The 102,968-nt window shown below is 67.4% G+C and carries 87 protein-coding genes, 2 tRNA genes and 4 pseudogenes (1 of these 93 cut by a window edge); 34 read left to right on the top strand and 59 right to left on the bottom strand.

The window, feature by feature from the left end:
- Positions 1-123, bottom strand: a pseudogene (locus tag WS61_RS18240) (hydrolase); the annotation flags it as partial.
- A 273-nt stretch (positions 124-396) separates the two neighbouring features.
- Between WS61_RS18240 and WS61_RS18235 the strand changes: the two are divergent.
- The 4 genes from WS61_RS18235 to WS61_RS18220 are packed head-to-tail and all read left to right on the top strand — an operon-like array spanning position 397 to position 3,621.
- On the top strand, positions 397-657 hold the full coding sequence (locus WS61_RS18235) for a XapX domain-containing protein (RefSeq protein WP_059502100.1): 261 nt from the start codon (positions 397-399) through the stop codon (positions 655-657).
- 25 nt (positions 658-682) lie between these two features.
- Complete coding sequence (locus WS61_RS18230; protein WP_059502099.1) at positions 683-2,263, top strand: sodium:proton antiporter; 1,581 nt, start codon at positions 683-685, stop codon at positions 2,261-2,263.
- A 49-nt stretch (positions 2,264-2,312) separates the two neighbouring features.
- Positions 2,313-2,705, top strand: coding sequence for an OsmC family protein (locus tag WS61_RS18225; RefSeq protein WP_059502097.1), 393 nt, complete (start codon positions 2,313-2,315; stop codon positions 2,703-2,705).
- 31 nt (positions 2,706-2,736) lie between these two features.
- The gene (locus WS61_RS18220; protein ID WP_059502094.1) at positions 2,737-3,621 is read left to right on the top strand and encodes a pirin family protein; all 885 of its coding nucleotides are present in this window, start codon (positions 2,737-2,739) and stop codon (positions 3,619-3,621) included.
- A gap of 67 nt (positions 3,622-3,688) precedes the next feature.
- Here the strand turns inward: WS61_RS18220 and WS61_RS18215 are convergent, their stop codons facing one another.
- Genes WS61_RS18215 through bcsB form a run of 9 tightly spaced genes read right to left on the bottom strand, consistent with a single transcriptional unit; the run spans position 3,689 to position 18,401 of the window.
- A complete protein-coding gene (locus WS61_RS18215) occupies positions 3,689-3,886 on the bottom strand; it encodes a hypothetical protein (RefSeq protein ID WP_059502092.1) in 198 nt (65 codons plus the stop codon).
- A complete protein-coding gene (gene bcsG / locus WS61_RS18210; protein ID WP_059502090.1) occupies positions 3,868-5,424 on the bottom strand; it encodes a cellulose biosynthesis protein BcsG in 1,557 nt (518 codons plus the stop codon). Before bcsG ends, WS61_RS18215 begins: the two co-directional genes overlap by 19 nt.
- A gap of 27 nt (positions 5,425-5,451) precedes the next feature.
- Complete coding sequence (gene bcsA / locus WS61_RS18205) at positions 5,452-7,989, bottom strand: UDP-forming cellulose synthase catalytic subunit (protein ID WP_059502131.1); 2,538 nt, start codon at positions 7,987-7,989, stop codon at positions 5,452-5,454.
- Positions 7,986-8,765, bottom strand: coding sequence for a cellulose biosynthesis protein BcsQ (gene bcsQ / locus WS61_RS18200; RefSeq protein ID WP_059502087.1), 780 nt, complete (start codon positions 8,763-8,765; stop codon positions 7,986-7,988). The genes bcsA and bcsQ overlap by 4 nt, the downstream gene beginning before the upstream one ends.
- On the bottom strand, positions 8,762-8,998 hold the full coding sequence (locus WS61_RS18195; protein ID WP_059502086.1) for a hypothetical protein: 237 nt from the start codon (positions 8,996-8,998) through the stop codon (positions 8,762-8,764). The genes bcsQ and WS61_RS18195 overlap by 4 nt, the downstream gene beginning before the upstream one ends.
- Positions 8,995-10,953 carry a cellulose biosynthesis protein BcsE gene (gene bcsE, locus WS61_RS18190; protein WP_059502084.1) on the bottom strand — a complete coding sequence of 653 codons (1,959 nt, stop codon included), beginning with the start codon at positions 10,951-10,953 and terminating at the stop codon, positions 8,995-8,997. The genes WS61_RS18195 and bcsE overlap by 4 nt, the downstream gene beginning before the upstream one ends.
- A gap of 9 nt (positions 10,954-10,962) precedes the next feature.
- Positions 10,963-14,847 carry a cellulose synthase subunit BcsC-related outer membrane protein gene (locus WS61_RS18185; protein ID WP_059502082.1) on the bottom strand — a complete coding sequence of 1,295 codons (3,885 nt, stop codon included), beginning with the start codon at positions 14,845-14,847 and terminating at the stop codon, positions 10,963-10,965.
- The gene (gene bcsZ / locus WS61_RS18180; RefSeq protein WP_059502080.1) at positions 14,832-16,061 is read right to left on the bottom strand and encodes a cellulose synthase complex periplasmic endoglucanase BcsZ; all 1,230 of its coding nucleotides are present in this window, start codon (positions 16,059-16,061) and stop codon (positions 14,832-14,834) included. The genes WS61_RS18185 and bcsZ overlap by 16 nt, the downstream gene beginning before the upstream one ends.
- A gap of 3 nt (positions 16,062-16,064) precedes the next feature.
- Positions 16,065-18,401, bottom strand: a complete 2,337-nt coding sequence (gene bcsB / locus WS61_RS18175; protein ID WP_059502078.1) for a cellulose biosynthesis cyclic di-GMP-binding regulatory protein BcsB — start codon at positions 18,399-18,401, stop codon at positions 16,065-16,067.
- A gap of 303 nt (positions 18,402-18,704) precedes the next feature.
- On the opposite strand from bcsB, the gene WS61_RS35950 reads away from it, so the two are divergent.
- Positions 18,705-19,151, top strand: coding sequence for a diguanylate cyclase domain-containing protein (locus WS61_RS35950; protein ID WP_306459558.1), 447 nt, complete (start codon positions 18,705-18,707; stop codon positions 19,149-19,151).
- Positions 19,152-19,167: 16 nt separating this feature from the next.
- Here the strand turns inward: WS61_RS35950 and WS61_RS18165 are convergent, their stop codons facing one another.
- From WS61_RS18165 to WS61_RS18150, 4 genes are read right to left on the bottom strand one after another with little or no spacing between them, the layout of a single operon-like run.
- Positions 19,168-19,620: a hypothetical protein gene (locus WS61_RS18165; protein WP_059502074.1), complete on the bottom strand. Its 453-nt coding sequence runs from the start codon at positions 19,618-19,620 to the stop codon at positions 19,168-19,170.
- Positions 19,620-21,029, bottom strand: coding sequence for a phosphatase PAP2/dual specificity phosphatase family protein (locus tag WS61_RS18160; protein ID WP_059502072.1), 1,410 nt, complete (start codon positions 21,027-21,029; stop codon positions 19,620-19,622). Before WS61_RS18160 ends, WS61_RS18165 begins: the two co-directional genes overlap by 1 nt.
- Positions 21,026-22,795 (bottom strand): bifunctional alpha/beta hydrolase/class I SAM-dependent methyltransferase, encoded by a 1,770-nt coding sequence (locus WS61_RS18155; RefSeq protein ID WP_059502070.1) that lies wholly within the window; start codon positions 22,793-22,795, stop codon positions 21,026-21,028. Before WS61_RS18155 ends, WS61_RS18160 begins: the two co-directional genes overlap by 4 nt.
- Positions 22,796-22,854: 59 nt before the next feature.
- The gene (locus WS61_RS18150) at positions 22,855-23,460 is read right to left on the bottom strand and encodes a CDP-alcohol phosphatidyltransferase family protein (RefSeq protein WP_059502068.1); all 606 of its coding nucleotides are present in this window, start codon (positions 23,458-23,460) and stop codon (positions 22,855-22,857) included.
- A gap of 466 nt (positions 23,461-23,926) precedes the next feature.
- Here WS61_RS18150 and WS61_RS18145 point away from each other — a divergent pair, with 466 nt between their 5' ends.
- Positions 23,927-24,559: a lysophospholipid acyltransferase family protein gene (locus WS61_RS18145; RefSeq protein ID WP_059502129.1), complete on the top strand. Its 633-nt coding sequence runs from the start codon at positions 23,927-23,929 to the stop codon at positions 24,557-24,559.
- A 37-nt stretch (positions 24,560-24,596) separates the two neighbouring features.
- Positions 24,597-25,526: a phosphatidate cytidylyltransferase gene (locus WS61_RS18140; RefSeq protein WP_059502067.1), complete on the top strand. Its 930-nt coding sequence runs from the start codon at positions 24,597-24,599 to the stop codon at positions 25,524-25,526.
- Positions 25,527-25,568: 42 nt separating this feature from the next.
- On the opposite strand, the pseudogene WS61_RS35695 reads toward WS61_RS18140, so the two are convergent.
- From WS61_RS35695 to WS61_RS18125, 4 genes and pseudogenes are all read right to left on the bottom strand, one after another.
- Positions 25,569-25,682 (bottom strand): annotated as a pseudogene (locus WS61_RS35695) (topoisomerase IV); the annotation flags it as partial.
- A gap of 31 nt (positions 25,683-25,713) precedes the next feature.
- Positions 25,714-26,025 (bottom strand): hypothetical protein, encoded by a 312-nt coding sequence (locus WS61_RS18135; RefSeq protein WP_059502065.1) that lies wholly within the window; start codon positions 26,023-26,025, stop codon positions 25,714-25,716.
- Positions 26,025-27,383 (bottom strand): acyclic terpene utilization AtuA family protein, encoded by a 1,359-nt coding sequence (locus tag WS61_RS18130; RefSeq protein WP_059502063.1) that lies wholly within the window; start codon positions 27,381-27,383, stop codon positions 26,025-26,027. Before WS61_RS18130 ends, WS61_RS18135 begins: the two co-directional genes overlap by 1 nt.
- 40 nt (positions 27,384-27,423) lie before the next feature.
- On the bottom strand, positions 27,424-28,722 hold the full coding sequence (locus WS61_RS18125) for a CitMHS family transporter (RefSeq protein ID WP_059502061.1): 1,299 nt from the start codon (positions 28,720-28,722) through the stop codon (positions 27,424-27,426).
- A 97-nt stretch (positions 28,723-28,819) separates the two neighbouring features.
- Here WS61_RS18125 and WS61_RS18120 point away from each other — a divergent pair, with 97 nt between their 5' ends.
- Positions 28,820-29,716 carry a LysR family transcriptional regulator gene (locus tag WS61_RS18120; protein WP_059502059.1) on the top strand — a complete coding sequence of 299 codons (897 nt, stop codon included), beginning with the start codon at positions 28,820-28,822 and terminating at the stop codon, positions 29,714-29,716.
- Positions 29,717-29,749: 33 nt separating this feature from the next.
- On the opposite strand, the gene WS61_RS18115 is transcribed toward WS61_RS18120, so the two are convergent.
- A complete protein-coding gene (locus tag WS61_RS18115) occupies positions 29,750-30,334 on the bottom strand; it encodes a flavin reductase family protein (RefSeq protein WP_059502057.1) in 585 nt (194 codons plus the stop codon).
- 130 nt (positions 30,335-30,464) lie between these two features.
- Complete coding sequence (locus WS61_RS18110) at positions 30,465-30,890, bottom strand: VOC family protein (protein ID WP_059502055.1); 426 nt, start codon at positions 30,888-30,890, stop codon at positions 30,465-30,467.
- A 112-nt stretch (positions 30,891-31,002) separates the two neighbouring features.
- On the opposite strand from WS61_RS18110, the gene WS61_RS18105 reads away from it, so the two are divergent.
- Positions 31,003-31,890 (top strand): LysR family transcriptional regulator, encoded by an 888-nt coding sequence (locus tag WS61_RS18105; RefSeq protein ID WP_059502053.1) that lies wholly within the window; start codon positions 31,003-31,005, stop codon positions 31,888-31,890.
- Between the two features lie 15 nt (positions 31,891-31,905).
- Here the strand turns inward: WS61_RS18105 and WS61_RS18100 are convergent, their stop codons facing one another.
- Positions 31,906-32,661 (bottom strand): hypothetical protein, encoded by a 756-nt coding sequence (locus WS61_RS18100; RefSeq protein ID WP_059502051.1) that lies wholly within the window; start codon positions 32,659-32,661, stop codon positions 31,906-31,908.
- 621 nt (positions 32,662-33,282) lie between these two features.
- On the opposite strand from WS61_RS18100, the gene WS61_RS18095 reads away from it, so the two are divergent.
- Complete coding sequence (locus WS61_RS18095) at positions 33,283-34,443, top strand: porin (protein WP_059502127.1); 1,161 nt, start codon at positions 33,283-33,285, stop codon at positions 34,441-34,443.
- Here WS61_RS18095 and WS61_RS34930 read toward each other — a convergent pair.
- The gene (locus WS61_RS34930; RefSeq protein ID WP_157692752.1) at positions 34,415-34,747 is read right to left on the bottom strand and encodes a hypothetical protein; all 333 of its coding nucleotides are present in this window, start codon (positions 34,745-34,747) and stop codon (positions 34,415-34,417) included. The genes WS61_RS18095 and WS61_RS34930 overlap by 29 nt on opposite strands.
- A 99-nt stretch (positions 34,748-34,846) precedes the next feature.
- Here WS61_RS34930 and WS61_RS18090 point away from each other — a divergent pair, with 99 nt between their 5' ends.
- The gene (locus WS61_RS18090) at positions 34,847-36,061 is read left to right on the top strand and encodes a transglycosylase SLT domain-containing protein (protein WP_059502049.1); all 1,215 of its coding nucleotides are present in this window, start codon (positions 34,847-34,849) and stop codon (positions 36,059-36,061) included.
- Positions 36,062-36,092: 31 nt separating this feature from the next.
- Here the strand turns inward: WS61_RS18090 and WS61_RS18085 are convergent, their stop codons facing one another.
- From WS61_RS18085 to WS61_RS18075, 3 genes are all read right to left on the bottom strand, one after another.
- Positions 36,093-36,644: a hypothetical protein gene (locus WS61_RS18085; RefSeq protein WP_257127287.1), complete on the bottom strand. Its 552-nt coding sequence runs from the start codon at positions 36,642-36,644 to the stop codon at positions 36,093-36,095.
- Between the two features lie 14 nt (positions 36,645-36,658).
- Positions 36,659-36,994, bottom strand: a complete 336-nt coding sequence (locus WS61_RS18080) for a hypothetical protein (RefSeq protein WP_059502048.1) — start codon at positions 36,992-36,994, stop codon at positions 36,659-36,661.
- A gap of 279 nt (positions 36,995-37,273) precedes the next feature.
- A complete protein-coding gene (locus tag WS61_RS18075) occupies positions 37,274-38,020 on the bottom strand; it encodes a MipA/OmpV family protein (RefSeq protein WP_059502046.1) in 747 nt (248 codons plus the stop codon).
- Positions 38,021-38,265: 245 nt separating this feature from the next.
- On the opposite strand from WS61_RS18075, the gene WS61_RS18070 reads away from it, so the two are divergent.
- Both WS61_RS18070 and WS61_RS18065 read left to right on the top strand, forming a co-directional pair.
- Positions 38,266-38,991, top strand: a complete 726-nt coding sequence (locus WS61_RS18070; RefSeq protein WP_059502044.1) for a response regulator — start codon at positions 38,266-38,268, stop codon at positions 38,989-38,991.
- Positions 38,992-40,377 carry an ATP-binding protein gene (locus WS61_RS18065; RefSeq protein WP_059502041.1) on the top strand — a complete coding sequence of 462 codons (1,386 nt, stop codon included), beginning with the start codon at positions 38,992-38,994 and terminating at the stop codon, positions 40,375-40,377.
- Between the two features lie 47 nt (positions 40,378-40,424).
- On the opposite strand, the pseudogene WS61_RS18060 reads toward WS61_RS18065, so the two are convergent.
- The 7 genes and pseudogenes from WS61_RS18060 to wecB form a co-directional block, all read right to left on the bottom strand.
- Positions 40,425-40,571: pseudogene (locus tag WS61_RS18060) on the bottom strand (iron chelate uptake ABC transporter family permease subunit); the annotation flags it as partial.
- Between the two features lie 133 nt (positions 40,572-40,704).
- A complete protein-coding gene (locus WS61_RS18055; RefSeq protein WP_059502037.1) occupies positions 40,705-41,145 on the bottom strand; it encodes a nuclear transport factor 2 family protein in 441 nt (146 codons plus the stop codon).
- A gap of 132 nt (positions 41,146-41,277) precedes the next feature.
- On the bottom strand, positions 41,278-42,258 hold the full coding sequence (locus tag WS61_RS18050) for an NADPH:quinone oxidoreductase family protein (RefSeq protein ID WP_059502035.1): 981 nt from the start codon (positions 42,256-42,258) through the stop codon (positions 41,278-41,280).
- A 142-nt stretch (positions 42,259-42,400) separates the two neighbouring features.
- Complete coding sequence (locus WS61_RS18045; RefSeq protein ID WP_059502034.1) at positions 42,401-44,230, bottom strand: acyl-CoA dehydrogenase; 1,830 nt, start codon at positions 44,228-44,230, stop codon at positions 42,401-42,403.
- 203 nt (positions 44,231-44,433) lie between these two features.
- Positions 44,434-46,758: a xanthine dehydrogenase family protein molybdopterin-binding subunit gene (locus tag WS61_RS18040; RefSeq protein WP_059502032.1), complete on the bottom strand. Its 2,325-nt coding sequence runs from the start codon at positions 46,756-46,758 to the stop codon at positions 44,434-44,436.
- Complete coding sequence (locus WS61_RS18035) at positions 46,755-47,213, bottom strand: (2Fe-2S)-binding protein (protein ID WP_059502030.1); 459 nt, start codon at positions 47,211-47,213, stop codon at positions 46,755-46,757. The genes WS61_RS18040 and WS61_RS18035 overlap by 4 nt, the downstream gene beginning before the upstream one ends.
- A gap of 452 nt (positions 47,214-47,665) precedes the next feature.
- The gene (gene wecB / locus WS61_RS18030) at positions 47,666-48,883 is read right to left on the bottom strand and encodes a non-hydrolyzing UDP-N-acetylglucosamine 2-epimerase (protein ID WP_059502028.1); all 1,218 of its coding nucleotides are present in this window, start codon (positions 48,881-48,883) and stop codon (positions 47,666-47,668) included.
- Positions 48,884-50,067: 1,184 nt separating this feature from the next.
- On the opposite strand from wecB, the gene WS61_RS18025 reads away from it, so the two are divergent.
- From WS61_RS18025 to glmS, 7 genes are all read left to right on the top strand, one after another.
- The gene (locus WS61_RS18025) at positions 50,068-51,630 is read left to right on the top strand and encodes a glycosyltransferase family 2 protein (RefSeq protein WP_059502026.1); all 1,563 of its coding nucleotides are present in this window, start codon (positions 50,068-50,070) and stop codon (positions 51,628-51,630) included.
- 3 nt (positions 51,631-51,633) lie between these two features.
- Positions 51,634-52,629, top strand: a complete 996-nt coding sequence (locus WS61_RS18020) for a polymer-forming cytoskeletal protein (protein ID WP_059502024.1) — start codon at positions 51,634-51,636, stop codon at positions 52,627-52,629.
- 10 nt (positions 52,630-52,639) lie between these two features.
- Positions 52,640-53,653, top strand: coding sequence for a YaiO family outer membrane beta-barrel protein (locus WS61_RS18015; RefSeq protein WP_059502022.1), 1,014 nt, complete (start codon positions 52,640-52,642; stop codon positions 53,651-53,653).
- Positions 53,654-53,666: 13 nt separating this feature from the next.
- Positions 53,667-54,437, top strand: a complete 771-nt coding sequence (locus WS61_RS18010; RefSeq protein WP_059502020.1) for a hypothetical protein — start codon at positions 53,667-53,669, stop codon at positions 54,435-54,437.
- A 333-nt stretch (positions 54,438-54,770) separates the two neighbouring features.
- On the top strand, positions 54,771-56,909 hold the full coding sequence (locus WS61_RS18005; protein WP_059502018.1) for a hypothetical protein: 2,139 nt from the start codon (positions 54,771-54,773) through the stop codon (positions 56,907-56,909).
- Between the two features lie 92 nt (positions 56,910-57,001).
- Positions 57,002-58,090, top strand: a complete 1,089-nt coding sequence (locus WS61_RS18000; protein WP_059502015.1) for a hypothetical protein — start codon at positions 57,002-57,004, stop codon at positions 58,088-58,090.
- Between the two features lie 49 nt (positions 58,091-58,139).
- A complete protein-coding gene (gene glmS / locus WS61_RS17995; RefSeq protein WP_059502013.1) occupies positions 58,140-59,957 on the top strand; it encodes a glutamine--fructose-6-phosphate transaminase (isomerizing) in 1,818 nt (605 codons plus the stop codon).
- Positions 59,958-60,154: 197 nt separating this feature from the next.
- Here the strand turns inward: glmS and WS61_RS33685 are convergent, their stop codons facing one another.
- Together WS61_RS33685 and WS61_RS34925 are read right to left on the bottom strand one after the other, a co-directional pair.
- The gene (locus WS61_RS33685) at positions 60,155-60,715 is read right to left on the bottom strand and encodes an imm11 family protein (protein WP_095211772.1); all 561 of its coding nucleotides are present in this window, start codon (positions 60,713-60,715) and stop codon (positions 60,155-60,157) included.
- A gap of 44 nt (positions 60,716-60,759) precedes the next feature.
- The gene (locus WS61_RS34925; RefSeq protein ID WP_157692751.1) at positions 60,760-61,386 is read right to left on the bottom strand and encodes a hypothetical protein; all 627 of its coding nucleotides are present in this window, start codon (positions 61,384-61,386) and stop codon (positions 60,760-60,762) included.
- A gap of 253 nt (positions 61,387-61,639) precedes the next feature.
- Between WS61_RS34925 and WS61_RS17985 the strand changes: the two genes are divergently transcribed.
- Positions 61,640-62,796, top strand: a protein-coding gene (locus WS61_RS17985) for an IS3 family transposase (protein ID WP_218921210.1) whose coding sequence is annotated in 2 segments (ribosomal slippage) — positions 61,640-61,904 and positions 61,904-62,796 — 1,158 coding nt in all. Because the reading frame shifts where the segments join, the coding sequence is not laid out codon by codon here.
- 541 nt (positions 62,797-63,337) lie between these two features.
- Here the strand turns inward: WS61_RS17985 and WS61_RS17980 are convergent.
- Positions 63,338-63,414 (bottom strand) — tRNA-Arg (locus WS61_RS17980).
- Positions 63,415-63,605: 191 nt separating this feature from the next.
- On the bottom strand, positions 63,606-64,436 hold the full coding sequence (locus tag WS61_RS17975) for an undecaprenyl-diphosphate phosphatase (protein ID WP_034206973.1): 831 nt from the start codon (positions 64,434-64,436) through the stop codon (positions 63,606-63,608).
- Positions 64,437-64,913: 477 nt separating this feature from the next.
- On the opposite strand from WS61_RS17975, the gene WS61_RS17970 reads away from it, so the two are divergent.
- From WS61_RS17970 to WS61_RS17950, 5 genes are all read left to right on the top strand, one after another.
- Positions 64,914-65,825, top strand: a complete 912-nt coding sequence (locus WS61_RS17970) for an aldose epimerase (protein ID WP_059502007.1) — start codon at positions 64,914-64,916, stop codon at positions 65,823-65,825.
- Between the two features lie 131 nt (positions 65,826-65,956).
- Positions 65,957-66,658 carry a peptidoglycan DD-metalloendopeptidase family protein gene (locus tag WS61_RS17965; RefSeq protein WP_059502006.1) on the top strand — a complete coding sequence of 234 codons (702 nt, stop codon included), beginning with the start codon at positions 65,957-65,959 and terminating at the stop codon, positions 66,656-66,658.
- A 367-nt stretch (positions 66,659-67,025) separates the two neighbouring features.
- Positions 67,026-68,645, top strand: coding sequence for an acyl-CoA synthetase (locus WS61_RS17960; RefSeq protein WP_059502003.1), 1,620 nt, complete (start codon positions 67,026-67,028; stop codon positions 68,643-68,645).
- A gap of 70 nt (positions 68,646-68,715) precedes the next feature.
- On the top strand, positions 68,716-69,039 hold the full coding sequence (locus tag WS61_RS17955; RefSeq protein WP_059502001.1) for a DUF2288 domain-containing protein: 324 nt from the start codon (positions 68,716-68,718) through the stop codon (positions 69,037-69,039).
- A gap of 10 nt (positions 69,040-69,049) precedes the next feature.
- Entirely contained in the window at positions 69,050-70,429 is a 1,380-nt protein-coding gene (locus WS61_RS17950) for an MATE family efflux transporter (protein ID WP_059501999.1), read from the top strand.
- A gap of 19 nt (positions 70,430-70,448) precedes the next feature.
- Here the strand turns inward: WS61_RS17950 and WS61_RS35235 are convergent, their stop codons facing one another.
- Positions 70,449-70,625 carry a hypothetical protein gene (locus WS61_RS35235; RefSeq protein WP_095211771.1) on the bottom strand — a complete coding sequence of 59 codons (177 nt, stop codon included), beginning with the start codon at positions 70,623-70,625 and terminating at the stop codon, positions 70,449-70,451.
- A 136-nt stretch (positions 70,626-70,761) separates the two neighbouring features.
- Here WS61_RS35235 and WS61_RS35230 point away from each other — a divergent pair, with 136 nt between their 5' ends.
- On the top strand, positions 70,762-70,932 hold the full coding sequence (locus WS61_RS35230; RefSeq protein ID WP_175888554.1) for a hypothetical protein: 171 nt from the start codon (positions 70,762-70,764) through the stop codon (positions 70,930-70,932).
- 208 nt (positions 70,933-71,140) lie between these two features.
- Here WS61_RS35230 and WS61_RS17945 read toward each other — a convergent pair whose 3' ends face one another.
- Together WS61_RS17945 and sixA are read right to left on the bottom strand one after the other, a co-directional pair.
- A complete protein-coding gene (locus WS61_RS17945) occupies positions 71,141-71,947 on the bottom strand; it encodes a GNAT family N-acetyltransferase (RefSeq protein WP_034206968.1) in 807 nt (268 codons plus the stop codon).
- Between the two features lie 170 nt (positions 71,948-72,117).
- Positions 72,118-72,579 (bottom strand): phosphohistidine phosphatase SixA, encoded by a 462-nt coding sequence (gene sixA, locus WS61_RS17940; protein WP_059501998.1) that lies wholly within the window; start codon positions 72,577-72,579, stop codon positions 72,118-72,120.
- Positions 72,580-72,719: 140 nt separating this feature from the next.
- Between sixA and WS61_RS17935 the strand changes: the two genes are divergently transcribed.
- Positions 72,720-72,796: transfer RNA gene (locus WS61_RS17935), tRNA-Pro, on the top strand.
- A gap of 219 nt (positions 72,797-73,015) precedes the next feature.
- A complete protein-coding gene (locus WS61_RS17930; RefSeq protein WP_059502123.1) occupies positions 73,016-73,450 on the top strand; it encodes a hypothetical protein in 435 nt (144 codons plus the stop codon).
- Between the two features lie 100 nt (positions 73,451-73,550).
- On the opposite strand, the gene ppx is transcribed toward WS61_RS17930, so the two are convergent.
- The gene (gene ppx, locus WS61_RS17925) at positions 73,551-75,065 is read right to left on the bottom strand and encodes an exopolyphosphatase (RefSeq protein WP_059501996.1); all 1,515 of its coding nucleotides are present in this window, start codon (positions 75,063-75,065) and stop codon (positions 73,551-73,553) included.
- 279 nt (positions 75,066-75,344) lie between these two features.
- On the opposite strand from ppx, the gene ppk1 reads away from it, so the two are divergent.
- Positions 75,345-77,408, top strand: coding sequence for a polyphosphate kinase 1 (gene ppk1, locus WS61_RS17920; RefSeq protein ID WP_059501994.1), 2,064 nt, complete (start codon positions 75,345-75,347; stop codon positions 77,406-77,408).
- Positions 77,409-77,493: 85 nt separating this feature from the next.
- Here the strand turns inward: ppk1 and phoR are convergent, their stop codons facing one another.
- The 11 genes from phoR to WS61_RS17865 all read right to left on the bottom strand — a co-directional run bounded on the left by phoR (position 77,494) and on the right by WS61_RS17865 (position 89,708).
- Positions 77,494-78,813, bottom strand: coding sequence for a phosphate regulon sensor histidine kinase PhoR (gene phoR, locus WS61_RS17915; protein ID WP_059501992.1), 1,320 nt, complete (start codon positions 78,811-78,813; stop codon positions 77,494-77,496).
- 57 nt (positions 78,814-78,870) lie between these two features.
- A complete protein-coding gene (phoB, locus tag WS61_RS17910; RefSeq protein ID WP_006750313.1) occupies positions 78,871-79,572 on the bottom strand; it encodes a phosphate regulon transcriptional regulator PhoB in 702 nt (233 codons plus the stop codon).
- A gap of 31 nt (positions 79,573-79,603) precedes the next feature.
- Positions 79,604-80,308: a phosphate signaling complex protein PhoU gene (phoU, locus tag WS61_RS17905; protein ID WP_059501990.1), complete on the bottom strand. Its 705-nt coding sequence runs from the start codon at positions 80,306-80,308 to the stop codon at positions 79,604-79,606.
- An 18-nt stretch (positions 80,309-80,326) separates the two neighbouring features.
- Positions 80,327-81,175, bottom strand: coding sequence for a phosphate ABC transporter ATP-binding protein PstB (gene pstB / locus WS61_RS17900; protein ID WP_059501988.1), 849 nt, complete (start codon positions 81,173-81,175; stop codon positions 80,327-80,329).
- Between the two features lie 15 nt (positions 81,176-81,190).
- Entirely contained in the window at positions 81,191-82,084 is an 894-nt protein-coding gene (pstA, locus tag WS61_RS17895) for a phosphate ABC transporter permease PstA (RefSeq protein ID WP_059501986.1), read from the bottom strand.
- Positions 82,081-83,064, bottom strand: a complete 984-nt coding sequence (gene pstC, locus WS61_RS17890) for a phosphate ABC transporter permease PstC (RefSeq protein WP_059501984.1) — start codon at positions 83,062-83,064, stop codon at positions 82,081-82,083. The genes pstA and pstC overlap by 4 nt, the downstream gene beginning before the upstream one ends.
- A 94-nt stretch (positions 83,065-83,158) precedes the next feature.
- Entirely contained in the window at positions 83,159-84,193 is a 1,035-nt protein-coding gene (gene pstS, locus WS61_RS17885; RefSeq protein ID WP_034206955.1) for a phosphate ABC transporter substrate-binding protein PstS, read from the bottom strand.
- A 445-nt stretch (positions 84,194-84,638) separates the two neighbouring features.
- Positions 84,639-85,994, bottom strand: a complete 1,356-nt coding sequence (gene glmM / locus WS61_RS17880) for a phosphoglucosamine mutase (RefSeq protein ID WP_059501982.1) — start codon at positions 85,992-85,994, stop codon at positions 84,639-84,641.
- A gap of 32 nt (positions 85,995-86,026) precedes the next feature.
- Complete coding sequence (gene folP, locus WS61_RS17875; RefSeq protein ID WP_059501980.1) at positions 86,027-86,968, bottom strand: dihydropteroate synthase; 942 nt, start codon at positions 86,966-86,968, stop codon at positions 86,027-86,029.
- Positions 86,969-86,996: 28 nt separating this feature from the next.
- A complete protein-coding gene (ftsH, locus tag WS61_RS17870) occupies positions 86,997-88,892 on the bottom strand; it encodes an ATP-dependent zinc metalloprotease FtsH (RefSeq protein ID WP_034206953.1) in 1,896 nt (631 codons plus the stop codon).
- Positions 88,893-89,045: 153 nt separating this feature from the next.
- Positions 89,046-89,708, bottom strand: coding sequence for an RlmE family RNA methyltransferase (locus WS61_RS17865; RefSeq protein WP_006476343.1), 663 nt, complete (start codon positions 89,706-89,708; stop codon positions 89,046-89,048).
- 193 nt (positions 89,709-89,901) lie between these two features.
- Here WS61_RS17865 and WS61_RS17860 point away from each other — a divergent pair, with 193 nt between their 5' ends.
- On the top strand, positions 89,902-90,429 hold the full coding sequence (locus WS61_RS17860) for a YhbY family RNA-binding protein (RefSeq protein WP_059501978.1): 528 nt from the start codon (positions 89,902-89,904) through the stop codon (positions 90,427-90,429).
- 49 nt (positions 90,430-90,478) lie between these two features.
- Here WS61_RS17860 and WS61_RS17855 read toward each other — a convergent pair whose 3' ends face one another.
- The 8 genes and pseudogenes from WS61_RS17855 to gloB all read right to left on the bottom strand — a co-directional run bounded on the left by WS61_RS17855 (position 90,479) and on the right by gloB (position 100,994).
- Positions 90,479-90,937 (bottom strand): DUF4149 domain-containing protein, encoded by a 459-nt coding sequence (locus WS61_RS17855; RefSeq protein ID WP_006497614.1) that lies wholly within the window; start codon positions 90,935-90,937, stop codon positions 90,479-90,481.
- Between the two features lie 14 nt (positions 90,938-90,951).
- Positions 90,952-91,428, bottom strand: a complete 477-nt coding sequence (gene greA, locus WS61_RS17850) for a transcription elongation factor GreA (RefSeq protein WP_034206950.1) — start codon at positions 91,426-91,428, stop codon at positions 90,952-90,954.
- A gap of 118 nt (positions 91,429-91,546) precedes the next feature.
- A complete protein-coding gene (gene carB / locus WS61_RS17845; protein ID WP_059501975.1) occupies positions 91,547-94,801 on the bottom strand; it encodes a carbamoyl-phosphate synthase large subunit in 3,255 nt (1,084 codons plus the stop codon).
- A 49-nt stretch (positions 94,802-94,850) separates the two neighbouring features.
- Positions 94,851-95,522, bottom strand: coding sequence for a leucine efflux protein LeuE (gene leuE / locus WS61_RS17840; protein WP_059501973.1), 672 nt, complete (start codon positions 95,520-95,522; stop codon positions 94,851-94,853).
- Positions 95,523-95,559: 37 nt separating this feature from the next.
- A complete protein-coding gene (gene carA, locus WS61_RS17835; RefSeq protein WP_059501972.1) occupies positions 95,560-96,705 on the bottom strand; it encodes a glutamine-hydrolyzing carbamoyl-phosphate synthase small subunit in 1,146 nt (381 codons plus the stop codon).
- Positions 96,706-97,070: 365 nt separating this feature from the next.
- Positions 97,071-98,290 (bottom strand): annotated as a pseudogene (locus WS61_RS17830) (nitrate/nitrite transporter).
- 159 nt (positions 98,291-98,449) lie between these two features.
- Positions 98,450-100,036 carry a transglycosylase SLT domain-containing protein gene (locus WS61_RS17825; protein WP_059501969.1) on the bottom strand — a complete coding sequence of 529 codons (1,587 nt, stop codon included), beginning with the start codon at positions 100,034-100,036 and terminating at the stop codon, positions 98,450-98,452.
- Between the two features lie 151 nt (positions 100,037-100,187).
- Positions 100,188-100,994, bottom strand: coding sequence for a hydroxyacylglutathione hydrolase (gene gloB / locus WS61_RS17820; protein WP_059501967.1), 807 nt, complete (start codon positions 100,992-100,994; stop codon positions 100,188-100,190).
- Positions 100,995-101,012: 18 nt separating this feature from the next.
- Here gloB and WS61_RS17815 point away from each other — a divergent pair, with 18 nt between their 5' ends.
- The 3 genes in view from WS61_RS17815 to dnaQ are tightly spaced (at most 47 nt apart) and all read left to right on the top strand, a layout consistent with a single transcriptional unit that may run on beyond the window.
- A complete protein-coding gene (locus WS61_RS17815; RefSeq protein ID WP_059501965.1) occupies positions 101,013-101,825 on the top strand; it encodes a class I SAM-dependent methyltransferase in 813 nt (270 codons plus the stop codon).
- Positions 101,822-102,265: a ribonuclease HI gene (gene rnhA / locus WS61_RS17810; protein ID WP_059501963.1), complete on the top strand. Its 444-nt coding sequence runs from the start codon at positions 101,822-101,824 to the stop codon at positions 102,263-102,265. Before WS61_RS17815 ends, rnhA begins: the two co-directional genes overlap by 4 nt.
- 47 nt (positions 102,266-102,312) lie before the next feature.
- A protein-coding gene (gene dnaQ / locus WS61_RS17805) for a DNA polymerase III subunit epsilon (protein ID WP_059501961.1) crosses the window boundary here: on the top strand, positions 102,313-102,968 show its 5' portion. The gene runs 88 nt beyond the window's last position; 656 of the gene's 744 nt are visible here — the first part of the coding sequence; it begins with the start codon at positions 102,313-102,315; its stop codon lies off the right edge, out of view.

Genomic DNA, 102,968 nt, shown 5'->3' with positions numbered 1-102,968 from the left:
GACGTTGTTCTTCAGCGTCTGGCGATCGATCGACTGCACGCCGAACGCCATCTGCGGCTGCTGGTCGATGAAGATCAACTGGCTGTTCTGCGGCGTCAGTACTTCAAGCTTCGGGTTGCTCATGGCGAATGGAGTCCTGTGAACGAAAAAAGAGGGACCTGCCTCGACCGCGACAGCGGGAGGAGCCCGGAATGCGTCGGCGCCGGATCGTCATCCGCGCGGCAATATTTAAGCCGCAAACGCACGGCGCGAACACCCAAGAAACGGAATCGATCCGATTCCCGAATGGATGCCCGTTCGGGGCTGCCCGCCCTTTTTTTCTTCACGCAAACCCGATACGCTTTCAAGACTTTGACGGTGCCGCTCCGGCGCCGCTCGGACACCACCAGGCGCACTATGAAACCGTATGTCTTGTCGCTGCTCGCCGGCATCCTCGCCGGCGTCATCTACGGCGCGATCGGCGTGAACTCGCCCGCACCGCCGGTCATCGCGCTCGTCGGCCTGCTCGGCATGCTGGCCGGCGAACAGATCCTGCCGGTCGCGCGACGCGTGCTGTCCGGCCACCGGCTGCACACCGCATGGCGCGATGCCAAGTGCAGCCAGCACATGTTCGGCGCGCTGCCGGGCGGCGCCGCGAACAACCGCAAGCCTTCGTGATCCACCCCATCGCCGCCCGCCACGCATGACCAACGTCGAGCTGTTCCATTACCTGCTGCTGTTGATCTGCGGCGCGGGCGCCCTCACGTGGCTCGCCGAGCGGATCTCGATTCCGCCGGCCGTCGTGCTGCTGCTCGGCGGCTGCGTGGTCGCCGTCGCCGGCAAGCGCGTGCCCGACATGGACCCGGCGCTGCTGCTCGCGGCAGTGCTGCCGCCGCTGTTGATGTCGAGCGGCTTCTACACCGCGTGGAAGGAATTCCGGCAGGAACTCGCATCGATCGCGTCGCTCGCGCTCGGGGCCGTGGCGTTCACGACCGTCGCGGTCGCGCTCGCCGTGCATGCGGCGAATCCCGCGCTGCCGTGGGCCGCGTGCTTCACGCTCGGCGCGATCGTGTCGCCGCCCGACGCGGTCGCCGCGAAAGCGATCCTGCAGCGCCACCCGTTGCCCGCACGGCTCGTCGCGGTGCTCGAAGGCGAAAGCCTCGTCAACGATGCGTCGGGCCTGCTGCTGTACCAGATGGCCGTGTCGGCCGCACTCGCCGCGTCGATCACGGCGGCGAGCGCCACCGGCCTGTTCTTCTCACTCACGCTGATCGGCATCGCGGTCGGCCTCGCATGCGGCCACGCGATGTGCTGGGTGCTGCAACGCCTGCGCGAGCCGATGCTCGGCATCGTCGTGACCTTCGCGATGGCATGGGGCAGTTACGGGATCGCGGAAGCCGTCGACGGCTCGGGCGTGCTGTCGGTCGTCACCTGCGGCCTCGTGCTGGGCGTGCGCCAGCATCGCGTGTTCGACGCCGACATGCGGATCAAGGCGAAGGCGACGTGGGAAGCGATCGTGTTCGTGCTCGACGCGCTCGTGTTCATCCTGATCGGCCTCGCGCTGCACGCGATCCTCGCGCGCGTGAACCACGAAGGCGCGGTGCTGATGGCCGGGCTGCGGGTCGCGCTGCCGGCGACGGCCGCCGCGATCGGCGCGCGCGTGGTGTGGGTGTTCGTCGCGATGTGGCTGCCGGGCCGCCTGCGCGCCCGGCGCACGGGCCACGCGCCGTGGTCGTGGCGCGAGGCCGTCGTGCTCGGCTGGTCGGGCATGCGCGGCGTCGTGAGCCTCGCGGCCGCGATCGCGCTGCCCGCCAACTTCCCCGGCCGCGACCTGATCCTGTTCAGCACGTTCCTGCTGATCATCGCGACGCTCGTCGTGCAGGGCGGCACGCTCGCGCCGCTGATCCGCGCGCTGAAGCTGCGCCCGGCCGTGCGCCGCACGATGTCCGAACACGCGGTGCGTGCGCACACGTTCGGCGCGGCGCTCGCGGAACTCGATGCGCGCGAACAGCGCGGCGCCGGCCTCGAACGTGCATCGCTCGACCGGCTGCTGACCGAATACCGCAACCGCGTCGCGTTCAACGAACGCGCGCACCGCGACGGAGCGGCGCCCGCGGACGTGCGCGCGCGGATGCTGCGCGTCGAGCTCGAACTGGTTGGCGTGTCGCGCGGCGCGCTGCTCGACCTGCATCGCGACGGCAAGGTCGACGACGCGGTGCTGCACCGCATAGAATCGGAGCTCGATTTCGAGGAGCTGCGGCTGCAGCGCCTGCTCGAACCGTAACGCCCGGCCTGCCCGGCCGGCCCGTCCCCTTTCCCCACCTGGAACCGCAATGAGCGAACTGTCCGTCGAAGCGAGCATCGGCCCGGTCGATTACCTCGTCCACTTCAGCGATGGCGTCCATCAGTGGCGCGCCGACGAACCCGCGTCGCTCGGCGGCGGCGATGCGGCGCCGACGCCGGTCGCGCTGCTGCTGTCGAGTCTCGGTGCGTGCACCGCGATCACGCTGAAGATGTACGCGCAACGAAAAGGCTGGCCGCTCGACGAAGTGCACGTGAAGCTCGCGCACGAAGCGGGCAGCGCGGGCAGCACGATCGTGCGCCGCATCACGCTCGACGGCGACCTGACCGACGAGCAGCGCGAACGCCTGCTGCAGATCGCGAATGCCTGCCCGGTGCACAAGATCTTCACGCATCCGATCGCGATCGATACGGCGATCGCCTGACGCATTCCCCCTGACCACGAACCAGCCCACCATGTCCGCCTCGATCAAGACCCTGCTCACGCCGCGCGAAAGCGATATCGGCAACCTCGTCGTGCGGCGCGTGCTGCCCGCGCGCGCGGCGCGCCTCGTCGGCCCGTTCATCTTCTTCGACGAGATGGGGCCGGCCGTGTTGCCGGCCGGCCGCGGCATCGACGTGCTGCCGCATCCGCACATCGGGCTCGCGACCGTCACCTACCTGTTCGAGGGCTCGCTGATGCATCACGACAGCCTCGGCTTCCGGCAGAAGATCGTGCCGGGCGACGTGAACTGGATGACGGCCGGCCGCGGCATCGTGCATTCGGAGCGCTCGCCGGACGAGGATCGCCCGCACGAGCAGCCGGTGCACGGAATCCAGACCTGGGTCGCGCTGCCGGTCGAGCATGAAGACACCGCGCCCGCGTTCGTTCACCACGCGGCCCACACGCTACCGTCGTTCACGCGCGACGGCGTGACGGTGCGCGTGATCGCAGGCACCGCGTTCGGGCTCGCGTCGCCGGTCGCCGTGTTCTCGCCGACACTCTATGCGGTGGCCGAATTCGCGCCGGGCGCACGGCTCGCACTCGATGCGGAGCACGACGAACGCGGCGTGTATCTGGTCGATGGCGATCTCACCGTCGACGGCACGCCGCTCGCGAGCGCGACGATGGCCGTACTCGAACCGGGCGCGACCGTCGCGCTCGCGAGCACGCACGGCGCACGCGTGATGCTGCTCGGCGGCGCACACCTGCCGGGCGAGCGGTTCATCGAATGGAATTTCGTGTCGAGCCAACGCGCGAAGATCGACGCCGCACGTGCCGCGTGGGCCGATCAGACGTTCGGCAAGGTGCCGGGCGAAGAAAGCGAATGGACGCGCCAGCCGGAACGCAAGACGCAATAAGCGTCCCGTCCCGACGCACCGACGACGGCCGGCAGCCATTCCGGCCGTCGTGCCGATCGTCGTGCATTTACCGCTTCAATCCCATCAGCTTCGCGAGCGTCGGCCAGCGTTCGAGCGACGCGTCGAACGCGCGGCGCGCCTGTTCGTCGACGTAGCGCTCGGGATCGAGCGCGGGCAGATGCCGCGCGAGGCCGATCACGTCGTTCGGTTGCGACAGACGATCGTCGTCGCCTTCGCCGGTAATCGTTACTGTTCGTCGATCCATACGCCGTCCGGAGTCTTGACCGCGTAACCCGCGGCCGTCTGCATCGTCACCGTGCCCTCGTTCTCGCCGATCATCCGCGTACGCGGCAAATCGGCCGCGTATTGCGCGAGCGTCGCGCCGGGCTTGAACGGGCTGTTCGACACGAGGTTCGACAGCAATTGCGCGAGCGCGAGGAAGCTGGTCGGCTGCTCGATCACGGTCGTCGCGCCGTGATTGCCGGCGAAACCGACGAGCCGCACGCCGACCGGCCCGTGCACGATGCGCGGCGTCGGAATCTCGCGCAGCCCCGCGACCTGGTTCTTGTCGCCGCGCAACGCGGCGCCGTGCTCGGGCACGAACACGATCACCGCGCGGCGGCCCGATTGCGCGATCAGGTCGGCAAGACGATCGAAGTCGGTCATCAGCTTCGTCGCGCGCTGCGGATACGAGTCGATGCTCGTCAGCGCGCTGCCGACCACGCGGTTGCCGTCGTGCAGGCTGATCGTGTTGTAGTACAGCGCGACCGGCCCCGGCACCGCCGCGCGCTGCGCGTACCAGTTGGCGAGCGTCGCATAGTCGTCCTTGATCGCCGATCCGTCGAACGCGTGCATCGCGACCGGCGCGGCCGCGTTCGAGATCATCGGCGCATCGGCCACGCCGATGTTGTCGTGGATCACCTGCAGGAAGTTGTCGAAATGGCCGTCGTGGTTCAGCAGCGACTGCACGGTATAGCCGGCGCCCGCCAGTTGCGAGAACAGGTGGCACTGCTGCGGCGCGGGCTTGTACAGGTCCGCATGCGCTTCCTGCCCGCAGCTCGCGCGCAGCACGCGGATCGCCGCCGGGCCGCTGTAGCTCGCGGCCGTGCTGAAGTTCGTGAACAGATAGTCGAAGTGGCTCAGCATCGGATGGTTGCGCACCTTCGCCGCATCGAGGTCGTCCCACGACAGCGAGCAGATGTGCAGCACGATCACGTCGAACTGCGCGGCCGGATCGCTGCCGAGATGGCCGAACGCGACCTGCCGCTGCGACTCCTGCGTGCGGAACGTCGCGAGCGCCGCGTTGCGATCCTCGGGCTGATCGACGCGGGTGGCGCCCGCCGCGCTCGCCTGCTGCTGGGCCGGCGCGGCGACGCGCGCCATCAGCCCGCTGCCGGCCTGCCACAGCGGCAGCGCGACCAGCGCGACCACCACGAACGTCGCGACGCGCAGCCAGCGGTTGACGATGAAATAGACGATCAGCACGCCGACGATCGTCAGCGCCAGCACGGGCGGCAACAGGCGCGGCAACAGCTCCATCCAGTAGTCGAGGCGGAACGTGCTGACCTCGCGCGCGGCCTCCGCGAGACGGGCGAGCGGGGGCGCATGCAGCTCGCGCGCGAGCAGCGGCACCGCGATCGCGATCGCCGCGACCTGCCGGACGATGCGCCACGCGCGCGACCGCAGCGGTGCGCTCGCCGCCAGCGCCACCGCGAACGCGAGGTTCGCGAGCCAGAACGGCTGCAGGTGCCCGGTCGCGAACAGCGCGAACTTCAGGATGAAATACAGATTCCAGAACGTCATCTAACCCACTCCATGATGCGCGCCGCGTCAGTCGCGCGCGCGATCGAGTTTCGGCGCGAGCATGGCCTGCAGGCCGCGCGCCGCACCCTTCCACATCCGTACATAGCCGTCCAGCCCGATCCGCAGCACTTCCTTGAGTCCGCCGAGCGGCGTGTCGGGCCGCGCGCCTTCGTGCCAGTCGAGCCACGCATCCGCGCGGCCGAACGTGCATTGCACGAGCTGGCGCTCCTGCTCGAGCGTCAGTTCCTCGAAGCTCACGCCGACGTGGGTCGGCGTCGCACGGGTCACGCGCACCGGGAACGGAAACGCGCGGTCGCCGCGCGTCACGCACACCGTCAGCGTGTCGCCGACGGCGAGCGGCAGCCCCGGCACCGCTTCGAGGCCGAGGCCACCGGTCGAGTAGTCGCTCGTGAAGCATGCGGCGGTCGAGCCGTCGGCGAGCAGCAGCATCGCCGGCACCCGCATCGCGATCCGGTGCGTGACGCGCACCTGCTTCGTCTCGCGCGCGACGGCCAGCGCCGCGCCGAGCATCGCGAGGTTGTACACGGTCCAGCCGAGCGTGATCAGGATCGTCGACGCCTCGTCGCCCTGCTCGGTCACGAGCCGCCACAGGCCGGCGACGATCGCGAGCACGTTCAGCGCGAACAACACGAGATACGGCTTCGACGTCGACCAGTCGACGTAACCTTCGTCGATCTTGCCGCCCTTGTCGGTCACGTTGAACTTGCCGTGCTTCGGGCTGAAGAACGCGACGGTGGTCGGCAGCGCGATGTACCACGCGAGCACCGATTCGTAGACCTCGGCCCAGAACGAATGCCGGTAGCGCCCCTGCATCCGCGAATTCGCGATGTTCGCGAGCACGAGATACGGGATCACGTAGCTCGCGAGCGCGAGCGACGACGCGTTGATGAAGTACAGGTGGAAGAACAGGTATGCGAGCGGGATCGTCAGGAATACCAACCGCGGAATCCCGTAGAAGAAATGCAGCATCGCGTTGCCGTAGCAGATCCGCTGGATCAGGCCAAGCCCGCGCCCGAGGAACGGGTTGTCGATGCGGAAGATCTGCGCCATCCCGCGCGCCCAGCGCGTGCGCTGCTTCACGTGGCCGGCGAGGCTCTCGGTCGCGAGGCCGGCCGCCTGCACGGTCGGCAGGTACGCCGACGTGTAGCCGCGCCGATGCAGCTTGAGCGCCGTATGCGCATCCTCGGTCACGGTCTCGACCGCGACGCCGCCGACCTCTTCCAGCGCGCTGCGCTTGAGCACCGCGCACGATCCGCAGAAGAACGTCGCGTTCCACAGGTCGTTGCCCGATTGAACGAGGCCGTAGAACAGGTTGCCCTCGTTCGGCACCTCGCGGAACGTGCCGAGGTTGCGCTCGAACGGATCGGGCGAGAAGAAATGGTGTGGCGTCTGCACGAGCGCACACTTCGGGTCGCGCAGGAACACGCCCATCGTCGTCTGCAGGAACGAGCGGGTCGGCACGTGATCGCAGTCGAAGATCGCGATGTACTCGCCGTGCGTTTGCGGCAGCGCACGGTTGATGTTGCCGGCCTTCGCGTGACGGTTGTCGTCGCGCGTCAGATAGTCGATGCCGGCCTCGGCCGCGAACGCCGCGAACGCCGGACGCCGGCCGTCGTCGAGCAGGTACACGCGCAGCTTCGCGCTCGGCCAGTCGATGCTCTGCGCGGCGAACACCGTCGGCTTCACGACCGACAGCGGCTCGTTGTAGGTCGGGATATAGACGTCGACGGTCGGCCAGGTGTCCGGATCGTCGGGCAGCGGCACGATCGGCCGGTCGAGCGGCCACGCAGTCTGCACGAAGCCGAGCAGCAGGATCATCCACGTATAGGCTTCGGCGCCGTACAGCAGATAGCCGGCGACGGCTTCGACCGGGCCGCGGAAATCGAGCGTCTGGGTCGTGCGCCACCACACGTAGCGCACGGCCGCCAGCAGCGCGAGCGACGCGAGCGCGAGGGTCGGCAGGTGGCCGGGCAGCCGGCGCAGCGCGAGCGCGAGCACCGCGACGATCGCGAAGAACGCGAATTGCGCGCCGGGCATCAGCGGCGACATCCCGGCCGCCGCCCACAGCACCGCGCCGGCCGCGAGCAGCAGCGGCGCGAGCCAGCGGCGCCGGCCGACGCCGTTCGCGCGCGCATCGAGCCAGCCGCCCCAGCGCGCCCACGGCAGACGCTCGAGCATCGCGTCGACGCGCCGCCCGAGCGCGCGCCCGGCCACGTAGACGGGCACCACGAACGTGTCGAACCACGCGAGCGGATCGTGCACGGGACGGCCGTCGGCCGCGCGCGGAGCGCGCACGATCGCGCGCCACAGCCATTCGCGCACGCTGAGCGGCTGCAGCACGCCCCAGTCTCGTGCGAGCCTCAGGAACGCGACGCGCACCCAGCGGCGCACGCGATCGGGCCGGCCGGGCGGCGGTGCGTGGAAGAACAGCCGCACCAGCCAGTCCACCCGCGTGCGTTCCGCCGGCAGCCCGATGCCGCGCGCGCACCAGTCGGCCGCCCGACGGCCGAACGCGCGCAGTCGCGACGCGAGCGCGGCCTTCATCGCGCCGCTCCGGCACGGCCCGCGACGGCCGCCGTGAGCCATGCATCGACCCAGTTCGCGACGCCGTTCAGGTCGTGCGACGCCTGCGAATAGGGCGCGTCGTCGAAGATCCAGCTGCCGCGCGCGAGCGCTTCGGGCACCGCCGCGTCGACGTGGATGCGCTGCTCGAGCATCGATGCCGGCCCGGCGACCGCGCGCAGCATCGCCAGCGCGTCGCGCTGCATGTCGCGCGCCGGGTTCAGCCGGTTCACGACGATCTGCAGTTCGCCACGGCCGGCCCGCAACGCGCCGAGCCGCGCGGCCGTCGTCGCGCAGGCGGCCGGCTCGGGCGGCACGACGACGAGCGTCAGGTCCGCGCACCGGATCGCCTGCCCGGCCTGCGGCGACGGATAGCGGGCGGTGTCGATCAGCACGACGCCGTCGGGCGGCAACGCGATCTCGTCGAGCGCGCGCGACAGCCAGGCCGGATCGGCCGCGAGCCGCGCATCGCACGCGGCAGCCCCGGCCGCATCGACCTGCCCGTACGGCACGAACAGCACGCCGTCGGTGTTGCGCCACGTGTGCGCGTGCCACGGCTCGGCGCCGCCCAGCAGGCTGTGCGCGAGACCGTGTTCGGCCAGCGTGTCGAGGCCGAGCGCCGCGCCCATCAGGTTCTGCGCATCGAATTCGACGGCGACGACCGGCCGGCCGCGGCGCGCGAGCAGCACCGCGAGCGCGGCGGCGAGCGTCGTGCGGCCCGCGCCGCCCGTCGTCGAAGCAACGGCGATCGTCTTCATCGTGCCGCCTCGCTGTCGCGGTTGTCGCGGTTGTCGCGATCATCGCCGCCGGCGCCCGGCAGCAGGCGGCCCCGCAGCACGACCGGCACGAGTTCGCACGGTACCGCGTCGCGCCGGTCGATGCCGCGCGGCGCGGAAAAGCCGCGGCCGATGCCGAGGTGCTGCGCGACGATCCACACCGGCACCGCAATCGCGATACCGACGACGAAGCCGATGACGAGGTCGGCGATCATGCGTCCTCCTGCTTGCGCAGCGGCATCGCGCTGCGGACGGCGCCGCGCGCACGCGCGGCGGGAACGACGGGGTCCGACGCCGCGGGGGCGACGGCGGGCGCGGGCGCGGACGCCTGCGGCACGCCCATCGCGTCGAGCGCGACGACGGTATCGATCGCATCGATCGCGTCGCTCACCTCGCTCGCGTCGGGCAACGCCGCGCCGCGAGCGGCGCGCGCGTCGCCCGCCGGCTGCGTCGCCGCGAACAGGTCGCTGTAGTCGGCGATCGGCGCACGCCGATTCTCGGCCGTCAGCGCGTCGAGCTCGGTGTCGATGCTGCCCTGTCCGAGGCATACGACGCGGTCGGACAGCGTATCGACCGGCACGTCGAAGATCCGCGCGAGCGCGTCGTCGGCGTCGACCGGCTCGCACGCGAACAGGAACACGAACAGGTGTCCGGCATCGGCCGTCACGATGTCGCCCGTGCGGCGCGGCCGGCAATGTCGCAGCGCGTCGACGTGCGACACGCCCGGCAACAGCGTGAGCTTCGCGAGCGTATGCGGCAGCGCGAGCACCGCGCCGCGGTCGAGCACCGCGCGAACCCGCTGGCAGAACGCGCCGACCGGCAGATAGCCGAGCACCGAATCGCCGAGCGCGGCCGCGAGCGCCGCACGATAGTCGGCCGCGACGGGCCGCGCGTAAAGCTGGCCGTGCAGCGCGTGCACGGCGGCCTGCATCCGCGAGGCGGGCAGATCGCGCGCGACGACGCGGTTCGCGCCGACGCTCAGCACGAGCACCTCGAACTGCTGGCGCAGCACCTCGCCGCGCTCGACGACCGCGATCTTCAGCGCGCCGCCGCACTGCCGGCGCAGCGCGTGCACGTCCGCGCACAGCGCTTCGAGTTGCGGATGCGAACGGAACGCGAGCACCGCGGTGGCGGCCTGCGCATGCGCGCACGCAGCGACGACGGCCGCGTTGTCGTCGACGATTTCCCAGCCGTCCGGCACGCGGCTCGCACCGTCGAGCACCGCGCGGCTGACCACCACGCGATCCTCGTCGTGCGCGAGCTTCATCCGCCGCGCCGGTTCGGTCGCGCCGCCATCGACGTTCGCCGACAGCCGGCCGCCCGGTGCGAAGCGCAGCGGCCGCACCTCGCCGGCTGCGAGCGTGTCGCCCGCGCGCCAGAAATCGACGACCCACAGCAGCTCGCCGTGCGTGCGCTGCAACTGCGCGACGCCCGAGCAGATACCGTGGAAGTCGCCGCGCTGCGTGCGATCCGCATCGCGCACGAGCGGCGCATCGTCGGCGCGGGCGGCGCCGCCCGCACGGGTCGCTTCGGGGTCGAGCAAAAGCACGAGCGCGATCCGGCGCGCGCGGCACCAGTCGGCCAGTGCGTACGCTTCGTCCGCGAGCGCGGCCGGATCGTCCCAGCTGAACCAGCGCTGTGCGCCTTCGACGAAATACAGCGAACGCGCATGCAGCCCGTAGCGCTTCATCGCGCGCAAGCCGCCGGTCAGCCGCGCGAACGCGCCCGGCGCCGCGCGGCGCGGCGCGTTGCCGGCCAAGCCGGCGTCGGCGCCGTCGTCGGCCGGCTGGGCCGCCGCCGGCATCGCCAGCACGTTCAGGTTGCGCGGCCAGCCGGCCGGCTGCGCGCCTCCCGCGAAACCGAGCGATGCCATCTGCGCGGCGACGCGCGCCGGATCGCGCGCCAATACGATCGTGACGTCGCGCGTGCGCGCCTGGCGCGCGCTTTCCCATACGAGCGCATCGCATGCCGGCGTGCCGCCGGCCGCGTAGATCGCATAAAGGCCGCCGGCTTCCAGTTGCGTCCACGTGTCGGGCAAACCGTCGATCGCGAGCCGGCTCAATGCGCCGGCGCGGCCGCCCCCCGGCCCCACGCGCAACAGCGCGCGCAGGCGGTCGGCCAGGCCGGTGGCGCCGGGCGCGGAGCGGGTGGCATCGAATTCCGTATTCACGACGTTCCCCTAGTAATCCGAATAAAGCCGCACGGGCGTCGGCGTCACGAGCCAGTTGCGCGGCGCGCGTGCGTCGAACGCATAGCGCAGGTAGACGAGCGCCGAGCTCGGCGCATAGTCGTGCGACCGGTCGACGTGCAACTGCGCGCCGACACTCAGGTGCGGGTTCACGCGATATTCGACGATGCCGTTCACGCCGTACGAGAACGACACGCCGCGCGTCGAACTGCCCGCGTACACGAACCCGGCCGCCACCTGCGCAGCGCGCTGATCGGAGAACGTCGGGTAATACAGCGAATCCTTCTCGTAGCTGTTCGAGATCCCGCCCGTGACGGTCAGGTCCCACGACAGCGCATCGTGCCGCCCCGCCCATTCGATCGGCACGCCGAGCGACAGATAGCGCTGCGGACTGTAGTAACCGCCCTGCCCGTACGTGTAGTAGCGCAGGTTCTGCGCGTAGTGCCACGCATTGCCGACGAGCCCGGTGCTGACCTTCATCGTCGCGCGCTCGTACACGGGCACCGTGAAGCCGGTGCGCAGCGTGGCTTCCGCATTGCGTTCGACGTTGCGGCCGGACAGCACGCCCGCACCGAGTTCCGCGAACAGGTTCGTGCGGCCGACGTCGACCGACGCGCGCAGGCTCACGCCGTCGCGGCGCACGCCGCCCCACACCGCGCCCGTCCACGGGTCGCGCATCCCCGCGTACGACAGCACGCTGCTCGTTTCCGGCCGCCGTGATGCATTCACGGAGAAGCTCGCGGGGCCCGCGTCGAAGCGATAGCGCACGCCGCCGACGAGGTAATGCACCGGAAAGCCGAGCGGCGACGTGCCGAGATCGACGCGCCACGCATCCGACAGATAGCCGGCGCCGAGCGCGACGCCCGTCGTCGACTGGTGCAGCGAGCCCGGCGGATTCGCGAGCAGCGCGGCGGCCGGCGGATTCGTCCGTGCCCTGAGCGCCGCATAGGTGCCGAACGTCTTCAGCGAATACGCGTCCGGATCGCTCGTGTCGAGCGTGCCCGGATCGAGATGCACGGTGTCGATCTGCGCGAACACGTGCCCGTCGTAGCGGATCGGCATCTGCAGGTAGATCGGCACCTGCTGCGCGCGATACGACGAGATGCCTTCGTCGCCCGATTTGTATGCGGGCATCCAGCCGGTCTCGATCTCGGGATTGCGCCGCTGCTCGAGTTCCGCGATCGCGGCCTGCGCGGGCGTGAGCCCGTCGCGGCCCGGGCTCACGCCCGTCGTGCGTTCCTGCGACCGCGACAGCCGGTACAGCGACGCCGCGTCGTCATAGCGGCCCTGCGTCTCGGCCACACGCCCGGCCGCGACCGTCACGTCGGCGCGGGTCGGATACGCGGCCTGCAGCCGCTCGGTCACCGGCGCGGCGTCGTCCGGGCTACGCAGCGCGTTCAGGCGGCGCACGGCCGACAGTTGCGTGTCGACGTCGTCGTCCGGCGTGCGCGCCAGCACGGCCAGCACGCGCTCGCGCGCGGCGGCACGGTTGCCGCTGTCTTCGTCGATCCGCGCGAGCGCGAGCTGCGTATCGGCGTCGTCCGGCGTGCGCGCCACGACCGGCCCGAGCGCCTCGCGCGCGGCGCCGTAATGGCCCTGCGCGCGTTCGAGATCGGCGAGTTCGAGCGCGTAACGCTCGTCCGCCCGGCCGGCCGGGCTCGCGCGATCGAGCCGCATGCGCGCCCGTGCGTAGTCCTGTCGCGCGATCGCATCGTCGGTCTGCCGCAGCACGAGCCGCAGCGACTGGTCCTCGAGCCGCGCCGTCTGCACGGGCGTCAGCGCCGGGTCGCGGCGCAGCGTGTCGAGCCACGCGGCGAGCGCATCGTCGCGCCCGGCGCTGCCGAGCAGGTCGCCGTAGCGCAGCCGCACGTCCGCGTCGGCTTCGCGCGGATGCGCGGCGATCCAGGCGTGCAGCGGCGCGAGGCCGCGCTCGGGTTCGCCCGCGTCGATCCACTGCGCGCCGATCGCGGCGAGCATGTCGGGATCGTCCGGCGCGCTCGCCTGCGCGTGCGCGAGCGTGGCGGCGAATGCCGCGCGGTCGCCACGGGCATGCGCGCCGCGCGCGTCGGCCAGCGCGCTTTCGGCATCGAGCTTGCGCGCCAGCGCGCGCATGCCGTCCGAACGGTGCGCATCGTCGATCGGCGCCAGCGCGGCCTGCGCGCCCGCGACATCGTCGAGCGAGTTGCGGTACAGCGCGCTCGCGTAGCGCATCTCGGGCGTGTCGCTCCGTGCAAGCCCGTCGTCCATCACCGTGCGGCCGAGCTGCGGCAGCCCCATGTCGCGATAGAGGCGCGCGAGCGCGAAGCGCGTCCACGGCACGTCGGGCGCCGCGCGCACGGCCGCCTCGTAGCGTTGCGCGGCCGGCCCGCGTGCGCCCTTGTCGGCCAGCGCACGCGCCTCCTTCGCGAGCAGGTCGCCGCGCAGGCCGTCGAGCGCGCGACGATCGTCGGTGCCCGTCACGCGCCCTTGCAGCGCGTCGAGCAGCGGGCCGATCCGGTCCGCACGGCCGGTGTTTTCATACAGCGTGGCCGTGTCGCGCACGGCCGACAGGCTCGGCGAGCGCGCGGCCAGCAAGCCGCGCAGCAGCGGCTCCGCCTGCGCCCAGTCGCGCTGCGCGAGCAGCGCATCGGCGAGCTGCAGCTTCGCGTCCGGGTTGTCCGGCTGCATCGCGAGCGCCGCACGTGCGGCGCGTTCGGCATCCTTCGGGCGGCCCGCGCTGGCCGCTTCGCGGCCCTGGGCGAGCAGCCCCCAGAACTGCGCGGTACGCGCGAGGCCCAGCCATTTGCCGCGTTGGTCGGTCGCACGCGTCGCGGCCCGCGCGAACAGCGCGCGCGCTTCGTCGTGCCGCCCTTCGCGCAGACGCAGCAAGCCGAGCCCGCCCAGCGCATCGGCGTCGTCCGGGCGCGAGCGCGCAGCGCGCGCGAGCAGCGGATCGGCGGCGGCCAGGTCGCCGCGCGCGAGCGCCTGCAACCCGCGCTGCTGCGCGATGTAGTCGGGATCGCGTTCGAGCCGGCGCTGCGCATCGCGCTGCCGCTCGAGGCCGGCGGCGCGATCGCGGAATTCGGTGTCGTCCGGTGCGAGCGCGAGATAGGCCTGCAGCGCATCGAGATACGCCGGGTCGCTGCCGGCCGACTGCAGCACGCGCCGCCACAGCGCCATCGCTTCCGTATGGTCCGCGTCGGCGCGTTTCGCGAGCGACGCTGCGATCCGGTTCGCTTCCGCGCGCGTGTCGTCGCGCTGGTTCAACAGCCGCGCGAGCGCGACCGATGCGCTCGTGTCGCGCGGATCGGCGGCGACCGCGCGGCGCAGCGCGGCGATCGCCGGCGCGCGCCCGCCCGGCGCATTCGACACGATCTGGTAATACTCGGCGCCGAGCGCCCCCGCCGGCGCGCCGTTCGGAAACAGCGCGACGATCCGCCGGGCCGCCTCGTCGGCGCGGCCGCTGCGCGCGAGCAGCCGGATCTGCGCCATCTCGCCGCGCCCGCTCGTCGCGACGCGGTATTCGTCGGCCACCCGCCGCGTCGCAGGCGCATTCGGCGCCTGCGCCTGCAGCCGCGCCAGCGAGGCCTGCGCGCCTTTCGCGTCGCCGAGCCGCAGCAGCACGCGCACCTGTTCGGCCAGCAGCTCGGGATCGCCCGGCGCGATCAGCAGGCCCTTGCGCAGCGCATCGCGGGCGAGATCGTCGCGATGCTTGATGCCCCACATCCGCGCGGTATCGAGCTCGCGCCGCGCATCGGCCGCAGCCGAGGCCGCCGGTGCCGCGGGGTTCGCCATCGCCGCGCCCGACGCCACGCCCGGCGCCGCCGCGCACACCGACGACGCGAGCCACGCGAATCCCGCGACGTGAGGCACGGCGCACTTCAGCGGGCGGCGCACGAACGGCCTCCCCAGCGGGTGTCGAGCGTGCCGTCCGCCCCGAACCGGTAGCGGCCGTCGCGCCAGCCGAGGCCGAACAGCGTCAGCACGCTGGTGTAATAGCCGGGCGCCGACTGGCGCGCGAGCGTGTCGACGCGGGCTGCCTGCGCATCCGCGAGCGCGTGCTGGCCGCGTGCGTCGAGAAACGGCACGGCCGCCGCGGAGAATCCGCCGTTGCCGTCGTTCGGCCCCGCGACGCCCGTCGTCGTATCGACGCGCTCCGGCGGCGCGCCGTGCGCGGCGATATGGTCGGCGAACGGCGCGAAGCGCGCGAGCAGCGGCGCGGCGAGCGGATCGGCACGGTCCAGCATGCCGGCCCACAAGTACACGCGGATCGCGTTGTAAGCGCTCTGCGCCTGCGTGTCCGGATCGGGCCCGAAACCCTTGCCCGCGCGATACAACGCCCAGTCGGGCGAGAAGCCTTTCGGCGCGGTGTCGAGCAGCACGCGTCCGGTGCTGGATGCCAGCGCGGCCCAGCGACGGTCGTCGGGCAGCCGCGCGCCGAGCGCGCGGATCACCTGCGGCGGCGAATAGCTCGGATTCACGCGCCATTGGCCGTTGGCCAGCTTGAACCCGGTCGGCCCCGGCAGCAGCGTGAGGCCGAGGCTCGGCACGGTCGCCGTCTCGGTGTCGAGCACGCGCTTCGCGAGCAGCGCGCCGCGCGCCGTATAGCTGCGCTCGTGCCACAGCCGTCCGGCCTCGACGAGCGCATACGCGATCCACAGGTCGGCGTCCGACGCCGCGTTCGCGTCGAGCACGCGCCACGCGCCGTCGGGCGCGCGGCCCCACAGCCACGCCGGCAGATGCGCGCTCAGGTCGCCCTGCGCGAGGTTGTTCTCGGTCCATGCGAGGATCGTGTCGAACATGCGCCGGTCGTTCGCGACCAGCGCGAAGAAAAGTCCATACGCCTGCCCCTCCGATACCGTGCGCGAATCGGCCGAGCCGACATCGATCACGCGGCCGTCGGCCGAGACGAAATCGCGCTTGAACGCCTCCCAGCGCGGCCACGCCGCGCCGCACCCCGCGCCCGCCGCATCGGCTGCGCCGGCCCCCGCGGCGTGCGCGCGCGTGGCCATGCCAGCCGCCGCGCACGTCACCGCAACCGCCAGCGCGAGCGTCGCGCCGGCACGCCGCGCCGGCTGCGTTGCCCGTCGCTTCGTCATTGCCCGCGCCATCCGTTACATCCCCCGTCGACGCGCGGCGATTCGCTGCAGCACGCTGAACACGCCGAGCGCGAGCAGCAGCCCCGCGACGACACCGACCGCGCCGAGCACGACCGGATGCCGCGCCGCCTGCGTCCACACGCGCGCATACCACGGCACGAAGCCGACCACGTACGGCTCGCCAACCCGCAAGCTGTCGACCTGCCCCGGCCGCACCAGCGCGAGGTCGCCCTGCAACTGCGACACGAGCCCGGCGTTCTCGAACACGTCGAGCAGATCGCCGAGGCGCCGCTGGTCGGTCGCCGTCAGCGCGACGACGCTGCGGCCGCGGCTGCCCGGCAGCTCGAACCCGGCGAGCGCCGCGAGCGGGCCGGTCTGTTCGACGTGCGCGCCGCCGTCGGCGACGCCTACGCCGTTGCGCCAGCGCTCCTTCACCGTGAACGCGACGCGCGTCGCGCCCGCGCCACCCGCGCCGCCCTGCTCGCCGATCGCGAGCGGCAGCGCCGCGCCCCAGTGCGCGAGCAGCGGCGACGCCGGCGAGCCGTCGATCACGAGCAGATCCTTATGCCCCGACAGCGCGGCGACGTCGCCGGGCCGCGCGACCTGCACGCGCAGCGCCGGAAAGCCGGTCCATTCGCCCATGTGGCCGAGCATCGTCAGGTAGGCCTCGAGCTCCTGCGGCGACGGCCGGTCGGGCATCACGACGGCCGTTTGCGACAGGTCCGCGAAGCGCGTGAACGGGAAGCCGCTGTTCGCGAAGAACGCGAGATTCGGCAATTGCGCGTAATGGACGAAGTGCGAGAAGTCGATCGTCGAATCGGGATCGATCGCCGCGCGCTGCGGCTCGGTGGCCGTGCTCGAACACAGGCCCGTCTTCTGCGAATCGAGCGTGAAGCGGAACTGCAGCTGATTGCCGCTGCCGACGCGGAATGCGGGAATGTCGACGTCGCTCGTCACGCGCCCTTCCGGCACCGCCAGCAGCGGCAGCTGCATGCGACCGTGCGCGTCCTCCGCATGAGCCGGCCCGAGCCGGTAAGACTTCACGAGCTGATCGTTGATCTCGACCGCGAGCGTCGAATTGTCCTGCACGGTCGGCGCCGTATAGCGGTAGCGCAGCGTGATCGGCACGCCCGCGCCGTTCCACGAATGCAGATCGGCCGGCACGCGCAGGTTCAGCCGGATCGCGTCGGGCGTCGTGCCGCGCACTTCCAGCTGGCGCGGGTCGTTCACGAGTTCGCGGAACGCGATCGGCCGATTCACCGGCAGCCAGCGCGGCGCGTCGTACGGCTTGCGCGGCGCGCCAAGATCGACGTGCGCGACCGTCGCCGCCGGTCCCGACAGCGCCGCGCGGCCGAGCACGAGCGTCGCGACCGCGTCGTCGACCTCGGCCGCCGTGCGGCCCGTGACGACCAGCAGCTTGCGGCCCGGCGCGGCCGGGTTGTCGGCGACCGCGAGCAGCGGGCCACCCACCGGCGGCAGCGCGAGACCGGCCGGCAGCGTCGCGGCCGTGCCGACCACGACGGCCTGATCGTCGGCCGGCAGCGCCGCCGACACCGGGAAGCGCGCATGCCGGTAGTCGGCCAGCGCGCCGAACCACGACGCGAGCACGCCCGCGCTGCGCAGCGTCGCCGAATCGGGCGTGGCCGGCAGCACGAACGGCAGCCGCACGCGGCCGTTGTCGCGCCGGTCGAAGAACGGCGCGGGCAGCAGCGCGAGATCGTTCGGCAAGCGCACCGGCGATTCGTCGAGGATCAGCTCGCTCGTCGGGCTCACGTCCGCCCACAGCGCCGAGTTCGCCGGATCCTCGCAGTGGTCGAGCGTGTAGTGCGCGATCAGGCGCAGGCCGATCTGGTTGAAATCGGAAAAGTAGCGCGGATCGATCGGGATCTCCTGCGTCACCGTGCGGCCCGCGCGCGCGGCGTCGAACGGGACGGTCGCGATCACCTCGCCGTTCATCGACACCTTCAGGTGCGACAGCGGGAACACCAGCGACGGCGAATATGCGTAGGTCAGGCGCAACCGCGCGCCCGTGACCACGCGATCGAGCCGCACGCCGGCGTTGATCGTGCGAGCGTCGTCGGCGCCGCGCAGGCGGAGCGGATCGAACGCGCCGAGCGACGCGAACGGCACATGCACGGTCGTCGCAGGCAGGCCGGCGGCCGACGCGCTGGCCGCCGTCGGCGCCGCCGCGGGCACCGCGGCCGGCGCTGCATCGGGCGCCGCCGCGTGACCGGCAGCGACCGCCGAAGCGGCGGCGGGGGCGGCCGGCATCGGCGCGGCAGACAGCACGGCCGCGTGGAAAGCGCCGGTCATCGCGGCCGCCAGGACGAACAGCGACACGGCCGGCTTCATGCGCCGCTCCGCTGCGTCACGATCGTCCGGTCATCCTGCGCGTCGAAATCGACGCGCGCAAAGCAGCTATGCCCGTGAGTGCGCATCCCCTCTGCTTCCCCTCATATATGTTGCGCGTCGTGTAACGCGGATATGGCCTGATTGATTTATCGGAACGACGCGGCGGATTCTTCAATGATCCGTTCGTCGCGTGGCGAAGCGCCTGGCACCGGCGCCCGCCCATTCGTCACACTATCTCAAAAATAGAACGAAACTCACCGCGATTCGCGACTGAGAAACGAAAAAACCTCAATTCGGTCGGAAATGTTGCGCAGGAAGCGTGAATGGCAAGAATTGCGCCGTTGCCCGTCGGACGGCCGGACCGGCATATTGCCGGCGCGGGACGGCTCGCCGGGCCTCGGCCGCGATCCTTGCAGACCGCGCGGAACCCGCTGCCGCGGGCGGCGCGTATGCTACCGCAAGCACGCGCCGTGCGACGGATTTTCTTCGCGGAAAACTGACCTGGATCAAATCGTCGACCCCACCGCCCTGTCCTCCGCGCATGGGCGAAGCACACGGCTTGCGCGGCAGGTCGGCAAATCGTTCCGATTCGACGGACATGCGCTGCGGCTCGGTGTCGGCATCGGCATCGGGATCGGGATCGCGACGCCGCCGGCCGACGGCACCGACATGAATGCGCTGATCGAGCGGGCGGATCGGGCGATGTACGAAGCCAAGCGAATGCGGTCGCGGCGCTCCGCGCCCGCATGACGCCTGGCACGCATCGCTAGCCGATCGGCCGCCCCGCGATCGCGATCCCGACGACGATCCACTGCACGACCGCGACGAGCACGGCAGCCCGGCACAGCCGGACCGCGCCGCGCACGCGCGCGTCGAGCGTGCGCCCCGCCTTCGCTGCGTCGATCCAGCCCAGATCGACGAGCGCGCGGTCGAGCGCCGCGAGCCCGTCGTCGACCGATGCATGACTTCCCGCCGCCCGCGCCAATGCGGCGAACAGCCGCCGATCGATCTCGATGCGCACCGCGTACCACAGCGCCGCGATTCCCGATCCCGTGCTGACGGCGGCCAGCAGCACGCGGGCGAGCGTCGCCGGCGGCCAGCCCGCCGCGATCCACCCGCCCGCGCCGGCCGCAGCCAGCGCGGCCGCGATCGCCCACACGCCCGCATCGAGCGCGCCGCGCGCGGCGGCAATCCTGAACGGAGCGCACGGATCGCGCATCACCCGTCCCCCCCGTCGCAACGGCGATCGATCCACTGCTGCAGCACGGCCACGCCCTCCTCCGACCACACCGCATGCGGCCGGACCGCGCGCACCGCGGCCAGCGCGTCGCGCGCATTCGTCAGCCCGCGCCGCGCCGCGAGCCAGGCAGCCGCGCACAGCACGCTGCGCCCGTAGCCGAGTGCGCAGCAGACCAGCACGTCGCGCCCTTCGCCATGCAGGCGTTCGAGCGCCGCGACGGCCTGCGCGAGCTGCGCCGCCGTCGGCGCGACGAGGTCGAGCTGCGGCACGCACGCATACGCGAACGATGCATCGGCCGCGGCCCAGCGCGGCATCTCGGCGGTCAGGTCGACCAGCGCGGTGAAGCCGTGGCGCCGGATGTCGCGCGTCGTCGGCGTACGGCCGATCGACACGCGTTCGTCGATCCGCACCGGCGCCGGCTGCCGGAACGTCCACAACCGCGAATTGACGAACGCGCCGGCGATCGTCGGCGCGAGCAGCCAGCCGATGAAAACCGGAAACCGCCCGTGCGCATCTTTCTGAAACGCGCTGGGCGCGCCGCGCCGGTAGGCCCAGGCGACGCAGGCGAGCGCCAGCGCGACCCACCCTGCCGCCAGCGCCCAGCCCGGCGCGCGCGGCACGCACGCCAGCGCCACGAGTGCGACCAGCGCGGCACCGCACGCATAGCGGCGCGCGAGCGCGCGACTGGCCGCGCACGGCGACGCGTCGGCGCCCGGCAATCGGCCCGCGGCATCCCGCAACGGAAACAGGAACAGGGCGAGACAACCGACGGCCGCACCGGTCGGCACGTCGATCGCGTGATGCTGGTAGGTCGTCAGCACCGACACGCCGATCGCCGCGAACCACGAATGCAGCACGACGCGCGCGAACGTGCCGCGCAGGTGCTTCGCATAAACGGCCCACAGCACGACGAGCAAGCCGATATGCAGCGACGGCGCCTGGTTGAACGGTTTGTCGAAGCCCATCAGCAGCGTGAACAGCGCACCGGCCATGCCGCCCGCGTCGGGCCGTTCGAAGCCGAAGCGCAGCGGCCACGCGATGAAGCACGCGACCGACACCAGTTGCACGGTCAAGAGCCGCTTCACGTGATCGAGCAAATCGTCGCGGCGCGTCCAGAAGAAGAACGACAGCGCATACAGCAGGTCGATCGACCAGTACGGCACGATCGTCCACGGCACGAACGGGATCGCTTGCTCCCAGCCGAACGCGAACGTCGGCACCGCGGCGCGGCGGGCGGCCAGCCAGTTCGCGAAGCCGTACGTCGAGAAGAAGACGGCGCCCATCGCCGCGAGCCAGCCGACGCGCAGCGCGAACGACGCGTCGCGCGCGCCGGCCGCCGGCTCGGCCAACCCGCTCCCCGCGCCAGCGCCGCCGCCGAGCGCGCTCATGACGCGTCGACCCGCTGCGCGAGGCTGACCGTGAAGATGCCCATCTCGTCGATCCGCTGGTCGAGCTTGCGGAAGCCCGCCCGCGCGACGAGCTCGTCCATTTCGGCCTGCGAACGGCGGCGCATCACCCAGGTCGACTCGCCGCGGTGATTGTTCAGCACGCGCGCGATGAATTCGAGCTGCGGATGCCACGGCTGCCCCGTATAGACGAGATAGCCGCCCGGCGGCACGGCCTGCGCGAGCCCGCGCAGCGAGCGCTCGATCAGCGCGTTCTCGCCGAACAGCTCGTACAGCCCCGACACGATCGCCAGCGTCGGCCGCGGCTCGAGCGTCGCGAGCGACGCCTCGTCGAATGCGTCGCCGCGCTCGAAGCGTGCGATCGGCTCGAGGCCGCGCTGCGCGATCAGCACGCGCCCGGCCTCGACGTTCGGCGGGCTGTAGTCGCGCAGCGTGATGTCGTCGGGCGCCGCGCCGTCGCGCTCGGCGGCCATCGCGATCGCGTCGAGCACGTAGCGCCCGTGGCCGGCCGCGATGTCCACGATCCGCACCGGCGAGCCGTGCCCGCGCAGTCGGCCGATCGCCGCGCCGATCAATTCCTGCAGATGCACCTTGCGCTGGCGGATGCCGACCCAGCCCGGCGAATCGAGATACGTGCGGTCGATCAGCGCGCCGACGCCGAGTCGCCCCTGCGCGCGATTGCGGTACACGTAGTCGAGCGTCGAGCCCGAATCGAAGCCGAGCCGCAGCCCGAGCGCGATGCCGTCCGACAGCGCGCCGCCGGCTTTCAGGCCGGCGCGCGCGAGGGCCCAGTACGCACGGGCGAACACGTTGGCCGGCGGCCGGACGAGCGCCGCGTATTCGTCGTGGAACGCGCCACGCCGGTCCGCGTCGGCGAGCGACACGCGCGGGCTCGGCGCATCGAACTCGCGCAGCACAAACGCACGCAGCGGCGCGAGCGCCTGCGCACGGTCGCGCTCGCCGAGCGTGTCGTGATAGAAGCCCGGCAGCACGATGCGCTCCTTGCGCGCCGAGCCGAGCCGTTCGAAGAAGCGGTCCTGCGGGCCGCGATGCACGACCCAGTCGGCGCCCGAGATCAGCAATTGCGTCGGCACGGTGATCGCGGCCGCGTCGGCGACGATCCGCTGCGCGGTATCGTGCAGGTCGAGCAGCATGTTGACCGCGATCGGCCGCGTGATCAGCGGATCGGACGCGTAGCTCGCGATCCGTTCGGGATCGTGCGTGAGGAATTTCGGCTTCACGTAGCTGTTCACGTAGAACAGCCCGCGCAGCTTGTGCATCAGCCGCAGCCCCGGTCGCGCGAACGGCACGTAGAGCTTGATGTGGAACGCCGGCGACGCGACGACGAGCGCGCGGATCGGCGGCGCATAGTCGTGCGCCCAGGTCGCCGCGAGCACCGCGCCGACGCTCTGGCCGACCACGGCCATCTCCTCGATCGCGATGCCGTGCGTGTCGCGGATATGCTCGACGAAGGTCTGCAGGTCGCGCACCGACGCGGCCGCGCTCGGACTGTAGCCGCGCGCGCCCGGCGAGCGACCGTGGCCGCGTGCGTCCCATGCAAAAAATGCGAAATCCGGCAGGTCGAGCTCGTCGACGAGGTGCGCGACGCGCGCCGAATGTTCGTGCCCGCGATGCAGCAGCACGATGGCGCCGCGGCAGCGTGCGCCCGTCGCGGGCCAGTGCCGATAGAACAGCGTTTCGCCGTCGTGCGTGACGAAGTCGGCCTCACGGGCCGTGCGTGTGCTCATGCGATCTCTCTCGTTTCGTTATTCGAATCGTGTGGCGCCGCCCTCCGGCGCCCGGCCCGTCAGCCGCCCGCTTCGGCAATGCCCGCCTGGACGCGCCGCACCGCCGTCACGATCGACAGCACGATCAGCAGCCGCCACAGCCACGCGGCGACACTGCCGACCGGCAAACCGAAGCCGATCCACAGCGCGAACGCGCCGAGGGCCAGCGCCCGGTCGCTCTTGCCGAACGGGCCGTCGTAGCGGCGCGTCGCGCCGACGAGCGGGCCGATCAGCCCCGCGCATTCGACGATCACCGCTGTCAGCGCGAACAGCCAGACGTCCGCCGGCGCAAACGCGGGAATGGCGAGGAACGGCAGTACGAGCGCGACATCGGACACGACGTCGCCCAGCTCGTTCAGGTACGCGCCGAGCGTGCTCTTCTGCCCGTGCTCGCGCGCGAGCATCCCGTCGATCGCATTGAGCGCCATCCGCGCGAACAGCCACAACGGAATCAGCAGGAACAGCACGCGGGCGAACACGCCGAGCCCCGCGAGCGCGCCGACGACGATCGAGCCGCCGGCCGCGAACAGCGTGACCTGGTTGGCGGTGACGCCGCGTTCGGCGAGCGAATTCGCGAACGGGCGCAGACGGCCCTGGAATTTGGGTTTGAGTGCGTAGAGGCTCATCGTTTCGTATTCGTATTATTCGCGCGGCACGATCGGATACGTTTCCCGCCGCCATGCCCCGGGCGGCGAAACGGCCGTCGCCGGCCTGGATTGAACGGCCCTCATCGTCGCCGAGCGGCCTCGCTGCGTCAAGCATGCGGCCCGGGCCCCCGGCGGCGCCAATCTGGCGTTTTTCGTCGAAACTCGCGATAATCCGCTGGCCCGATCGCAGCGAGATCCGTTCGAACTGCAAACGGGCACTCGTGCAACAGCCGATTATCACGCCGCCGACCGGCGCATTCGCCGCGACGCAACAGCGTGCAACGACGAATCGTCCGATTATCGCGGACCTGCGACAGGCAGCCACGAACTTGAAAAAATCTAAACGAGAGCGATCCGGCGCGCATCCTGCCGCGCCGACATTCCGGGGTTCCGTCCGCCGCGCGTGCGCAGCGGGCCGGGCATGCATGCAGGAGCCGGCGCACCGATGAACATTCTCAACGTCTGGCAGCGCGACTTCCTGCTGTCCATCGTGCGGCTCGTCGCCGGCGCGTATCCCGTCTGGCATCAGGCGCCGCCGTCGCCGACGCAGAAGATCTATTTCTCGAACCATACGAGCCACATCGACACGCTCGCGATCCTCGCCGCTCTGCCGCGCGACGTGCGTGCAGTCGTGCGGCCGGTCGCCGCGCGCGACTACTGGGACAGCAGCAACCTGAAGCGCCACATCGCGCAGAAGCTGCTGAACGTCGTGCTGATCGACCGTCATCGCGAAAGCGGCGGTGATCCACTCGACCCGGTGCGCGATGCGCTGCGGCAGGGTCACTCGATCATCATCTTCCCTGAAGGCACGCGCGGCGCCGACGTACTGCCGCAGCCGTTCAAGAGCGGGCTGTTCCATCTCGCAACGGAGTTCCCGGACGTCGCGCTCGCGCCCGTCTATCTCGAGAACCTGCAGCGCATCATGCCGAAGGGTGCGATCTGGCCCGTGCCGCTGATCTGCAAGGTGCATTTCGGCGCGAACGAAGCGCTCGGCGCTCAGGAAGACAAGCCGACGTTCCTCGCCCGCATGCGCGACGCGGTCATCGCGCTCGCGCCGCCGCAGCGGCCGGCCGGCTGAACGCGGCGCCCCCTCCTCCCTTTTCCGGATATCAACCATGCGAACCCTCTTCTGGGAACTGGTCGCGGGCGTCACGGGCGTGCTCGTCGTCGCGACCGTGATCGGCGCGATCCTCGGCGCGCGCAGCGGCGGCACGAGCGCGACCATCGTCAACCTGAACCAGCGCATCCGCGCATGGTGGGCGATGATCGCGATCATGGCCATCGCGATCGGCCTCGGCAACAACGTCACGTATCTGGTGTTCGCGCTGCTGTCGTACCTGACGCTGCGCGAATTCATCACGCTCACGCCGACCACGGCGAGCGACCATACGACGCTCTTCATCGCGTTCTTCGTCGCGATCCCCGTGCAGTACCTGCTGCTCGGGATCAACTGGTACGGGATGTACTCGATCTTCGTGCCCGTGCACCTGTTCTTCGCGATGTCGCTCGTATCGGCGCTCACGCAGGACACGCGCGAATTCCTGAGCCGCAACGCGAAGATCAACTGGGCGTTGATGGTGTGCGTGTACGGGCTGAGCCACGCGCCGGCCGTGCTGATCCTCGACATTCCGCACTACGCGGGGCAGAACGCGCTCCTGCTGTTCTTCTTCCTGTTCGTCGTGCAGATCAGCGACGTGCTGCAGTACGTGGTCGGCAAACTGTTCGGACGCCGCAAGATCGCGCCGCAGTTGTCGCCGTCGAAGACGATCGAGGGTTTCGTCGGCGGCGGCCTGCTGGCCACGCTGTGCGGCGCGTCGCTGTATCGCGTGACGCCGTTCGGCTTCGGCGCGGCGTTCGGGATCTCGCTCGCGATCGTGATCGCGGGCTTCGTCGGCGGGCTCGTGCTGTCGGCCGTCAAGCGCTCGCTCGGCACGAAGGACTGGGGCTCGATGATCGCCGGCCACGGCGGCATGCTCGATCGCGTCGATTCGATCTGCTTCGCCGCGCCGGTGTTCTTTCACCTCGTGCGCTACCTGTACGTGTGATGCGCGGGCGGCGTAACGCCGCCCGTTCCGGCGCGCGACGACTCAGTATCCGTCGCGCAGCGCCTTCGGCACGACTTGACGCCCGCACGCGGCGTCGAACTTCACCGTGTAGTGCGTATGAATGATCTTGTCGCCGCGCGTGCCCGATTCCGTGAGCGCCCGGCCCCGTCCCGGCACTACGCCAGCGTTACGCCGGATCCGGCACCTCGATCGCGAGCAGCGCCGAACTGATCGACTTGCCGTGCGCATCGAGCGCAAGCGAGCGCGTCACCCCACCGCCGAGCGCATCGCGCAGCACGAAGTTGAACGCGCCGAGCGCCGGCAACTCGTAGCGCACGACGTCGCCGTGGACGATGCCCGCCAGCCATGCCTTGACCGCCTCCGCATCCAGATGCATGCGCAGATGATCGTAATGACGCGGATCGCGGCAGATGACCGACACGTTCAGCGTATTGCCCTTGTCGCCGGTGCGCGCATGCGCGAGTTCACGCAGTTGCATCAGGCCTCCACGAATGAAAACGACGGCGTCACGGCCGCGCGCGGCAGCAGCACCGATTGCACGGCGATCACCTCGCGCGTCGACTTGAACGCGCCGCCGCCGCCGGCCGGCCCGTTCGTATAGAGCGTCTCGACTTCGTTGCCGATCCGCGCGGCTTCGGCGGCGTTCGCCGCCCGGCCGGTCACCCGCACGCGCACCTCGGCCGGCTCGCCGCGCGCGGCCGGCGTCGCGTCGCCATACAGCGCATCGACGCCGATCAGGTCGAAGCGCAATTCGCTCGCCGCGACGCCGGTCAGCGCGAGCCGCTCGCGAACGATGTCGAGTGCAAGACGCGCACGGGCGAGCGCGCCCGGGCCGCCGTACGAGATCTGGCCTTCGCCGATCCAGCCGTCGACATACGCGACCGACACCTTCAGCGTATCGGGCCGCGCGGTGCCGCGCCCGCCCGTCACGCGCACGCGATCGGCCGCTTCCTCGGCGACTGCCACGCGCGTGAAATCGGCCACGACGTCGGGCTGCAGATATCGCGACGGGTCGTGAATCTCGTAGAGCAGTTGTTCCTTGCAGGTCGCCGCGCTCACGCGGCCGCCCGCATGCGGCACCTTCGTGATCACGACCGAGCCGTCGGCCGCGACCTCGCCGATCGGGAAGCCGAGCCGCGCGAGATTCGGCACGTCCTTGTAGCCGGGATCGGCGAAATAGCCGCCCGTCACCTGCCCCGCGCATTCGAGCAGATGGCCGACGACGGTCGCCTGGCCGAGCGTGTCCCAGTCGTCCATCCGCCAGCCGAACGCATGGATCAGCGGCGCGGCGAACAGCGACGGGTCGGCGACGCGGCCGGTCAGCACGACGTCCGCGCCGGCCGCGAGCGCATCGACGATCGGCGCGGCGCCGAGATACGCGTTCGCGGACACGATGCGGTCGCGATACGCGGCGACTTCATCGCCCGATTCCTCGAAACGGAACGCGCCGCGCAGCACGACGTCGAGCACGTCGTCGCCTTCGACCGCCGCGACTTTCAGTCCCGCGATGCCGAGCGACTGCGCGATCTGCGCGGTACGCCGTGCGGCCGCGCACGGGTTCGCCGCACCCATGTTCGATACGATCCGCACGCGCCTGGCCGCCGCGACCGGCAGCACCGCCTGCATCCGCGCGTCGAGCAGCGGATCGTAGCCAAGCGCGGGATCGTTGCGGCGCGCCTGCTGCGCGATCGCGATCGTGCGTTCGGCCAGGCACTCGAACACCAGATAGTCGAGCTGCCCGTGTTCGGCCAGTTCGACCGCGGGCTCGATCCGGTCGCCCGAGTAGCCGGCGCCCGCGCCGATTCGCACGCGTCGTTCAGTTTGCATGGCTGTCATGTCCGTACCGTCGTCCGGCGAAATGCGCCGCCGGGAAGAATCAAAAAATGCCGAGCGCGACGCTGGCGATCGTCATCACGATCGACGCGCCGAACAGCAGCGGAAACGTGAATTTCTGGTGCTCGGCCAGCTCGATCCCGCACAGGCCCACGACGAGGAACGTCGCGGGCGTGAGCGGGCTGACCGGGAACCCCGTCGTCATCTGGCCGAGCAGCGCCGCCTGCCCGACCTGCACGGCCGGCACGCCGAGCTGGCCGGCCACTTCCGCGATCACCGGCAGCACGCCGAAGTAGAACGAATCGGGATCGAACAGCATGCTGAGCGGCATCGACGCGAGACCGAGCGCCACCGGGATATGGCCCGCCATCGACGGCGGCACGAAGCCGACCGCCGCCTGCGCCATCGCCTTCAGCATCCCGCTGCCCTGCATGATCCCGGTGAACACGCCGGCCGCGAGCAGGATGCCGGCCATCATCAGCGCAGCGCGCGCATGCGCGTCGATGCGCTTTCGCTGCATGTCGACGTCGGGGTAATTCACCATCAGCGCGATGCAGAGCCCGACCATGAACATGATCGCGGGCGGAATCTTCTCGCCCATCACGACCATCGTGCCGAGCACGACGAGCGTCAGCACGAGGTTGAACCAGAACAGGTGCGGCCGGCGCAGCGCCTGCTCGTCGGCGGTCAGCTCGCGTTTGGGCAACGGAATCGACGCATCGTTGCGCGACAGCCCGAGCCGTTTCTCCTCGCGCCGCCCGAGCCAGTACGCGACGCCGAACACGAACACGAGCCCGATCGCCTGCACCGGAATCAGCGGATTGAACAGCGCCGACACCGGCAGGTGCAGCGACGCGGACGCGCGAATCATCGGCCCGGTCCACGGCAGGAAGTTGATGCCCGCGGCCATCGACACGGCGGCGGCCAGCACGCGCCGGTCCATCTTCAATCGGTCGTACAGCGGCAGCACGGCCGGAATCGTCACGAGAAAGCAGACGGCACCCGAGCCGTCGAGGTGGATCAGCAGCGCGAGCAGCGTCGTGCCCATCACGATGCGCGTCGGCCGCGTGCCGACCGCGCCGAGGATCCGGTCGATGATCGGATCGAGCGTGCCGGCGTCGGTGATCGTCCCGAAATACAGGATCGCGAACACGAACATCCCGACGACGGGCGCGAGCCCCTTCAGCCCGTCGATGACGAATTTGCTGGTGTGCAGCCCGAAGCCGCCGAGCAGCGACGCGGCGATCGGCACGACGATCAGCGCGACGAGCGGCGACATCCGCTTCGACAGAATCGCGGCCAGCAGCACGACGATCGTGCCCAGCCCGAGTAACGGCAGCATCGGTGTCTCCTACCTTGTCTTTTGTTGGAGACGAGCGTAAGGTCGGCGCAGCGATAGCACAATTGAAATGATTTGATCGCAGCAATCACGAAGCGTTATGGATCTGAATCTTCGCGACATTCGCGCGTTCGTCACCGTCGCGCACGCCGGCAACTTCACGCGCGCCGCCGCGCGGCTGCATCTGTCGCAGCCGGCGCTGACGGTGCAGATTCGCCGGCTCGAGGACATCGTCGGCGCGCGCCTGTTCGACCGCAACAGCCGCAGCGTCGCCCTCACGCAGACCGGGCGCGAGTTACTGCCGCTGTTGCAGCGCTCGCTCGACGACATGGAGCGCGTGCTGCGCGATGCGCGCGCGCTCGGCGAAGGCACGAGCGGCACGGTGCGGCTCGCTTGCCTACCGACCTTCGCGTCCAGCGTGCTGCCGGAGCTGATCCAGTCGTTCCGGCGCGACGTGCCGCGCGCGGGCTTCGAGATCCGCGACGGCGTCGCGAGCCTCGTCACCGCGCTGGTGCGCAACGAGGAAGCCGATCTCGGGCTGACCGGCGGCGACACGTTCGATGCGACGCTGGAGGTGCTGTACGCGGGCGCCGACCGGCTCGTCGCCGTATGCCCGAAGGATCATCCGCTCGCGCGCAAGCGCCGCGTGAGCACCGCCGACGTCGCCGGCGCGCCGCTCGTGCTCACCGCGCAGGGCACGAGCGTGCGCAGCGTCGTCGATGCCGCGCTGAAAGCGGCCGGCTGCACGCCCGATATCGCATGCGAGCCCACCTACATGATGACGGCCGTCGCGATGGTGCGCGGCGGCCTCGGCGTGACGATCCTGCCCGCGACCGCACGGGAGGTGCGCGCCGAGCCCGACCTGGTCGCGAAGCCGATCGACGATCGCGCGTTCGTACGGCCGATCGCGCTCGTCGCGAAGCGCGGGCGCACGCTGCCGCGCGTCGCGCAGGCGTTCGCCGACCTCATGCTCGCGGAATTGAAAAAGCGCGCATGAAGCGCGCCCGATCCGCGACAGTGCGCCCGGCGCTTACTGCGCGTCCGGATCGACGTGCAGCGATTCGCCGATCGCATAGAAATTGCCGCCCGCGATGTAGTGCAGGCTGCGCAGCGCGGGGTCGGCCGATTCGAAATACCAGTGGCCGTCGCGGAACACGCGCGTGTCGGACCATGCGCCGACCACCTCGCCGATGAACAGATCGTAGGTCTGCTGATTGTGCGGCTCCGGAATCAACCGGCACGCGAGCCAGCCCGAGCAGCCGGCGACGAACGGCAGGTCGTGACCGGCGACGTCGAACAGCGTGACGCCCGCTTCGCGCAGCTTGTCGGGCCGCTGCGCGAGGCTGTGGCTGCCGACCGCATGCGTGAGCTGCAGTTGCGCGGCCGTCGGCACCTGAATCACGAACGTGCCGCTGCGCTCGACGAGTTCGCGCGTCTTCGCGGACTTGTCGAGCACGACGGTCAGCTTCGGCGGCAGGAAATCGAGCGCGCACGCCCAGGCGGCGGCCATCACGTTGTCGACGCCGTCGTGGCGGGCCGACACGAGCACGGTCGGGCCGTGATTGAGGAGACGGTAGGCTTTCTTCAGCTCCACCGGAGCGATGTGACTGTCCATACGGGTTCCTTGGAGAACGGCGCGCACGGACGGATGCCGTGCGGCGCGCGCCGGCCGTCGCACCTGCGCGCGCTCGGGCCGCCGGCTGCATTCTCTCATCCGATTTCGATCGGCGCCGCGCCGCCGCCGGTTACTTCGCGAACAATTGGCCGATGTCGCGGAACGCCTTGAATTCGAGCGCATTGCCGCACGGATCGAACAGGAACATCGTCGCTTGTTCGCCGACCTGCCCCTGGAACCGTACATACGGCTCGATCGCGAACGTCACGCCGAACGTGCGCAAGCGTTCGGCCAGCGCTTCCCAGCTCGCCCAGTCGAGCACGATCCCGAAATGCGGCACCGGCACGTCGTGACCGTCGACCGCATTCGTATGCGCGCCTTCCTGCGATGCGGTTTTCGGATGCTCGTGGATCACGAGCTGATGCCCGTAAAAGTCGAAGTCGACCCACTGTGCACTCGAGCGCCCCTCCGCGAGCCCAAATACGCGACCGTAGAAATCGCGTGCGGCCGGCAGGTCGTAGACCGGAATCGCGAGGTGAAACGGGGAAAGACTCATGATGGCCTCGTGAAGAAATGCTCGCGTGGCGCGAGGACCGCACCATGTTAGACAAGGCCGAGCAAAAATTAAATCAATATATAATTTTGCGATTCACAAACGGAATCGATGAATGATCCGCGAGCTGAAAACCCTCGTCGCCGTCGCCCGGGAAGGCACCTTTGCCGCGGCCGGCAATCGTATCGGGCTCACGCAAGCGGCCGTGAGCGCGCAGATGCAGCGTCTCGAAGCCGAACTCGGCTTCGCGCTGTTCGATCGGCAAGGGCGATCGGCGCGGCTCAACGAGCGGGGCCATCACGTGCTCGACCAGGCGCAGGCGCTGATCGGCCTGTACGAGAACCTGAGCTCGACCGCGCCCGGCTCGCCGGCCGCCGTGCGCGTGACCATCGGCGCGATCGCATCGGTGCAGAGCGCGCTGCTGCCGGCCGCGCTGGCCGAGTTTCATCGCCTGCATCCCGCGTGCCGGACGCGCGTGATACCCGGGCTGTCGATCGAGCTGGTCAACCGGGTCGATGCGGGCGAAATCGACATGGCCGCGATCATCCGGCCGCCGTTCGCGCTGCAGAGCGACCTGCACTGGACGACGCTCGCGCAGGAGCCGTTCCGGCTGATCGTGCCGCGCGGCGTGAAAGGCAAGGACTGGGCCGCCCTGCTCGCGCGCGAGCCGTTCGTGCGCTACGACCGCGCGTCCTTCGGCGGCCGTCAGGTCGACCGCTTTCTGCGCAAGATGCACATCGCGGTGCGCGACACCTGCGAACTCGACGAGCTCGACGCGATCGTCAAGCTGGTCGAAAACGGCGTCGGCGTCGCGATCGTGCCGCAGACCGCCGGTTATCGCCGCTGGCCGGCCGGCGTGCGCGCGATCGACCTCGGGCATCACACGTTTCACCGCGACATCGGGCTCGTGCATCGCGCACGGCGCACGATGTCGGAACCCGCGCAGACGCTGGCGCAACTCATCGACGCAGCGTCGCGGCGGCGCCCGTTGCCGGCCGCGTGATCGACGCGTGGCGGCTCAGCGCCGCCCGGCCGCCCAATCCACCGCCGCGTCGAACAGCGCGATGCCGGCCGGCGACAGGTTCGTGAACGTGTCGTTGTCGAGGAAGAACATCACGCGGCGCGCCGGCGCGAGCGTTTCGTAGTCCATCGTCGCGCCCTTCTCGTATGCAAAGATCGCGGCCTTGTCGGGTTGCCCGTACACGGTCGCGATCGTGATCGCGCCGAGCCCCGGCTTGCCCCAGCTCATCGGCGCCTGCTTGCCGTACGCGTTCGTCGCGCCGGCCGGCAGCCCGGCCGCCATCGGATGCGGCGCATTGACGAGCCACAGGTAGCGCTCCTTGCCCGTTTCGCCGAAGTCGACGTCGTGCCGCTTGCCCGTCATCGCAAGATCGTCGAGCAGGTCGTTTTCCCACGTCACGAGCGGCTTGTCGAGCGTGCGCCAGCCGGGCCGCACGTTCTTCGACGATACCGTCGACGAGATCACCACCAGATCGGCGTCGCGCGCCGCATCGGGCGTGGCCGCCTCGTCGATCAGGCGCACCGCGTAGCCGCGTTCGCCGAGATGCTGGCCGATGCGTTCGTCGGCCTTCAGGTTCGGGCCGTGCAACTGCACGAGCATCGCGACGCGCGTGACGCGCTGCGGCGCATCGGCGGCGAATGCGGGCGCCGACGCGCCAGCGCCGACGCCGACGCCGACGGATAGTGCAAGCACCGCACCGGCGATCGTGCGCAACAAGCGGCGGCGCGCGCCGGTCTTCGTCTTCAGATTCATCTGGATTCCTGTCGAAGCCGCGCGCCGGCGTAACGGCCGCGGCGATTGTATGGTCGGACCTGCAGCGTGGTCAGCCGCGCAGCCACACGTGGCGGCCGGCATGGAGGGCGTCGATTTCTCGATGGAGGGACAGGGACATGGCCGGGTTCCGGGGTGCGCAGGCGTCAACCATTTTGTAAATGATAATGATTATTATATACAAAACGAGATGGTGACCGCGGTTTCGGTACGCGAGCGACGCTGACGCAGCGACGGATGGCGAAGTCGATACCGCCGCCGGATGCGAATCGCGCGCGGTTATCACATTCGTTCCGGGCCGGCCAATTCGATTCGTTAAATAATGATTTGACGGATCGATAACAATATCGCGCCTGCGGGCATTCACCCGAATATCGCGCCGAATTATCACGCCCCGCGCAAAACGCAATGGAAAAATCGAGAAACGGCAATCCATTGATACATACCGCTCAATAATCCAAATCCCTCAAAAGTGAGTTTCCGGGAATGTGCCTGTCGGCATCAGGCCACAACGAAGAATTTCATTTTTGCCGTTTTATTGCGGCTCTGTAGTCTCCTGCCATTCCGAATCACGAACCCACACCCATGCGCAAGGAGATGAAAATGAAACGCACGACCCTCTCGCTGATTTCGCTCGCGTCGATCACGGCGATGCCCGTCGCGCATGCGCAGTCGAGCGTCACGCTGTATGGCGTGATCGACACGTCGCTCACCTATGTGAACCATGCGCAAGGCAAGGACAACGCGTGGATGCTCGGCAACAGCAGCGCGGGCAATCTGGCCGGCAGCCGCTGGGGCGTGAAAGGCACCGAGGATCTCGGCGGCGGGCTGAAGGCGCTGTTCCAGTTGGAGAACGGCTTCGACCCGAGCAACGGCCGGCAGGGCCAGGGCGGCCGCCTCTTCGGCCGGCAAGCCTTCGTCGGCCTGACGAGCGACCGCTACGGCACGCTCACGTTCGGCCGCCAGTACGATCCGCTCGTCGATCTCGTGCAGGGCATCACCGCCGACAACTACCTCGGCAGCGTGTTCGCGACGCCGGGCGACGTCGACAACTACGACAACAGCTTTCGCGTCGACAACGCGGTGAAGTACACGTCGGCCGTCTATGCAGGCCTGCAGTTCTCGGCGATGTATTCGTTCGGCGGCATCGCCGGCAGCACCGGCGCCGCGCAGTCGTACTCCGCCGCCGTGTCGTACAACAACGGGCCGTTCAGCGTCGCGGGCGGCTACTTCCACGCGACCAACAGCCCCGCGTCGAACGGCTTGCGCAACGGCTGGACCAGTTCGTCGGACGGCACGTTCGACGGCCCGATCAACAGCGGCTATGCCAGCGCGCACTCGCTCGGCATCGCCCGCATCGCGGGCCAGTACGTCGCCGGCCCGTTCACGTTCGGCCTCGGCTACAGCAACGCGCAGTACCGCCGCGACGCAAGTTCGGTGTTCGGCTCGAACGAGCACTACAACACGGGGCAAGGTTTCGTGAACTACCAGGCGACGAATGCGCTGCTCGTCGGCGTCGGCTACAGCTACACGCGCTCGGGCGGCGACACGTCGGCGACCTATCACCAGGTATCGGCCGGCGCCGACTACAGCCTGTCGAAGCGCACTGACGTCTACCTGACCGCCGCGTACCAGCACGCGAGCGGCCAGACCGGCGACGGCAACGGCGGCTCGATGGCCGCGCAGGCATCGATCGGATCGTACGGTTATGCGGGCACGAGCTCGCAGACGATGGTCAACCTCGGCTTGCGTCACCGTTTCTGACGGCATGCTCGAGATGGCCGGCTGCGCGCGGCGTGGCCGGCGCCTTCGCATCGTGCACACGGCGGCTTCGGTCGCCGTTTTTCATGCCGCTTTCCTTCGCCCCGGCAACGGCCGTTGGACGATTTCCCCTTTTCGCTCCGTTCATCGCCAGTTTCATCGCGCAACTGACGTAATACGTCAGGATCCAGTCGCTGCCGTTGTAATCGCATGCGCGCAAATGCCAGCCATTTTTACCGACCGGCCATCGTCTCGACCCGTGATCCGGCGCGATAAAAATGCGCGGCGCATGCGTGGACAAATGCAAAGGAAAGTTTGACGCGAGCCATTTGCCCGCTTGCTATGGCACACTTCGCGTCTGCGTAATTTCCTTGCACCGGGCGGCCGGATTCCGCCCCATCCTGCCATGCCGCGTCATATCACTCGCCCGCTCAGCCGCGACACGCTGACAGTCGCCTCGACGATCGCGCTCTCGTGCGCGCTCTGCGGCGTCGCGCGGGCCGATTGCCTAGACGACGCGGCCGCGTTCCAGCACGTGAGCGTCAGCCTGATGCGCGGCATCGCGCAGGTCGAATCGGGGATGAATCCGAACGCGGTGAACACGAATACCAACGGCACGGTCGACATCGGGCTGATGCAGATCAACAGCACGTGGCTGCCGACGCTCGCGCGCGAAGGCATCACGCGGGAAAGCCTGTTCGATGCGTGCACGAACGCGTACGTCGGCGCGTGGATCCTGTCGCAGAACATCCGCCAGCTCGGCCCCAACTGGAACGCGATCGGCGCGTACAACTCCGCGTCGCCCGACAAGCGCCTCGCGTACGCGCGCAAGGTCTATGATGCAATCCGGACCATGCCGGATTCGCCGGATACCCCCATGCCCATCCTTCCACCGTCCTTCACGCCGCCGCAACAGGCGCAGACGTACAACCCGTTCGCGAGCCTGAGCGTGTCGGCGCCGCCCGTCACGCGTGCACGGTCGATATCGCCGGCCGCGCCGCCTCCGCCGCCGCAGGGCGGCCCCGCCGGGCCTGCCGGTACGTACAACTTCGGATGGACGGTGACCGGCGCCGACCAGGCCAAGCCGACCCAGGTGTTCGACGACGGCGCGCGGATCTACGTGCAGTTCAGCGACATGAAGCACGTACCGGCGATCTTCACCGAAACGTCGTCGGGACGCGTGCTGATGTCGTGGGAGCTGCAATTCCCGTATGCCGTTCTGACACGTCCCGCGCAAACGTTGATCTTCCAGCTCGGGCCGTTCGAAGCGCGCGCGCAGCGGGGTGCGGCGGCCGCAGGCATGACCGCGCAGGCCGGTACGGCAGGTGCGGCGACGGCCGGCACATCGGCCTCGGCATCGAGGAAGTCGGCCAGTCCGGCAGCGAGCGCGGCGCCCAATGCGACGGCGAAACGCACCGCCTCGGCCGATGCGCTGTGGTACGTGAATACGCCGTCGACGTCGGGAACGGCGACGGCCTCGCCTTCGACCGCGAATATTCCCGCCACGCTGCCGACGGCCATCACGTCGAACACGCCGCCGCCCACGCCGGCTCAAGCCCCGGCTGCGGCCGCTCAGCCGTCGCGCGTCAGCGCGGACGCGCTGTGGTACATCTCGAAGTAACGCGCGTCCGATCGCACGCGCATCGCGACGCTCATTGGTTCGCGGTCGGCCGCAGTTCGGGCGCGTTCATGTCGTCCACCCATTGCAGCTCGGCCGTGCCGTTCTTCCGGAAATACACGCGCAGATAACGCGACGTCGACGATTCCGGCTGCGGAATCGTCACGTCGATCGTCTCGTGCTCCGCCGGGACACCGCGCTGGATCTCGTCCAGCGGCTGCGCGAATGCCCAGTACAGCTTCACCTTCCGCCCCGGCGTGACCTTGCAGCCGCACGCGAACCCGCCGCCGCCGCCGAATGCGTCGCCCGCGTCCCGTGCCGACGGATTGCCGAAGCATCCCGACCGATGCTCGTTGTCGAGCCAGAATTCGTGAATCTTGCGGGTGTACTCGTTGTATCCGGTGATGCACACGGTACGCGCGTCGGCCGACGCATCGCCGTCGCGCGGCCCGCATCCGGCAAGCACGCCCGGCACCGTCAGCACCCATGCGAGCGCCCGCACCCTCATCGTCATCGACGGCCCGGCACGCACGGCAACGCCGGGCAACACGTGCGGGATCACGACACGCACGAAGGCACGCCACATTGACGCCGAATGCCTCACCCGCGCCGCACCCAGATCACTTTCCCGTCGCGAATGCCGAGATTGCGGCGCTCCTCCCGGTAATCCATCGTGCCCGGCAACGACTTCCCGTCACGCTCGAGCACGCGCCACAGGCAGCCGTCGAGCAGCGCGGTCGCATCGGTCTCGGTCTTGCCGACCAGCGCATCGTCCGGCGCGGCATTCGCCTTGCATACCTGCGCGGCGCCCGGCGCCAAAGGAGGTCTGGCCGCGCCGCCCGCGGTGGCGTTGGGGTGCTTCGTGTCCATGTCCGCACATCCTGCAAAGGTTGCACCTGCAACGAGTGCAACGAGCATCGCGATCGTGTTCTTCATCGGTTTCTCCCTGTCGCGGCCCGGCGGTCCCTGTGCGGCATTCGTGCACGACCGGGCATCGCATGCGTGATCGGTTCCGCACGCTGCCGGCCGTTTCCTGATGGAGCCGGTCGGCGAACGGCGGCTTTTCGCGACCCGGCCGAGCCGCCTCGGCGCACCGGCGTCGCAGGGCCGGCCTGACGCCGAACCCGCCCGCATGTTACCGCACGCGGCTCGCAGCGACGGCGCGACGCAGCTGGATCCTGTGCACCTGCGCGCCGGCCCGCGCCGGCAATCCGCTCAGAACTTGTACGTCACGCCCGCGATGCCGTAGTAGGTGTTGCGCGACTGCACGATCGGGCTGTCGCCGGCGCGGCCGAGCAGCCGCGTCACGCCGCCGGTCGCGAGCACCGACCAGTGCCGCGTCAGCGTCCAGTTCCACGCCACCGCCATCGCCGCGCTGTCGATCCCGCCGCTCACCGAATACGGCCGGAACCGGCTCGTCATCGATTGCGCGTCGGTCACGCCGTAGAAGGTCTGCATGTAGCGTCCCGAGCCCGCATGCACGGTACCCGTCACGACGATCTGGTGCTGCGACGTCTTGAGTACCGGCACCGCAAGATCGACGTGCCCCGACACGCCGCGCGACGTGTGAGTCACCGGCGTGTCGACCGTGATGCTCAGTTCCGCCGCATCGAAGAGCGTCACGCCGGCGCGCACGCCGACGAGCACCGAGCCGGGAATCCGGCCCATCCCCTTCAGGTAGTCGGAGCCCGGCAGGTCGAAGCGGTTCTCGTCCGCGCGGCCCGCGTCATAGCTCACCGCCGCCGAAACGAACGCACCGTGCGGCAGGTTCAGCCGGTAGCCGGCGCCCTGCGTGCTGTCGACGAAGAAGCCGTTGCCGAACGTGGCGGAAAACGACGGCGCGACGACGCCGCGATACTGGTTGCTGCCCTGATAGCGCGGTGCGAATCCGCCGCCGAGCGACAACGAGTACTGGTTTTCCGCGTGGGCGGCGGCGGCGAGGGTCAGGCCGGCGAGCGGCATGCAATAGCGGTAGCGGCGAAGGGATGGGCGCACAATATCGAGATCCAAGTGACGAAGCCCGCAGTCTAGGGGCCGCCCTGCGCCGAGACTGTCCTGAATGTGCGGAGAATCTGTGCGCAATTGTGTTCGATTGTTCGAGATTGTCGCCCCGCTGCCCCGGCAGCCGGTCCGCCGGATAGAATTCGCGTGCCGCACCGTGCATCGGGCTGCCGGGAACGAGATGGCGCGCGCATCCTGAGGAGACCATGAACGAAGTTCCGCTCAAATACCGTGTGCTGCTGATCGAGGACGACGATCGCCTCGCGCAGCTCGTCCGCGAATACCTCGACGGCTATGAATTCGCGGTGACGGTCGTGCGGCGCGGCGACCTCGCCGTCGCTGCGGTGCGCGAGCACCAGCCGGCCCTCGTGATACTCGACCTGATGCTGCCGAATCTCGACGGCATGGAAGTCTGCCGGCGCATCCGCGCGTTCACCAATGTCCCCGTGCTGATCCTGACCGCGCGCGCGGACGTGTACGACCAGGTCGCCGGGCTCGAAACCGGCGCCGACGACTACGTGACGAAACCGATCGAGCCGCGCGTGCTCGTCGCGCGCGCCCGTGCGCTGTTGCGCCGCGCGCAGCCGGCCGTGGCGGAAGCGAGCGCCGTCGCGCCCGACGCGCTCGTATTCGGCGAACTGACGATCTCGCCGCCGAACCGCACCGTCACGTGGCGCGGCGAGCCGGTCGAGCTGAAGACCGCCGAATTCAACCTGCTGCTGATCCTCGCGCGCGCGGCCGGCACCGTGCTGAGCCGCGACGACATCCTCAAGCAATTGCGGGGGATCGAATTCGACGGGCTCGACCGCTCGGTCGATTCCGGCATCTCGAAGCTGCGCCGCCGCTTCGAGGACGCGTCATCGGAGCCGCACAAGATCAAGACGATCTGGGGCCGCGGCTATCTGTTCAGCCCTTCTGCGTGGGACGAGTAAATGCTGCGCCCGTTGCTCCGGTTGTACCTCGTCGTGATCCTGTGCGTCGGCGCGTCGATCGTCTTCATCCAGCTGTCGTTCGACCGGATCTTCTACGAGCGCGTCGCGCAGGCGCAGCGCGACTCGCTGACGACCTACGCGTTCGTGCTGAACGATTACCTCGAGCGCCATCCGGGCGCGCAGCGCGAGCTCGCCTTGCGCGAATTGGCGTTGCACGGCCGCGAAGGGTTCGGGTTCATGTCGATGGCCGACGCGCGTGCGCAACTGAGCGGCGCGCCGCTGCGCGATCTCGATGCCGGCCGAATCGCGATCAGCTACGACGGCAAGGATTACTACATGCCGCTCGCGGACGGCTCGGTGCTGCATGCGCGGCCGATCGAGGCGCCCGACCTCGACATCCGCATCTATGCGTACATGCTGCTCGCGCTCGCGACGCTGTTCGCGGTGGTGCTGTGGATTCACCATCACTGGCGCGACATTCGCCGGCTGCAGGACGCCGCGCGCGCATTCGGCGCCGGGATGCTGTCGACGCGCGTGAAGCTGTCGGGCAAGTCGAACATCTACGAGCTGTCGCAGCAGTTCAACGACATGGCCGCGCGCATCGAGGCGTCGATCAAGCAGCAGCGCGAAATGATGCACGGCATCTCGCATGAACTGAAAACGCCGCTCGCCCGGCTCGAATTCGGGCTCGCGCTGCTCGCCGATTCCGACGAAACGGGCCGGATGCGCGAGCGCCGCGACGCGCTGCGGCGCGACGTGCGCGAACTCGACGAGCTCGTCACCGAGCTGCTGACGATCGGCCGGCTCGAACAGGGTGCGAGCGAGCTCGCGCCGATGGAGGTCGTCGTCGACGCGCTGCTCGACAGCGTCGCCGGCAACGTCGCGGACGACATCGCCGATCGCGGCATCGCGCTCGACGTGTCGACGCTCGACGCGCCCGCGACCCACGTATGCGATCCGAAGCTCGTCGCCCGGGCCCTGCTGAACCTGATCCGCAACGGCGCCCGCTATGCGTCGCGCAAGGTCGTGCTGGCCGCCACGCGAGATCGGTCCGGGGCGCTCGTGCTGAGCGTCGACGACGACGGGCCGGGCATCCCGGCCGCCGAGCGCGCCCGCGTGTTCGAGCCGTTCCAGCGGCTCGACTCGAGCCGCGACCGGCAAACCGGCGGCTTCGGGCTCGGGCTTGCAATCGTGCGGCGCGTCGCACAGGTACACGGCGGCGACGTGCGGCTCGAGGATTCGGCGCTCGGCGGCGCGCGCTTCGTGATCACGCTGCCCGTACGTGCGCTGCCGGACAGCCTCTTCGACGTCGCGCAGGACGTTGCGACCCCGCACGCCGATATGCGCCGCCACAGCGGCACGGACACGGTCATCCCGTTTCGATGAAGACAGGCCACGGGACTCGGCCCGCCCTCGCCTGACGGCGCCTGCGCTCAGCACCGACGCAGCCGCACGACGATGAACAGGCTGCCGAACAGTGCGGTCACGATGCCGATCGGCAGATCCTCCGGCGCCGCGAGCGTGCGCGCGGCGACATCGGCCCACACGAGCAGGATCGCGCCGGCCAGCGCGGCGGCCGGCTTGTCGCCCGTTCGCGGCCGGTTGCGCACCCCGAACGCGCGCTTGCTGCGCGGCTCGTCGACGCTTCGCACGGCCTCGCGCGCAGGTTCCGCAGCGCAGCCGCGAGCCGGCTACGCCATAGCCCCACCCTGTTCAGCCGCCAGTCTTGAACGCCGGCAACTGCTGCCCAAGCCGCGCGCCCATTTCCGCGCCGAGCGCCTGCAGCGCATTGAACGGCCGGATCATGACCTCGAACTCGACGATCCGGCCGTCGTCGTCGAAGCGGATCATGTCGATTCCCTTCAACGCCTTGTCGCCGACGGTCGCGCCGAACTCCAGTACGACGCTCTTGCCGTCGTCGGACACGAACTGGCGGTGATACGTGAAATTCTCGAGAATCGTGATCACCGTGCGCAGCGCCATCAGCAGCGCGGGCGCCGGCCCGTACGGCTTGAACGCCATCGGCGAACGGAACACGGCGTCCGGATGGACGATCGATTCCAACGCGCCGAAATCCTTGCGCTCGACCATCGCATGCCATGTCTCGAGCGATTTCGCGACAGCGGGATGAAGATGCAGCGTGGCGTGTGTCATCTGAGTCTCCAGCATCGAGGTTGGACGGAACGGAAACCGGGTCGCGGCTCTTTACAGCAGGTCGCACCGTGCCCGCTTTCATGAAGAACCCGCCGCGCGGCCTGCTTCGAATCGCCGCGCGGCGAAACCGGATCACGCGTCCGGAAAAATCACCACCTTCCCCTTCACCTGCCGGTTCGCCATCCGCGCGATCGCGTCGGCCGCGCCGGCCAGCGATACGCGTTCGGTGATCGCGGGCCGCACCTTGCCGGCCGCGAACCATTCGGCGAGCAGCCGCATGTTCGCGGCATGCTGCGCCGGATCGCGCCGCACCGCATCGCCCCAGAACACGCCGAGAATGTCGCGCTCCTTCAGCAGCGCGAGGTTCAGCGCGATCTTCGGGATCTCGCCGGCCGCGAAGCCGACCACGAGGAACCGGCCACGCCACGCGGTCGCACGCAGCGCCGCTTCGCTGCTGGCGCCGCCCACCGGATCGTAGACGACGTCGGCGCCGCGTCCGCCGGTCAGCTCGTCGACGCGGCGGCGCAGGTCTTCGGTCGTATAGTCGATCGTCTCGTCGGCGCCCGCTTCGCGACACAGCGCGAGTTTGTCCGCGCTCGACGCGGCCGCGATCACGCGTGCACCGAGCGCTTTCGCGATCTCGATCGCGGCGATCCCGACGCCGCCGGCCGCACCCAGCACGAGCAGCGTCTCGCCCGCCTGCAGGTGCGCGCGCTGCTGCAATGCGTGCAGCGACGTGCCGTAGGCGAGCACGAGCGCCGCGCCCTGCTCGAACGTCATTCCCGGCGGCAGGGCGGCGAGCTGGTGCGCATCGGCCACGCACTGCTCCGCGAACCCGCCGTGTCCGGTAAACGCCATCACCGAATCGCCGGGTCGCCACGCGGTGACACCCTCGCCGACCGCGTCGATCACGCCGGCAAACTCGGCGCCTGGCGAAAACGGCAGCGCCGGTTTCACCTGATACAGCCCCTGGACGATCAGCGCGTCGGGAAAATTGAGCGATGCCGCCTTCACCTGGATCCGGACCTGCCCGGCAGCCGGTTCGGGAATCGCGACGTCCTCGATGCGCAAGCGATCGATCGGGCCGAATGCGGTACACAACAGGGCTTTCATGCGCTTCTGTCTCCTTGCGCGGCGTGGCCGCGCATCGGTGCTGTGGGCGGGATCCCCCCGCGCGGCCGGTTCACGACGCGCATGCGATGGCCATCGGCATCGGCAAGATCGTCTGCATTCCGGAATATCGTCGAAACCACGTTCAGAACCACGCGTCGCGCATGTCGAGCGTCGTCGTGTCGACGCTCGACAGCAGGTCGAGCTGCGCATCCACCTTCGGCAGTTCCCAGCGGAAAAAGTACCGGGCCGCCGCACGTTTGCCGTCGTGGAAATCGCCGTCGTGCCCGTGCGCGGCGAGCGTCACGTCGAGCCACAGCCATGCGACGACGAGATGGCCGAACGCTTCGAGATACACGCTCGCGTTCGCCAGCCGCGTCTGCGGATCGCCGATCGCGCTCAACTGGCGCGTCACGTCGCACAGCCTCGTCCAACGCCGGGCCAATGCATCGGCCTGCTCGCGCGTGCCGGCATCCAGCGCTCGTGCGCGCTCGACGGTCGCGCCGATCCGCACATCGAGCGCGCGCAGCGACGCGCCGTCGTCCTGACTCACCTTGCGGCCCAGCAGGTCGAGCGCCTGGATCCCGTGCGTGCCTTCGTGAATCGGATTCAGGCGATTGTCGCGATAGAGCCGTTCGACCGCATAGTCGCGCGTGTAGCCATAACCGCCGTGCACCTGGATCGCGAGATCGTTCGCGGCAAGACACCACTGCGACGGCCAGCTCTTCGCGATCGGCGTCAGGATGTCGAGCAGGCGCGCGGCATCGGCGCGCACCGCCGCATCGTCGTGCGCGCGCGCTTCGTCGACCTGCCTCGCGCAATACAGGATCAGCGCGAGACCGCCTTCGACATAAGCCTTCTGCGCGAGCAGCATGCGCCGCACGTCCGGATGGTCGACGATCGGCGTCTGCGGCGCGGCCGCATCCTTGCCGCCCGGCCCGAGCGGGCGCCCTTGCGGACGGTTGCGCGCATAGTCGAGCGCGTGCAGATAACCGGTATAGCCGAGCGCCACCGCGCCCGCGCCGACCCCGATGCGCGCTTCGTTCATCATGTGGAACATGTACGCCAGCCCTTGATTCGGCTGGCCGACCAGGTAGCCGATCGCACCCGCACGCCCTTGCGGCCGATAACGCGTCCCTTCGCCGAAATTCAGCAGGCAATTGGTCGTGCCGCGATAGCCCATCTTGTGGTTCAGCCCGGCGAGCACGACGTCGTTGCGCTCGCCGTTCGCGCCGGCATCGGCGCCGGTCAGGAACTTCGGCACGATGAACAGCGAGATGCCGCGCGTGCCGGGCGGCAGCCGGCCGTGTTCGTCGGGAATCTTCGCGAGCACGAGGTGGACGATGTTCTCCGCCAGCTCGTGCTCGCCGCCGGAAATCCACATCTTGTTGCCGGTCAGCCGGTAGCGTGCGCCGAGCGGCGAATCGCGTTCGAAATCGGCGCGCGTCGCAATGTCGGACAGCGACGAACCGGCTTGCGGTTCGGATAGACACATCGTGCCGAGGAAACGCCCTTCCAGCTCCGGGCGGGCGAACGCGTCGATCTGCGCGGCGCTGCCGTGCGCGACGAGCAGGTTCGCATTGGCGACGGTCAGGAACGGGTACGCGGCCGTCGCGATGTTCGCGGCCTGGAAGAACAGGAACGACGCGGCTTCGACCAGCTTCGGCAAGCGCATGCCGCCGAGCGCTTCGTCGTGACCCGCGGCGATGAGCCCGGCGTGCGCGAACGCGCGCACGGCCGGTTCGACCTCCGGAATCAGCGTCACGCGTTCGCCGTCGAACCGCGGCTCCTCGCGGTCGCCGCGCGCCGCGTGCGGCGCGAACAGGTCTTCGGCAATCCGCTCGCTGGTGTCGAGCACCGCATCGAACGTCTCGCGACCGTGCTCCGCGTAGCGCGGCAGCGCGGCGAGCGCCTCGGCGTCGAGCCAGTCATACAGCAGGAACGCGAGATCGCGTCGCGACATCAACAGGCTCATCGTGCTGCCTCCCGGGGTGCCGGCCATGTCAGCCGAATGTAGGGTTGCGTGACTGCAAGTGCTGGCAGGAATTTAGCACGGTCGTTCGCAAACGACAACGCCGAGCATCGGGGCCGGTTCACGCCAATCATGGGTCCCGGTGTTCGGGGCTTCGAGAGGGGGCCGGGCCGCACGATGCGGCCCGGCGCGGGACAGATACCGCGTCAACCCGCCTGCGGTTTCGCCAGTTGATCGGCAATCGGCAGGCTGCGGATGCGCGTGCCGGTCGCCGCGAAGATCGCGTTGGTCAGCGCCGGCGCAACGGGCGGCAGACCCGGCTCGCCGACCCCGCCGAGCGGCGTCGCGAAATCGTCCGGCGCGACGAGATGCACGCGGATTTCGCGCGGTGCCTCGTTCATTCTCAGCACCTGGAAGCCGTTGAAGTTGCTCTGCTCCGGATGGCCGTCCTTGAACGTGATCTCGCCGTGCAGCGCGATGCCGAGCCCCATCACCACCGCGCCCTCGAGCTGCGAGCGCACCCGCTCCGGATTGACCTGCGGCCCGCAGTCGATCGCGATGTCGACGCGCGGCACCGAAATCCTGCCGTCCGCACCGACCTGCACCTCGCACACCGCGGCCGTGTACGACACGAAGCTGCGATGCGCGGCGATTCCGAGCCCGTGCCCCTTCGGGAGCTTGCGCCCCCACCCGGCTTCGCGCGCGACCGTCTCGATCACGCGCCGCAGGCGCCCGGTGTCGACCGGATACAGCGCGGGATCCTCGCCGTAGTTCACGTTCTTCACCGTGATGTGCGGCTCGAAACGCCGCGCAGGCCCGATCAGTTCGAGCAGGAAATCCTTCGGATCGCGACCGGCGGCATGCGCGAGTTCCGACACGAAACTCTGGATGCCGAACGCATGCGGGATGTTGTACACCGAGCGGAACCAGCCGATCCGCGTGTGCGCTTCCGCAGCCGGATTCTCGATCCGCACGTTCGGAATCGCGAACGGCAGATCCGCGATGCCTTGCGCGAGCTCGCCCGGCTGCTCGTGCACGACGCCGGCCCGGAACGTCGACTGTATAGACGGCGCGACCGTGCGATGCTGCCACGCGACCACCTTGCCCGACGCATCGATCCCGCCGTCGAACGCTTCGAGCGACACCGCGTGGAAGTAGTCGTGCGCGATGTCGTCCTCGCGCGTGAACGTCAGCTTCACGGGCGCGCCGACCGCCTTCGACAGCAGCGCGGCTTCCACCACGTAATCGGGCTTCGACTTGCGGCCGAAGCCGCCGCCGAGCAGCGTCACGTTGACCGTCACGCGCTCGGTCGGCAACGCGAGCGCCTTCGCGATCTCGTCGCGCGTGGTCTGCGGGGCCTGCGTGCAGGTCCACACTTCGCAGCGACCGTCGGCCACCCGCGCGACGGCCGCTGGCGGCTCCATCGTCGCATGGGCGAGATGCGGAATGTAGTACGTCGCACGCACGCGTTTCGCGGCGCCGGCGAGCGCGGCGGCCGCGTCGCCGTCGTTGCGGATCACGTCGCCCGGCTGCGCGGCGGCCGCTTCGAGCGTCTTGCGATACGCAGCCGAGTCGTAGTCCGCATGCTGCCCGCGCTTCCAGTCGATCTTCAACTGCGCGCGTGCCTGGATGGCCGTCCACGTATCGCGCGCAATGACGGCCACCCCGCCGAGCGGCTGGAAGCCGGACGGCAGCGGCGCCGACGCCAACTGCACGACCTTGACGACACCCGGCAGCTTCTCGGCGGTCGATGCATCGAACGACGCCACCGTGTCGCCGTAGGCCGGCGGCCGTGCGACGACCGCATACAGCATGCCGTCGAGCCGCGTATCGATTCCGTACTGCGCACGGCCGCCGACGATGTCGCGTCCGTCTATCAACGCCGTCTTGCCCTTGCCGATATAGCGGAATTCGGCCGGCGCCTTCAGCGCGAGCGTCTTCGTATCCGGCACCGGCAGCGCGGCCGCTTTCGCCGCCAGCTCGCCGAAGCCGAGCTTGCGCCCGCTCCTGGTATCGACGACCTCGTGCACCGTCACCTTCACCTGACCCACGTCGACGCCCCACACGGCAGCCGCCGCCTGCGCGAGCATCGTGCGTGCGGCCGCGCCCGCGCGGCGCAGCGCGGCGAAGCTCTGGCGCAGGCTGCGCGATCCATCGGTGTTCTGGTTGCCGTAGCGCGGCTCGTCGCCGACCGCTTGCGCGACCTTCACGCGCGCCCAGTCCGCGCCCAGCTCGTCGGCCACCACGAGTGCGACGCTCGTGCGCACGCCCTGCCCCATCTCGGAGCGGATGCAGGTCACCGTGACGGTGCCGTCCGCTGCGATCGCAACGAACAGGTTCGGATCGTCGCGCAATCCGTGCGGCATCCCCGCGCCGCCATATTGCGGATTCGCGCTGACGGGCGGCTGCACCGGGGCAGCCGCGTGCGCGAGCGACGGCACGCCGAACGCGAGCAACAGCCCGCCGGACGCGAAACCGAGCAGCAGCGCGCGACGGCTTTCGTTGCGGACGGAGAGTTCGGGCGCGCTCATGCGTCACCTCCGCGCACGGCAAGCCTGATCGCCGCGCGAATGCGCGTATAGGTGCCGCAGCGGCAGATGTTGCCGGACATCGCGTCGTCGATATCGGCGTCGGTCGGATGAGGATTCGTCTTCAGCAGCGACGCGGCCTGCATGATCTGCCCGGACTGGCAGTAGCCGCATTGCGCGACGTTCAACTCCTGCCACGCCTGCTGCAGCGGATGCGTGAGGTCCGTCGACAGCCCCTCGATCGTCGTCACGCGCTTGCCCGACGCCGCCGCAACCGGCGTGATGCACGACCGGATCGCCACGCCGTCGAGATGCACGGTGCACGCACCGCACAGCGCCATCCCGCAGCCGAACTTGGTGCCGGTGTGGCCAAGAACATCGCGCAGATACCAGAGCAACGGCATGTCGGGATTGCCGTCGAAGTGCTGCTCGCTACCGTTGACGGTCAGCGTGATCATCGTTCACCTCCTGGTTGCGATGCCCGCCGGGCAGGCATCGGGTGGGGATTCGAACGGCGCGGCTCACGTTCCGGACGATCAGGCAGGCGTGGCGCCGTTTCGTCGACCGTGTCGCGTGCAGGCACGGTCGGGCAGATGCCGCGAACGCCGCTGTCGGCCGGTTGCCTGCGCAACCTTTCAATCTCACTCCGGCCAGCCGTTCGTCCGCATGGATCGCCGTCCGCATTATCGAGCCATTTCGGATTCGGCGTCGGATCGGCGCGATTCGGGCTTTTCAGGCAAACGGGGAGAAAGCACGCCCCGGAACGGGACGTGTCGGTGGCGTGACTTTGAATGCGTCGGGGAAATTCGCTTCGGGTCGTCACGTGCGAGCATCGGCCCGACCTAACGGCCGGACCGGATGCGCGACGTCCACACCGAAGGCGCCCGAGCAGGCTACCGTGCGCTCCGTGTCACGGCGACCGCAACGCCTGCAACCCGAGCGTGAGCGCGTTGAACGGCATCTCCGTGGCGCCCATCGAGAAACTCGTCGTCTTCGTGGGCGCCCCGGGCGTACGCATCAGCGCATGAACGATCCGCTCGCTCGCATGGCCGTCGCCGTATGGATTGCTCGCATGCGACATTTCCTCGTACGCGCTCTCGCTGTCGAACAGCCGCGACGCCTCCCAGACGATCCTGTCCCGATCGGTGCCGACGAGCCGCGCGGTGCCGGCCTGAATCGCCTCGGGCCGCTCCGTTGTCTCGCGCGTGACGAGCACCGGCTTGCCGAGCGCCGGCCCTTCTTCCTGAATGCCACCCGAATCCGTGATGATGAAATAAGCACGCGACATCAGGAATACGAACGAAAGATATTCCTGCGGCTCGATCAGGTAAATATTGGGAATATCGCCGAGCCGTGCGCGCGCCGGCTCCCGCACGTTCGGGTTCAGGTGCAGCGGATAGACGAACTGCGCATCGCGATAGCGGTTCGCCAGCGTGCACAGCGCATCGCAGAAATGCCGGAACGGTTCGCCGAAACTTTCCCGGCGGTGGCCGGTGATCAGCACGACGCGCCGCGACGGTTCGAGAAACGGGAAGTACGCGGCGATCCTGTCCGACAGCGCGGCGGTGCGATCCAGCATGCGCTTGACCTCGTGCAACGCATCGATCACGGTATTGCCGGTCAGCGACACCGCGCCGCCCGGCACGCCCTCGCTCAACAGGTTGTCGCGCGCCAGCCCGGTCGGCGCGAAATGCCATGACGACACCGCATCGGTCACGCGGCGATTCAGCTCCTCCGGCCACGGCGACCAGATGTCGCCGCTGCGCAAGCCAGCCTCCACGTGACCGACCGGCAGATAGCGATAGAACGCCGCCAGGCTCACCGCGAGCGTGGTCGTCGTATCGCCGTGTACCAATACGACGTCCGGCCGAAATTCGTCGAAGACCATGCCGATCGCCTGAAGAATGCCGGTCGTCACGTCGGTCAGCGTCTGGCCTTGCCGCATCAGGTTGAGATCGTAGTCGGGCTTGATGTCGAACAGCGTCAGCACCTGGTCGAGCATTTCCCGATGCTGCGCGGTCACGCATACCCGGGCGTCGACATCCGTCTGCGCCTTCAGCGCGCGCACCAGCGGTGCCATCTTGATGGCCTCCGGCCGGGTCCCGAACACAAGCAAGATCTTCTTCATCGTTATCCTCGTTTTAGCCGCTTCGTGCCCGGCGATCCTGCACACGGCGCGAAGCATGTATTCGGGCGGCGCATCCCGTACTCGCATGCGATCGACACGCGGCGGTGCTGCGGGGCGAGCGCGCTGCCTCGTCCGCGCGGTCCGGGCCGCGTGAATCGTCGTGCTACCGGCGTCCCGTCGTATCGAAGCGATCACGTCATGAGCCGTTCCTCGCTGTGTCGAGCGTCAAGTCCCCCCAATACAGCAATATTCAAACCAGCCGGCCCGCATCCCGGCCCGCTTCGTTCCACGGCCATCGCGTGCGGACGGCGCGGTGCGGAATGTTTCACAACTGCTACGGCCCCTCGCATCGCCGGTTCGACGCGACGACGACGAACGGCCGGACGCTCGCACGATCCGTCTGACGACGTCGTCCGATGAATCGCACGTGCATGTCGAGTACCCGTGACGAAGCGAATCGCGTATACCTTTCGACGCGCTTTGCGTCGCCTCGATTCGCCACTTTCGTCTGTGCAGTGCGCGGCACGCACCCGAGCGTCGACTACCGTTGCACGCACAGGATTTCCTGCCACCCGACGGGGCTTGCGTCACACGAATCGCGGTTGTGGGAAATGTTGCGAATCTGTAACGCCGAGCCGAAACCGGCAAATACATCGGAGTCCGGTCCATTCGTCTCATGTGACGGCGGTTCCCGTTTCGACCGCTCGACCGACCCGCACACGATGCACGACGCACGGCGATCAATCACGCCAAGCCGCACCCGGCACGGCAACATCGACAGGCCGGACGACCCGGTCGCCGCGCGCCCTGCTCGCTGCGTGCGATCGGCCGTCGGGGGCGAACGCAACGCGCGCACGCTGATTCGTCGATGAATCAAAACGCGTCGACTGCACGTCTGCCGCATCCGTTCCCCGTGCGTGGCCCCTTGCTGCGCGGGGCATCGCGGCAGATGGCTCACGCCTTGCTTAACGTCAGACGGGTGGGTCCCGAAACACTCGCATGGCAGCAGACAGACGGGGACGCCACAGCAACGAAGCCGGGAGGCGACGCCACGCGTCCGTCCGGGGGCAACCGATCACCGCCCCAGTGCGACGAATGCGCGACCGCTTCCCATTGACATCCGCGCGATCCACGGAGCGCCTTCAGCTCTCATCGGTCGTCGTTGCGGGCACGGGGACCAGAACATGAAGCAAACGCGGATGGCGTCACTCTGCGAGCAAGGCATCCTGCTGCTGATCGTGCTTGCCTGCTCGCTGATCGTGCGCGACACCGCATCGCGGGCGATCGCCGAACCGGCCGGGCTCGACTTGCCCGCCGCGACCGCCACCAACGCCGCGCCCGCCCGGATCGCGATGGAGCGCACCGCGCTCGGCAGCGCGACGCTCCCGTTCGCCGCACCGGCGTCGCCCGATCCCGATGCGTCGCGCGCGCCGCCGCCCGCCGCCACGCCAGACCTCGCGTTCGATCCCGAACTGCTGCTGATGCCGTGCGTCGCGTATCTGTGGCTGTTCACGCTGTTGACGTGCGGGTATGCCGCACGGCATTACGTATTCAGCCTCGACCGCCTGTTCAAGCCGCAGCGCGCGCCCTACCGGACGATGACGCACGGCGATTGGCCGCGGCTCACGGTCTTCGTCGCCGCCCACAACGAGGAAACCGTCATCGTCGATTGCCTGATGGCGCTGCTGGCCACGACCTATCCGCGCGACCGGCTGACGATCGTCCCGGTCAACGATCGCTCGACCGACAACACGCGCGCATTGATCGACGAAGTCCGGGCACTCGCGCCCGAGCTGATCCGGCCGTTTCACCGCGATACCGGCAAGCCGGGCAAGGCAGCCGCGCTGAAGGACGCGCTGCGCTTCATCCGCGGCGACATCATGGTGGTATTCGACGCCGACTACCTGCCGCGTCCGGGGCTGCTGAAGGAACTGGTCGCGCCGTTCTTCGATCCGGAAGTCGGCGCGGTGATGGGCCGCGTCGTGCCGCAGAACGCCGACAGCAACCTGCTGGCGCGGCTGCTCGATCTCGAGCGCGCGGGCGGCTACCAGGTCAATCAGCAAGCCCGCAACAATCTCAACCTGGTGCCGCAGTACGGCGGCACAGTCGGCGGCATTCGCAAGAGCGCGCTCGACGCCGTGGGCGGCTGGTGCGACGACACGCTCGCCGAAGATACCGACATGACCTACCGCCTGTTGCTGAGCGACTGGCGCACGGTCTATCTGAACCACGCCGAATGTTACGAGGAAGTGCCGGAGCGCTGGGCCGTCCGCGCCCGGCAACTGACGCGCTGGGCGAAGGGCCACAACCAGACGATGCTGCGCCATCTGGTCCCGGTGCTGCGCAATCCGCTGATCTCGCGACGCTGCCGGCTCGACGGCGCGCTGCTGCTCGGCGTGTTCGCGATGCCGGCGCTGCTCGCGCTCGCATGGAGCGCCGCGCTCGCGCTCTACCTGTTCAACGACGTCAACTCGACCGCCCTCGGCCTGCTCCTGTCGCTGTTCGCGCTGTTCTCGTTCAGCACCTTCGGCAACTTCGGCGTGTTCTTCGAGATCGTCGTCGCCGCACGGCTCGACGGCCGCTCGACGCGCCTGCGGCTCGTGCCGGTCAACGTCGTCGGCTTTTGCGTGACGATTGCGGCGGTCGTCTCCGCACTCTGGGGACTCGCGCTCGACGCCGCGTTCCGCCGCGAACTGAAATGGGACAAGACCGAGCGTTTTCGCCGGCAGTTGAAACCGGAGCGATGAGCGATGACGACCTTCAATGTGATGGTGCCGGTGGCCGGCGTGCTCACCCTGCCGTTCCTGCCGATGCTGCATGAACTGATCCGGCGCAGCGACGTCGCGGCGCTGCCGATCGGCGACGGGCCGTTCGTCGATCAGGCGCTGCTCGCCGCGCGCTGGCACGACGCGCTGCGCGCGCACGTGGCCGGCACGCCACCGGCGGATGCGTCCGTCGCGCCGCCGTGGCAAGCGCTCGGGCTGGCTGTCGAGCATGACGAGACGATCCATGTCGCACGCGACGCGCATCGCGACGACGTGCTCTACGCCAGCCGCGCGATCACGCTCGACGATGGCGCACGCGCGGCATACGCGTTCGCCGACGAGCACATCGACATCCGCGCCGGCGCGACGATCGGCACGCTCGCGCATGCGCCGCTGATCGACGTCGACGACGCGGTGCTCCGTGGCGTCGTGGTCGGCGACACATTGCGCCTGCGCGGCGCCGGCGGCTTCGCGTGCCTGTATGGCGAGCCGATCGTCTTCGGCGCGGCGCCCCGCGCGCGACCCGCGGACACACCGCCCGCCCCGCGCCGCGCGGTCTCGCTCACCCGCCACTTCGCATCGCTGCCGCATCGCTTCCTGCACGGTCGTTACCTGCTGCCGTGCGACGTTCGCCTGCCCGCGCACACGGTCGTGCAAGGCAACCTGATCGTCGAAGGGACGCTCGTACTCGGCGAAGGCTGCGTGCTGCGCGGCAGCGTCAAGGCGCATCGCGTCGAACTCGAACGTCACGCGTTGCTGCATGGCGCGGTATTCGCGCGCGACGACGTGTTGCTCGCCAACGCGAGCTGCATCGACGGCGTCGTATCGGCCGGCGGCCTGCTTCGGCTGACGGGTGCGCGCATCGGCGTCGCCGGTCATCCGGTCAGTGCGTGTGCGCGCGACGTCTCGGTCGTCAATCATGCCTGCGTGCATGGCGATCTCGTTGCATGGCGCAGCGGTTGGTTCCACACATCCCGTTAAGGAGCGCCTCATGTCCGATCGCCCCAGCCATCGCGGCCCGCGCGTGCCGGTTGCCACCCTCGCGATGCTGTGCGGCGTCGCCTTCGGCGCGCCCGCGGCGCTGGCGGCGCAGCCGGACGATGAGGTCGCCATGCCGACCGTGCAACCTCCGCTCCCCACGACCGTCATCACGCCACGGCAGCGCGACGAATCGATGTTCGTGCGCGTGGACGCCGAAGGCCTGCCGGACGGTGTGCCGCTCGCCGAGTTCACGCCCGAGGATACGAACCGGCCGCCGCTGCCCGATGCAGTCGTCACACATGTGCAGGCGCCGCAGGCGTCCCACACCGAATTGTCGCTCGGCTATTCGAGCGCACACCTGACGCACGGCTACGGCGACTGGTACGGTGTGCACCTGCGCGGCGTCTATCAGGATGGCGGGCGCACCGTGCTCGGCGAACTGGCGCAATTGCACCGCTTCGGCGAGAACACGCAGCTCGGTGCGCTGACCTACGTGCAGGACCTCGGCCCCGACTGGTTCGGCGGAATCGGCTTTTCCGGCACCACGTCGGGCACGATCCTGCCGAGTGCCCGCGTCGACGTGTCGATCAATCGCAAGCTATTGTCCGATCGTTCGCTGGTCGTGTCGCTCGGCGCCGGCTACGCATGGAACCGCAGCGGCCACCGCGATCAGCTCTATCACGCCGGCGTGATCTGGTATGCATTGCCGAAGTGGATTTTCGAGGCGGGCGCGAACTATACGGTCGATTCGCCCGGATCGGTGAAGGCGCCCGCCTACTACGGCGCCGTCACCTACGGCGAAGTCGGCAAGAGCGTGATCGTGCTGCGCGGCGGCGTCGGCCGCGAAGCGTACCAGGTCACCGGTTCAGGCACGCAGATCGCCGATTTCCGCAGCCACGAGATCACCGCGAAATGGCGCTACTGGTTCACGCGCAAGTGGGGGACGCAACTCGAATTCGTCTATTACCACAACCCGTACTACTCACGAATCGGCGGCGAACTCAGCGTCTTCTATCGCTGGTAACCGGGCGGGCGCCATGCACACGCATCCCGTCCGTCCTCCCGTCGATCGTTCGCTGCGCACCCACGCGCACCCGCAACGCTGGCTCTTGTCGATCGCGCTGCTGACGCCCGCGCTGTACGCGTCGCTGTGGTTCGGATTGCCGCTCGCGTGGCGCTACTGGCGCGCGGTCATGGCGTGGGGCGCGCAGCAGATCGATCCGGCACTTCATGTGATCGTGATCGGCTATCCGCCCGATGCGCCGCGCGTGCCGCTGCTGTCGATCGACGTCGCCGCCCGCTGGCCGGGCGGCATCCTGCTCGCCGCCACCGCCGCGCTCTGTGCGACCGGCTTCGCCGCATCTTTCATCCGGCGGACGAACTGGTTGCCCGTTGCATATCTGTTACGTATCGCGAGCTTTACCCAACTGCTGATTTGCGCGTACTTCTGGCTCGCGCCCGGCACGTTCCCGTATGTCCCGCAACTGCATCTGCGCGACATGTTCGTGCTGCACGGCGCAGCGATCGCGCTGGTTCCGCTGGTCATGGCCGCGCTGTACTACCCGCTCGATTTCTCGCTGCCGCAAAAAGCCGTCGCATCGCTGCTGGTGCTCGGCTACTTCGTGTTCGCGCTGCCATTCGTGATGCTGCTGCACGCGACGATCATCCATCACGGCTCGCTGCTGTTCCTGCCGTTCTGCTATTTCCTGCTCGGCGGCCCGCTGCTGATCGGCCTGCTGGTGACGCTCTATACCTACTGTGCAAGCTGGCCCGGCGCGCTGACGCACGATCGCGATTCCGTCTGCTGATAGCGCGTCCAAACGCACCGTATCAGCGATGAAACGATTCCGCCGTGTTTCCGAACGCGCCGCGCGACCCGCATCGCAGGAAGCCAGCAGGACCGGGCTTCCTGCGCCAATGGCACGTTGTTCGCTTCTTTCAAAACGTCGCATCGAGTCCTCTCACCGGCGAAGGCTGCGCGGCAGACCGGCGCATTGGCGCAATCCGGCCGGCGTCTACACGCACCGCTCGATACCCGACGAACCGGACAGCCGCACACACCTACGGGGCTGGATTGGTCGACCTGGCGACACCGCATCCCGGCTGCCGCACGCCCCCATTCCTTGAGCGAGGAGCACACCATGTTGGCAAAGTCAGGCAAGTTCTTGCGGATCCTGTTCGCGCTGTTCGCGCTCGCGTTCGCATTCAGTCCAGGCGGCGCTCGGGCAGCCAGCAACCAGCTTCTCCTGTTGGTGCCCGACACGCTGACGCTGCCCGATTCGCGCGTGTCGGCATGGCTCGACAGTGCCCAGGAGGAAGGGTTGCAGATCAAGGTGATGACCGACAGCCAGTTCATGGCGGCCGGCGCGTCGCTGTCGCAGTATCCGGGCCTGATCCTGCCCGACCAGGTGCATACGACGGCCGACGACACGCTCGTGACGGCGATCCAGAACTATGCGCTGAACGGCGGCAAGGTGATGCTCGTCTACGATTTCGGCGTCCTGAACGCGGCCGGCTTCTACGTCAGCCCGAAATCGCGCTTCAGCAGCATGGTCGGTGTGGACTATGTGCTGTACGACCAATACGGCGGCAACATGATCGGCCTCGGCAACGTGACCGGCATGAGCAGCTGGCTGCGCACGCTCCAGGTGCCCCCCGGCAAGTCGATGGCATGGACCACGGCTTCGTCGTCCCCCACGACGGCGACCGCGCTCGCATCGACGAGCACCGCGGGCACGTCGACGAGTTCGACGTCGGGCAGCGCCCTGTTTCTGGCCGCCAGTCCGTCGAATCCGGGTGGCCTCGTCAATTACAACCACGGGGCATGGTTCCAGTACACGACGCCGCCCACGGGCAGCGGCGTGTTGAGCCAATCGCTTCCGAAGCTTACCGGCACCGTGACCGGCAAGCTGAAGAAGACCACGACGTATACCGCCAGCTCGCTCCTGAGCACGTCGACCGGCAAGAAGGCCAACACGCTCGCGTCGACGCTGGCCACCAGCACCGACACGCTCGAAGGCATCTCCGGTTACGTATACGGCTTTCTCACCTATCCGAGTTTCGTCACGCAGGGGACGTACACCGGCACGACGATCCTGACTTCACCGACCTTCGGGCTGGTGTCCGGCTACAACACGTACGGCAACGGCGGCGTGCTGTTCGTCAACCTGCCGCTCGCCTACCTCGACGGCCAGACCGACGGCATGCTGATTCACGGCTACCTGCATTATTTCGGCACGCAGATGCTGAACCTGGCGTCGCTGTCGCCGCTGCCGAAGGCAATGCCGGGTCTCGTATTCAACTGGCACTTCTGCGCGGGCGACCAGATCCAGCCGGCGCTTTACCTGAAGAGCCTCGGCGTCTGGAACAACGGGCCGTTCTCGCTCGTCATCACGGCCGGCCCCGATGAAGCGACATTCGGCGACGGCAACGGCATCAACCTCGCCAACAACCCCACCGCGCAGAATCTCGTCAAGTATTTCGTGACCAAGGGCCAGCACGTCGGCAGCCACGGCGGCTGGATCCACGATTACTGGGGGGCGAATGCGAGCGAAACGAACGCGAGCACGTTCACGCAGTATCTGGTGATGAACCACCAGGCCGTTCAGGCCGCGACGGGCTTGCCCGATGTCGAGTATGCGGCGCCGGAAGGCAACACGCCGACCTGGTCGGTCAACTGGCTCGAAAGCAACGGCTTCAACGGCTACTACTTCACCGGCCACACCGGCTCGCCGCCGACCCGCGCATACCGCAACGGCGCACTGCTGAACCCGGGCCTGTGGGCATACCCGGTGATGCCGTTCGGCAAGTACGCGACGTTCGAGGAGTTCCAGCAGTACGCGGTGCCGACGAGCGACGTGAACAACTGGTACGCATCCTTGATGAACTTCGTCGTCGCGAACCGCACGAGCCGGCTGATCTACGCGCACCCGCTCGGTGCGTCGTCCTACACGTCGACGTTGTCCGCGATCTTCTCGCAAGCCAATACGCTGAAACTGATGGGTCAGTTCAGGTGGTACACGATGAGCGACATCACGATCTTCGACCGCGCGCGCCTGAACGTCACATGGTCGGCCACCGACACGGGCAGCGGCTGGACGTTCGCCGCCAGCCACCCGACCAGCCTCGCGAACATGACGTGGCTGCTGCCGAAGAAGGGCTTCGCACTGCCGTCGATCACGCAAGGCAGCGGCAGCGTCGTCATCACCGACGCGACCTACTGGCTCGTGACCGCGAACGGCGGCACCAGTCTCACGTTCACCAGCGCCAAGGTGCACTGAGCCGCGACATCGACACACCCGCCGGCGCGCGACGCGGCCAACGCCGCACCCGGCGGGATTTGCGCAGGACCACCGCGCAGGAGCCCCAAATCATGAACCGGCCCGCGCTTTTCCCGGCCGCACGCACGCGCGCGGCGGCCACCGCCCGGCTATGCCGCCGGTGGTGCGTCGCCTGCTGTGTCGCCGCATGCGGCGTCGCGCTGCATGCGAACGCTGCCGAACTCCAGCTCAACGGACTCTACCAGCGTCCCGACGGCGCGATCACCGTACGCCTGAACGGCTCCGGCATCGATCCTTATTTCGCGGCGAAGGCGCTGCTCGGCGCCGCCGATGCCGGGCTCGACGCCCATCAGGCCGCGCTCACATGGATCGCGTGGCTGTTGCCGCGCCAGCGTCCGGACGGCGGTTTCGATCGCTACTGCGTGAAGAACGGCCAGTACAGCGCCTGTGCCGAAGCCGACGCCGACGACGCGATGATGGCGACCTGGATCGAACTCCTCGCCCGCTTCGCGCCGCCCGACGGCCTGCCTGCCGCATGGGAACTCAGCCTCAATCGCGCAGGTGCGCATCTCGACACGCTGCTCGGCAAGCCCACCGGCGTTTACCAGATCTCGTCGACGCTGCACGTCGCGCTGCTGATGGACAACGTCGAGGTGCACAGCGCGTTCCGGGCGCTCGCGGCGTATTACGTCCGGCATGCCGATTACGCACGCGCCGGCCCGTGGAGCCAGCGCGCCGACCGGCTCGCGTCCGCGATCCTGAAGGTGTTCTGGCGCGGCATGCAGACTGGTTTTCGCGCGAGCACGCAGCGCATCAGCGACACGACGTTCTATCCAGCGAAAGTCGCACAAATCTTTCCGCTCCTGTCGGGTATTCAGGTTCCCGAACAATCGAACGAGACGATCTATGCGCAGTGGATGCAGAAGTACGGCAAGACCTGGCTTCAACTCGCCGGATCCGATTATCCGTGGGGCTTGATCGCACTGATCGCATTCAAGATGAACGACAGGAGCACGGTCGCGTGCTGGCATGCGCGATCGGGCCCGTACCGGCACGGCGCGCACTGGAACGTACTGGAGGAGGCGCTTTACCTGGCATTCGAAAGCCGGATGGCCGACCCGGTCGCGCCCGCTCAATGCGGCTTCACGACGGCGGCGACGACGGAGACCGCGTTGCGCTGATCCACGCGTGCGCACGGTCCGGGGACATCTACAGGAAAGGAGACGAGTCATGTGTGGCATCGTCGGCGCGGTCGCGCAACGGGATATCGTCCCGATTCTGATCGAGGGTCTGCGCCGCCTCGAATATCGCGGCTACGATTCATGCGGGGTGGCGACGGTCGTCGACGGCCAGGCACGCCGCGAGCGCAGCATGTCGCGCGTCGCCGATCTCGACGCCCACGTGCGCAGCGCCGGCCTGACCGGCAGCACCGGCATCGCGCACACCCGCTGGGCAACCCACGGCGCGCCCGCCACCTGCAATGCGCATCCGATCTTCTCGCGCGACGAAATCGCGCTGGTTCACAACGGCATCATCGAGAACCACGAAACGTTGCGCAAGCAACTTTCCGACGCACACTACGAGTTCGACGGTCAGACCGACACCGAAGTGGTCGCGCATCTGATCCACAGCAAGTATCGCGGCGACCTCCTCGCCGCCGTACGCGATGCGACCTCGCAACTGCACGGCGCCTATGCGATCGCGGTGTTCAGCAAGCATGAGCCGCAGCGGCTGATCGGCGCGCGAGCCGGCTCGCCGCTCGTCGTCGGCGTGAAGGACGGCGAATGCTTTCTCGCGTCCGACGCGCTCGCGCTCGCCGGCATCACCGACCGCTTCATCTTTCTCGAGGAAGGCGACATCGTCGAACTGACGCCGGGTGGCGTACGGGTGCTCGATCGCGCCGGCGCGCCGGTCGAACGCGCGATACAGACCGTTTCGTCCGCGCAAGGCGTGGTCGAACTCGGGCCATACCGGCACTTCATGCAGAAGGAAATCTTCGAGCAGCCGCAGGCCGTGGCCGCGACCATCCCCGATGCCGGGCTGTTCGATCCCGCAGTATTCGGCCCGGACGCCGCGCGCGCGTTCGAGCAGATCGACAACGTGCTGATCCTCGCGTGCGGCACGAGCCACTATTCCGGCCTGACTGCGCGCCGCTGGCTCGAAACGATCGCGCGCATCCCCGCGCAGGTCGAGATTGCGAGCGAATACCGCTACAGCGACGCGCTCGCGATGCCGAATACGCTGGTGGTCAGCGTGTCGCAATCCGGCGAGACCGCGGACACGCTCGCCGCGCTCAAGTATGCGCAGGCGCTCGGCCACATCGACACGCTGGCGATCTGCAACGTGCCGACCAGCGCGATGATGCGCCAGACCGGCTTGCGCTTCCTGACACGGGCCGGCCCGGAAATCGGCGTCGCGTCGACCAAGGCGTTCACGACGCAGCTCGTCGCGCTGTTCATTCTCGCCGTCACGCTCGGGCGGCTGCGCGGCTACGTCGACGACGCGCAGCTCGCGCGCTACACGATGCAGTTGCGGCGCCTGCCTGGCGCGCTCGAAGACGTGCTGGGGCTGGAGCCGCAGGTCGCACGCTGGGCCGCGGAATTCTCGCGACATGAAAACGCGCTGTTTCTCGGGCGCGGGCTGCACTACCCGATCGCGCTCGAAGGTGCGCTGAAGCTGAAGGAAATCTCGTATATCCACGCGGAAGCGTATCCGGCCGGCGAGCTGAAACACGGGCCCCTCGCGCTCGTCACGCATACGATGCCCGTCGCCACGATCGCGCCGAACGACGCGCTGCTCGAAAAGCTCAAGTCGAACATGCAGGAAGTGCGGGCCCGCGGCGGGCAGCTTTATGTGTTCGCGGACGCCGATACGCGGATCGACAACGGCGAAGGCGTGTCGGTGCTGCGAATGCCGGATTACTACGGGTTGTTGTCGCCGATTCTGCACGTCGTGCCGTTGCAGTTGCTCGCGTATCACGCGGCGTGCTTGCGGGGGGCGGATATCGACAAGCCGAGGAATCTGGCGAAATCGGTGACGGTGGAGTGATGGGCGGTTTGCCTCTCGCATTCGCTTCAACTGATCGAGTGACAACGTTGCTGCTCCGCTAAATTCTTTTCGTTGGCCTACCCGCGCATAGAGGCCAAGAAGCTGACCACCCCCAACGTATGATTCTCGCAACTTACTCTCGTGAGATCGAAGCAGCCTGCACCAGGCTCGGACCAGTCACACAGAGTTGCTAAACCCTATTTATCAGACTGAGAAATAATCCCGCTGAAATCGAACCCCTTTAGCCTATTTTGCTCTACAAGCTCTCTAAAACGCTCGGATACGAATACTGTAGCAGGACTTTCTTTTAGGCGAAATATATCAACCCCTTCAATTTGACTCTTCAGAAGAAATATTTTATTAAAAACCGTTGCCTGAGGATAGACTTTGAATTTTGATGCATCCATATCGACAGCATTCTCTATCACCCGGGTTACATGAAATCCGGACATGTCTTTTATCGGGGCATCGACCTGCAATATCTCCCCGCTGTCACGAAGTACCGGCTCCAATACATCCAGCGCCCTCTCACTAAACACGAGAAACGGAGATAGCATCGTATGAACGTCGCCAGTCTTTTTTCTGCGCGAAGTGCCCCACGTAAGCTTAACGGGGTCGTAGTCGCGGCCAAACCCTCGCCCACATAGAGTGGTTGCTCGTATAGCTACGCTCTTGTCATATGCGATTTCACAGTCATCATCGACTTGAACGAGAGGCTGAAATGCTTCATCCTGCCTCAAACCGTAAACGTCACTCACGCATTGCCTCACATCCAAATCATAGCGCCCAGATAAATAGCGGCCTACGGTGCCTCACCCCAAGGGTCATAGGAATAGCTTTCATCGATCAGCGAAAAATCAATACCTTTCAATGCGCATCGCTCCACTTCCGACTTAAACCCCTGACTACATACCAGCTCCATTGTTTCGGTACATCTAAAAAGATTGCCAGCACAGTCGTCGCGCGGAATGAAGGTTTTGATCCAACTATACATTGGAGTCCCTGGAAACAACTTATTCTCGGCGACCTCTTTTGTTTCCAGATCCCGGTCCTCGGAATAGTCCGACCTTTGTCGATCAAGCAGAGACTCATGATCTGCCGGCAAGAAAATTGAATACGCCTTATTACCCGCTGGCTTTCCACCCGCAACGATGCCAATGGGGACCGCCCTATATCTAACCCCCAATTTTTCACACGCAGCCAAAAACTCTTTTGACACGTAATTCGTTTGCGCTCCATAGAAATCGAAATCAATCGAAATCGATGGATCTGATAGCGTGAAAATATATTCATGCTTTACATCGACGCCAAACGGATCAGCCACATACATCGGCCACTCCCATTCATCACGGTTCAATTCTCCCGATAGGTATGGAGGGCAGCCTGGGTCTCCAGCGCGGTATTTAACAACAAAGAAACGTGCATTCATCAAAGTAACCTTCCCGTTATTGCATCAACCAAATATTTACCGGACTCCAATCCTTCTCTCGCCATATTTTGAATGCGCCCGACACCGAGCACAAGTTGCGTATCACTGAGACGGCCCGCCAGGAATTGTTGGTTAAGTTTCGTTAGCTCAGTTTCAATGGCCGCAGAGAGGTGGCCGTGCAAATTCGGACAGTCGGGTAAGTGGAATGCCCTGGGCCTGAGCCAGCGATAATGCAGGCAAAGGAACCGGAAAGATGACGAAGAGAAGCCGACGGACGCACTCAGCGGCGTTCAAAGCGAAAGTGGCCCTGGCGGCGGTCAAGGGCGAACGCACGCTGGCCGAACTGGCGCAGCAGTTCGATGTGCACCCGAATCAGATCACGGAGTGGAAGCGGCAACTGCAGGAGCGCGCGGCGGATGTGTTCGGTGCGGCCGGTCCACCGTCGAACGAGCCGCCGGTGGACGTGAAAACGCTGCACGCGAAGATCGGACAGTTGACGCTGGAGAATGATTTTTTGTCCGGAGCGCTCGGCAAAGCCGGACTGCTGAGCGCAAAGCGATGATTGACCGTACGCATGCGCTGCCGGTTTCGCGACAGACGCGACTGGTTGGCATCGCGAGATCGAGCGCGTATTACCGGGCGCAGCCCGTGAGCGAGGCGGATCAGTTGCTGATGCGGCGAATCGACGAACTGCACATGGAGTTTCCGTTTGCCGGAGCGCGGATGCTGGCGCGGCTGTTGCGCCGGGAAGGCCATGAGGTCGGCCGCCGCCGCGTGCGCACGCTGATGAAACGCATTGGCGTGGAAGCGCTGTACTGCAAGCCGGACACGAGCCGACGTAATGCACAGCACAAGATCTGGCCGTACCTGCTGCGCGGCATGAAAATCGCCCGGGCCAATCAGGCGTGGGCACTGGACACGACATACATTCCGATGGCGCGAGGCTTCGTGTACCTGACGGCGGTAGTGGATCGGTCAAGTCGCAAGGTGCTCTCGCACCGGGTAGCGATCACGCTGGAAGCAGTGCACGCTGTCGAGGCGCTCGAGGAAGCGTTCGCGCGCTACGGGCAGCCCGACATTGTGAACACCGATCAGGGCAGCCAATTCACGGCGAACGCGTTCACGGAAGCCGTATTGGGCCGAGGCATCCGGCTGTCGATGGACGGCAAGGGAAGCTGGCGCGACAACGTGTTCGTCGAACGGGTGTGGCGAAGCATCGAGTACGAAGAGGTCTACCTGAAAGCGTACGAGTCGGTCAGCCATGCCCGGCGCTCCATCGGCGAGTACATCAACTTGTACAACCGGAAACGGCCCCATTCGAGCCTGGCGGATCAGACGCCGGATGAGGCATACTTCGCGACGCTGCCTCGATCAAATCGGCAGCATGATTGCCTCGGACGCTCCACTTAAAAATCTCAGAAAACTGTCCGAACGAGCGAGGCCACCTCTCTCTTCGCTCTTGCCCGCGCGCAACTGCGAGAGTGATCTTCTGAATTCGGACCTCTCGTCCACCAGTGTTCGTGATCGATAGATGCCACTGCGCGTGCGGCGAACCAACCTCCTCATCCAGAACAATTCTGTCGAAGCACTCAACATCGAGTTTTGCGCGCTTGAACCAAAGCCGAACTGGAGGCAGTTGCGTAAGCAATAAGGCGATGAACGCCACCGCGAATTGCCAAAATCTGATGTCGCTGTAGAAGTGTTGATCGCTCACGGCTATCCTTTCTGCGAGAACTGTCCGATGCTGCCGTGAATAATACCTCGCGGGCGGTTTGCGGCTAGGCCCGAGCAACGATATCCATCAAATTTCGGCCCGGCAGTTTGAGCGGTGTGCGAACAGGAAGGTAGAATTCGCCACACTCTCGCCACAACGAGAGTACAGCAGACCCGTATCCGATCCCAACCAAGCGGTTAAGGCGAGATTGTAAGTACTTGAATAAGCGAAGAATTCTGGCCCGCCCTACACGATTCGAACGTGTGACCTACGGCTTAGAAGGCCGTTGCTCTATCCAACTGAGCTAAGGGCGGTCGAGGGAGAAAAGACATGGCCTGACGCGGACCGCATTGGAGCATCGGGCTTTTGAGCGAGGAGCAACGGCAACACCGCCCGCAATCACAACCACTCAACCCCCCGAAACCAAAACGGGCCCGACACGAAGCCGAGCCCGAAATTATACCCGATCATCGCGCCGGATCACGCGAGACCAGCGCCCGCGGCGTCAAACCGGCTGCGGATGCAGCATGAACCAGCCGAGGCAGAACACACCGGCGATCACACAATACACGCCGAACGACGCGAGCCGGCCGCGCCCTTCGAAATAGCGCATCAGAAACCGCACGCTCAGGTACGCGGCGATCGCCGTCAGCACGCCGCCGAGCAGCGCATCGGCGAGCTGATCGCGCGCATGGAACAGCTTCGGCAATTCGAGCACGCCCGCGGCGAAGATGATCGGCGTGCCGAGCAGAAACGAGAATTCCGCCGCCTTCTCCGCCGTCAGCCCCGCCGCGTTGCCGGCGATCATCGTCAACCCGCTGCGCGAGAAGCCCGGAATCAGTGCGCCGATCTGCGCGAGGCCCACGAAGAACGCCTGCTTGAACGTCATCTTCTCGGGCGGCCGATGCGCGCGGCTGCGCTGAATACGATCGCCGAGCCACAGCAACACGCCATTGACAATCAGCGCGATCGCGACGATCCGCAGATCGTGAAACACGCGTTCGATGCGCTTCTCGAGCAGCAGCCCGACGATGCCGGTCGGAATCGTGCCGATGATCAGCGCCCACATCAGGTGCCCGTCGTCGTTCTTGCGGCCGCCGAGCTGCGCGAAGAAGCCGCCGATCAGCGCGATCCAGCGCGCGCGGAAGTACCACAGCAGCGCCAGCGCGGTGCCGAGGTGGAGCGCGACGAGAAAGGGCAGCAGTTGCGGCGCGTGCTTGTCGATGTGCATGCCGAACAGCGCCGGCACGAGCAGCGTATGGCCAAGACTGCTGACGGGGAAGAGTTCGGTAACGCCCTGCAGGACGCTCAGGAATACCAGAAACCAGAGGCTCACGCGTCGGTCCTTTTAGTGAAGATTAAGCGGGAAGGAAGGCGGACGACGCGATGCGCGTCCTGAAAAACGCGCCCCGATTATGCCGAGGCAGGATTACTGCGCCAAGGCATTTGGCAGGATATTGCGGCAATGCACACAAACGCTTGCAATTTGTAAGCGCTCAGAAAGCAAAAAGCCCGCCATTTGCATGGCGGGCTTGTAGGCTTCGGCAGAAATTGCCGTCAGCGGCCGAGCTGATAGAAAAATAATACCGTGCTGCCGGTAAACATGCCGAACAGTGCGATTCCCATTGCCATTGCCAGATCCATGGCCCCCTCCGCGAAGTGTCATGACCCGGCAACATCACCGGTTTAGAGGCATTATCCAGACCGTCGACGGCGTTAAAAACTCGCAATTTCCCGAGAAGGGTTTTCCCCGACCGCCTGCGGCCCGATAATGGAACGCACGTTGCTCCAGTCACTTCCAACCCGATTCGCCATGCCCACCTTCCAGCAACACGACATTCACGAACTTCACGCCGGCCCGTCGCTCGCCCGGGTCGCTCCGCAATTCGGCGGCCGTCTGCTGTCCTGGCACGTCGATGGCGAACCGGTGATCTTCTGGCCGGAAACCGCCGATTGGAACAACCTCGCCCGCGTGCGCGGCGGCAATCCGCTGCTGTTTCCGTTCCTCGGCCGCCACCGCGTCGACGGTGAAATCGGTCGCTGGCGCGACGCCGCCGGCGTGGTTCGCGATCTGCCGATGCACGGTTTTGCGCGCGACCTGCCGTTCGACGCGCACCCGTCGGCCGACGGCGCCGCGCTGACGATGACGCTCGACGCAAACGACGCGCTGCACGCGAGCTACCCGTTCGATTTCCGGTTCGAAACGACCTACCGGCTGGCCGACGCGCATACGCTGGAAGTCGCGCTGACGACCGCCAATCGCGGCGACACGCCACTACCCTATTACGCCGGCCACCATTTCTACTTCGCGCTGCCGCACGACGAGCGGGCCGACACCCTCCTCGAGCTGCCGCCGACCCGCCGTTGCCAACAGCGCGCGGACGGCTCGATCAGCCCGCTCGAACCAGGCGAAGCCCGTTACCGCCTCGACAATCCGGACATCCTCGATCGTTTCCACTGTCTCGACGGCGAGCCGTCCGCGCCGGTGCGCATCGTGATGCCGGGCCGCCGTCGCACGATCGAGATCGCGCTGGACGTGCCGGGCTCGATCCCGTGGTATGCGGTCACGACGTGGACCGAAAAGCCGGATTCGGACTTCTATTGCGTCGAGCCGTGGCTCGGCCTGCCCGATGCGATCCACAACGGCCTCGGGCTGCGCATGCTCGCACCGGGCGCGACCGAAACGGCCACGCTGCGGATCCGCGTCGCCCCGCTCGCCGGCTGATTCGGCACGCATCGAACCGGGGCGCGGCGACCCGCCTGCGACCGAAACTGCGGTGCGCGGGTCGAACCCGTTAAAATCGGACGTTTTGTGTTGCCTGCCGCGTCACGCGCGGCAGGGTTTTGCGAGGTTCAATGTTCGGAACAACAACGAAGCGACTCTTCGCAGCCGCCTGCGCCGCCCTGCTCGTCGCGTGCGGCTCCGCGCCCGTCGGCCCCGGGTTCTATCGCGTCGAGCGTGGCGACACGCTCTACAAGATCGCGCGTGAAAACCGCACGTCGGTACAGAGCATCGTGCGCTGGAACCAAATGACGAACCCCGATGCGATCGAAGTCGGCCAGGTGCTGCGCGTCGCACCGCCGCCCGGCACGGCCACCGCATCGACGCCATCGACCACCGGCACCGGCAGCGCGGGCCGCGCGCGGCCGGCCCCTTCCGCGCCGGTCGAATCGGCCGTGAAACCGGCCACGAGCATTGCGCTGATCTGGCCGGCGGCCGGCAACGTGGTGCGCACGTTCGACGGTTCGAAATCGAAGGGCATCGATATCGCGAATTCGCCGGGCACGCCCGTGGTCGCGGCCGCACCGGGTGTCGTGGTCTATGCCGGTAACGGGTTGCGCGGCTACGGCAACCTGATCATCCTGAAGCACAACGCCGATTACCTGACGGCCTACGCGCACAACCGCGCGTTGCTGGTGAAGGAAGGCCAGTCGGTCACGCAAGGGCAATCGATTGCCGAGATGGGCAACAGCGACAGCGATCGCGTCGCGCTGCATTTCGAGCTGCGCTATGGCGGCCGCTCGATCGATCCGTCACGCTACCTGCCGGCGCGCTGAGCGCGCGATGGACGACACGCGACGCCGGCGCGCATCGCGTGCCGTCACGGCGAAAACGGAAAAAATCGAGTCAGCGCTTGCGCAGACGTCCGGTGAAACGGCCGGACAACGGATCGACATGACGAGCAAACGCCACCAGCACACCGATTCCGATCAGGCTGAACCCCGCAGCTATCAGAAGCAAATCCATGGTCACACCACTGTTTTGTCTTGATCTTATGCGTCATTGTGGAATCGTGCACTGAGCCGTAACTGTTGGACGAGTCAGAACATTCCCTATCAGCGAACACCATTGTGAATTCGTCTGCGTGAAATCCTGATGTAAGCCGTTCACCCGACGCCACGCCGACATCCGGGAGACCATGCGATGCTGCCCGCCGCCGACCGCTACGACCACCTCCTCTCCCGCTTCCACTGGGACATTCCGACGCATTACAACATCGGCGTGGACGTGTGCGACAAATGGGCCGACGGCAGCGGACGCCTCGCGCTGATCCACGAAACGGCGCAAGGCGACGTCTCCCGCATCACGTTCGACGACCTGAAGAATGCTTCTAACCGGCTCGCGAACAGCTTTGCGCGCGCCGGCCTGCGGCGCGGCGACCGGATCGGCATCTTTCTCGCGCAGGGCCCCGAAACGGCGATCGCCCATCTCGCCGCGTACAAGTTCGGCGCGATCGCCGTGCCGCTCTTCACGCTGTTCGGCGTCGATGCGCTCGAGTACCGGCTCGCGAACAGCGAAGCCGCCACGCTCGTCACCGACGCGGCCGGCTACGCGAAGATCGCGCCGCTGCGCGCACGGCTGCCGGCACTGCATACCGTCTACTGCATCGGCGACGATGCGCCCGATGCGCCGGGCGTGCTTCGCTATGACGCGGCGCTCGCCGCCGAATCGCCGGACTTCGTGCCGGCCGATACGGCCGCCGACGATCCGGCCGTGATCATCTATACGTCCGGCACGACGGGCAAGCCGAAAGGCGCGCTACACGCGCATCGCGTGCTGCTCGGCCACCTGCCGGGCGTCGAGATGTCGCAGCAGTGCTTCCCGCGCGACGCACGCCTGTTCTGGACGCCCGCCGACTGGGCATGGATCGGCGGGCTGCTCGACGTGCTGCTGCCGTCATGGCATCACGGCGTGCCGGTACTCGCGCGCCGCTTCGAGAAATTCGACGGCGACGCGGCGTTCGCGCTGATGGCGCGGCACGGCGTCACCCACGCGTTTCTGCCGCCCACCGCGCTGAAGCTGATGCGCGCCGTCGCGGCGCCGCGCGAACGCTACGCGTTGTCGCTGAAATCGGTCGCAAGCGGCGGCGAATCGCTCGGCACCGAATTGACGGCGTGGGGCCGCGACGCGCTCGGCGTGACGATCAACGAGTTCTACGGGCAGACCGAGTGCAACATGGTGCTGTCGTCGTGCGCGGCGCTGTTCGATGCGCAGCCCGGCGCGATCGGCAAGGCGGTGCCCGGCCATGCGGTCGCGATCGTCGACGCTGAGGGCGCGCCGCTGCCGCCCGGCGTCGAAGGCCGCATCGCGGTGCGCCGCCCCGATCCGGTGATGTTTCTCGAATACTGGCGCAACCCCGGCGCGACGCGCGACAAGTTCGCGGGCGACTACCTGCTCACCGGCGATACGGGCACGATCGATGCCGACGGTTTCGTGCGCTTCGTCGGCCGCGACGACGACGTAATCACGAGCGCCGGTTACCGGATCGGCCCGGGCCCGATCGAGGATTGCCTGCTCACGCATCCGGCGGTGCGAATGGCGGCCGTCGTCGGCGTGCCCGACGCGACGCGCACCGAAATCGTCAAGGCGTTCGTCGTGCTGAACCCCGGCCACGCCGGCGACGCTGCGCTCGTGAGCGCGCTGCAGGAACACGTGCGCACGCGACTCGCCGCGCACGAGTATCCGCGCGCGATCGCGTTCGTCGACAGCCTGCCGATGACCGCCACCGGCAAAATCGTGCGCCGCGCGCTGCGCGACGCGTGAGCGGCCCGCTCGCTCGGCCCGCTCGGCCGGATGGTTTATAGTGGCGCCACGCAGTTTTTCCAAGAAACCGATGTCCTCTGATCAACACTCCGCCACGGGCGCGCCGCACAGCCCGCTCTACGCCAAACTCCTCGGCGAGACCGCCAAGATCGACTGGTGCGATCTCGAACGCTTCTTCGCGCAGGGCAAGCTGCTGTCGGTTGCGCGCGACCTCGATCTCGTCAGCGTCGCGGAAGCGGTCGCCAGCGACGATACCGAACAGGTCACGCGCTGGCTGTCGTCCGGCCTCGTCGCGCGCATGCCGGCCGAGACCGCAGCCGACTACGCGACGCGCAATCCGGAACTGTGGGCGGTCGTCGTCTCGCCGTGGGTCTGCGTACAGGAACGCGCCTGACGCGTCCGCCATGTCCGAATCCGCCTTACCTCACGGGGCCGGCGGCGCTGCGGCCGCCGTCACGGATCGGCGCGTCCTCGCGCTCGCGTTCCCGATCGTCGTCGCGAACCTGACCCAGCCGATCCTCGGCGCCGTCGACACGGCCGTCGCCGGCCACCTCGACGGGGCGCAATATCTCGGCGGCGTCGCGCTCGGCGGGCTGTTCTTCAATTTCGTGTTCTGGGGCTTCGGCTTCCTTCGGATGGGAACCACCGGCCTCGTCGCGCAGGCGCATGGCGCCGGCAACGCCGCCGGGATCCGCCTGAATCTGCTGCGCGCGCTGATCGTCGCGTTCGCGCTCGGCGCCGCGGTGCTCGCGCTGCAGGCGCCGCTGCTGTCGTTCGCGCTGTCCGCGCTCGGCGGCAGCGACGCCGTCCACACGACGGCGCTCGCATACAGCCACGCACGGATCTGGAGCGCGCCGTTCGCGCTCGCGAACTACGTGGTGCTCGGTTACCTGCTCGGCGTGCAGCGCGTTCGGCTCGCACTCGTCGCACAGGTGTTCATCAATGCGGTGAACATCGGCGCCGTGCTGCTCTACGTGTACGGTTTCGGTTGGGGCATCGCCGGCATCGGCGCCGCGACCGCCACCGCGGACGCGTGCGGCTTCGCGCTCGGCGCGTGGATGCTGTGGCGGCTGCGGCCGCGCGGCCTTGCACCGCTCGCGGTACGCGCGCTTGCCGATCGGGTCGCGCTCAAGCGGCTGATCGTGCTCAATCGCGACATCTTCCTGCGCACCCTGTGCCTGCTCGGCGCATTCGGGTGGTTCGCGCATCTCGGCGCAAAACAAGGCGACGCGACACTCGCCGCGAATGCGCTGCTGCTGAATTTTCAGACCTTCATGGCGTACGGCCTCGACGGCTTCGCGCATGCGGCCGAGGCGCTCGTCGGCGCGGCGGCCGGCGCGCGCGATCGCCACGCATTCCGGCAAGCCGTGCGCGTCACGCTGCTCTGGTCGGCGCTCGGTGCGCTGCTGTTCGCGCTCGTTTACTGGGCCGCGGGCGGCTGGATCGTCGCGCGTCTGACCGATCAGGCCGAGATCCGCGCCGTCGCGCTGCGCTACCTGCCGTGGGCCGCGATCTCGCCGATCGTGTCGGTCTGGGGCTTCCTTCTCGACGGCGTGTTCATCGGCGCGACGCAGACGCAGTCGCTGATGCGCGCGATGGTCGTGTCGTTGTCGATCTTCATCGCGGCCACGCTCGCCGCCGTCGACACGTTCGGCAATCACGGTCTCTGGTTCGCGCTACTGCTGTTCATGGCGGCGCGCGGCGCGACGCTCGCGCGCTACCTGCCGGCGCTGTTGCAGCGCATTGGCGCGGACCCGCAAGCCGCATCCGCGGCCCGCGCGTGACAGCGGGGCCGAGCGACCGTTACTGCACGGGTTTCGGCGACGGCGCGTCGAGCATCGACGGCGGCGTCATGTCGGTCGGCACGCCGCGATAGTCAGCCGGATCCTCGGGCGGGTGACCGCGGCGCGCCTGGCGGGGATCGCTGCTGCAGGCGGCAAGAAGGGATGCGACCAGCACGGCCAGCATGATACGGCTCATCAGGTAGGGCTCCAGAAAACGGCGCGCCCATCGCACGCCGGGACCGCGCCGAGTCTAGCGGAAATCCGGTTTCGGGGTTGCGCCGTCCATGTCCTACTATGTACGCATGGCGCTGTGCCGTTGAAAGGAGGCTGCCATGTCGTCTGAGGAAATTGCGGGCCTGATCGGTCTGTTCATCGGTGTGATGGTACTGGTCGCGCTGTCGTACTTCGAGTCGCGCGAATACAAGCGCAGCCACGAAGGCGAAGGGATGATCCACCACTGGATGGCGGAACACCACCTGCTCGACTGGCGGCGCAAGCACTGAGCGCGCGCCGCTGCCGTACGGCCCTCCTCCGGGCCGCCGCGAACGTGCCGCCCCGCGGCACGGTGATCGCTGCGTATCGCTGAAATTATCAGGGGCCAGGTACGCACACGTTAACCGCATACACGAACGCCGTCGCGCGGCACAGGCCACGCGACGGCGTTCGCTTGCGCGCGCCGCACCTCGGAAGGTGCGACGCGATTCGACCCGCTCAGCCCAGGAAGTGGCGGGCGTAGCGCGCGTTGATGTCCGACAGGCGGAACAGCGTCAGGAAATCCGCGCAGTTGAAGTCGGGATCCCAGGCCGGTGCGCCGCAAATCTTCGCACCGAGACGCAGGTAACCCTTGATCAGCGGCGGCGGCGCGACCACGGTGCCCGTCTGCAGTTCGTCGACCGGCAGCGCCGTGTGCGGGAACGCGCGATACTCGGGCGCCGTCAGCGAGCCTGCCGACAGCGACTGGTACAGGTTCGCCGCATAGTGACCGCCATCGGCCATCGACACGCTCGCGCAGCCGAGCATCGTTTCGTAGCCGTTCTGCATCATGTACGCGCCGAGGCCGCCCCACAGCGCCATGATGACGGCGCCGCTGCGATAGTCGCTGTGCACGCACGAGCGGCCGACCTCGACCATCTTGCCGCGCAGGTGCGTGAGCCGCGACAGGTCGAATTCGCCTTCGGCGTACAGGCGGCCGACACGCGCCGCCTGGTGCGGCGGCAGCACGCGGTACGTGCCGACGACTTTCAACGTGTCGAGATCGCGGACCAGGAGGTGGTCGCAATACGCGTCGAACGGATCGACGTCGAGCCCGGAAGGGCCGCTGACCTGCGCGCCCATCTCTTCGGCGAACACGCTGTAGCGCAGGCGCTGGGCTTCGCGCAATTCGTCTTCCGTACGCGCCCATGCGGCGCGCAGGCGATACTCCGATGTGACGGTTTCACTGGCGCGCGGCAGGTGACGCCGCGACGTGTCGAGGGGCAGCGAGGCAAAAGGGAGCGTAGGCGTCGGCAGTTCTCGCATTAGGCTTTCCTGGTCGTAAGGAATAGGACGACATGCCCGCCAATGTAGTAATCGGCCGTGACCGTTATGTGGCACGACCGTGTCCTTTCAATGACGTGTCGCCGATTTGACTTTAGCAGAAAGCTCGCGAAACGGTATGATCAATCCCTTCAAACCAATTCAGACGGGCCTTACACCAGTTCGGGCGTCAGGACCGCCCGCAGCACGGCCTGCCGGCTGCCGTCGCGCGTGCGGCTCGCCAGCCACACGATTCCGCCCTTCTTGATGCTCCAGCTGTCGTCGCCGCCGGCGATCAATTGCGCGGCGACGCTGCCGAGCGTCGGCTGATGGCCGACGATCACGACCGTCGGGGCGATGCCTTCCGGCCAGCCGGCCGCTGCCAGCACGTCGTCGACGCCGCCGCCTGGGGCAAGCGCGTCGACGGTGCGGTACTGGTCGGTCAGTGCCTCGACGGTCTGGACGGTGCGCGCCGCCGGGCTCGCGAGGATCACGGTATTCGTCTCGAGACGGCCGCGCAGCCATTTGGCCATTGCCTGCGCATCCTTGCGGCCGCGCACGGTCAGCTGGCGCGCGAGGTCGCTCGTCGCGTAGTCTTCGGCCTCGGCATGGCGCCACAGGATCAGGTTCATCATGATGTTCTCCTTGCTTCGGCGCGCGGGGCGGCCGATCTCACGAGAATTGTCGCAAATCGCGGCCGGTTCGCGGTCGGGGCATTTACCCGCATATCGTGATTGACCGAATCGGTCATTCGACGTTATTATCTTTGGCTCGTCGGAGCGTAGCGCAGCCTGGTAGCGCATCTGATTTGGGATCAGAGGGTCGAAGGTTCGAATCCTTTCGCTCCGACCAAAGGAATCAAGGGATTACGGTTGAACACCGTAATCCCTTTTTCCGTTTACGGGCGATTTTTGCCGGCATCTTGGATGCTCACCCGTTTTCGGCACGCGCGGCGCGCGGTCCGGGCACGGATCAACCACCGCATCGACGCACCCGCGCATACACTGCCAAGCCCGCGCACGAAACTTGCTGGAACACGCGATAATACGAATGAACAACCCGCAACCGCGCATGAAAAACAACGTTCTCAAGCCAGCCCTCTGCGCGTCGCTGCTCGTGCTCGCCACCGCCGGCTCTGCGTCGGCGAAAGCGCTCGACGACGCGCTCGACTGCCATTCGACCGGCCACAAGTTCGTCGCGCCGCTGCTCGCCGCCGGCGACATCCAGTCGGAGCCGATGCACGTCGAATCCAACTCGGTCAATGCGTTCCGCACGAACCGCCCGCTGACGGCCTACGGCTTCGGCGTCTATGTCGTGCTCGGCTACCAGGCGAATGACCCGATCTTCCGTCCTGGCGACGGCACGCCGATCGGCGACTGGGCTTACGGCGTCGTCGTGCGCGGCACCAAGAGCTCGGTCGAGGAAGCCGTGCGCAAGGCCGGCAGCGACGCAACCGTCAAGCAGGCGTTCCCGTTCCTGACCGCGATCGTCTGCTCGTCGGACTGAGCGGACCGCCCGCACGCTGGTGCGGCCGCGCCTGACGGGTGCGCGCCGCCGGCATCGCTCCACCCGGAGCCCACGCGCCTTCCGGCCCGCTATCGCCCCGTCACGCGCCGGTATACACCACGCGATACGGGATACCGACCTTCTCCCACTCCGCCGCCTCCTGGCTGAGGCTGTAGTCGGTCAACGGGTTCTGCTCGACCCAGGCGTTCGGCAGACGCACCTCATAGCCGCCCTTCTTCATCTGCGAAACGGAAATGTCGGGCAGCCCCGCGTCGGTCCGGCGCCGGCACAGCAGCGCCGCGAGCCGCAAGCAGAACAGCAGCGGCCACTCGACCTCGCGCGCCTGCGACAATTTCCCGAGCTTGCCTGCATGGCCGAGCACGAGCGCGGCGAGTCGCGCCTGGTCGGTGCGCGAAAAACCCGGCATGTCCGCGTTGCTCGCGATATAGGCCGAATGCTTGTGATACGCGCTGTGCGAGATCGACAGACCGATCTCGTGCAACGCGGCCGCCCAGCCGAGGAACATCCGCCCTTCCTCGCGCGCTTCCTCGTCGTCTTCCTCGAGCTCGTCGTAGAAACGCCCCGCGAGCGCGCCGATCCGCTCGGCCTGCGCACGATCGACGCCGTAGCGGCGCATGAAACCCTCGACGGTCACCGCACGCATGTCCTCGTGCTGCGTCCGGCCGAGCAGGTCGTACAGCACGCCGAGGCGCAGCGCGCCGTCGGTCGTATCGACGTAGTCGACGCCCAGCTCCTCGAACACCGCGAGCATGATCGCCAGACCGCCCGCGAGCACCGGCACGCGGTCGGGCTTCAGCGCGATCAGCTTCAGCCGGTTGACGTTCTCCGCCTTGATCAGCGCACGCTTGAGCCGCTCGAGGCCGCCTCGCGAAATGCCGTGCGTGATGCCCGGATCGTTGAAGCCGTTCGCCTCGACGAGTTCCGCGAGCGCGCGCGCGGTGCCGGACGACCCGATCGCCTGGTCCCAGCCGGCCTTCTTGTATTCGCTCGAAATGATCTGGATCTCGCGCTTGGCCGCGAGTTCGGCCTGCCGCATCGTGTATTCGTCGACGTTGCCGGCCGGAAAGAAGGCGCGGCTATGGCTCACGCAGCCGATATATAGGCTCTCCATCACGATCGGCGTGTAGTGCGAACCGATGATGAATTCGGTCGAGCCGCCGCCGATGTCGACGACGAGCCGCTTGCCGGCGCTCGCCGGCACCGAGTGCGCGGCGCCCGCATAGATGAGGCGCGCCTCTTCGCGGCCCGCGATCACTTCGATCGGGAACCCGAGCGCCGCCTCGGCCTCGCCGAGGAATTCGGCGGCGTTCTTCGCGACGCGCAGCGTGTTGGTCGCCACCGCGCGCACATGATCGGGATGGAAATCGCGCAGGCGCTCGCCGAACCGCTTGAGCGCCTCCCAGCCACGCTCCTGCGACGCGCGATCGAGCATCTTGTCGCTCGACAGGCCGGCGGCCAGCCGGACCGGCTCGCGCAGCGCGTCGACGGGATAGATCTGGCTGCCCGCCGGCGTTTCCTCGACGCGCCCGACGATCAGCCGGAAGCTGTTCGAGCCGAGATCCACGGCAGCCAGCAAGTGGGGAGTTGTAACCATCAGAAGGGGGCTCCGTGCGCGTTCTTCCGCGGCAGCCGTTCCGGCAACCGCGGGCGATCAATCAAAGGCGACATTTTAAGCGTGGAACGCTTGCCGTTGCCACGCTTCACGGGCATGCACACGGCTCGATTCCATATAGCCGAAACATTTATGCGACGAAACGGTTACGGCGTAGAATTTCCCGATATAAAACCATTGTTGTCATCAGCACGTCATCGTACCGTGAGAGTTTCCGAGCGTCCTTTCGATTCATCGCCTGAATTCCCCCCTACTCTGCCGATGTCCGTCCGTTACCCGCTTCTCAATCGTGAACTCGGCATCCTCGGTTTCAACGAGCGCGTGCTGGCCCAGGCGGCCGATCCGCAAGTGCCGTTGCTCGAGCGCCTGCGCTTCATCTGCATCACCAGCAGCAACCTCGACGAATTCTTCGAAGTCCGGATGGCCGGCCTGCAGGAACAAATCCGCGACAACCCCGGCGCGCTGACGCCCGACGGCATGTCGTTACAGCACGCTTACGATCTCGTCGTCGAACGCGCGCAGCGGCTCGTTCATCGACAGTACACGATGCTGCACGAAACCGTGCTGCCGGCGCTCGAACAGGAAGGCATCTACTTCCATGCGAGCGACTCGTGGAACGACGAGCAGCTCGAATGGGCGCGCCACTACTTCCTCGACGAGCTGCTGCCCGTGCTGACGCCGATCGGCCTCGATCCCGCCCATCCGTTCCCGCGCGTGCTGAACAAGAGCCTGAACTTCGTCGTCGAGCTCGAAGGCCGCGACGCGTTCGGTCGCCAGGCCGTGATGGGCATCGTGCAGGCGCCGCGCGCGCTGCCGCGCGTGGTGCGCATGCCCCATGCGCTGTCGGGTTTCGAGCACGGCTTCGTGCTGTTGAGCTCGTTCATGCAGCGCTTCGTCGGCGAACTCTTCCCGCAACTCGTCGTGAAGAGCTGCAACCAGTTCCGCATCACGCGCAACAGCGAGCTGTTCGTCGACGAAGACGAAATCACGAACCTGCGTGTCGCGCTGCAGGGCGAACTGCCCGCGCGCCACCTCGGCAACGCGGTACGCCTCGAAGTGTCGGCCGACACGCCGCTGCACATCGTGCGACGCCTGCTCGAGGAAAGCGAACTCGGCGACAAGGACTGCTATCGCGTGGCCGGGTCCGTGAACCTCGTGCGCCTGATGCAGATTCCCGATCTCGTCGACCGCCCCGACCTGAAGTTCACGCCGTTTACCGCATCGACGCCTGCCGCCATCACCAACGCGCCGACGATGTTCGACGCGATCGACGCCGGCGATATCCTGCTGCACCACCCGTACGAGAGTTTCCAGCCGGTGCTCGAACTGCTGCAGCAGGCCGCGAGAGACCCGAGCGTCGTCGCGATCAAGCAGACGATCTACCGCACCGGCACCGACTCGCCGCTGATGGACGCGCTGATGGAAGCCGCGCGCAACGGCAAGGAAGTGACCGTCGTCGTCGAGCTGCTCGCGCGCTTCGACGAGGAAACCAACATCAACTGGGCGTCGCAGCTCGAAGCCGTCGGGGCGCATGTCGTGTACGGCGTGGTCGGCCACAAGTGCCACGCGAAGATGATGCTGATCGTGCGACGCGTGGTGCAGGCCGGCAAGGCGTCGCTGCGCCGCTACGTGCATCTCGGCACCGGCAACTACCATCCTCGCACCGCGCGCCTCTACACCGACTTCGGGTTGATGACGGCCGACCAGAAGATCTGCGAGGACGTTCATCACGTATTCCAGCAACTGACCGGGATCGGCGGCGAACTGACGCTGCACGAGCTGTGGCAGTCGCCGTTCACGCTGCATCCGCGCATCATCGATTCGATCCGCGCGGAGATCGTCAATGCGCAGGCCGGCAAGCGCGCGCGCATCGTCGCGAAAATGAACGCGCTGCTGGAGCCGTCGGTGATCGCCGCGCTGTACGAAGCGTCGCAGGCCGGCGTCAAGGTCGACCTGATCGTGCGCGGCGTCTGCGCGCTGAAGCCCGGCGTGCCGGGGCTGTCGGAAAACATCACGGTGCGCTCGATCGTCGGCCGCTTCCTCGAACACCACCGCATCTACTATTTCCACGCGGGCGGCGCCGAGGACGTCTATCTGTCGAGTGCCGACTGGATGGACCGCAACCTGTTCCGCCGCGTCGAAGTCGCGTTCCCGATCCGCGAGCGCAAGCTCAAGCGGCGCGTGATCGCCGAAGGGCTGTCGGTGTGCCTCGGCGACAATCAGTCGGCATGGCAGATGCACAGCGACGGCCACTATCGCCGCCGTCGCACCGGCAAGACGATCCGCAACGCGCAGCTCGGGTTACTCGCGAAATTCTGCTCGTGAGCCCTCGGCGCGATGCGGGTCGAGCGCCGCTTCGCCAAAAAAAAGCAGCCCGCGGGCTGCTTTTTTTACGCCGGCCGCTACGCGATCATGCCTCGTAAGCGGCCGGTCGAATCGCGATGATGCGCGAGCCCGGGAACCGTGCGGTGAACGTACTGCCGCGCCCTTCCTCGCTCTGCACGTACAGATGCGCGTCGTGCCGCTGCAGCACGTGCTTGACGATCGCGAGCCCGAGGCCCGTGCCGCCCGTATCGCGCGAACGGCTGCGATCGACGCGGTAGAAGCGCTCGGTGAGCCGCGGCAGGTCCGCGGCCGGAATCCCGAAGCCGCTGTCCGTGACGGAAAACACGCCCTGCGCGCCTTCGCGCCGCCACGACACGACGATCTTGCCGCCGTCCGGCGTATAGCGGATCGCGTTCGTGACGAGATTCGCGAACGCGCTGAACAGTTCCGTCTGCGCGCCCGTGACGCCGAGCGTCTCGTCGATCGAGAACGCGATGTCGTGATGCCCGTTCGACAGCGTGTGCGCATCCTCCTTCAGATGATCGAACACCGCACGCATGTCGATCGCGTGATCGACCGGCGGCTTGCTCTCGCCTTCCAGCTTCGCGAGCACCAGCAGGTCGGTTACGATGTGCCGCATCCGCGATGCCTGCTGCTCCATCATGTCGAGATAGCGCGCGCGATCCTCCTCGTTCAGCGGCAGCTCGCGCATCGTCTCGAGAAAGCCCGACAGCACGGTGAGCGGCGTCTTCAATTCGTGCGACACGTTCGCGACGAAGTCGCGCCGCATCGCGTCGGTGCGCTCGAGCTCGGTGATGTCCTGCGTGAGCAGCAGCTTGCGGTTCTCGCCGTACGGAAACACCTGCACGGCCAGCACGTTCTGCCGCGAGTCGCCCATGCCGCGCATCACGAGCGTCTCGTCGTAATGCTGCGCATTCAGGTAGCGGACGAAATCGGGATGGCGCACCAGGTTCGTGATGTGCTGGCGCAGGTCGCGCTTCGCATCGAGCCCGAAATGGACTTCGGCGATCGCGTTGCACCACTCGATCTGGTCGTGGTCGTCGAGCATCGCGACGCCGTTCGGCGATGCCTGGATCGCCTGGATGAAGCGCGAGTGCTGCTGTTCGACCTGTCGCACCTGCGCATGCCACTGCTTCGCGAGCTTGTGCAGCCGATAATAGATTTCGCCCCAGATGCCCGGCGCGCTCGGCACTTCGCCGTAGACCGGCGCATCGAGCAGGCGCCACAAACGTTGCGTATGGAAAGTGCTGAAAAAGCCCTGCGCGACCAGCATCACGACCACGAACGCAAGGCCCGCGGTCGGGCCGGCGAAGACGCCGACCAATACGCCGATCAGCACGAGCAGCACGAGCGACACCAGAAAGCGCGCCCAGATGATGTTCATGATTCAGCGTCCGAAAGAATGAACGGCATGCCGCGGCACACGGCATGCCCGAATACGTTACGCGTGCTTGGCGAGGCGGTAGCCGCTGCCGCGCACGGTTTCGATCATCGCATCGCAGCCGGCCGGTTTCAAGGCCGCGCGCAATCGTTTGATGTGCACGTCGACGGTACGCTCCTCGACGAACACATGGTCGCCCCACACCTGATCGAGCAGTTGCGTGCGGCTGTGCACGCGCTCCGGATGCGTCATGAAGAAATGCAGCAGGCGGAACTCGGTCGGGCCGAGATCGAGCTTGATCTCGCTGCCGTCGCCGTGCGCGGCGACGCGATGCGTGGCCGGATCGAGGCGCAGCCCGTTGATCGACACGACGTCCTCGGTCAGCTGCGGCGCGCGGCGGCGCAGCACGGCCTTGATGCGCGCCATCAGTTCCTTCGGCGAGAACGGCTTCGTCACGTAGTCGTCCGCGCCGATCTCGAGGCCGAGCACCTTGTCCTGCTCGTCGCCGCGGGCGGTGAGCATGATGATCGGGATGTGCTTGGTCCGTTCGTTGTTGCGCAGGTCGCGCGCGAACGCGATACCGGACTTGCCCGGCAGCATCCAGTCGAGCAGCACGAGATCGGGCAGCACGTCGCTGATCAGGTTCTGCGCCTGTTCGGCGTTGTACGCACGGATCGGGCAGTGACCGGCGTGCTGGAGATTCACCGAGATCAGTTCGGAAATCGCGGGCTCATCTTCAACGACGAGAATGTTGCTGGGCATCGGCACCTCTGTTCTTCCTATACGGAGTCGATTAACTGTTGGCTTCGCGATCGAGCGTGTCGCGCGGCTGGTGCCGCACGTCGGTGCCCTTCACGATGTAGATGATGAATTCGGCGATGTTCTTCGCGTGGTCGCCGATCCGTTCGATCGCTTTCGCGATGAACAGGTAATCGAGGCCGACCGAGATCGTGCGCGGATCTTCCTGCATGTACGACACGAGCTTGCGCACGAACGCGCGAAACTCCATGTCGATCTCCTTGTCGTCCTTGACGATCTGCGCGGCGGCCACCGTATCGAGACGCGCGAACGCGTCGAGCGCGCGGCGCAGGATCGTCACGGCCATCTCGCCCGACACCTTGATCTCGGCGATGTTGACCGCGCGCGCGGCCGGCTCGTCGACCAGGCGGCGCACGCGCTTCGCGATCTTCTCGGCCTCGTCGCCGGCGCGTTCGAGGTTCGTAATCGTTTTCGAAATCGACATCAAAAGACGCAGGTCGCGCGCTGCGGGCTGCCTCCGCGCGATGATGTTGCCGCACTCCTGGTCGATGTCCACTTCCATCGCGTTCAGCGTTTCCTCGGCCGCGATCACCTTCTCGGCCGCACTGCGGTCGAACTCGTTCAGCGCGTGCATCGCGCCGACGATCTGCGACTCCACGAGGCCGCCCATTTCCAGCACTTTCGACGACACGGCATTCAGGTCCGCATCGAACTGGCTCGACAGATGTTTATCCGACATGACTGTTGTTCTCCGTCATCAACCGAAGCGGCCGGTGATGTAGTCTTCCGTTTCCTTGCGCACCGGCTTGATGAAGATCTTTTCGGTCTCGCCGAACTCGATCAGCTCGCCCAGGTACATGTAGGCCGTGTAATCCGAGCAGCGTGCGGCCTGCTGCATGTTGTGCGTGACGATCACGACCGTGTAGTCGCTCTTCAGCTCCGCGATCAGCTCTTCGATGCGGCCCGTCGAGATCGGGTCGAGCGCCGAGCACGGTTCGTCGAGCAGCAACACTTCCGGACGGATCGCAATGCCGCGCGCGATGCACAGACGCTGCTGCTGGCCGCCCGACAGCCCGTAGCCGCTCTGGCTCAGCTTGTCCTTCACTTCGTTCCACAGCGCGGCCTTCGTGAGCGCCCACTCGACGCGGTCGTCCATTTCCGAACGCGTGAGCTTTTCGAACATCTTCACGCCGAACGCGATGTTGTCGTAGATTGACATCGGGAACGGGGTCGGCTTCTGGAACACCATGCCGATCCGCGCGCGCAGCAGCGAGATGTCGCGCTTCGTCGTCAGCAGGTTCTCGCCGTCCATCAGGATTTCGCCTTCGGCGCGCTGCTCCGGATAGAGCGCGAACATCTTGTTGAACGTGCGCAAGAGCGTCGACTTGCCGCAGCCCGACGGGCCGATGAACGCCGTCACCTTCCCTTCGGGAATGCGCAGGTTGATGTTCTTCAGCGCGTGGAACTTGTTGTAGAAGAAGTTGAGGTTGTTGACCTCGATCTTCGCGTTCAGCGGCGCGAGCGGACGGCCGTTCGCCGCATCTTGCGTGCCGGTGGGCGCAGCGTTGCGCTCGACGGGATTCAGGTGGCTTTCTGCCATATTCATCGGATTGCTCCGCCGTTACTTTTTCGAGAAGATCGAGCGCGCCAGGACGTTCAGTCCGAGCACCCCGAGCGTAATCAGGAACACGCCCGCCCATGCGAGCGACTGCCATTCCGCGAACGGGCTCATCGCGAACTTGTAGATCGTGACCGGCAGGTTCGCCATCGGCTGGCTCATGTCCCACGAGAAGAACTGGTTCGACAGTGCGGTGAACAGCAGCGGCGCCGTTTCGCCGGCGATCCGCGCGACCGCGAGCAGTACGCCCGTCACGATCCCGCCGACCGACGCGCGCAGCGTGATCTTCAGCACCATGCGCCACTTCGGCGTGCCGAGCGCGACGGCCGCTTCGCGCAGCGCATTCGGCACGAGCTTCAGCATGTTCTCGGTCGTGCGGATCACGATCGGGATCTGCAGCAGCGCGAGCGCGATCACGCCGGCCCAGCCCGAGAAGCGCCCCGACTTCGCGACGACGATCGCGTACACGAACAGGCCGATGACGATCGACGGCGCCGAGAGCAGGATGTCGTTGATGAAGCGGATCGTGCTCGCCAGCAGGTTCTTCTGGCCGTATTCGGCGAGATAGACGCCCGCGAGGATGCCGATCGGCGTGCCGACCAGCGTGCCGAAGCCGCAGAGCAGCAGGCTGCCGACGATCGCGTTCGCGAGACCGCCGCCTTCCGTGTTCGGTGCCGGCGTCGATTCGGTGAACAGTTGCAGCGACAGGCCGCCGACGCCGAGGTGCACCGTCGTGTAGAGAATCCACACGAGCCACACCAGGCCGAAGGCCATCGCGCCGAGCGACGCGGCGAGCGCGATCGCGTTGACGGCCTTGCGCTTGCGCTGCAGGCGGTTGCGCATCGCGTCGAGCGCGGCGCCGTCCGGCCCCGGGAAATTCATGATGGGCTCGCTCATTTCTTGCCCTCTCCCTTCTCGAGACGAAGCAGCAGCAGTTTGGAGATGGACAGCACGATGAACGTGATCACGAACAGGATCAGGCCCAGTTCCATCAGCGCCGACGTATGCAGGCCCGGCTGCGCTTCCGCGAATTCGTTCGCGAGCGCCGACGTGATGCTGTTGCCCGGCGCGAACAGCGACACGCTGTCGAGCAGGTTGGTGTTGCCGATCACGAAGGTCACGGCCATCGTTTCGCCGAGTGCGCGGCCGAGGCCGAGCATCACGCCGCCGATCACACCGGTCTTCGTATAGGGCAGCACCACCTTCCACATCACTTCCCAGGTCGTGCAACCGATTCCGTATGCCGATTCCTTCAGCAGCACCGGCGTGACCTCGAACACGTCGCGCATCACCGATGCGATGTACGGGATGATCATGATCGCGAGGATCACGCCGGCCGCGAGGATGCCGATGCCGATCGGCGCGCCGGACGTCAGCGGGCCGAGCACCCACACGTCCTTGAACAGGCGGCCGATCGGTTTCTGGAAGTATTCGGCGAAGATCGGCGCGAACACGAGCAGCCCCCACATGCCGTACACGATCGACGGAATCGCGGCGAGCAGCTCGATCGCGATGCCGAGCGGACGGCGCAGCCACACGGGTGCGAGCTCGGTGAGGAACAACGCGATGCCGAAACTGACCGGCACTGCAATGACGAGCGCAATGATCGACGTCACGATGGTGCCGTAGATCGGCACGAGTGCGCCGTAGATGTCCGAGTTGGGATCCCACTCGGATTGCCACAGAAAGCCGAGGCCGAACTTCTGGATGGTCGGCATCGACGCAAAGATCAGGGAAACGATGATCCCGCCCAGCAACAGCAGGGTCACGATCGCGGCGAGCCGCGCAAGGCCGCCGAACAGGACATCCCCGAGACGGCTCGGCGCGCGCTGTGCACTGTCGGGCGATCGGGAGGACGTGTATGAAATATCAGACATGGGTGCCTGCTTTTGATCGCCGGGCGCCGTAACGCCCGGCTTTACCGCACACACTGCCCGACCGGCACGGCCGGGCAGCGAACCGCTGGATGGCTTACTCGGCGGCGACCGGCTTGCCCGAAGCGTCCGTCACCTTCGTCTTCCACTGCTTGCGGATTTCCGTCTCGACCGACGCCGGCAGCGAGATGTAGTCGAGGCTGTCGGCAGCCTTCTCGCCGTTCTTGAACGCCCAGCTGAAGAACTTCAGCGTTTCCGCGCCCTGCTCCGGCTTGTCCTGCTTCGCGTGCAGCAGCACGAACGTCGCGCCGACGACCGGCCACGCTTCCTTGCCCGGCTGGTTCGTCAGGATCTGGTAGAACGACTTCGACCAGTTCGCGCCTGCCGCTGCGGCCTTGAACGTTTCCGTTTTCGGCTCGACCACCGTGCCCGTCGAATTCTTCAGGGCCGTGTAGGTCATGTTGTTCTTCTTCGCGTACGCCCACTCGACGTAGCCGATCGCGCCCGGCAGGCGCTGCACGAAGGCCGCGACGCCGTCGTTGCCCTTGCCGCCCGTGCCCGTCGGCCAGTTGACCGTCGTGCCTTCGCCGATCTTCGACTTCCACTCGTCGTTGACCTTCGACAGGTAGTTCGTCCAGATGAAGCTCGTACCCGAACCGTCAGCGCGGCGGACCACGGCGATGTCCGTATCCGGCAGCTTGACCTTCGGGTTCAGCGCGACGATCGCCGGGTCGTTCCACTTCTTGATCTTGCCGAGGTAGATGTCGCCGAGCACCGGGCCCGACAGCGTCAGTTCGCCGGCCTTCACGCCCGGCACGTTGACGACCGGCACCACGCCGCCGACCACCGTCGGGAACTGGAACAGGCCTTCCTTCGCGAGCTCTTCGTCCTTCAGCGGTGCGTCCGAACCGGCAAAATCGACCGTCTTCGCGACGATCTGCTTCAGGCCGCCCGACGAGCCGATGCCCTGGTAGTTGACCTTCGAACCGCCGGACTGCTGATAGTCCGCAGCCCATTTCGTATAGATCGGCATCGCGAACGTGCTACCTGCGCCCGTGATGTCGGCAGCGTGGGCGGCGACGGCGAAAAGCGCGCCAGCCAGGCCGGCAATCGCGGTTTGCATCAATTTCATGAGACCTCCAGTGTGTGAGCGGATGACTACGGCACCGCGAAGGTTAGGGGCTCCTCATGACGGTAATGTGACAATCGATGAAACTGGCGTGACAGTAACATGACTGGTTGAAAGGGAGTATCGGGTGGCGCGGCGAGGCGCGGGAACGGCGCTGGCGGCAAGAATTGCCTGACTCGGAAGGGAAGATGGACCGCCCTTTTCCCCAGGGCGTGCGGGCGCATCGTAGCGCAGCATCGGCCGGACGGGAAGCCCGGGCCGGCAGCAGGTTTGATTGTGGGGTCGGATACCTGATTCGATCCGAAAAGCGCGTTTGTCGAATGTTGCCTCATCAGGCAATGGCAAACCTTTGCGTCAGACGAAACGACGGCGCCCGAGGGCGCCGCACGCATATTCACCGGCAGCCGGCGCGCGGGCCGGTCGGATCGCCGCGCGCCCCAGCCCCCGGTCAGGTCGTCGCCGCGCGCACCGCGTCGGCGATCGTCTCCGCATGGCGCACCGCATCGGCCGCCTGCTGCGCTTCGACCATCACGCGCAGCACGGGCTCCGTGCCCGATGCGCGGATCAGCACGCGGCCGCTGCCGGCGAGCGCGGCTTCGGCTGCATCGATCGCGGCGCGAATCGACGCGCTGCCCTTCCAGTCGGCGCCCGGCTTCATCCGCACGTTGATCAGCTTCTGCGGGAACAGCGTGACGCCGTCGAGCATCTGCGCGAGGGTGCGGCCGCTGCGCTTCAGCGCGGCCAGCACGAGCAGCGCCGACACGATGCCGTCGCCGGTCGAGTGCCGGTCGAGCGACAGGATGTGGCCCGACCCTTCCGCGCCGAGCTGCCAGCCGTGCTCGCGCAACTGCTCGAGCACGTAGCGATCGCCGACCGCCGCCCGCACGAATTTCACGCCCTCGCGCTGCAGCGCGACTTCGACGGCGAGGTTCGTCATCAGCGTGCCGACCGCGCCATCGACCTTGCCGTCGGTCGCGATCCGGTCCTTCACGAGCACGTAGAGCAGCTCGTCGCCGTTGTACAGGCGGCCGGTCGCGTCCACGACCTGCAGGCGATCGGCGTCGCCGTCGAGCGCGATGCCGAGATCGGCGTGGTTCGCCCGCACCGCGCGCACCAGCGCGTCCGGTGCGGTCGCGCCGACGCCGTCGTTGATGTTGAAGCCGTTCGGCGCGACGCCGATCGGAATGACGTCCGCGCCGAGTTCGTGGAATACGTGCGGCGCAACCTGGTACGCGGCGCCGTGCGCGCAATCGATCACGAGCTTCAGCCCGCGCAGGTCGAACGCGGCCGGGAACGTGCTCTTGCAGAATTCGATGTAGCGGCCGCCTGCGTCGTCGAGGCGGCGCGCCTTGCCGAGCCCGTCCGACGGCGCGCATTCGAGCGGCTTGTCGAGCCATGCTTCGATCTCGGCTTCGGTGTCGTCGGGCAGCTTGTTGCCGTCAGCCGAGAAAAACTTGATCCCGTTGTCGTGATACGGGTTGTGCGACGCGCTGATCACGACACCGGCCGACAGACGCAGCGCACGCGTCAGATACGCGACGCCGGGTGTCGGCATCGGGCCGGCCAGCATCACGTCGACGCCGGCCGCCGAGAACCCGGCCTCGAGCGCGGCTTCGAGCATGTAGCCCGACACGCGTGTGTCCTTGCCGATCAGCACGGTCGGACGCGAGCCTGCCGCGACGTCGGCCGAGCTGGCCAGTACCTTGCCGGCCGCATAGCCGAGACGCAATACGAAATCCGGCGTGATGGGCGCGTCGCCCACCGTGCCGCGAATGCCGTCCGTGCCGAAATATCGACGTCCCATGGGATCCTTCCTCCTTCGTCTTTCTGACTTGCTTATCGTTGCCGCGCGGCTGCGCGCACGGCATTCCATACTTTCAGCGCATCGACCGTCGCCGCGACGTCGTGCACGCGCACGATCGCGGCGCCGCGCTCGACCGCGCACACCGCGGCCGCCACGCTCGCCGCGACGCGCTCCATCGGCGGCTTGCCGCCGATCACAGCGCCGAGCATCGATTTGCGCGACATGCCCGCGAGAATCGGATAAGCGCGCCCGTCGGGTCGCGCAGGCGCCGTGTCCGGCAATGCGGCCAGCAGCGCATAGTTGTCGTCGACGACCGCCTTGCCGAACCCGAAGCCGGGATCGACGCAGATGCGCTCCGCCGCCACCCCCACGTCGCGCAGCGCCTGGGCGCGGGCCGCGAGAAAATCGCGCACGTCGGTCACGACGTCGCCGTAGTCGGGTTCGCCGACCTGCATCGTCTGCGGCTCGCCGAGCATGTGCATCGCGCACAGGCCGCTATTGCCGTCGCGCACCGCGTCGATCGCACCCGGCTGGCGGAACCCCCAGACGTCGTTGATCAGGTCCGCGCCGGCGGCCAGCGCCGCGCGCATCACGGCCGGCTTGTAGGTATCGATCGACAGCGGCACGTTCAGCGGCCGCAGCGCCTCGACGAGCGGAATCACGCGCGCGAGCTCGTCGTCGAGCGGCACAGGCGGCGCGCCGGGGCGCGTCGATTCGCCGCCGATGTCGAGCAGGTCCGCGCCGTCGGCGATCATCCGCTCGGCCTGGCGCAGCGCATCGTCGCGCGCAAAGAAGCGGCCGCCGTCGGAAAACGAATCGGGTGTGGCGTTGAGGATGCCCATCACGAGCGGACGTTCGAACGTCAGTTCGAAGCGGCCGCACCGGAGCGGCGCGGGAATGAACGGGGACACTGCGGAATCGGACACGAGCAACGGGCGTGGATGAATGCAAAACGGGCCGGTGTGAAGCCACACCAGCCCGTGAACGGTGCTAAAGCGGAGATTATGCCGCCGGCGTAGCCGGCGCCGGCGCGCTGCCGGGCTTGACCTCGGCGCTGCCGCCGCCCGACGAATCGCCGCCGACAGCCGGCGAGCTCTTCGGCGAGCGCGGCGGACGGCCTTCCATGATGTCGTTGATCTGATCGGCGTCGATCGTCTCCCACTCCATCAGCGCGGCCGTCATCGCCTCGACCTTGTCGCGGTTCTCTTCGAGCAGGCGGCGCGCGAGGTTGTACTGCTCGTCGAGCACGCGGCGGATTTCCGAGTCGACCTTCTGCTGCGTCGCTTCCGAAATCGTGCGCGTGAAGCCGCGGCCGAACGGCGACGCATCGTTCTCGTCGTCGACGTAGACCATCGGCCCGAGTGCGTCGGTCATGCCGAAACGCGCAACCATCGCACGCGCCGTCTGCGTGGCCTTGTTGAAGTCGTCCGATGCGCCGGTGCTGACGAGATTCATGAACAACTCTTCGGCCACCCGCCCACCGAACAGGATCGCGAGGCGGTCCAGCAGGTAATCCTTCGAATACGTCTCGTTGTCATGCTCCGGCAACTGCCAGGTGACGCCCAGCGCGCGACCGCGCGGAATGATCGTGACCTTGTGCACCGGATCGGCCTTCGGCAGCAGCTTCGCGATCACCGCGTGGCCCGACTCGTGATACGCGGTTGCGCGCTTCGCTTCCTCGCGGATCACGGCCGACTTGCGCTCCGGACCCATGAAGATCTTGTCCTTCGCGTCCTCGAAATCCTGCATCTCGACGATGCGCTTGCCGCGACGTGCGGCGAACAACGCCGCCTCGTTCACGAGGTTCGCGAGATCGGCGCCCGAGAAGCCCGGCGTGCCGCGCGCGATCACCGCCGCGTCGACGTCGTTCGCGATCGGCACCTTGCGCAGGTGCACGCGCATGATCTGCTCGCGGCCGCGGATGTCCGGCAGGCCCACATACACCTGACGGTCGAAACGGCCCGGACGCAGCAGCGCCTTGTCGAGCACGTCGGAACGGTTGGTCGCGGCGATCACGATCACGCCCGAGTTCGCCTCGAAGCCGTCCATCTCGACGAGCATCTGGTTCAGCGTCTGCTCGCGTTCGTCGTTGCCGCCGCCCATGCCGGCGCCGCGATGACGGCCGACCGCGTCGATTTCGTCGATGAACACGATGCACGGCGCATGCTTCTTCGCCTGCTCGAACATGTCGCGCACACGGGCCGCGCCGACGCCGACGAACATTTCGACGAAGTCCGAACCCGAGATGCTGAAGAACGGCACCTTCGCTTCACCCGCGATCGCGCGAGCGAGCAGCGTCTTGCCGGTACCCGGGGGCCCGACCAGCAGCACGCCGCGCGGAATGCGGCCGCCCAGTTTCTGGAATTTTTGCGGATCGCGCAGGAAGTCGACGAGCTCGGACACTTCCTCCTTCGCTTCGTCGCAGCCCGCGACGTCGGAGAAGTTCACCGCGTTGTTGTTCTCGTCGATCAGCCGCGCACGCGATTTCCCGAACGAGAATGCGCCGCCTTTGCCGCCCCCCTGCATCTGCCTCATCATGTAGAACCAGAACACGATGATCAGGATCGTCGGCCCGAGGTAGTACAGCGCGGACATCAGCGCGTTCGGCTCGTCGTCGGCCTTGCCGCTGACCTGCACGCCGTACTTCATCAGATCGCCGACCATCCAGATGTCGCCGGGCGACACGATCTGGTATTTCTGGCCATCAGCCGGAGTGACGGTGAGGTTGCGCCCCTGAACGATGACGTTCTTGACCTTGCCGTTCTTGGCGTCGTCCATGAACTGCGAATAGGACACGCCTTCCTGGACGCGGGGCTTGTCGAACTGCTTGAACACCGTAAACAGCACCAGTGCGATCACCAGCCACACCGCTGCCTTCGAAAACATATTGTTGTTCAAAGCACCACTCCTTCACTCGTAGACGAGCGCCTACATTTTCCTTGCGGCGCCCCTCGGTCATTCTAATCCAGTCCGACCACCCCTGCCATAAGCATTGACAACCGCCGCGATAGCGCTTCGCTTGTCTGGCAAGGGCCGGAGCCCGTTTGCGCATCAGCGCGGGTGCTTCAGTTGCCGACCCAAAATGAACGTTTCGGACGATTTGTCGCGGGATGCCTTGGGCTTGCGCGGCGCGACGACCTTAAACTGCTGTTTGAACTTCTCGACGATCTGGCTGTAGCCGCTGCCGTGAAAACACTTCACGAGCAGCGCACCGTCCGGCTTCAGATGATTCTGCGCGAATTCGAGCGCCAGATCGCAGAGATGCTCGATGCGCGCCGCGTCCGCCGAGGCCACCCCGGACAGGTTGGGGGCCATGTCGGAAATAACAAGGTCCACCGCGCGGCCTTCGAGCACCTCCTCGAGCTGGTGGAGGACATCGTCCTCGCGGAAGTCGCCCTGCAGGAAGTGGACGTCGGCGATCGGCTCCATCGGCAGGATGTCGAGCGCAACGATCGTGCCGTCGATGCCGCCTTCGCGCTCCGCGTCACGCTTCTTGCCCTGCGCGAGCTTGTTGCGGGCATACTGGCTCCAGCTGCCCGGCGTGGCGCCGAGATCGACGATCACCTGGCCCGGACGGATCAGCTTGTCCTGCTCGTCGATTTCCTTCAGCTTGTACGCGGCGCGCGCGCGATAGCCCTCCCGCTGCGCCATTTTGACGTACGGGTCGTTGATGTGGTCGTGCAGCCAGTGCTGGTTGAAGCGGTTTTTTGCCATTCGAGAGAGAGATTGCTGCCAATTGCTTCGTGAAGCCGCGCTTTTAGCGGATAATACGCGTCTTCTTCGCGCGGCTGCGGCCCCTTTTCAGGCCCAAGCCGCGATTTTACGTGGTTTCGGCGCACGGCTGACGCGGTAACGTTCCGCGATCGCTATCCAGTCGGCGCGCCCTTATTAAGATTTCGACATTTCCATGCCCGCCCTTTCGCTTTCTCCCGCCGAGCGCTCCGCGCTGCGCTCCCAGGCCCATGCGCTCAAGCCCGTCGTGCTGATCGGCGCCGAAGGGCTGACCGACGCCGTACTGAAGGAAATCAAGGTGCACCTCGACGCGCACCAACTGATCAAGATCCGCGTGTTCGGCGACGAACGCGACACGCGCGTCTCGATCTACGACGAGATCTGCGACCGCCTGAACGCGGCGCCGATCCAGCACATCGGCAAGCTGCTGGTGATCTGGAAGCCCGAGGCGGCGGTTGCGGCCCCGACCCGCGGCCGCCGTGCCGGCGCGCTGCCGAGCGCGGCCGAAGCCGCCGACGACCGCAAGGGTCGTGCGCCGCGCACCGTCAAGGTCGTCAAGGTGTCGCCGAACGCGAGCCCCGTGCGCCGTCCGCGCCCGGTCAAGGTCACCGTGCGCGGCAACGAGCGCGTGACCGCAGGCGGCACCGTGAAGCGTGCGAAAAAGCGCCAGGCCAGCACCAAGCGGCCGTTCCAGGACAAGTAACACGCCGGTGCGGCACGGATTCCCGTGCCGCCCTGCCCCGGCGCGCCGCTCAGGCGTCGCGCGCCGGCAGACGCCAGATCAGCATCAGCCCCAGCACGCTCTCGACGAGATAGAACACGCTCGAGACGCCGTGCAGCATCCCGAAGCGGCTCGCATACGGCGAATTCGCGATATCGGTGCCCGCGTCCATCGCGGCCACCCGCAGCGCGTTCATGAACGGCTGCAACGCGAAATACCCGACCAGCACGCACACGACCATCGCGGCGACGATCCAGCGCACGCGGCGATATTCGCTGCTGCCGCGCCGCACCTGCTGGTTCGACAACGCGAGCAGCAGCACGCCGCACACGACGCCGAGGATCGCCTCGATGCGGAACAGCTGGGCGGCGACCGAACCGGCCGTCATCCGCTCCAGCGTCTTGAACAACACGGGCGCGACCGCATACCCGATCGTCAGCAGGCTGCCGACCCACACGGCCGACAGCAGACGGAACACGCGATGCGGCATCACGTCGCCCCGCTTCAGATGTAGCTGACCGAGATGATTTCGTACTCGCGCACGCCGCTCGGCGCCTGCACGGCGGCGACGTCGCCTTCGGACTTGCCGATCAGCGCGCGCGCGATCGGCGAGCTGACCGAGATCAGGCCGTGATCGATATCGGCTTCGTCGTCGCCGACGATCTGGTACTTGACGGTATCGCCCGACTCGAGATCCTCGAGCTCGACCGTCGCGGCGAACACCACGCGGCCATCGGCGTCGAGCACCGTGGGATCGATGACCTGCGCGGCGGACAGCTTCGATTCGAGTTCGGCGATGCGCCCCTCGATGAAGCCCTGTTTTTCCTTCGCGGCATCGTATTCGGCGTTTTCGGACAGGTCGCCCTGTGCGCGGGCCTCCGCGATCGCGTTGATCACGGCCGGCCGCTCGACGGACTTGAGGCGCTGCAATTCATCGCGCAGTTGCTCCGCGCCACGCTTTGTCAACGGAATGGTGCTCATAAACGGCTCAATCGCTAAAAACGGCTATAAAAAAAATCACCGCGATTAAGCGCGCTTCCGATGCACTGGAAACACCGCCTAATCGCGGCACGTGTTGCTTCGACAGGTAACTGACCGCTTAGTTTAGGCGAGCGTGAAGACCTTGTAAATCATAGACTTCCAGATCCTTCAGGTAGCGCAAGCCCTCGACGGCCGCGCGCGCGCCCGACATCGTCGTGTAGTACGTGACCTTGTGCGCCTGCGCGCTCATGCGGATCGAACGCGAATCGGCGATCGCCTGGCGCGTCTCGTCGACCGTCGTGAACACGAGTGCGATCTCGCCGTTCTTGATCATGTCGACGATGTGCGGACGGCCGTCCTTCACCTTGTTCACGACCTTCACCGGCACGCCGGCCGCTTCGATCGCGGCAGCCGTGCCCTTGGTCGCGACGATCGGGTAGCCGAGGTCGTGCAGCATGCGCGCGACTTCGACGGCCTTCGGCTTGTCGGCATCCATCACGGTCAGCAGCACCGTGCCCGACTCCGGCAGGCGCGAACCGGCCGCGAGCTGCGACTTGAACAGCGCTTCGCCGAACGTCCGGCCGACGCCCATCACTTCGCCGGTCGAACGCATTTCGGGCCCGAGGACCGGATCGACGGTCGGGAACTTGACGAACGGGAACACCGCTTCCTTCACGCTGAAGTACGGCAGCTCGACTTCCTTCGTCACGCCCTGCTGCGCGAGCTTCTGGCCGACCATCGCGCGCGCCGCGATCTTCGCGAGCGGCAGGCTGGTCGCCTTCGACACGTACGGCACCGTGCGCGACGCGCGCGGGTTCACTTCCAGCACGTAGATGATGTCCTGCTTCGAACCATCCGCCTGCGGCACCTGCTGGATCGCGAACTGCACGTTCATCAGGCCGACCACGTTCAGCGCCTTCGCCATCGCGCCCGTCTGGCGCTTCAGCTCGGCCACGGTCTCCTTCGACAGCGAATACGGCGGCAGCGAGCACGCCGAGTCGCCCGAGTGAACGCCCGCCTGCTCGATGTGCTCCATCACGCCGCCGATGAACACGGCTTCGCCGTCGCAGATGCAGTCGACGTCGCACTCGATCGCGTCGTTCAGGAAGCGGTCGAGCAGCACCGGCGAATCGTTCGACACCTTCACGGCCTCGCGCATGTAGCGCTCGAGATCGCGCGGCTCGTGGACGATTTCCATCGCGCGGCCGCCGAGCACGTACGACGGACGCACGACCAGCGGATAGCCGATTTCGTCGGCCAGCGCGAGCGCTTCGTCTTCGGCGCGGGCGGTGCGGTTCGGCGGCTGGCGCAGGCCGAGGTCCTGCAGCAGCTTCTGGAAGCGTTCGCGGTCTTCGGCCGCGTCGATCATGTCCGGCGACGTGCCGACGATCGGCACGCCGTGCGCCTCGAGGTCGAGCGCGAGCTTCAGCGGCGTCTGGCCGCCGTACTGGACGATCACGCCGACCGGCTTTTCCTTGTCGACGATCTCGAGCACGTCCTCGAGCGTCAGCGGCTCGAAGTACAGGCGATCGGACGTGTCGTAGTCGGTCGACACCGTTTCCGGGTTGCAGTTGACCATGATCGTTTCATAGCCGTCCTCGCGCATCGCGAGCGCCGCGTGCACGCAGCAGTAGTCGAACTCGATGCCCTGGCCGATCCGGTTCGGGCCGCCGCCCAGCACCATGATCTTCTTGTTCGTGGTCGGCTGCGCCTCGCACTCTTCCTCGTAGGTCGAGTACATGTAGGCCGTCTTCGTCGCGAACTCGGCCGCGCACGTGTCGACGCGCTTGTAGACCGGGCGCACGTTCAGTTCCACGCGGCGCTTGCGGACGTCTTCCGGCGTCGCGCCAAGCAACTTCGCGAGGCGGCGGTCGGAGAAGCCGCTCTGCTTCAGGTAGCGCAGCTCGTCGAACGTCAGCGACGCGAGCGTGCGGCCCCCGAGCGCCTTTTCCTTCAGGATGATCTGCTCGATCTGCTCGAGGAACCACGGGTCGATCGCGGTTTCCGCGAAGATTTCCTCGGCCGTCATGCCGATGCGGAACGCATCGCCGACGTACCAGATGCGATCCGGGCCCGGCTCGTGGATCTCGATCGCGATCTCGTCGCGGTTGGTCGACTTCTCGTCGAGGCCGTCGACCCCGACTTCGAGGCCGCGCAGCGCTTTCTGGAACGATTCCTGGAACGTGCGGCCGATCGCCATCACTTCGCCGACCGACTTCATCTGCGTGGTCAGGCGCGAATCGGCTTCGCGGAACTTCTCGAACGCGAAACGCGGAATCTTCGTGACGACGTAGTCGATCGTCGGCTCGAACGACGCCGGCGTCTGGCCGCCGGTAATTTCGTTCTTCAGCTCGTCGAGCGTGTAGCCGACCGCCAGCTTCGCGGCGACCTTCGCGATCGGGAAGCCGGTTGCCTTCGACGCGAGCGCCGACGAACGCGACACGCGCGGGTTCATCTCGATGACGACCATGCGGCCGTCCCTCGGGTTGATCGAGAACTGCACGTTCGAGCCGCCCGTGTCGACGCCGATCTCGCGCAGCACCGCGAGCGATGCGTTACGCAGGATCTGGTACTCCTTGTCGGTGAGCGTCTGCGCGGGCGCGACCGTGATCGAGTCGCCGGTGTGCACGCCCATCGGGTCGAGGTTTTCGATCGAGCAGACGATGATGCAGTTGTCGGCGCGGTCGCGCACGACTTCCATCTCGTATTCCTTCCAGCCGAGCAGCGACTCTTCGATCAGCAGCTCGCGCGTGGGCGACAGGTCGAGACCGCGCTTGCAGATCTCTTCGAACTCCTCGCGGTTGTACGCGATGCCGCCGCCCGAGCCGCCGAGCGTGAACGACGGGCGGATCACGACCGGGTAGCCGCTGCCGCCCGTCTCCGCCATGATCTCGGCGTGCACCTTGGACGCTTCTTCCATCGAATGCGCGATACCCGACTTCGCGGAGCCGAGACCGATCTTGGTCATCGCTTCCTTGAACTTCTGGCGGTCTTCCGCCTTGTCGATCGCTTCCGGCGACGCGCCGATCAGCTCGACGCCGAACTTCTCGAGCACGCCGTGGTGGTGCAGGTCGAGCGCGCAGTTCAACGCGGTCTGGCCGCCCATCGTCGGCAGGATCGCGTCCGGGCGCTCCTTCTCGATGATGCGCGCGACGACTTCCCACGTGATCGGCTCGATGTAGGTCACGTCGGCCGTGTTCGGGTCGGTCATGATCGTCGCCGGGTTGCTGTTGACGAGAACGACCTTGTAGCCCTCCTCACGCAACGCCTTGCAAGCCTGCGCGCCCGAATAGTCGAACTCGCACGCCTGGCCGATGATGATCGGGCCGGCGCCGATGATGAGGATGCTCTTGATGTCTGTGCGTTTTGGCATGGCTTGTGAATTCAATAAGTAATCGTTGTCGTGGGTCGGCCGGCGGCGCTCAGCTCATGGTCGCGAGCGCAAGCTTCACCGAGAAACCGATGAACAGGCCGCCCACGCTGCTCGCCGCGCCTGCCGCGAGCTTGCGGCGGCGACGGAAGTGCTCGGCGAGCCGCGCCCCCGCGAAGATCAGCGTGCTCAGGTACAGGAAGCTCGCGCATTGCGCGATCGCCCCGAGCACGACGAACGACAGCGCGGGATGCGGGAATGCCGGGTCGACGAACTGGATGAAGAACGAGATGAAGAACAGGATCGCCTTCGGATTCAGCAGGCTCACGATCAGCGCCTTGCGCAACGGCCTGTCGAAAGACCGCTCGCCGTCGTCCGCCTGCGGCGCCTCGACCGGCGCGTCGCTGCGCGCGCGCAGCTTGCTCCATGCGCTGCGCAGCATCCCGGTGCCGATGTACAGCAGGTACGCGGCGCCGCCGTACTTGACGACGGAGAACAGCAGCGGGTTCGCCTTCAGCAGCGACGCGACGCCCGCGGCGGACAGCACCATCAGCACGGTATCGCCGACGAACACGCCGCAGGCCGCGCGATAGCCGGCCTTCACGCCGCGCTGCGCGGCGAGCGACAGCACGTACATCGAGTTCGGCCCCGGCAGCAGGATGATGAAGATCACGCCGAACACGTAGGTCCAGATATCCGTGATGCCGAGTGCGTGGCCGAACATGATGCGAATCTCCCGTCCTTCGGTTGCGTCGATGACGTTAGGCGTTGCGCTGCTTCGCCGCGTCCATCAGCGCGGTGAAACGGTCGAACAGGTAGCCGATGTCGTGCGGGCCGGGCGACGCTTCCGGGTGGCCCTGGAAGCAGAACGCCGGCTTGTCGGTCAGCTCGAAGCCCTGCAGCGTGCCGTCGAACAGCGATACGTGCGTCACGCGCGCATTGGCCGGCAGCGAATCGGCGTCGACCGCGAAGCCGTGGTTCTGCGACGTGATCACGACACGGCCGTCGCCGAGATCCTTCACCGGATGGTTCGCGCCGTGGTGGCCCGTTTTCATCTTCAGCGTCTTCGCACCGACCGCGAGGCCCATGATCTGGTGGCCAAGGCAGATGCCGAAGGTCGGCACGCCGCGCTCGATGAATTCCTTCGTGGCCGCGATCGCGTAATCGCACGGCTCCGGATCGCCGGGGCCGTTCGACAGGAACACGCCGTCCGGATTCAGCGCGAGCGCATCGGCCGCGCTCGCCTGGGCCGGCAGCACCGTCACGTGGCAGCCGCGCTCCGCGAGCATGCGCAGAATGTTGTACTTGACGCCGAAGTCGTACGCGACGACGCGATACTTCGGCGCTTCCTGCATACCGTAACCGCCTTCGAGACGCCACTCCGTCTGCTTCCACTCGAACGGCTTCGCGGTCGACACGACCTTCGCGAGATCCATGCCGGCGAGGCCCTCGAACGAGCGCGCGAGTTCGATCGCCTTCGCTGCGTCGTCGGAACCAGTCAGGATGCAGCCGCTCTGCGCGCCCTTGTCGCGCAGGATGCGGGTCAGCTTGCGGGTGTCGATGCCGGCGATCGCGACGACGCCTTCGTCGCGCAGGTAGTCGCCGAGCGTGCGGTCCATGCGGAAGTTCGATGCGAGCGTCGGCAGATCGCGGATGATCAGGCCGGCGGCATGGACTTTCGTGGCTTCGACGTCTTCGGCGTTCACGCCGACGTTGCCGATATGCGGATAGGTGAGCGTGACGATCTGGCGCGAGTAGCTCGGATCAGTCAGGATTTCCTGATAGCCGGTGATCGCGGTATTGAACACGACTTCGCCGATCGTATGGCCTTCGGCCCCGATCGAATAACCACGAAAGACCGTGCCGTCGGCGAGTGCAAGCAAGGCGGGAGAAAAAGACGGCAACACGGGAGGCTCCTTGGGGAACACCCTGCTGCCGACCTGTTTACCCTGCCGCGCGAGCGCCGCGCTGCGTGGGCGCGCGCGGTCGCTAGCTGGACGCGGCCTGCGTTGTCGAGACGCGAACCCGGCGCATGGCGCACGAGGCTTCGCGGCATCGCCCGACAGGCGGCGTGCGGCGGATGAACGGGATGTATGAGGTAGGCGCTAGGGTGCGAGGTTGATCAGCACAAACTTTCAAATTATAGCCTGAAAATGGGCCTATCTTCAATTGATATGGCCGTCCGATCGAGGTTGCGCCGCGCCCCGCGGCGCCGCGCGACGTGCTGCGGCCCCGTTTCCGGGGCTGCCCTACCCGCCAGCGTACCGCCGGATCAGTGCGCTTGGCCAGTGCCGCGCGCGGGCCACGCGTACCAGACCGCACTCGCGAGCTGCAGCGCGAGCAGCACGCCCCAGGCGGTGAAGTGCGCAGCCGCCGGATAACGGCCGTCGACCGCCGGCCAGTGCGACAGCACGGCGCCGACGCCGATCTGGAATGCGAAGATCAGCAGGAAGATCACGAGCGTGAGCGTCGTGTTCGCGCGGCCGATCAGATGGGCGGGAAAATGGCCGGCCATCACCGCGTAGGTCAGGATGCCCACGCCGCCGAACATGCCGTAGGCGGCCCACAGCAGGGCCGGCGGCAACGGCACGCGCGCGACGATCGCGAGCTGCGTCGCGACGAACAGCGCCATGCCGATACCGCACGTTGCATAGACCGACACGCCGCGCCGCTCGAGCACGCGCGCCGCCGCGCCGAAGCCGACGCAGCCGGCCATCATCGCGAAGCCGAGCACCGACACGAGGCGCGCGGCATGCGGCGCATCGAACCCGCCGACATCGCGCAGATACGGGCCGACCCACAGCGACTGCATCGCATAGAACACGCCCTGCGTGACGACGGAAAACGACGAGATCTTCCAGAACGCGCGGCTGCTCAGGATGTGCCACGTGCCCTTGAACTGGCTGACGAGCCCGCCCTGATGGCGCGCCTGCTGCGCGTCGGGCGCCCCGAAGCCGATCGACGCCGCCACGACCACCGTCAGCGCCGCGAGGCCGAAACAGATCGCGCGCCAGCTCGTCCAGCCGAGCAGCCAGGCCAGCGGCGAGCCGACCATCACGCCGCCGAGGCCGCCCACGGCCATCACGAGGCCGTTGACGAGCGGCAGCCGGCCGACCGGGAAATGCTGCGCGAGCGCCTTGAACGCCGCGCCGAGGCACACCGATACGCCGACGCCGATCAGCAGAGGCGGCCGACCATCATCGTGCCGATGCCGTGCGCCGCGCCGAACACGGCCGCGCCGGCCGCCGCGAACAGCAGCATGCCGGCCGTCACGCGGCGCGGGCCGAAGTGGTCGAGCATCACGCCGGCCGGAATCTGCGCCCCGGCGAAGCCGAGGAAATAGAGGCTGGTGAGCAGGCCGAGATCGGCGGCCGACAGCCCGAGCTCATGCGTGACGAACGGCGCGAAGCCCAGATTGACGCCGCGAAACACGTACGACACGAAATACCCGACCGAAAACAGCGCGAGCACCCTCACCTGCACCGACGACATCGCTTCCCCTTGTCATATGAAGACGCACGACGCCACGCTGCCGCGCCGCGCACAAACGAAAACGCCGTCACCTCGGTGACGGCGTTTCGTCGAATTCGTCGGATGATAGCGCAATCGTGCGGGCCTTACCGGCCGCCACGCTGCGCGCACCCGCCGCGCTTACTTCTTCTTGCCCTTGTGCGCGGTGGTCTTGGCCGGCGCGGCTTTCGCGGCAGCGGCTTTCGCGGGAGCGGCCTTCGCCGGCTTCGCCGACGACTTGGCGCCGCCGCGCTTGCCGTGCGACTTGCCGCCCACCGCTAGGCTCGCGCGCTCGATGTGCGCACCGCCCGTCGACGTCGCGATCCGCTCCGGGCCGGGTTCCGCCGGCACCGCACGGCCGACCGGCACGTGCAGCACGAGCGTCTGGCCCGGCATCGCGAGATCGCGGTGCGTACGGTTCCACGCCTTCAACTGACCGACCGACACGCCGTAGCGGCCGGCGATCGCCGCCATCGACTGCTTGCGGCGCACGCGGATCAGCATCTTGCGCGTATCGGGTACGTCCGGCTCCATTGCGAGCGCGCCGTTTTCGGCGACGTCGGCGCTGATGTCCTCGTCGTCGTCGTCGCCGCGCGGCACGACGATCGTCGAGCCCGGCTTCAGGCGCATGCCGGCCGGAATCTTGTTGACCGACATCAGCGTATCGGCGTCGACGCCGATCTTCTCGGCGATCGCGGCCGGGCGCGCACGCTCGCTGACCGTGTAGGTGGTCCACGACGACAGCTGGCCGCTGTAGGCCTTCAGGCTCTTCTCGAACGCGGACGCGTTGTCGAACGGCAGCAGGATCTGCGGCTCGGTCGCGCCGAGGATCACCGGTTTCGAGAACGACGGGTTCAGCGAGCGGAACTCGTCGAGCGGCAGGTTCGCGAGCTTCGCGGCCACCGCCACGTCGATGTCGCGCGACGTCGTGACCGTCACGAAATACGGGTGGTTCGGGATGTCGGGCAGCGTCAGGCCGTACTGCTGCGGGCTCGCGATGATGTTCTTCACCGCCTGCAGCTTCGGCACGTAGTTACGCGTCTCGTTCGGCATCCGCAGGCTCTGGTAGTCGGTCGGCAGGCCGGCCGCCTGGTTGCGCGCGATCGCGCGCTGCACGTTGCCTTCGCCCCAGTTGTACGCGGCCAGCGCCAGATACCAGTCGCCGAACATATCGTGCAGGCGGGACAGGTAGTCGAGCGCGGCGCTCGTCGAGGCGAGCACGTCACGGCGCTCGTCCTGCCACATGTTGCGCTTCAGGTTGTACGTGCGGCCGGTACCGGGCATGAACTGCCACATGCCGGCCGCTTTCGCGACCGACAGCGCCTGCGGGTTGTACGCGGACTCGATGAACGGCAGCAGCGCGAGCTCGGTCGGCATGTGACGCGCCTCGAGCTCCTCGACGATGTGATACAGGTACTTCTGCGAGCGCTCGGTCATGCGCTGCACGTAATCGGGCCGCTGCGTGTACCAGGTCGTCTGCATGTCGACGAGATCGCTCTGCAGGTCGGGCATCTGGAAGCCGCGGCGGATGCGCGCCCAGAGATCGGAGTCTGCACTGGTCAAGTCGCCGACGGATTGCTTGTCGACGTCGACAGTTTCTTTGGCGGTGGCTGATTTACGGAGGTAGTTGGACGTCGCCTGCGAATCGGCGGCGTTGTTGGCGACAGGGGGCTGGCTCGCACACGCGGCGAGTAGTAGCACCACCATCGCACTCAATATAAGTCGCATGAAAATCTCGGCTTCCGACGGCTGGAAATTGCAGGCGATACTACGGAAGTGCGTGCTTCACGTCAATAAAAACACCGAAAACTCAGCGAAATCCTACATTTGGAGCAATTTTTACAGACACCGCTTGAGCTTTGGAGTCCTCCGGAAAACGTCATCGAAACCGGTTTTTCCATTCGCGCATCAGCGTGAACGCCGCCAGACGATCCGTCACCGTTTCGTGCAGCTCGGCCTCGAGCGTCGCGCGGATCGCCGCGCTGTCCGCCCGCATGAACGGGTTAACGGCACGCTCGTGAGCGATCGTAGTGGGCAGCGTGGGCACGCCACGCGCACGCAGCGCCTGCGCGTCGTCGCGCCACGCGGCGAGTGCCGCATTGCCGGGCTCGCACGCGAGCGCGAAGCGGATGTTCGACAGCGTGTATTCGTGTGCACAATGCACGCGGGTGTCGCCCGGTAGTGCCGCAAGCGCGTCGAGCGACGCGAGCATCTGCGCGGGCGTGCCTTCGAACAGGCGGCCGCAGCCGCACGAGAACAGCGTGTCGCCGCAAAACACGTGCGGCACCGCATTGCCCTGCCCGGCCCGCTGGAAATACGCAATATGGCCGCGAGTATGACCCGGCACGTCGAGCACGTCGAATGCGACGGCCGGTGCGTCGAGCGTCACGCGATCGCCGCCCGAGAGCGGCCGCGTGACCACGTCGATCGCCTCGGCCGCGGGGCCGTAAACGGCGAGCGGAGCATCGGCCGGTTGGCTATTGCGCAGCGCCTCGACACCGCCGACGTGGTCGGCGTGGTGGTGCGTGAGTAAAATAGCGGACAACCGCCAGCCTCGTTCGGCAAGAACCCGGCGTACGGGCGCGGCTTCACCCGGGTCGACGGCGATCGCATCGCGGCCGTCCGAGACGAGCCAGATATAGTTGTCTTCGAATGCCGGAACCGGCACGTATTCCAGCTCGTTCATGGGCGCGCAATCATCGTTATGTCTGACCGTCAAATTATAGACTGGCCCGCCTGGACCGACTCGCCGCCCGGCCGCTACGTGCTGGGCTGGGAACAGGCGCAGCTCGACCGGATCGTGTCCGACGTCTTCGGCTTCCACGCGCTGCAGCTCGGCTTGCCGCAGCTCGACGCGCTGCGCGAGAACCGCATGCCGTGTCGCGGCCTGGTGCTCGACCCGGCGAGCGGCGCGAGCGCGCCGTATCAGTATCCGCGGGCGCGCGAAGCGCACACGGCGGCCCACGCACCTGCCGATCGCAGCACGATCTGGTGCGACCTGCTCGACCTGCCGTTCGAGTCGCAGAGCGTCGACCTGATCGTGATGCCGCACACGCTCGAATTCACGTCCGATCCGCACCGCCTGCTGCGCGAGGCCGAGCGCGTGCTGATGCCGGAAGGCCAGCTCGTGATCACCGGCTTCAACTCGCTCAGTCTGTGGGGCATGCGGCAGTCGTTCGGGCGCATGGCGAACCGCCCGTTCGTGCCGGCCACGCGCGACCAGATCGCGTTCATCCGGCTCAAGGACTGGATCAAGCTGCTCGGCTTCGACCTCGAACGCGGCCGCTTCGGCTGCTACCGGCCGCCGCTCGCCACCGACCAGTGGCTGGCCCGCTACGGCTTCATGGAGGCCGCCGGCGACCGCTGGTGGCCGATCTTCGGCGCCGTCTACATGGTGACGGCCGTCAAGCGCGTGCGCGGCATGCGTCTCGTCGGCCCGATCAGGATGAAGAAGCCCGTGCTCGCACCGGGCCTGACGCCGGCGGCCTCCCCGACCACCCATCAAGAACGTTCATGACAACCGACACCATCGACATCTATACCGACGGCGCCTGCAAGGGCAACCCCGGCCCCGGCGGCTGGGGCGCGCTGCTGCGCTACGGCGCCCAAGAAAAGGAACTGTTCGGCGGCGAGCCGAACACGACCAACAACCGCATGGAGCTGATGGGCGTGATCGCCGCGCTCGAGGCGCTCAAGCGGCCGTGCCGGGTGATCGTGCATACCGACTCGCAATACGTGCAGAAAGGCATCAGCGAGTGGATCCACGGGTGGAAGAAGAAAGGCTGGGTGACCGCGGCGAAGACGCCCGTGAAGAACGCCGACCTGTGGAAGCGGCTCGACGCGCTCGTCGTGCAGCACGACGTCGAATGGCGTTGGGTGAAGGGCCACGCGGGCCACCCCGAAAACGAACGCGCCGACGCGCTCGCGAATCGCGGCGTCGAATCGCTCGCTGCCTGACTCCGCCCCCCCCTCTCTTTCCCGATTTATCCGCCGATTTATCCGACATGCGCCAGATCATTCTCGATACCGAAACCACCGGCCTGAACGCCCGCACGGGCGACCGCCTGATCGAAATCGGCTGCGTCGAGCTGCTGAACCGACGGCTCACCGGCAACAATCTCCACATCTATGTGAACCCCGAGCGCGACAGCGATCCGGGCGCACTGGCCGTGCACGGCCTCACGACCGAGTTCCTCAGCGACAAGCCGAAGTTCGCGGAAGTCGTCGACCAGATCCGCGACTTCGTGAAGGGCGCCGAGCTGATCATCCACAACGCGCCGTTCGACCTTGGCTTCCTCGACGCCGAATTCGCGCGGCTCGGCCTGCCGCCGTTCACCGAGCATTGCGGCGGCGTGATCGACACGCTGGTGCAGGCCAAGCAGATGTTCCCCGGCAAGCGCAATTCGCTCGACGCGCTGTGCGACCGCTTCGGCATCAGCAACGCGCACCGCACGCTGCACGGCGCACTGCTCGACTCGGAGCTGCTCGCCGAGGTGTATCTCGCGATGACGCGCGGCCAGGACAGCCTCGTGATCGACATGCTCGACGACACGGGCACCGACGGCGGCACCGCGAACGGCCAGCGCGTGTCGCTCGCCGCGCTCGACCTGCCGGTCATCGCGGCAAGCGACGACGAGTTGGCCGCGCACCAGACGCAGCT

It is taken from the genome of Burkholderia sp. ABCPW 11 (genome assembly GCF_001523445.1).
GTDB lineage: Bacteria > Pseudomonadota > Gammaproteobacteria > Burkholderiales > Burkholderiaceae > Burkholderia.
This window is presented reverse-complemented; position numbering and strand designations above follow the sequence as displayed.

Coding starts and splice junctions, on each gene's coding strand:
- WS61_RS17970 (WP_059502007.1), top strand. CDS start 64,914: ATGCCCACCTTCCAGCAACACGACATTCACGAACTTCACGCCGGCCCG.
- WS61_RS17955 (WP_059502001.1), top strand. CDS start 68,716: ATGTCCTCTGATCAACACTCCGCCACGGGCGCGCCGCACAGCCCGCTC.
- WS61_RS17825 (WP_059501969.1), bottom strand. CDS start 100,036: ATGCGACTTATATTGAGTGCGATGGTGGTGCTACTACTCGCCGCGTGT.
- WS61_RS18065 (WP_059502041.1), top strand. CDS start 38,992: ATGCTGCGCCCGTTGCTCCGGTTGTACCTCGTCGTGATCCTGTGCGTC.
- WS61_RS18135 (WP_059502065.1), bottom strand. CDS start 26,025: ATGCAACTGCGTGAACTCGCGCATGCGCGCACCGGCGACAAGGGCAAT.
- WS61_RS18005 (WP_059502018.1), top strand. CDS start 54,771: ATGTTGGCAAAGTCAGGCAAGTTCTTGCGGATCCTGTTCGCGCTGTTC.
- WS61_RS18020 (WP_059502024.1), top strand. CDS start 51,634: ATGACGACCTTCAATGTGATGGTGCCGGTGGCCGGCGTGCTCACCCTG.
- WS61_RS35950 (WP_306459558.1), top strand. CDS start 18,705: ATGTTGCGCAGGAAGCGTGAATGGCAAGAATTGCGCCGTTGCCCGTCG.
- WS61_RS18050 (WP_059502035.1), bottom strand. CDS start 42,258: ATGAAAGCCCTGTTGTGTACCGCATTCGGCCCGATCGATCGCTTGCGC.
- pstC (WP_059501984.1), bottom strand. CDS start 83,064: ATGTCTGATATTTCATACACGTCCTCCCGATCGCCCGACAGTGCACAG.
- WS61_RS18010 (WP_059502020.1), top strand. CDS start 53,667: ATGCACACGCATCCCGTCCGTCCTCCCGTCGATCGTTCGCTGCGCACC.
- WS61_RS17950 (WP_059501999.1), top strand. CDS start 69,050: ATGTCCGAATCCGCCTTACCTCACGGGGCCGGCGGCGCTGCGGCCGCC.
- WS61_RS18040 (WP_059502032.1), bottom strand. CDS start 46,758: ATGAGCGCGCCCGAACTCTCCGTCCGCAACGAAAGCCGTCGCGCGCTG.
- WS61_RS18095 (WP_059502127.1), top strand. CDS start 33,283: ATGAAACGCACGACCCTCTCGCTGATTTCGCTCGCGTCGATCACGGCG.
- gloB (WP_059501967.1), bottom strand. CDS start 100,994: ATGAACGAGCTGGAATACGTGCCGGTTCCGGCATTCGAAGACAACTAT.
- WS61_RS18165 (WP_059502074.1), bottom strand. CDS start 19,620: ATGCGCGATCCGTGCGCTCCGTTCAGGATTGCCGCCGCGCGCGGCGCG.
- WS61_RS18080 (WP_059502048.1), bottom strand. CDS start 36,994: ATGAAGAACACGATCGCGATGCTCGTTGCACTCGTTGCAGGTGCAACC.
- WS61_RS34925 (WP_157692751.1), bottom strand. CDS start 61,386: ATGAATGCACGTTTCTTTGTTGTTAAATACCGCGCTGGAGACCCAGGC.
- glmS (WP_059502013.1), top strand. CDS start 58,140: ATGTGTGGCATCGTCGGCGCGGTCGCGCAACGGGATATCGTCCCGATT.
- WS61_RS17965 (WP_059502006.1), top strand. CDS start 65,957: ATGTTCGGAACAACAACGAAGCGACTCTTCGCAGCCGCCTGCGCCGCC.
- WS61_RS17855 (WP_006497614.1), bottom strand. CDS start 90,937: ATGCCGCATCGCGTGTTCCGTCTGCTGTCGGCCGTGTGGGTCGGCAGC.
- WS61_RS18155 (WP_059502070.1), bottom strand. CDS start 22,795: ATGAGCACACGCACGGCCCGTGAGGCCGACTTCGTCACGCACGACGGC.
- WS61_RS18090 (WP_059502049.1), top strand. CDS start 34,847: ATGCCGCGTCATATCACTCGCCCGCTCAGCCGCGACACGCTGACAGTC.
- WS61_RS18115 (WP_059502057.1), bottom strand. CDS start 30,334: ATGGACAGTCACATCGCTCCGGTGGAGCTGAAGAAAGCCTACCGTCTC.
- WS61_RS18105 (WP_059502053.1), top strand. CDS start 31,003: ATGATCCGCGAGCTGAAAACCCTCGTCGCCGTCGCCCGGGAAGGCACC.
- WS61_RS18160 (WP_059502072.1), bottom strand. CDS start 21,029: ATGAGCGCGCTCGGCGGCGGCGCTGGCGCGGGGAGCGGGTTGGCCGAG.
- WS61_RS18125 (WP_059502061.1), bottom strand. CDS start 28,722: ATGCTGCCGTTACTCGGGCTGGGCACGATCGTCGTGCTGCTGGCCGCG.
- wecB (WP_059502028.1), bottom strand. CDS start 48,883: ATGAAGAAGATCTTGCTTGTGTTCGGGACCCGGCCGGAGGCCATCAAG.
- bcsG (WP_059502090.1), bottom strand. CDS start 5,424: ATGACGTTCTGGAATCTGTATTTCATCCTGAAGTTCGCGCTGTTCGCG.
- WS61_RS18130 (WP_059502063.1), bottom strand. CDS start 27,383: ATGACAGCCATGCAAACTGAACGACGCGTGCGAATCGGCGCGGGCGCC.
- bcsQ (WP_059502087.1), bottom strand. CDS start 8,765: ATGAAGACGATCGCCGTTGCTTCGACGACGGGCGGCGCGGGCCGCACG.
- WS61_RS18195 (WP_059502086.1), bottom strand. CDS start 8,998: ATGATCGCCGACCTCGTCATCGGCTTCGTCGTCGGTATCGCGATTGCG.
- WS61_RS18110 (WP_059502055.1), bottom strand. CDS start 30,890: ATGAGTCTTTCCCCGTTTCACCTCGCGATTCCGGTCTACGACCTGCCG.
- WS61_RS17930 (WP_059502123.1), top strand. CDS start 73,016: ATGAAAAACAACGTTCTCAAGCCAGCCCTCTGCGCGTCGCTGCTCGTG.
- WS61_RS35235 (WP_095211771.1), bottom strand. CDS start 70,625: ATGAGCCGTATCATGCTGGCCGTGCTGGTCGCATCCCTTCTTGCCGCC.
- WS61_RS18045 (WP_059502034.1), bottom strand. CDS start 44,230: ATGAGCCTGTTGATGTCGCGACGCGATCTCGCGTTCCTGCTGTATGAC.
- WS61_RS17960 (WP_059502003.1), top strand. CDS start 67,026: ATGCTGCCCGCCGCCGACCGCTACGACCACCTCCTCTCCCGCTTCCAC.
- WS61_RS18000 (WP_059502015.1), top strand. CDS start 57,002: ATGAACCGGCCCGCGCTTTTCCCGGCCGCACGCACGCGCGCGGCGGCC.
- bcsA (WP_059502131.1), bottom strand. CDS start 7,989: ATGAAGGCCGCGCTCGCGTCGCGACTGCGCGCGTTCGGCCGTCGGGCG.
- WS61_RS18140 (WP_059502067.1), top strand. CDS start 24,597: ATGCGAACCCTCTTCTGGGAACTGGTCGCGGGCGTCACGGGCGTGCTC.
- phoR (WP_059501992.1), bottom strand. CDS start 78,813: ATGAACATCATCTGGGCGCGCTTTCTGGTGTCGCTCGTGCTGCTCGTG.
- WS61_RS18145 (WP_059502129.1), top strand. CDS start 23,927: ATGAACATTCTCAACGTCTGGCAGCGCGACTTCCTGCTGTCCATCGTG.
- greA (WP_034206950.1), bottom strand. CDS start 91,428: ATGAGCACCATTCCGTTGACAAAGCGTGGCGCGGAGCAACTGCGCGAT.
- WS61_RS18100 (WP_059502051.1), bottom strand. CDS start 32,661: ATGAATCTGAAGACGAAGACCGGCGCGCGCCGCCGCTTGTTGCGCACG.
- bcsB (WP_059502078.1), bottom strand. CDS start 18,401: ATGAAGCCGGCCGTGTCGCTGTTCGTCCTGGCGGCCGCGATGACCGGC.
- WS61_RS18025 (WP_059502026.1), top strand. CDS start 50,068: ATGAAGCAAACGCGGATGGCGTCACTCTGCGAGCAAGGCATCCTGCTG.
- bcsZ (WP_059502080.1), bottom strand. CDS start 16,061: ATGGCGCGGGCAATGACGAAGCGACGGGCAACGCAGCCGGCGCGGCGT.
- WS61_RS18220 (WP_059502094.1), top strand. CDS start 2,737: ATGTCCGCCTCGATCAAGACCCTGCTCACGCCGCGCGAAAGCGATATC.
- pstA (WP_059501986.1), bottom strand. CDS start 82,084: ATGAGCGAGCCCATCATGAATTTCCCGGGGCCGGACGGCGCCGCGCTC.
- ppx (WP_059501996.1), bottom strand. CDS start 75,065: ATGGTTACAACTCCCCACTTGCTGGCTGCCGTGGATCTCGGCTCGAAC.
- sixA (WP_059501998.1), bottom strand. CDS start 72,579: ATGATGAACCTGATCCTGTGGCGCCATGCCGAGGCCGAAGACTACGCG.
- WS61_RS17945 (WP_034206968.1), bottom strand. CDS start 71,947: ATGCGAGAACTGCCGACGCCTACGCTCCCTTTTGCCTCGCTGCCCCTC.
- WS61_RS18230 (WP_059502099.1), top strand. CDS start 683: ATGACCAACGTCGAGCTGTTCCATTACCTGCTGCTGTTGATCTGCGGC.
- pstB (WP_059501988.1), bottom strand. CDS start 81,175: ATGAATATGGCAGAAAGCCACCTGAATCCCGTCGAGCGCAACGCTGCG.
- WS61_RS35230 (WP_175888554.1), top strand. CDS start 70,762: ATGTCGTCTGAGGAAATTGCGGGCCTGATCGGTCTGTTCATCGGTGTG.
- ppk1 (WP_059501994.1), top strand. CDS start 75,345: ATGTCCGTCCGTTACCCGCTTCTCAATCGTGAACTCGGCATCCTCGGT.
- pstS (WP_034206955.1), bottom strand. CDS start 84,193: ATGAAATTGATGCAAACCGCGATTGCCGGCCTGGCTGGCGCGCTTTTC.
- phoB (WP_006750313.1), bottom strand. CDS start 79,572: ATGCCCAGCAACATTCTCGTCGTTGAAGATGAGCCCGCGATTTCCGAA.
- carB (WP_059501975.1), bottom strand. CDS start 94,801: ATGCCAAAACGCACAGACATCAAGAGCATCCTCATCATCGGCGCCGGC.
- WS61_RS18085 (WP_257127287.1), bottom strand. CDS start 36,644: ATGTGGCGTGCCTTCGTGCGTGTCGTGATCCCGCACGTGTTGCCCGGC.
- WS61_RS18225 (WP_059502097.1), top strand. CDS start 2,313: ATGAGCGAACTGTCCGTCGAAGCGAGCATCGGCCCGGTCGATTACCTC.
- rnhA (WP_059501963.1), top strand. CDS start 101,822: ATGACAACCGACACCATCGACATCTATACCGACGGCGCCTGCAAGGGC.
- WS61_RS18150 (WP_059502068.1), bottom strand. CDS start 23,460: ATGAGCCTCTACGCACTCAAACCCAAATTCCAGGGCCGTCTGCGCCCG.
- glmM (WP_059501982.1), bottom strand. CDS start 85,994: ATGGGACGTCGATATTTCGGCACGGACGGCATTCGCGGCACGGTGGGC.
- WS61_RS17860 (WP_059501978.1), top strand. CDS start 89,902: ATGCCCGCCCTTTCGCTTTCTCCCGCCGAGCGCTCCGCGCTGCGCTCC.
- WS61_RS18035 (WP_059502030.1), bottom strand. CDS start 47,213: ATGATCACGCTGACCGTCAACGGTAGCGAGCAGCACTTCGACGGCAAT.
- WS61_RS17815 (WP_059501965.1), top strand. CDS start 101,013: ATGTCTGACCGTCAAATTATAGACTGGCCCGCCTGGACCGACTCGCCG.
- WS61_RS17865 (WP_006476343.1), bottom strand. CDS start 89,708: ATGGCAAAAAACCGCTTCAACCAGCACTGGCTGCACGACCACATCAAC.
- WS61_RS18215 (WP_059502092.1), bottom strand. CDS start 3,886: ATGGATCGACGAACAGTAACGATTACCGGCGAAGGCGACGACGATCGT.
- WS61_RS18075 (WP_059502046.1), bottom strand. CDS start 38,020: ATGCCGCTCGCCGGCCTGACCCTCGCCGCCGCCGCCCACGCGGAAAAC.
- WS61_RS18015 (WP_059502022.1), top strand. CDS start 52,640: ATGTCCGATCGCCCCAGCCATCGCGGCCCGCGCGTGCCGGTTGCCACC.
- WS61_RS18055 (WP_059502037.1), bottom strand. CDS start 41,145: ATGACACACGCCACGCTGCATCTTCATCCCGCTGTCGCGAAATCGCTC.
- phoU (WP_059501990.1), bottom strand. CDS start 80,308: ATGTCGGATAAACATCTGTCGAGCCAGTTCGATGCGGACCTGAATGCC.
- WS61_RS18070 (WP_059502044.1), top strand. CDS start 38,266: ATGAACGAAGTTCCGCTCAAATACCGTGTGCTGCTGATCGAGGACGAC.
- WS61_RS18120 (WP_059502059.1), top strand. CDS start 28,820: ATGGATCTGAATCTTCGCGACATTCGCGCGTTCGTCACCGTCGCGCAC.
- leuE (WP_059501973.1), bottom strand. CDS start 95,522: ATGTTCGGCCACGCACTCGGCATCACGGATATCTGGACCTACGTGTTC.
- WS61_RS18235 (WP_059502100.1), top strand. CDS start 397: ATGAAACCGTATGTCTTGTCGCTGCTCGCCGGCATCCTCGCCGGCGTC.